The following is an 87689-nucleotide window of genomic DNA, read 5'->3' as shown; positions in this document are numbered from 1 at the left end:
CGATCGCGATGGAAGAAGGCCTGCGCTTCGCCATCCGCGAAGGCGGCCGCACCGTGGGTTCGGGCGTCGTGGCAAAGATCCTCGACATCTAAGCCAAGCGTAAAGAGTACCGGAGGGGTATAGCTCAATTGGCAGAGCGTCGGTCTCCAAAACCGAAGGTTGTAGGTTCGATTCCTACTGCCCCTGCCACCTAGGTGGCACCCCGAAAAAGCCCCACCGGTGACCCGGTGGGAGGCAAAAAAAGCCCATCGTGACCCGATGGGCTTCGGCGTCTCAAGAAGGCGCATTGAATTGAAGGCCGAAAAGGCCGCAGGAAATCAGCCAAACATGGCCACTTCTCAAATCGAAACCGTGAGCACAGGTGCCGACAAGGCCAAATTGGCCGTGTCGGTGGTGCTGGCAGTGGGCGCCATCGTGGCGTTCTACCTGCTTGCGCGCCAAGGCTCGCTGGTGCAATGGGCTGCGCTGCTGGTCGGTCTGGCCGCGGCTGTCGGCGCGTTCGGCAGTTCGGAGAATGGCCGTCAGTTGTGGGCTTTTGGCCGCGACTCGTGGCGCGAGGTCAAGAAGGTCGTTTGGCCGGCCCGCAAAGAAGCAATGCAGATGACGGCTTATGTGTTTGCCTTCGTGGCAGTCATGTCCGTCTTCCTCTGGCTCACCGACAAGACGCTCGAATGGGTGTTTTTCGACCTCATTCTGGGCTGGAGAAAATAAATGACCGCTGATTCAGTGAATGCAGTTGACACCACGCCGGGCGCGCCGGAAGAGGAAAACACCTCCGTGCTGGCTCCCGCCGCCAACCCTGATCTGCGTTGGTACGTGGTGCATGCCTATTCGGGCATGGAAAAGGCTGTCGAACGCAACATCACCGAGCGCATCAACCGCGCCGGCATGCAGGACAAGTTCGGCCGCATCCTGGTTCCGACCGAAGAAGTGGTCGAGATCAAGAACGGCCAGAAGCGCACCACCGAGCGTCGTTTCTTCCCGGGCTACGTACTGGTCGAAATGATCATGGACGACGAGAGCTGGCACCTGGTGAAGCACACCAACAAGGTGACGGGTTTCGTGGGCGGCGCCAAGAACCGTCCGGCCCCGATCTCGCAGAAAGAGGTCGAGGACATCGTCAGCCAGATGCAGCAGGGCACCGAGAAGCCGCGCCACAAGGTCGAATTCACCGTTGGCGAATTCGTGCGCGTCAAGGAAGGCCCGTTCACCGACTTCAACGGTACCGTCGAAGACGTGAACTACGAAAAGAGCAAGGTCAGCGTGTCGGTCATGATTTTCGGCCGCGCGACGCCTGTGGAGCTCGAATTCAGCCAGGTCGAGAAGACCTGAGTTTCTTCCGGTCTCCGAACCGGAACCATTTTCGGCTGCGCGTTGTCCGACTCGGCGCGCGGCCTTGATCGAAGAGTCGTTTAACCCCGGGGAGCTGCGGCGAGAGCCAAGGCGATATCACCCGCAAGGAGCAAAACATGGCGAAAAAAATCGTCGGCTTCGTCAAGCTGCAAGTGCCAGCTGGTAAGGCCAACCCATCACCACCCATCGGTCCCGCACTGGGCCAGCGTGGTTTGAACATCATGGAGTTCTGCAAGGCGTTCAATGCGCAAACGCAGAGCTACGAGCCGGGTCTGGCGCTGCCGGTGGTCATCACCGCGTTCGCCGACAAGAGCTTCACCTTCATCATCAAATCGCCCCCGGCTGGCGTGCTGATCAAGAAGGCGATCAAGCTGGACAAGGGTTCGGCCCGTCCGCACACCGACAAGGTCGGCAAGATCACGCGCGCTCAGCTCGAAGAAATCGCCAAGACCAAGATGAAGGACCTGACGGCCGCCGATATGGACGCCGCGGTTCGCACCATCGCCGGTACTGCCCGTTCGATGGGCGTGAATGTGGAGGGCGTGTAAATGGCCAAGATCACCAAGAAACAAAAAGCGCTCGCAGGCAAGGTCGACAGCAACAAGCTGTATCCCCTGGCTGACGCCATCGGCCTCGTGAAGGACGCCGCCACCGCCAAGTTCGACGAATCGATCGACGTGGCCGTGCAACTCGGCATCGACGCGAAGAAGTCTGACCAGGTCGTGCGTGGCGCCGTCGTGCTGCCCAACGGCACCGGCAAGACCAAGCGCGTGGCTGTGTTCGCCCAGGGCGCCAAGGCTGAAGAAGCCAAGGCCGCCGGCGCCGACATCGTCGGCATGGACGACCTCGCCGCAATGGTCAAGGCTGGCGACATGCCTTTCGACGTCGTGATTGCTGCCCCCGACGCGATGCGCGTTGTCGGTACGCTCGGCCAGATCCTCGGCCCGCGCGGCCTGATGCCCAACCCCAAGGTTGGCACGGTGACCCCGGACGTCGCCACGGCTGTGAAGAACGCCAAGGCTGGCCAGGTTCAGTTCCGCGTCGACAAGGCCGGCATCGTGCACGGCACGATCGGCCGTCGTTCGTTCGACACCGACAAGCTGCAAGGCAACCTCGCCGCGCTGATCGACGCTCTGGTCAAGGCCAAGCCGGCGACCAGCAAGGGCGTGTACCTGCGCAAGGTGGCTGTGTCGTCGACCATGGGTCTGGGTGTCCGCGTGGACACGCAAACCATCTCGGCGAGCTAAAGAGATTTGCCCGGCTCCGAAAGGGGCAGGGCGAATGTGGTGGGTCGCGGCAGCTTCGGTTGCCGTGAGCCATCCAAGACCGCTGGTGTGCAGGGCGCTGCACTTAATCGCCGGATCGATCCTTCCGGTATCCAGCGCAGATGGCGATCCCGCTGCAAGGAATTTGATTTTTGTTCCGAAACAGTTGTTGGTCGCTGCATGAAGCGCGATCCGAGGCCCCGGCCGAAGGTCGCATTAAAAGGAGTAGACCTTGAGTCTGAATCGCAGTGAGAAAGAAGCGGTCATCAGTGATGTGACCAGCCTCGCCGCTAAAGCTCAAACGCTCGTGATGGCGGAATACCGTGGCATCACGGTTGCCGAAATGACCAAACTGCGCAGCGAAGCTCGCAGCAAGGGTGTGACCCTCAGCGTGTTGAAGAACACGCTGGCACGCCGTGCTGTCGCTGGTAGCGCATTCGAAGTCGTCGGTGACCAGATGACCGGTCCGCTGATCTACGGCTTTTCCGAAGACGCAGTGGCCGCCGCCAAGGTGGTGGCCGACTTCGCGAAGACCAACGACAAGTTGGTGATTCGCGGTGGCGCGTTTGGCGGCAAGGTCCTGGACGTCAACGGCGTGAAGCAACTGGCCAACATCCCTTCCAAGGAAGTGCTGCTGGCGCAATTGCTGGGCTTGATGCAATCCCCGATCTCTCGTACCGCCCGCGTGCTCGCGGCGCTGGCCGAGAAGCGCGGTGGTGGCGAAGCTGCACCCGCTGCCGATGCACCGGCAGAAGCGCAGGCTGCATAAGCCTTGCGTTTGAAATATTCAACCCAATTGTTAGGAAACAAAAATGGCATTCGATAAAGACGCATTTCTGACCGCGCTCGACAGCATGACGGTCCTGGAACTCAACGACCTGGTGAAAGCCATCGAAGAGAAGTTCGGCGTGAGCGCCGCGGCAATGTCGGCTCCGGCTGCTGGTGGTGGCGCTGCTGCCGTCGTGGCTGAAGAGCAGACCGAGTTCAACGTCATGCTGATGGATGCAGGCGCGAACAAGGTGTCGGCTATTAAGGCCGTGCGCGAAATCACCGGCCTGGGCCTCAAGGAAGCCAAGGACCTGGTGGAAGCCGCTCCCAAGGCTGTCAAGGAAGGCCTGTCGAAGGCTGACGCTGAAGCCGCCAAGAAGAAGCTGGAAGATGCCGGCGCCAAGGTGGAACTGAAGTAATTCAGACCCCCTAGAGGGCTGGAGGTGCCTGAAAAGGCCCTCCAGCCTTTGCCGCTTTCAGAGCGCACCCGAAAACCGGAAAAAAGACGGTTTTCGAGTGTCTTCTGACCCCGACTGCAGAAGACCCCTTGGTTCGGGCGATGTGCAACGCATCGCTGTCCGCCAACGGCTGGTAGTGGCCAGCCGCCAAGCAGTAGTGCCTCGGCATTGCTGACAAGTCGCTGAAGATCTCAAGCTCCGGAGCTCTCATGGCCCAATCGTCCGCGTACAGTTACACCGAACGCAAGCGCATCCGAAAAAGTTTCGGTAATCGCGACAGCGTCGTCGAAATTCCCTACCTGCTGCAAATGCAGAAAGACGCGTACACCGCGTTTCTGCAAGCCGGCATTCCGCCCAAACAACGCACCGTCGAAGGCCTGCAGGCCGCGTTCGACGCTGCCTTCCCGATCGTCTCGCACAACGGTTTTGTCGAGATGAAGTTCCTCGAGTACAACCTCGCGAAGCCCGCCTTCGACGTGCGCGAATGCCAGACCCGCGGTCTGACCTTCGCCTCGGCCGTGCGCGCCAAGGTCCAGCTCATCATCTATGACCGCGAGTCGTCGACGTCGCAGTCGAAGGTGGTCAAGGAAGTGAAGGAACAAGAGGTCTACATGGGCGAAGTGCCGCTCATGACCGAAAAGGGTTCCTTCATCATCAACGGCACCGAGCGCGTGATCGTCTCGCAGCTGCACCGTTCGCCCGGCGTGTTCTTCGAGCACGACAAGGGCAAGACGCACAGCTCGGGCAAGCTCCTGTTCTCGGCCCGCGTGATTCCCTACCGCGGCTCGTGGCTCGACTTCGAGTTCGACCCGAAGGACATGCTGTACTTCCGCGTCGACCGTCGCCGCAAGATGCCGGTCACGATCCTGCTGAAGGCCATCGGCCTGAATCCGGAATCGATCCTCGCGAATTTCTTCGTGAACGACAACTTCCGCCTGATGGACAGCGGCGCGCAGATGGAATTCGTTCCCGAGCGCCTGCGCGGCGAAGTCGCGCGCTTCGACATCACCGACAAGTCGGGCAAGGTCGTGGTCGCCAAGGACAAGCGCGTCACCGCGCGCCACACGCGTGAACTCGAGCAGTCGGGCACCACGCACATCAGCGTGCCGGAAGACTTCCTGGTCGGACGCGTCATTGCCCGCAACATCGTCGAAGCCGACTCCGGCGAAATCCTGGCCAAGGCCAACGACGAACTGACCGAAGCGCTGCTGAAGAAGCTGCGCACGGCCGGCGTGCAAGACATCCAGGTGATCTACACCAACGAACTCGACCAGGGCGCGTACATCTCGCAAACCCTGCGCATCGACGAGACGGTGGACGAGTTTGCCGCCCGCGTGGCCATCTACCGCATGATGCGCCCCGGCGAGCCGCCGACGGAAGACGCAGTGCAGGCCCTGTTCCAGCGCCTGTTCTACAACCCGGACACGTACGACCTGTCGCGCGTCGGTCGCATGAAGTTCAACGCCAAGGTCGGCCGCGACGAATCGACCGGCCCGATGGTGCTGACCAACGAAGACATCCTGGCCGTGGTCAAGATCCTCGTTGACCTGCGCAACGGCAACGGCGAAGTCGACGACATCGACCACCTGGGCAACCGCCGCGTGCGTTGCGTCGGCGAACTGGCCGAAAACCAGTACCGCACCGGCCTCGCCCGTATCGAGAAGGCCGTGAAGGAACGTCTGGGTCAAGCGGAGCAAGAGCCGCTGATGCCGCACGACCTGATCAACAGCAAGCCGATCTCGGCCGCGCTGAAGGAATTCTTCGGCGCCTCGCAGCTGTCGCAGTTCATGGACCAGACGAACCCGCTGTCCGAAATCACCCACAAGCGCCGCGTGTCGGCCCTTGGCCCGGGTGGTCTGACGCGTGAACGTGCGGGCTTCGAAGTGCGCGACGTGCACGTCACGCATTACGGCCGCGTGTGCCCGATCGAAACGCCTGAAGGCCCGAACATCGGCCTGATCAACTCGCTGGCCCTGTACGCCCGCCTGAACGAATACGGCTTCATCGAGACGCCGTACCGCCGCGTGGTCGACAGCAAGGTCACGATGGACATCGACTACCTGTCGGCCATCGAAGAAGGCAAGTACGTCATCGCCCAGGCCAACGCGGTCCTGGACAAGGAAGGCAAGCTGACCGGCGACCTGGTCTCCGCGCGTGAAGCCGGCGAATCGATCCTGGTGGGCGCAGAGCGCGTTCAGTACATGGACGTGTCGCCCGCGCAGATCGTGTCGGTGGCCGCCTCGCTCGTGCCGTTCCTCGAGCACGACGATGCGAACCGCGCGCTGATGGGCGCCAACATGCAGCGCCAGGCCGTGCCTGTGCTGCGCCCTGAAAAGCCGATCGTCGGTACCGGTATCGAGCGCGTTTCCGCGGTCGACTCGGGCACCGTGGTCACGGCCACCCGCGGCGGTATCGTCGACTACGTCGACGCGACCCGCATCGTGGTGCGCGTGAACGACGCCGAAGCGGCAGCCGGTGAAGTCGGTGTGGACATCTACAACCTGATCAAGTATCAGCGTTCGAACCAGAACACCAACATCCACCAGCGTCCGATCGTCAAGCGCGGCGACAAGATCGCCAAGGGCGATGTGGTGGCCGACGGTGCATCGACCGACCTCGGCGAACTGGCCCTCGGCCAGAACATGCTGATCGCGTTCATGCCGTGGAACGGCTACAACTTCGAAGACTCGATCCTGATCTCGGAACGCGTCGTCGCGGAAGACCGCTACACCTCGATCCACATCGAGGAACTGGTGGTGATGGCTCGCGACACCAAGCTGGGTGCCGAAGAAATCACGCGCGACATTCCGAACCTGGCCGAGCAGCAGCTCAACCGCCTCGACGAATCCGGCATCATTTATGTCGGCGCCGAAGTGCAGCCGGGCGACACGCTGGTGGGCAAGGTCACGCCGAAGGGCGAGACCACGCTGACGCCTGAAGAGAAGCTGCTTCGCGCCATCTTCGGCGAGAAGGCTTCCGACGTGAAGGACACCTCGCTGCGTGTGGACCAGGGCTCGCAAGGCACCGTGATCGACGTGCAGGTGTTCACCCGCGAAGGCATCACGCGCGACAAGCGCGCCCAGCAGATCATCGACGACGAACTCAAGCGCTTCCGCCTCGACCTGAACGACCAGCTTCGCATCGTCGAAGCCGACGCGTTCGACCGTATCGAGAAGCTCCTGACCGGCAAGGTCGCCAACGGCGGCCCGAACAAGCTGGCCAAGGGCACCAAGCTCGACAAGGCCTACCTGTCGTCGGTCGAGAAGTTCCACTGGTTCGACATCCGCCCGGCGGACGACGAAGTGGCAACGCAGCTCGAGTCGATCAAGAACTCGCTGGAGCAGACGCGCCACAGCTTCGACCTCGCGTTCGAAGAAAAGCGCAAGAAGCTCACGCAGGGCGACGAGTTGCCCGCGGGCGTGCTCAAGATGGTCAAGGTCTACCTGGCCGTCAAGCGCCGCCTGCAACCCGGCGACAAGATGGCCGGCCGCCACGGCAACAAGGGTGTGGTGTCGAAGATCGTTCCGGTCGAAGACATGCCCCACATGGCCGACGGCACGCCGTGCGACATCTGCCTGAACCCGCTGGGCGTGCCTTCGCGGATGAACGTGGGCCAGGTGCTCGAAGTGCACCTGGGCTGGGCCGGCAAGGGCATCGGCCAGCGCATCGGCGACCTGCTGCAGCAAGAAGCCAAGGTGGCCGAGGTGCGCAAGTTCATGGAGCAGCTGTACAACGGTTCGGGCCGCAAGGAAGACCTCAGCAAGCTGAGCGACACCGACGTGCTCGAGATGGCCGCCAACCTCTCCAGCGGCGCCACGTTCGCAACGCCGGTGTTCGACGGCGCCTCGGAAGACGAAATCCGCGGCATGCTGAAGCTCGCCTATCCGGACGACATCGCCAAGCTCAAGGGCCTGACCGATACGCGCACGCAGGCGTACCTGTACGACGGCCGCACCGGCGACCAGTTCGAGCGTCCCGTCACCGTGGGCTACATGCACTTCTTGAAGCTGCACCACTTGGTGGACGACAAGATGCACGCCCGTTCGACCGGCCCGTACTCGCTCGTCACGCAGCAACCGCTGGGCGGCAAGGCGCAATTCGGCGGCCAGCGTTTCGGTGAAATGGAAGTGTGGGCGCTGGAAGCTTACGGCGCCGCCTACGTCCTGCAGGAAATGCTGACCGTGAAGTCCGACGACGTGCAAGGCCGTACCAAGGTGTACGAAAGCATCGTCAAGGGCGAGCACACGATCGAAGCCGGCATGCCGGAATCGTTCAACGTGCTGGTCAAGGAAATTCGTTCGCTGGGGCTCGACATCGAGCTCGAGCGTTCTTAATTGAAAAGGGAAAGAGTCTTATGAAATCGCTACTCGACCTGTTCAAGCAATTTACGCCCGATGAGCATTTCGATGCCATCAAGATCGGCATGGCTTCGCCCGAGAAGATCCGTTCGTGGTCTTTCGGCGAGGTGAAGAAGCCCGAGACGATCAACTACCGCACGTTCAAGCCCGAGCGCGACGGTCTCTTCTGCGCCAAGATCTTCGGCCCCATCAAGGACTACGAGTGCCTGTGCGGCAAGTACAAGCGCCTGAAGCACCGCGGCGTGATCTGCGAGAAGTGCGGCGTTGAAGTCACGCAGACCAAGGTGCGCCGCGAGCGCATGGGCCACATCGACCTGGCCGCGCCCTGCGCGCACATCTGGTTCCTGAAGTCGCTGCCGTCGCGTCTGGGCCTCGTGCTCGACATGACGCTGCGCGACATCGAACGCGTGCTGTACTTCGAAGCCTACGTGATCACCGACCCCGGCATGACCCCGCTGAAGAAGTTCGGCATCATGTCCGAGGATGACTATGACGCGAAGCGCAAGGAATACGGCGACGAGTTCGTCGCCAAGATGGGCGCCGAAGGCATCAAGGACCTGCTCGAGGGCATCGAACTCGACAGCGAGATCGAACGCCTGCGCGGCGACCTGACCGGCTCCGAAGTCAAGGTCAAGAAGAACTCCAAGCGCCTGAAGGTGCTCGAGGCCTTCCGCAAGTCGGGCATCAAGCCCGGCTGGATGGTGCTCGACGTGCTGCCCGTGCTGCCGCCGGACCTGCGTCCGCTGGTGCCGCTGGACGGCGGCCGGTTCGCGACCTCCGACCTGAACGACCTGTACCGCCGCGTCATCAACCGCAATTCGCGCCTGCGCCGCCTGCTGGAGCTCAAGGCTCCGGAAATCATCGCGCGCAACGAAAAGCGGATGCTGCAAGAGGCTGTCGACTCGCTGCTGGACAACGGCCGCCGCGGCAAAGCCATGACGGGCGCCAACAAGCGCGCGCTCAAGTCGCTGGCCGACATGATCAAGGGCAAGAGCGGCCGCTTCCGCCAGAATCTGCTGGGCAAGCGCGTCGACTACTCGGGCCGTTCGGTCATCGTGGTGGGCCCGACGCTCAAGCTGCACCAGTGCGGCCTGCCGAAGCTGATGGCGCTCGAGCTGTTCAAGCCTTTCATCTTCTCGCGCCTCGAAGCCATGGGCATCGCGACCACGATCAAGGCGGCCAAGAAGGAAGTCGAATCCGGCACGCCGGTGGTCTGGGACATCCTGGAAGAAGTGATCAAGGAACACCCGGTCATGCTGAACCGTGCGCCTACGCTGCACCGTTTGGGCATTCAGGCGTTCGAGCCGATCCTGATCGAAGGCAAGGCGATCCAGCTGCACCCGCTGGTTTGCGCGGCGTTCAACGCCGACTTCGACGGCGACCAGATGGCCGTTCACGTGCCGCTGTCGGTGGAAGCGCAAATGGAAGCCCGCACGCTGATGCTGGCCTCCAACAACGTGCTGTTCCCGGCTTCGGGCGAACCGTCGATCGTTCCTTCGCAGGACGTGGTGCTGGGTCTGTACTACACGACCCGCGACCGCATCAACGGCAAGGGCGAGGGCCTGATCTTCTCCGACATCGGTGAAGTGCAGCGCGCGCTCGACGCCAACGAAGTCGAACTGACCGCCAAGGTTGCCGTGCGCATCACGGAGTACACCAAGGACAAGGAAACGGGTGAATTCACGCCTTCCACGTCGCTGGTGGACACCACCGTGGGCCGCGCGCTGCTGTCCGAGATCCTGCCGAAGGGCCTGCCGTTCTCGAACATCAACAAGGCGCTGAAGAAGAAGGAAATTTCCAAGCTCATCAACGTCTCGTTCCGCAAGTGCGGCCTGAAAGAAACCGTCGTGTTCGCCGACAAGCTGCTGCAAAACGGCTTCCGCCTGGCAACCAAGGCCGGTATCTCGATTGCGATCGACGACATGCTGGTGCCCGCTGAAAAGCACGGCATCATCGAGCGTTCCGCCAAGGAAGTGAAAGAGATCGAGCAGCAGTACGTCTCGGGTCTGGTGACTTCCGGCGAGCGCTACAACAAGGTGGTGGACATCTGGGGCAAGGCCGGCGACGAAGTGTCGAAGGTCATGATGGCCAAGCTGTCGAAGCAACGGGTCATCGACCGCCACGGCAAGGAAGTGGAGCAGGAGTCGTTCAACTCCATCTACATGATGGCCGACTCCGGCGCCCGCGGTTCCGCAGCGCAGATTCGCCAGGTGGCCGGTATGCGTGGCCTGATGGCCAAGCCGGACGGCTCGATCATCGAGACGCCCATTACCGCGAACTTCCGCGAAGGCCTGAACGTGCTGGAGTACTTCATCTCCACCCACGGTGCCCGTAAGGGTCTGGCCGACACGGCACTGAAGACCGCGAACTCGGGTTACCTGACCCGTCGTCTGGTCGACGTGACGCAAGACTTGGTGGTGACCGAGCAGGACTGCGGTACGCACGGCGGCTACCTGATGCGCGCCATCGTCGAAGGCGGTGAAGTCATCGAATCGCTGCGCGACCGTATCCTCGGCCGTTCGGCTGCGGACGACGTGCTGCACCCTGAAAACCGTTCGGTGCTGCTGAAGGCCGGCGAGATGTTCGACGAAGACAACATCGAGCAGCTGGAAGCCGAGGGCGTCGACGAAGTCAAGGTTCGCACCGCGCTGACCTGCGAAACCCGCTTCGGCATCTGCGCCACCTGCTACGGCCGCGACCTGGGTCGCGGCGGCCTGATCAACATCGGCGAAGCCGTCGGTGTGATCGCGGCGCAATCGATCGGCGAACCCGGCACGCAGCTCACGATGCGTACGTTCCACATCGGTGGCGCGGCATCGCGTGCGGCAGTGGCCTCGAGCGTCGAAGCCAAGTCCAACGGCACGATCGGCTTCAACGCCACGATGCGCTACGTGACCAACAGCAAGAACGAGCTGGTGGTGATTGCACGTTCGGGCGAGATCGTCATTCATGACGAACACGGCCGCGAGCGCGAGCGCCACAAGGTGCCGTACGGCGCGATCCTGGCGGTCAAGGCCGACCAGCAGATCAAGGCCGGCCACGTGCTTGCCAACTGGGATCCGCTGACGCGCCCCATCATCACCGAGTTCGCCGGCAAGACGCAGTTCGAGAACGTCGAGGAAGGCCTCACGGTTGCGAAGCAGGTGGACGAAGTGACCGGTCTGTCGACCCTGGTCGTGATCGATCCGAAGCGCCGCGGCGCTGCCAAGGTCGTGCGCCCGCAGGTGAAGCTCATCGACGCCTCCGGCGCCGAAGTGAAGATCCCGGGTACCGACCACTCGGTGACGATCGGCTTCCCGATCGGCGCCCTGGTGCAGATCCGCGACGGCCAGGACGTGGGCCCCGGCGAAGTGCTGGCGCGTATTCCGGTCGAAGGCCAGAAGACCCGCGACATTACCGGCGGTCTGCCGCGCGTTGCCGAGCTGTTCGAAGCCCGCTCGCCGAAGGACAAGGGCATGCTGGCCGAAATGACCGGTACCGTGTCGTTCGGTAAAGAGACGAAGGGCAAGATTCGCCTGCAGATCACCGATCCGGAAGGCGGCGTCTACGAAGACCTCGTGCCGAAGGAAAAGAACATCCTGGTGCACGAAGGCCAGGTGGTGAACAAGGGCGAAAGCGTGGTCGACGGTCCGGCGGACCCGCAGGACATCCTGCGCCTGCTGGGTTCGGAAGAACTCGCGCGCTACATCGTGGACGAAGTGCAGGACGTGTACCGCTTGCAGGGTGTGAAGATCAACGACAAGCACATCGAGGTGATCGTTCGCCAGATGCTGCGCCGCGTCGTGGTCGACAACATCGGCGATACGAGCTACATCTCCGGCGAACAGGTCGAACGCAGCGAAATGCTCAACACCAACGACGCCCTGCGCGCCGACGGCAAGATCCCCGCGACGTTCACCAACCTGCTGCTGGGTATCACGAAGGCATCGCTCTCGACCGACTCGTTCATCTCGGCCGCTTCGTTCCAGGAAACGACGCGCGTGCTGACCGAAGCCGCGATCATGGGCAAGCGCGACGAGCTGCGCGGCCTGAAGGAAAACGTCATCGTCGGCCGCCTGATTCCCGCAGGCACCGGCATGGCTTACCACCAGGCCCGCAAGGTCAAGGACCAGATGGACGAGGCCGAGCGCCGCGCCATCGCCGAATCGGAAGCTGCAGAGCTGGCCGGTTCGACCAGCAGCGATGTCGACAGCACGGCCGACGCCAGCGAAGGCGCTGCGTCCGAATAACTGGTTAGCATCACCGGTCATGACCGGTATCCGACGCCCCCCGACCGCTTCCGGTTGGGGGGCGTTTTTCTTTGAGTTCTCTCTTTCTCTTTACATGAGGCGTTTTTGTCGATGAGCGTATTGCCCGATTCGCTGGCCGGCTGGATCGTTGTTGCGGTGCTGTTGTTCTGGTTCGTGGGCGCATACAACAGGCTGGTGCGCTCGCGCGCGGCCGTGCTCCAGGCCTACGCCACGCTCGATGCAGCGCTGCGAAAGCAACTCGACTTCGTTCAGGCGAGCATCACGGCCAGCTTGCCGCAACAGGACGCGTCGTCACCCGGCCCGTCTTCGTCCGTGGCGCCGCTGCAGGCCGCCACCACCCAGCTTGCCACGGTGCTCGGTGCAACCCGGCTGCATCCGCTCGATCCGGGCGCCATGGCCGCGCTGGCCACGGCGTTGCAGGTGCTGATCAACGCGTGGCAACGCCAGCATCCGGATGCGGTCACGGTCTTCGATGCGGACGGCACGCTCTCGCGGCCCGCACCGCTGCTGCCGCCCGGGGCCGGCTACGGTACCGACGCCGCATTGCCCGGCGCGTTCGAACCCATGGCATGGCCCGAACCCTCGGCCTCGGCGGAAATTGCACGCAGCCAGTTCAATGCGGCGGTAGGGCAGTACAACGCTGCCATCGTCCAGTTCCCGGCGCTGCTGGTGGCATGGTTGGTGCGTTTGCATCCCGCCGCGCCCTTGCTCTGATGCGAGCCCGAATACGTATTTTTTCTTAATTGTGTGAGGCGTTGTGCGTAATGCCCGCCCGTTACCATCGCCCCAACTTGCCAGAACTATCTTCCGATCTTCCAGGCGGCAGCGCACCGCTGCTGCAACCCCCGCTGTGGCGCCAACTGCAATTGACTGCGGTGGCGCTTGCGTCGATTCGCGCCGGCAGTTCGGGCACTGCCGCGTTCGAGGCCGTCGAGCCCGCCATGCGCCCCGGCGTGCAGGCGCTCGGCTTCCAGGTGCTGCGCTGGCTTGGCCGTGCCGAAGCGCTGCGCCGTCATCTTGCCAAGCGCACGCCGCCGCCGCTGCCCGACGCCTTGCTGTGCACCGCGCTGGCGCTGGCCTGGGACGCGCAGCATGCGCCGTACGAGCCCTTCACGCTGGTCGACCAGGCCGTCGAGGCTGCCAAGCGCAACCCGGCCACGCGTGCGCAGGCCAATTTCATCAACGCCTGCCTGCGGCGCTTTCTGCGCGAGCGGGACGAACTCGTGGCCGCGACCGACCATGAGCCGGTGGCGCAGTGGAACCATCCGCGGTGGTGGATCGAGCGGCTCAAGCGCGACCATCCACGTGACTGGCAGCGCGTGCTCGCCGCGGACAACGCACAGCCGCCGATGACGCTGCGCGTCAATCTTCAAAAGACCTCCGTGTCTTCTTATCAGCTGGCACTCGAGGCCGTGGGCCTGGAGGCCGTTCGCGTGGGCGCTTCCGGCTTGCAGCTGACGCGCGCGCGGCCGGTGCAGCAACTGCCCGGCTTCGCCGACGGCGAATGCTCTGTGCAAGACGCCGCCGCGCAACTGGCGGCGCCGCTGCTGCTCGAAGGCCTGCTCCCCGCAGACGGCGCCGCGCCGCTGCGCGTGCTCGATGCCTGCGCCGCCCCGGGCGGCAAGACCGCCCATCTGCTGGAAATGGCCAGCCCGGGAACCATCGACGTCACGGCACTGGAAGTCGACCCCGTTCGCAGCCGCCGCATCGACGAGACCCTGGGCCGGCTCGGACTGACCGCTAAAGTCGTCGTGGCCGATGCCGCGCGTCCGTCCGCGTGGTGGGACGGCACGCCTTTCGACGCCATCCTGCTCGATGCGCCCTGCACGGCCTCGGGCATTGTCCGGCGCCACCCCGACGTGCGCTGGCTGCGCCGCGAGAGCGACACCGCCCAGCTCGCAGTGCAGCAGGCGGCGCTGCTGGCGGCGCTCTGGCCGCTGGTCCGGCCCGGCGGCAGGCTGCTCTATTGCACCTGTTCCGTGTTCCGTGAAGAGGGCTCGCAACAAATCGATGCGTTTCTTGCGCACAACACCAACGCTCGATTGATGGCGTCGCCAGGTCATTTGCTTCCCCAAAGCGGGGCGAATGCCCGCGCCGTCCCGGACAATCCCTCAGGTGATCACGACGGCTTCTTCTACGCCCTGCTTGAAAAACGCCCACGCTAATCCCTGCGGGCGGCGCGGCCCGGCGCCGCTGGCGGCACTGCTGCTGGCCTGGGTGTTGCTGCTGAGCTGGCTGCCCCTTGCCGCGGTTGCGCAAGGGCGCACCGGCCCTTCGGTCACCCAGATGCGCCTGGAGCAGGCCGACGATGGTGTGTACCTCACCGCGGCCGTGCAGTTCGAACTGCCATCGCTGGTCGAAGAGGTGCTCGACAAGGGCATTGCGATCTACTTCGTGGCCGAGGCCGAGGTTTTCCAGGAGCGCTGGTACTGGACCGACCGCAAGGTGGCGCAGGTCACGCGCCACATGCGGCTGGCCTACCAGCCGCTCACGCGCCGCTGGCGGCTCAATGTGTCGCCCGTGCCGATCACCGGCACCGCGGGGTTCGGCGTTTCGCTGAACCAGAACTTCGACAGCCTTTCCGATGCCATGGACGCCGTCAAGCGCGTCGGCCGGCTGCGGCTGGGCGATGTGGCCGAAATCGGCGACGAGCCGCAGCACCAGGTCGTGTTCCGCTTCCGGCTCGATACCTCGCAGCTGCCGCGCCCATTCCAGATCGGCGTGGTCGGGCAGGCCGACTGGAACATCGTTGCCGAGCGCAGCGCCAAGCTGCCGCTGGAGAAGCAACGGTGAGCACCAAGCCGCGCAGCGGCGCAGCGGCCACACCCGCCGCTCGCCGCTCGCGCGCGGTCCGCTGGGCCGTGGGCGTCGGCGCCGCGCTGGTCACGGCCATCGGCCTGGTGCTGATGTTCCTGCTGGCGCAAGCCACCAACAACCGCGCGCTGTACGAACGCTATTACGTGCGGCTCTTCGGCATCAACGTCGTGGTGGCGGTGCTGCTGGTGCTGGTCATCGGCTGGGTCGCCTTCCGCCTGCTGCGGCGGCTGCGCCAGGGCAAGTTCGGCAGCCGCCTGCTCATCAAGCTGGCGGCCATCTTCGCGCTCGTGGGAGTGGTGCCGGGTGCGCTGGTCTACGTGGTGTCCTATCAGTTCGTCGCGCGTTCGATCGAAAGCTGGTTCGACGTCAAGGTCGAGGGCGCGCTCGATGCCGGCCTGAACCTGGGCCGCGCCACGCTCGACTCGCTCTCGGACGACCTGGCCGCCAAGACGCGCGCCGCCAGTGCCCAACTGGCCCAGGTGCCCGATGCGAGCGCCGGCCTCGCCCTCGAGCGCATTCGCGACCAGCTCCAGGCCAGCGACGTGGTGCTTTGGACGGGCACGGGGCAACTCATTGCCGGCGCGGGCGCCTCGCGCTTTCAGCTGAACCCCGAGCGGCCGACCATCCAGCAGCTGCGGCAGGTGCGCGCGGACCGCGCCATCGCCCACATCGAAGGCCTGGACGAAACGGCGGCGCCGGGCGCCACCCTGCCGCCCGCCACCGTGCGCGCCATCGCCATGGTGCAGCGCCCCGGCTTCGACTTCGACACCGCGCCGCGCTACCTTCAGGTCACCCAGCTCTTGCCGCCCGCGGTGGTGGCCAACGCGCTTGCCGTTCAGGAGGCCAACCGCGAGTACCAGGAGCGCGCCCTGGCCCGCGAGGGGCTGCGGCGGATGTACATCGGCACCCTCACGCTGAGCCTGTTCCTGGCCGTGTTCGGCGCCGTGCTGCTCGCGGTGCTGTTCGGCAACCAGCTGGCGCGGCCGCTGCTCGTGCTGGCCGAGGGCGTTCGCCAGGTGGCCGCCGGCGACCTGCGGCCGACCGCCGTGCTGCAGGGCAAGGACGAGCTCGGCGGCCTCACCCGCTCCTTCGCCGTCATGACCCAGCAGCTGTCCGATGCCCGCGGCGCGGTCGAAAAAACCATGGGCCAACTGGACGCCGCCCGTGCCAACCTGCAGACCATTCTGGACAACCTGACCTCCGGCGTGATCGTGCTCGACGCCAAGGGCACCATACTTTCCACCAACCCCGGCGCCACCCGCGTGCTGCGCGCACCCCTGGCGGCCTACGAGGGGCAGCCCCTCGCCAAGGTGCCCGGACTGGCCGACTTCGGCAACAGCGTGCAGCAGCAGTTCGACGAGTTCCAGGTCGAGCGCCTGCAGCACGGGCTCGACCACTGGCAGCATGCCTTCGAGCTGCACGCCACCGGCAACGACCTGCCGCAGCAGGACAGCGCCATCAACATCGTCGCGCGCGGTGCGGAACTGCCCGGCGCCGCGCGGCTGCTGGTGTTCGACGACATCTCCGAGATCGTGTCGGCGCAGCGCGCGCAAGCCTGGGGCGAGGTCGCGCGCCGCCTGGCCCACGAAATCAAGAATCCGCTCACGCCCATCCAGCTTTCGGCCGAACGGCTCGAAATGAAGCTCTCCGGCAAGGTCGCGCCGTCCGAGCAGGCCGTGCTCGTCAAGTCGGTCAAGACCATCGTCGACCAGGTCGACGCGATGAAGCGGCTGGTCAATGAATTCCGCGATTACGCCCGCCTGCCCGCCGCCGACCTCAAGCCCGTCGACCTCAACGCGCTGCTCGTCGACGTGCTCCAGCTCTACAGCGCCGAGAACGCGCCCATTGCGCTGCGCTCCGAGCTGGACGAGCGCTGCCCGCCCATTCGGGGCGATGCGCAGCAGATCCGCCAGGTCATTCATAACCTGCTGCAAAACGCGCAAGACGCCGCCGAGGCCGCCGCCAGCAGTACCGGCCGGGCCGGAGAGGTCGTCATTCGCACCCGCCTGGGCGATTCGGGCCAGCGCGTGCGCCTTACCGTGCAGGACAGCGGCCCCGGCTTTGCCGAGAACATCCTCAAGCGCGCCTTCGAGCCCTACGTCACCACGAAAACAAAAGGTACTGGTTTGGGGCTCGCCGTGGTCAAGAAGATCGCGGACGAACACGGTGCGCGCATCGAGCTTTCCAACCGCGTTGTCGATGGGGCTGTAGCGGGGGCGCAAGTCTCGCTATCATTCGCGCTGGCAGGCGAATCGCAAACAGCGGTCGCTCACACCGAAGATTCGAAGTCTTCCGCCGCCTGAGCGCGAAAGAAATCCATCGCGCTCAGTCGATGGATCGGCTGGCGGACCATACACACCATTGCAGATACCGGCGCATACAACAAGCAGCACTCATGGCAAACATTCTCGTGGTCGATGACGAGCTGGGTATTAGGGACCTGCTCTTCGAAATTCTCAATGACGAAGGCCACAACGTGGAGCTCGCGGAAAACGCCGCCGAAGCACGCGCAGCGCGGCAACGCGCACGGCCCGACCTCGTGCTGCTCGACATCTGGATGCCCGACACCGACGGCGTCACGCTGCTCAAGGAATGGTCCACGGCCGGCCTCCTGAGCATGCCCGTCATCATGATGAGCGGCCACGCCACCATCGACACCGCCGTCGACGCCACCCGCATCGGCGCCTTTGCGTTCCTCGAAAAACCCATCACGCTGCAGAAACTGCTCAAGGCCGTGGAGCAGGGCCTCGCCCGTGAAAGCGCCCGGCGAGCGGCCGCGGGTGTTGTGCCCCCGGCCACGGGCGTCAACCCGGCGGCAGCCATCACCACCACCGGCGACAGCCTGCTGCTGGCCTCGCTGGCTTCCGTGCCAGTGCCCGACGCCGGCCCGCAGTCGACCCAGAGCTTCGACCTCGACCGCCCGCTGCGCGACGCGCGCGACGGCTTCGAGAAGGCCTACTTCGAATTCCACCTTGCGATGGAGAACGGCTCCATGACCCGCGTCGCCGAGAAGACCGGGCTGGAACGAACCCACCTCTATCGCAAGCTCAAACAACTTGGCGTCGATCTTTCGAGGGGCCGCAGAAGCGCTGTATAATTTGAGGCTGCACACCAAGGCCCGGTAGCTCAGTTGGTAGAGCAGCGGATTGAAAATCCGCGTGTCGGTGGTTCGATTCCGCCCCAGGCCACCAAATACAAGCCCTTGATTCTTAACGGAATCAGGGGCTTTTTAACGTCTGAAGCCTTGCCATAGGCAGACGATGGTGCGCCGCCATCCACCCCGCGATGGCAGCAGCGCATTCCGGGTTTATCCCTAGATTCTGACCCTCAACTTTTCTCGCCCAGCTGCCGATATGCCTTGAAAGCGGGCCTCCGCATCGGCGGCCGTCACGGAAAAGCACATGCGCAATTGGAAGATCAGTGCCCAGCTGGGCGTGGCGTTCGGAATCGGGTTGCTGTTGATGGCGACGGGGCTTGTCATTGGCATCGTATGTCTCCAGGAGATCGCTGCCGGCAGTGGCATCGCCCCGGAACTCGCGCGCCGCATCGAGTCGACACGGAGCCTCATGATCGGCTTCGGGGTCGTCGCGCTGCTGGCGGGCGTCGGCTGCAGCGTCTGGCTCTCGCGCAGCATCATGCAACCGCTTGGCGAAGCGATCTTCATTGCAGAAACGGTGGCCTCGGGCGATCTGAGCAAGGAATTCGAGACCGAGCGCGGCGGCGATTTTGGTCGCCTGCTGCGCGGCATGGGCGAGATGGAAGACACGCTGACCGACGTGGTGACGCGCATCAAGGCATCGACCGACTCGATCGTGGTGGCATCCGGGCAAATCACAGCGGGCAACCACGACCTGTCTTCACGCACCGAGGAACAGGCCAGTTCGCTCGAGCAGACCGCCGCCTCGATGGAAGAGCTCACCAGCACCGTCAAGCAGAACGCCGACAACGCGAGGCAAGCCAACCAGCTGGCCCTCTCGGCCTCGGAGGTTGCGGTCAGGGGTGGAGGCGTGGTCAATCAGGTGGTCGACACCATGGCCTCGATCAATGCCTCGTCGAAGAAGATCGTCGAAATCATCGGTGTGATCGACGGCATTGCTTTCCAGACCAACATCCTCGCGCTCAACGCTGCTGTTGAAGCCGCGCGTGCGGGCGAGCAGGGCCGCGGCTTCGCCGTGGTGGCCGCCGAAGTGCGCAATCTTGCGCAGCGGTCGGCCGCGGCGGCCAAGGAGATCAAGGGCCTGATCGAAGACTCGGTGGGCAAGGTCGACGCAGGCAGCGCGCTCGTGGGCGAGGCCGGCAAGACAATGGAAGAGATCGTGGGCAGCGTCAAGCGCGTGACGGACATCGTCGGCGAGATCACGGCGGCGAGCCACGAGCAGGCCCAGGGCATCGAGCAGATCAACCAGGCGGTCGCGCAGATGGACCAGGTGACGCAGCAGAACGCGGCATTGATCGAAGAAGCCGCGGCCGCGGCCCAATCGCTGCAGGAGCAGGCCGGCAGCCTGTCGCAGGTCGTGGCGACCTTCAAGCTCGAGGAAGGGGAGGAGGGCGAGAAACCCGCCGTGGCGCCGCCGCGGCCGGCGGCGCCGGTTCAGGTGCGGTCTCTCGTGCAGAAGGTCCCGCTGGCCCAGCTGGCGCGGCGCGCCATTGCCGTTGCTCCGCAGGGCAAGCCCTGGGGTTGACGGCGCGTTGTGGTGCCAGGCCCGCGGCGCCTCCTGCCCCGGAGCGCGTGGCCCCCACACTGTTGATCCTGGCGCAACGCACCTCTTCGAGGAGCCCGACGCGCTCGGCGCCGTTTCCACCTTGGCACGCGGCTGGTTCAAAAGCCATTTCAACCAACCCAGGAGTGCGAAATGAGCAGGTCACGCCCCTGTGCAGCTAGCGGCGGTTGCGCAACACCACGAGCTTCGAAAGGCCGAACAGATTGACCGGCTCGACGTTCAGCACATGCCAGTCGTGAGAAAGAACCTGCTCGTCGTAGCGGAAGTCGGAGCGGAACCCCACATGCTCTGCGGCGGAGCGAACGGCGCGCTCCAGAAGCCACCACAGCCTGCTGCCGCTGAAGTGGTTGAGCACAACGATGGTCCCACCGGGTTTGCACACCCGACGGATCTCGCGCACGAGTTCGGCCGGGCGCGGCGTCACCGACAGCACGTAGGGCACGGTCACGCAGTCGAAAGCGCCGTCGGGGAAACGCATGCGTTCGGCATTCATGTGCTCGATCGTGATGTCGTGCTGCGGCAGCCTGGCCGCGCGCTCCCTGGCGCGTTCGAGCATGTCGTGCGAAAGATCGATGCCCACGATCCCGCATTCGGCCGGATACCCGGCCAGCGCGAGCCCGGTGCCGACACCGACCTCGAGCAGCGATGCCGGCTGCAGCATGCGAACCACCTCCGCCATGCGCTCGCGCCCCGGTTCCAGTATCTGGCCGAACAGCGTGTCGTACAGCGGGGCGAGCCGGTCGTAGGTGCGGGCGACCCCCGCCTCCGACACCGGTGCTTCCGATTGCGAGCGGTCAGCGACACGCGTCGCGCCATGGTCACCGGGGCGGGCTCTGCTTTCTGTCATGACCCAGAATATCAACAAGGCCGCGTCGCTTTCCCCATCTCCCCGGTCTCGCAAGGGGCACTGCGCTGCATTGCGTTCAAGTTCGACATGAGCTAACGCAGCGACCCGGAAAAGCTGGAGGCCGTCCCCGGCATCGTGAAACGGCTGATCGAATCGCGGCCGTCGCTGCGCCTTGACCGGATGCACTTTCAGCCGGCGTCGGCCGTTCCTCCCGTGCTCTGCAGGCATTGCGCCACGGACGCCAGCAAATCGTCCGGATGCAGCATCGCTGCGCGCGCCGTCCGAGCGGTTTCATACTGGTACAACGCGGCTCGCAGCCGCGGCGCTGTCGTGAGTGCATCCCATACGGGCACGAGAGAGGCAGGCGGCGGCGTCTCGCCGCGTGCAAGCAGTTGGCACGCGAAGGCAAGGCTCGCGGGCTCGGCGAGCAGCATGGCCTTGCTTGCCGCGCTCAATACCGGCGGCAGCGATTCGGGCGCCGCCGGGCAGCAATAGATCACGTGCGGCGGCAATGAGTCGCCGTCCGGCTGGAGCCTGCGCAGCGACGCTCCTTCAATGCGCGTGTCGCCGTCGGCGGATGCAAAGGCATAGATCTCCTCGATGCCCGCCTGCGCCAGCCGCCGCAAGCCGCGCAGCAGGCGTGGAAAGTCGGCCGTGGCGGCAGCGGGAGATGTCTTGATCTCCGCAAGAAGAACGATGTCGGCGGCACTGTTCGCATCGCTTTGCACAATCGCGGCGTCCCATTCTTCTTTTGCCTTGCTTGCCTCGCCCGGAAAGCCGCTGGGGTTTCGCAGACTGCGCACGACGCGATAGCGGGCGCTGCCTTCTTCGCGGTGGTTCAACGCGTCCACGATCTTGCAGAACGCCTGCACGCCGGCTTGTTCGGCACTTTCACCCTGACGCGCCGACGCGTGCCCCTTGGCGATGGCGGCGTGGCTGCCAGCCATCGGCCCCTGTCGTTCGCAAAACGACTGGTAGCGCTGCACGGCCGCGAGGCGCAGCAAGTTGCTGCCGCGCACCAGCCGCTCCAGCGCGGGGTTGGAAAGAATGGCCTGCAGCGCCGATTGCAGATCTTCCTGTTCGAAGAGTTTCCGCCCGAGCAAAATCTTGATGGCCCGCGCAAGTTCTTCCCATGAACCTGCTGCCGAGAGCCCGTGCAATCGTGTCAATGCCTCGCGCAGTTCGCCAGGTGGCATGCGCCGCAATTTGCCTGGATGCGCAATCGCACTCGTCGCAGCCTTGATCGCACGCTGGTCGCCCGCGCGCCGCCTCGAAAGGCCCGCATGTTCATGCACCGCCGCATCCTGCGCTTGCATCACCAGCGCCTGGAACGCCGGGTCTCCGCGTTCGGGCGCCAGTGCCTCGTGAATCAGCTGCGCCAGCGCCCGGGTAAAAAGCGCCTGCACAGAAGCCGGCGGTGGCAAGTGCCGTTCTTCCATGCCGATGCGAGCGGCCTCGATCGCAAAGGCCAGTGCCACACCCGCACCGTTCGCTGCGGCCGTGTCGGCATCGGCCGGCAACGGCGGCATGCGGTATCTGCGCGGTGCGGCGCGCAGGGCGGCCAGAAGAAGAGCGTCGAGGTGCTGCAATTGGGTTCGGGGTTTGCTGCTGAAATTTTGAGCAGCGGACGAAGCAAGGGTGACATTTCTGAGCCCATCCGGGCTCGCACATGACACCAATTGTCATGTGTGGGAGAGTTCCCCGGGGCACGCGAGCGTCTCGTCGGCTCGATCTGGCATGCGACGAATAGGAAAGCGTTCCTCCACGAATTTGGCATGCATGTTGCTGTAACGAGGTTTAACAAAACCTTCATCAGCATGCATTCCTCGGACAGCGAAAACAACAATCCTTTGGATCGACGCATGTTCTGCGCGAGCGCGATGAGCCTCGTTGCCCTTGGGGCGACTGCTTGCGGGGGCGGAGGAGGAGGAGGAGGCGGCAGCGGGGCGGTTGGCAACCTCGGCCTGTTGGGCGCCGCACCGCAGGACACCGCTTCGGGGTCATCGGTGGCTCCCGGGTCTGGAACGACTTCCGGCTCTGAAGAAGTGCCCGCGTCAACACCGGTACAAACGCGAAAGTTCGTTCATCCCGGCCTCTTGCACACGGATGCCGATTTCGAGCGTATGCGCCTCAAGGTCGCGGCCAATGCGCAACCATGGCTTGCGGGGTGGAACGCACTGACATCCAACGGCCGCTCGCAACTCGGCGCCACGCCGCGGCCGCTGGCCACGGTGATTCGGGGGGACGTCCCGGGCCAGAACGTCGCGCAGATGTTCATCGACATTGCGCGCACTTACCAGCTCGCATTGCGCTGGAAGGTTTCGCAGGACACGCGCTATGCCGATCTGGCCGTGGTGTTCCTGAACGCCTGGTCGTCCACGCTGACATCGATCCAGGGCAACGCCGACCGCTTCCTGGCGGCGGGTATCCATGGCCAGCAGTTCGCGAACGCGGCCGAGATCATGCGCACCTATCCGGGCTGGGCGGCGAGCGACTTCGCGCGTTTCCAGAACATGATGCTGACGGTGTTCTATCCGCTCAACCACAGCTTCCTCGTCAACCATAACGGCTCCGAGATCACCAACTACTGGGCGAACTGGGACCAGTGCACGATAGGCTCGATCCTGGCCATCGGCGTGCTGTGCGACCGGCCGGACATCTACGACGAGGCCTTGAACTACTACAAGAACGGCGCGGGCAACGGAGCGGGCCTGCAGGCGGTCTATCACGTGCATCCCGGCTATCTGGGCCAATGGCAGGAAAGTGGCCGCGACCAGGGGCACTGCACCCTCGGCATCGGCCTGGCGGGTGCATTCTGCGAAATGGCGTGGAACCAGGGCGACGACGTCTACGGCTACGAGAACAACCGCTTTCTTGCCGGTGCCGAGTACGTCGCCAAGTCCAATCTTCGCGTCGATGCAACCAACTTCTACACCGTGCCGTTCGTCACCAACGTGAACAGGCAGGGAACGCAATCCGTGTTGTCGACAGCGGGGCAGGGGCACCGGCGCGGCATCTGGGAAAGCGTCTACAACCACTACGCGAACCGCCTGGGCATTGCCACGCCCTACACCGCGCTGCAGGCTGTGCAGATGCGGCCCGAGTCGGACGGCAGCAATGGCGACCAGCTCGGCTTCGGAACCTTGACCTTCACGCGCGATCCACTCACGGCACTCGCGCGGCCGAGCGGGCTCACCGCACGGGTGCGCGTATCGGAGGTGGAGTTGTCGTGGTGGGGCAGCAGCGGCGCGCTGAGCTACTCGGTCAGGCGCGCGTCCACCGCGGGCGGGCCGTACAGCACCACCGTGGCTTCAGGCATCACGGACACGCTCACCTTCACGGACACCACCGGTGTTGCGGGAGAGGTGTACTACTACGTCGTGGTCGCCGTGAACGCGGGCGGAGAGAGCGAGCCTTCCGCCGAAGCCCGGGCCGCCCTCAAGCCCGAGCTGCTGATGCATCTCGGGTTCGACGAAGCGCAAGGGAGCTCGGCCGCCGATGCGACGGGCCGTTTCGCCGCCAGCGAACTTGCCGGTGGCGCGGCCTGGACCGCGGGCCGCAACACAGGGGCCGTCGCCCTGGGCGGCACAGGCGCTTCCGTCAGCCTGCCCACAGGGCTCGTGAAGGATGCCGCCGACTTCACCATCGCATGCTGGGTGTACCTGGACAGCCTCTCCACGTGGTCGCGCGTCTTCGACTTCGGGTCCGGCGCGCGCCGCTACATGATGCTCACGCCGCGCAGTAATGCCGGGACCGTGCGCTACGCGATCTCCAGGGTTCACGGCTACAACGAGCAGGTGATCGAAGGCGCATCGCCACTGCCGACCGGGCGCTGGGTGCATGTGGCCGTGACCTTGGCCGGCGCGCTCGGCACGCTGTATGTCGATGGTGCGGCGGTCGGCAGCAACGCGCAGATGACGCTGGCGCCCTTCGACTTGGGAGAGACGACGCAGAATTTTCTCGGCCGCTCGCAGTTTCCGAACGATCCGGCGCTGCGCGCCCGGCTGGACGACTTTCGGGTCTACCGGGGCGCGCTGGGCACCGCGGAAATCGCGGCGCTGCTCTAGCCCAGTGCTTCGAAGCCAGGCGCCTGGCTCATCTCCGAAGGCTTGTAGATCTTGTGCTGCGCGGTGGGGCCGCCGGCGTCGGCCACCACCAGCAGGCGCCAGAGCGGCTCGCGCGCGGAGCACGCGTTTTCTTCGGTCGTGAGGCGGAAGTTCGGCGTTGCCGTGGAAGTGCCCTTCACGGCAACCCTGAGAAGCGTTGCGCCTTTCGCATTCGACACTTCGATGTCGTAGCCCAGCTTCTGGCCGGTCACGTCCTCGGCGTTGTAGCCGTAGCCCTTGAAGTGGCCCATGACATACGCCATGGCGGCGGCCTGAACCTCCTCTTGCGAGGCCGGCTTTATCGCCTCGGGCTCCGCTTCTACAGCGGCAGGAACGCCGCCTCGTGCCTTGGCGGCCTGCATGTCGGCTTCATCCGGAACCCAGCCGCGCGGACCGCGCACCAGAACCGCCAGCAACTGCTCGGGCTCCCAGCTCGCAACGTGCCATTCGGCGTCGTCGCGCACGCGCGTGGACACCTTCGCGCTCTTGTTGCTCTCCAGCTCGGCAATCGCAACCCGGTTGGTCTGCACCACGGCACGGAAGCCCTGGCCCGCGTCGAAGGTGCGCTTCAGCAATGCAAGACGGTCCTTGGCGCGCTGGACCTGGTTGGCCGTTCGCGCGCCGCCGCCCGGGCGGTGCTGCGTGTCGAGCGATTCGAGATAGAACCAGCGACCGCCCGCACCGATGTTCACATACTCCGCCCAGATGGTGGCAATGACGTTGTCGCCCGTAGCCATCCACGCGTACTCGAACGGCTTGTCGCGCGCGTCGAACACACCCATCTTGGCGACGATTTCGACCGGACTGAGCCGCGGTCCTGACAGGCGCATCTCATCGATGACGGCGAGTACGCGGGGGTCGACTTCCTTGTCCATTCAGCGGGCTTCTGGCGAGTTTGGGGGGTGGAAGTATGCCGCATCGGATGCCTGGCCCTGCCTTGCCCGGCGCACCGGGCTGACAAGACTAGACCGCGCCGTGCGCTTCCACGTAGAGCGCGTAGAGCGAATGGCTGCTCGTCATGTAGAGGCGGTTGCGCTTCGGTCCGCCGAACTCGAGATTGGCGCACCGCTCGGGCAGGCGGATGAAGCCGATCGGCTTGCCTTGAGGGTTGAAGACCTTCACGCCGTCCATTTCTTCGGACTTTCCGAGCGGCAGGTGGGCCTTCATGCCGCCCCCGACGTCGGTGGGCTCCGGCGAGAAGGCGCCGCTGAAGCCCCATCCGCACCAGAGGTTGCCGTCGCGGTCGACGCGGAAACCGTCGAGCGCGCCCGGGCCGTCGGCATCCACCAACTTCGTCTTGTTCGACACGCTGGCGCCGTCGGCTGAAACGTCGTAGCTCCAGATGCTGCGGTTCGGCGTGCCCTTCCACTCGACCACGTAGAGCTTTTTCTCGTCGGGCGAAAACGCAAGGCCGTTCGGGTTCACGAGATCGGTGATCACCGCGCTGAGCTTGCCGTCCTTGGCAATGCGGTAGACATTGGTCGTCGCCTGCTCCGGCGTTGCCCTGGATCCTTCCCACTCGCCGTTGATGCCGAAGAGGGGGTCGGTGAACCACACCGTGTCGTCCGACCTGACCACCACGTCGTTGGGCGCGTTGAGCTTCTTGCCCTCGTGGCTGTCGGCCAGCACCGTCATGCGGCCATCTTTCTCCGTGCGCACCACGCGGCGCGTGACGGAGTGTTCGCAGGTAATCAGGCGCCCCTGGCGGTCGCGCGTGTTGCCGTTGGCGAAGTTGGCGTTCTGCTTGTGCACCGTGAATTTGCCGGTCTTTTCGTCGTACTTCATGAGCCGGTTGTTCGGAATGTCGCTGCACAGCAGGTACCCGCCCTCGGGAAAGTACACCGGCCCTTCCGCCCACCGCATGCCGGTGCCAAGCTGCTCGACGGTGCTGCTGTAGATGCGGTACCTGGCAAAGCTCGGGTCCAGTATCAACACCGAAGGGTCGGGGTAGCGCTGGTTGGGTTTGAAGTCGAAAGACTGCGCACCGGCCAGGCCGGCCCAACCCGCCAAACCGGCGAGTCCCGAGCCCGCGGCGGTCTTGAGGAAGCGGCGGCGCGGTTGAAGGGTTTCGTTCTGCATCTGTAAATCTCCTTTTATCGTTGTGGAAACCGGCAAAACCAATCTTACGCACCCCTCGGCGGCAACACGTTCTCTGCCATGCCGGTCAGAGCGGCGTGGTTGCGGCTGTCTGCTTGTAGCGCTAAGGTCGGCCGCATGGACGCCCTCCTGCTCGCCCGGATCCAGTTCGGATTCACGATTTCGTTCCACATCATCTTTCCGGCGCTCACCATCGGGCTGGCGAGTTATCTGGCCGTGCTCGAGGGCTTGTGGCTGCGCACCGGCCGCAAGGTGTACATCGACCTGTACCAGTTCTGGATCAAGGTCTTTGCGGTGGCGTTCGGCATGGGCGTGGTGTCGGGCCTGGTCATGGCCTACCAGTTCGGCACCAACTGGAGCAACTTTTCGCGCTTTGCCGGCGGCGTGACCGGGCCGCTGCTTGCCTACGAAGTTCTGACCGCCTTCTTCCTTGAAGCAGGGTTTCTCGGCGTCATGCTTTTCGGGCGGGAACGCGTGGGCCCCGCGCTTCACTTCGTTTCGACGATTGCCGTTGCAGTCGGCACCCTGATCTCCGCCACCTGGATCCTCGCGTCGAACAGCTGGATGCAGACGCCGCAGGGCCACGAGATCATCGATGGGCGCGTGGTGCCGGTCGACTGGCTCATGGTGATTTTCAACCCGTCGTTCCCCTACCGGCTGGCGCACACCGTGACGGCGGCCTACCTTGCCACCGCACTGATGGTCGGCGGTGCGGGAGCCTGGCACCTGCTGCGCGGCAACGACAACACGCGCGTGCGCACCATGCTGTCGATGGCGCTGTGGATGCTGCTGGCCGCGGCGCCGCTGCAGGCGGTCATCGGCGACCAGCATGGGCTGAACACGCTCGAGCACCAGCCGGCCAAGCTCGCCGCCATCGAAGGCCATTGGGAGCGCACGCCGGAGGGCGAGGGCGTTCCTTTGAAGCTTTTCGGCTGGCCCGACATGAAGGCCGAAGTCACGCGCTACGCGGTGGAAATTCCCCGCGCCGGCAGCCTGCTTCTGGCGCACAGCTGGGACGGGCAGATTCCTGCGCTCAAGGATTTCGCACCCGAAGACCGCCCCAATTCGACCATCGTGTTCTGGACCTTCCGCGCGATGGTCGGCCTGGGCGTGCTGATGATTGCGCTGGCTTTCTGGGGGCTGTGGCTGCGCCGCGGGCAGCGCCTGTATGCCGGCAAGAACTTTCTGCGCTTCGCCGTTGCAATGTCTCCGGCGGGGCTGGTTGCGATTCTCGCGGGCTGGTACACGACCGAGATCGGCCGCCAGCCCTGGGTCGTCTACGGCTTGATGCGCACGGCCGACGCCGTGTCGCCGCAGCATTCGACAGGGCAGGTCGGGTTCACGCTCGGCCTCTTCGTCGTCGTTTACCTGGTCGTGTTCGGCGCGGGCACGGCCTACGGGCTTCGCCTGATCGCCAAGGGGCCGGCGGGAGACGAAGCCGATCGCTCGGCCTGGGGTGGGCCGGGCGAAACGCGAACGCCGATGCGCCCGCTCTCCGCAGCGCCCGAAGACGACGATGCCGGTGCCGCGGATGGCCGTGCCGAAAAAGCGAAGGAGGGCGACCGCGATGGGCATTGATCTTCCACTGATCTGGGCCGTCATCATCCTGTTCGGCATCATGATGTACGTCGTGATGGACGGCTTCGACCTGGGCATCGGCATCCTGTTTCCGTTCCTGCCCGCCAAGGAAGACCGCGACGTGCTGATGAACACCGTGGCGCCCGTGTGGGACGGCAACGAGACCTGGCTCGTGCTCGGCGGCGCCGGGCTGCTGGCGGCCTTTCCGCTGGCCTATGCGGTGATCCTCAGCGCGTTCTACCTGCCGTTGACCCTCATGCTCATCGGGCTGGTGTTTCGCGGCGTCGCGTTCGAATTCCGCTTCAAGGCGCGGGCGGGCCGGCGGCGCTGGTGGGACCATGCCTTCATCGGCGGCTCGGTGACCGCGGCCTTCTTCCAGGGCGTGACGCTCGGCGCCTTTCTGAACGGCATGCCGGTGGCCGACGGCAACTACGCCGGCGGGCCGTTCGACTGGATATCGGCTTTCTCGCTCTTCACCGGCGTGGCGCTGGTGGCGGCCTATGCGCTGCTCGGCGCCACCTGGCTCGTGATGAAGACCGAAGGCCGCTTGCAGATGCGCATGCGCAGCCTGGCGCGGCCGTTGGCCTGGCTCATGCTGGCCGTGATCATCGCGATCAGCATCTGGACGCCGCTTGCGCACGAGGCCATCGCAAAGCGGTGGTTCAGTTTTCCCAATCTGCTCTGGTTTGCGCCGGTGCCCACGCTCGTGGCCCTCGTCACATGGCGCTTGCTGCGCGACCTGGGCGGCGACGGACATGCGTCGCCTTTCGTGCTCACGCTCGTGCTTCTGTTCCTGGGGTACACGGGGCTCGGCATCAGCCTGTGGCCGAATGTCATTCCGCCCGACATCAGCATCTGGCAGGCCGCGGGACCGCCGCAGAGCCTGGGCTTTGCGCTGGTCGGGGCCTTGCTGATCATCCCCGTCATCCTGATGTACACCGCGTGGAGCTACTGGGTGTTTCGCGGCAAGGTGAGGCATGGCGATGGCTACCACTGACCCCGGCTCCGGTGGCCGCAAATGGGTGCGCCGCTTCGGATGGCTGTTGGCCATCTGGGCGGCCAGCGTCGGCTGCCTGTTCGCGGTGGCGCTGGTCTTTCGCTGGCTGATGCGCGCGGTGGGCCTCACTGCGCCATGAGGCTTGGCGCCGGATAAGCGCTCCCGTTAATGCGCTAATGGCTGTGGGCAGGTGCGGTTCGCCGGCGAATTTCGCTGTGGAGCGCACGCTGGCCCGCTGCCAGCGCGGCTTCGTAGGTGTCCGTCGGGTCGAAGGCGTCGCGAAGCACTTTGGGGTTGGCTCCGTCCGCATCCGTTTCGAGCAGGCGCCAGACAAATGAACCGAGGGCTGGCTCCTCGATGATGAGTTCGATGGGTTGTGTCATCCCCTCAACTTGCCCAAGCCGGAGTCGGCTGTCTGTAGGTGTAGGCCGAATTCGAATGATGCCGGCCTGGCATTCGATTGCCGCTCTTCAGGCGGACTTGCCTCCGCTCGCCGCTCTCAGCCGCAATGCATTGGTAATGACCGATGCCGAGCTCAGGCTCATTGCCAGCGCCGCGATCATCGGCGACAGCAGCCAGCCCGTGAACGGAAACAGCACGCCGGCGGCCAGGGGAACGCCCAGCGCGTTGTAGATGAACGCGAAGCCGAGGTTCTGCTTCATGTTGGCGATGGTCTTCTCTGAGACGATGCGCGCCTGCGCAATGCCGCGCAGATCGCCCTTCACCAGCGTTACTTGCGCGCTGTTCATTGCAACGTCGGTGCCGGTGCCCATGGCCACGCCGACGTCGGCCTTGGCGAGCGCCGGGGCATCGTTGATGCCGTCGCCGGCCATCGCGACGATGCGGCCTTCGCGCTGCAGTTTTTCGACCAATGCCAGCTTGTCGGCGGGCTTGACTTCGCCGTGCACCTCGTCGATGCCCAGCCGTGCGGCGACGGCGCGTGCCGTGGTCAGGCCGTCGCCCGTTGCCATGATCACGCGCATGCCCGATTCCTTGAGCGCCGCCAGCGCCTCCATGGTCGTGGCCTTGACCGGGTCGGACACGGCGAGCAGGCCTACCGGCTGGCCATCGGCGGCAAGGAACATCACGCTGGCCCCTTTGGCGCGCAGGGCTTCGGCCTGCGGCTTGAGTGCATCGACGGGCACGCGCAGCTGGTTCATGAGCGCGGTGTTTCCGAGCGCCAGTTTCTTTCCGCCGACGAGGCCACTCACGCCGATGCCGCTGCTGGACTCGAACTCGTCCGCCGCTGTCAACGACAGGCCGCATTCGCGCGCCGCCTCGACGATGGCGTGCGCCAGCGGATGCTCGCTCCCCTGGTCGAGGCTGGCGGCAAGGCGCAGCACGTCGTCTTCCGTGAAGCCGGGCAGGGCCACCGCACGCTCGAAGCGCGGCTTGCCTTCGGTCAGCGTGCCCGTCTTGTCGACGATGAGCGTGTCGACCTTGCGGAAATTCTCGATGGCCGCCGCGTCGCGGAACAGCACGCCTTGCGTGGCGGCCTTGCCGGTGGCCACCATGATCGACATCGGCGTGGCCAGGCCGAGCGCACAGGGACAGGCAATGATGAGCACCGCCACCGCGTTGATGAGGCCGTGGGTCCAGCTCGGTGCCGGCCCGAAGAATCCCCAGGCCAGGAAGGTCGCGAGCGCGATGCCGATGACCGCCATGACGAAGTAGCCGGCCACGTGGTCGGCCATGCGCTGCATGGGCGCCCTGGAGCGCTGGGCCTGGGCCACCATCTGCACGATGCTCGCGAGCACGGTCTGCGAGCCGACTTTTTCCGACTGCATCACCAGCGCGCCGCTCGTGTTCAGCGTGGCGCCGATGAGCTTGTCGCCGACCCGCTTGGTCACCGGCAGCGGCTCGCCCGTGAGCATGGATTCGTCGACCGCGCTTGCACCCTCGACCACCACGCCATCCACCGGCACCTTTTCGCCGGGCCGCACGCGCAGCTTGTCGCCGACATGCACGTGGGCGATGGGAACGTCTTCCTCAACGCCATCGGCGCCGATGCGCCGCGCTGTCTTGGGCGCAAGGCCCAGCAGCGACTTGATGGCCGCGGAGGTTTGCGAGCGTGCCTTGAGCTCGAGAATCTGGCCCAGCAAGGTGAGCGAAATGATCACCGCCGCCGCTTCGAAATACACCGCCACGCGGCCCATCGACATGAATGAATCGGGGAACGCGCGGGGTGCCACCGTGGCCACCACGCTGTAGACGAAGGCGGCAGCGGTGCCCAGGCCGATGAGCGTCCACATGTTGGGGCTGCGGTTGGCAGCGGATTGCACGGCGCGCTTGAAGAAAGGCCATCCCGCCCACAGCACGATGGGCACGGAAAGAACCAGCTCGATCCAGCTCTGAGTGGCCATCTCGAACCACTGCAGGCGGTGTCCCGCCATTGCGAGCACGGCGACCGCGAGGGTGAGCGGCAGCGTCCAGAAAAATCGCCGCTTGAAGTCGCGCAGTTCCGGGTCTTCCTTTTCCTCGTCATCGAGGCTCGGCATTTCGGGCTCCAGCGTCATGCCGCACTTGGGGCAGTTGCCGGGGTGGTCCTGCCGTATTTCCGGATGCATCGGGCAGGTGTAGATCGTGGGCGATCCGGCTACTGCGCCGAGTTCGACGGCATTCACGGGCGACGGCTGGCCGTCGTGATGGTGGTAGTGTCCTGGGTTGGAACGCGTGTCGTTCATTCGAATTCTCCAGCGGGAACCATGAGACTGCGCACGCCGCGGGGGTGCGCAGGCAGGCGAGGTTTGAGGGTCAGCCTCCGGTCAGGTAGGCGTCCAGACAATCGCGCCGGCCTCCGGCGGTTTCGGCGGATAGCCTGCTTGCGCAATGGCCGCAGGTCATCGATTGAATTTCGAACTCTTGCATGGCAACTCCTCGGTTGTTGAAAAAGCGGAGTTCAGTTTCAGGGTTGACATCGTGGCAAGGTCAAGCCTGTTCTCCATGCCTTTCGCTTGAGGGTCTGCGGCTCCTCTCACAACTCTTTCCTGGAATCCTTGCCCATGTCCCCAGTTTCTCGCTATCTCCTGAGCGTTGCGCTGCTCGCGGCTTCAACGGTCCACGCCCAGGCGCTGGACTACGACCATCAGGAAAACTGGAAGGCGGTTCACGACAGCGCCCAGTCGCCGATCGATATCCCCACCGGTGAAGCCAAGGCTGGCGATGCGCTCGAGCCACAGGACATCCGCCTGAACAACGCTCGCGCAGAGCTCGACGTCGTCGACAACGGGCATGCGGTGGAGGTCGAGACGAAGGGCCCCGACGCCATGATTCGCGGGCGGCACTTCAAGCTGCTGCAGTTCCACTTCCATGCCGAAAGCGAACATACGGTGGACGGCAAGCACTTCCCGCTCGAAGGGCATTTCGTATTCCGCGCCGCGGATGGCCGCCTGGCCGTGGTGGGCGTCATGTACCGCGAAGGCCCGGCCAATCCGCTGGCGGCCAAGGTGCTGGGCGCGCTCGAGAAGGAGGGCCGCGGCGAGCTGTCCAAGGCCGATATCTCCGTTCTCCTGCCCAAGGACAAGGCCTACTACCACTACCTGGGCTCGCTGACCACGCCGCCGCTGACTGAAAACGTCGAGTGGTATGTGTTGCAGGCGCCGGTGTCGCTGTCTCCGGCGCAGATTGCGCAGTTCCGCGCGCGCTATGCCCACAACAACCGGAAGCTGCAGGAGCTCAACGGGCGTCCTCTGATCCGCTTTCCGTCGGTGACGCTGACGTCCAATCGCGCAGCCCCCGCCGGCCGCTGAACGCCAAGCCCAAAAAAGCCCCCGGTTCTTCGCAGAGCCGGGGGCTTTTTCAGTTTTGGCGCGGTCTTCTCAGACGGCGGAAACCGCTGGCCGGGCCGCAGCCGCAGGGGCTCCGCCATGCGGGCCCGGCGGTGCCGTGACGATGGAGGTGAGCGCAGGTTCCGCCATGCGCAAAACCGAAAGATCGGGGCGCGGGCGGCGCAGTTGCGCATCGGCTGTGAATGCCATTTCCATGGCATGCGCGGCGCCCAGCACCTGGTGGTCGGCCCGGAAGCCGCCCACGATCTGCAGCCCGAACGGCATGCCCGCATGGTCGACGCCGCAAGGCAGCGAAAGCGCGGGATGCGTCGTCAGCGTGACGACATAGGTCAGCGCCAGCCAGCGGTAGTAGTTGGCCTGCTTCTCGCGGTTGATGGTGTCCGCATACAGCTGCGTCCACGGGAACGGCGACACCGGCGTGGTGGGCGACAGGATCAGGTCGTAATCGGCGAAGGTTGCCTGGAACCGCTTGATGAGCCGGGTCTGCTCGGCCTGCGCCCAGGCGCTGTCCAGCAGGCTCATCTGCGCGCCCATTTCGTAGTTGGCGCGGGAATTGGGTCCCAGGCTGGCCGGGTCGCGCTGGTAGGCCGCATGCATGCCGGCCACGAAGGCCTCGGCGCGCAGCACGTCGAAGCAGCGGTGCGCCTCGCCCAGGTCGAGCGTCACTTCGTCGCAAGACTTGAACAGGTGCCGCATGGCGCCGATCTTCTGGCGCATGGTGGCGCGGATGTTGTCGTCTACCGCGCAGACGCCGAAGTCTTCGGTCCATGCCACGCGAAGCCTGCTCAGGTCGACGTCCATCGGCTTCTGAAAAGACAGCGGATCCAGCGGATAGCTCAGCGGGTCGCCCGCGTGCATGCCGGCGGAGGCCGCCATTTGCAGGCAGGCGTCTTCCACCGTCCGGCCCATCGGGCCGACGACGGAGATGGGTGTCCAGCCCAGCAGCTTTCGCACGCTTGGCACGATGCCGGGCGATGGCCGGAAGCCCACCACGCCGCACTTGGCGGCCGGAATCCGCAGCGAGCCGCCGGTGTCGGAGCCGGTGCACACAGGCAGCATGTCGCACGCCAGCGCCGCCGCCGAGCCTCCGGAGGAGCCGCCGGCATTCAGGTTCGGGTTGAACGGGTTGCCGGTGGCGCCCCACACCTCGTTGCGCGAATTGGCGCCGGCACCCATCTCGGGAACGTTGGTCTTGCCCGCAACGATGGCGCCGGCCTTCCGGAGGCGGGCCACCAGCTCGATGTCTTCCTCGGGCACGTGGTCGCGGAAGATCGCGGAACCCCAGGTGGTGAGCAGGCCCTCGGTGGGCTCCAGGTCCTTCACGCCCAGCGGCAGGCCATGCAGCAGGCCCAGCGCATCGCCGCGCATCACGGCGGCTTCAGCGGCCTTGGCTTCGGCCCTCGCGCGGTCGAAGCAGGTGGCGGTCACGGCATTGACGAACGGGTTCACCCGCTCGATCTGCGCAATACAGGCCTCCAGAAGCTCGACTGGCGAGACCGCCTTGCTGCCGATCAGCCGGCGCAGCTCGACCGCGGATTGTTCGATCAACCGGGTGTCCATCAGTCTGCAGTGATGTTGGCGCGGGCGGCAACGGCGCGCATCAGCGGCAGTTCCTTGTTGATCAGTTCGCTCACGGCGGCGCCGTTGCTGAAGGCCGGCTCCATGCCCTGCGCGGTCAGCTTGGCGCGGGTGTCGGCGTCGGCAATGGTCGCGGCGAGCGCCTTTTCGAGCTTGGCCTTCACGTCGGCGGGCAGGCCCTTCGGCGCCGACACGACCAGCCACGAGTCCATGTTGATGTCCGGGTAGCCGCTCTCGGCCATGGTGGGCACATCGGGCAACAGGGTGGAGCGCTTGGCCGTGGTCACCGCAATTGCCTTGATCTTGCCGTTCTTGAGTTGGGGAATGGCGGCGCTCACTGTGTCGACGCTGAACGGAACCTGGCCGCCCATCAGGTCGGTCATGGCCGGGGCGCTGCCCTTGTAGGGCACGTGCGTCATCTTCAGGCCCGCGGCGTTGAGGATGGTTTCTCCCGCGAACTGCGACGTGGTGCCGGTGCCGTACGAGGCGTACGAGTACTTCCCGGGCGACGCTTTCACGTAATCCACGAACTGCTTCACGGTCTTCACCGGCACCTCGCTGTTCGCCAGCAGGATGAGGCCGACGCGTCCGACCAGGCCGATCTGGTCGAAGCCCTTGACCGGGTCGTAGGGAAGATTCGAGCGGATGGCGGGGTTGACCGTGAACGTGGTGCCCGAGCTGACCAGCAGCGTGTAGCCGTCCGGCGCCGCCTTGGAAACATAGCTTGCCCCGATCACGGTTCCGGCGCCGGCGCGGTTCTCGATGACGACCGATTGGCCGAGCTCCTTGGCCAGGCGCGCGGCAATCACGCGGGCGTTCACGTCGGTGGCGCCGCCGGGCGGAAAAGGAACCACGAGCGTGACCGGGCGCGACGGAAACCCGGTTTCCGCGGCAGCGGCCGCCAGCGATGCAAGGCCGAGGCAGGACATCAGCAGCAGGCTGGCCAGTGCGGGGAGGCGTTTCATGAGGTACTCCTGAGGAACGGGGGGAGGCGGCGAAAGCAATTCCATCCTAGGAGCAGGAGTCCGCTGCCACAAGCGCAATGTTTAGAATTGTGGATTGCCGTTTCGGCAATCGACGAGAGCCGCCGACCCACTCTGCATCCGAGGAGAACCCATGGCACTTCATGCATTGCAGGAGACCGCTGTGCGGTACTTTCTGGAAGTGGTGCGAACCGGCTCGGTGAAAGAGGCCGCGCTCAAGCTCAACGTGGCGCCCTCCGCCGTGAGCCGGCAGGTGGCGCGCCTGGAGCGCGAACTCGACACCTTGCTGTTCGACCGCCATGCGCGGGGCATGGTGCCCAACGCCGCCGGCGAGTTGCTGGCGGCCCATGCCAAGCGGGTGCAGCAGGACATCGAGCGCGTTGCGAGCGACATCCAGGGCTTGCGCGGGCTGCGCAGCGGGCGCGTGCGCCTGGCAAGCACGGAAGGCTTTGCCTTCGATTTCCTGCCGACGCTGATTTCGCGCTTTCGCAGCAAGCACGAGGGCATCCGCTTTCACCTGGAAGTCTGCCCGCCGAGCGACATACCCGGGCGCATACGCGACGGCGAAGCGGACATCGGCATCACCCTGAGTACCGTGCCCGAGCCGGGCATCAGGATCGAGCTGCGCCACCCCAGCCCCATCCTCGCCGTGATGGCCAACGACCATCCGCTGGCGGCACAGCGGCAGTTGTCCTTGCGCCAGGTGGTGGCCTACCCGCTGGGGTTGCCGCCGCGAGACAGCTCGATCAGGCAACTGCTCGACACCAGTTGCAGCAGGCAGGGGCTGCAGTACGTGCAGGCCATGTCGAGCAACCATGCGAATGCGCTGGTGAGCTTTGCGGCCGCGGGGGGCGGCAGCATTGCCTTTTACGGAGAGTTGTCGATCCGCACGCAGCTGAAGTCGAAGGCGTTGGTCGCCATTGCGCTGAAGGACCGCGAGATGAACGAGCGCCACCTCGAAGTCGAGACATTGGCGGGCCGGTCATTGCCCGATGCAGGGAAAGCGTTCGTGCAATACCTGACCGATGCCATCAAGGCCACCGCCTGAAAGCCGCGAATACAGCGAGCGGCGAGGGCCCGCAAAGAGCGCTGCAATCTCCCGGGGTGCCCACGTGCGCTACACTCCGCGCCGCTTGCAGTGGCCTCAGCCATTGCGCCGTCATTGGCAACATGACGAGAACAATCCAAAGGAAATTTTCAAGTGAACCGTATCGAACTGGTCGAAAAGATCGCCGCCGCCCATAACGTCAGCAAGGCCGAGGCCGCCCGTATTGTGGAAACCGTCACGGGTTCCATCGTCGCCGCAGTGAAGAAGGGCGACCCCGTCCAACTCATCGGCTTCGGAACCTTCAAGCAAGTGGCTCGCGCCGCACGCACCGGCTTCAACCCCCAAGCGGGCGCGAAGATCAAGATCGCCGCACAGAAGGTGCCGAAGTTCGTGCCGGGCGCAGCATTCAAGGCCGCCATCGACCCCAAGGCTGCAAAGCGCAAGGCCGACAAGGCAGCAGCAGCCAAGCCTGCCGCCAAGAAGGCAGCGCCGGCCAAGAAGGCCGCTGCTCCCGCCAAGAAGGCCAAGAAGTAAAAGTCAGGAAATCATGGCTTGCAGCTGCAAGGCTGCTGTCACGAAAAAAACGGCCCTTCGGGGCCGTTTCTTTTTTCGGCCTCAAGCCAGTGTGCCCAGCCGCGCAAGAATGAGGTCGTACAGCGTCTGGGCGGCCACCGAGAGGCTTCCCTCGCGGCGCTGCACCAGGTAAATGGTCCGGGTCAGGCCTGGCAGCGGCAGGGGCCGGGTTACCAGCGTCTCGCGCCGGAAATGGAACAGCGTGAGTTCTGGCACCACGCTGATGCCGATGCCGGCCTCGACCAGGCCCATCACAGTGGCCAGGTGCTCGACCTCGAACACCGCGTTGAGCCGGAGCGGGTGCAGCGCCGCGTCGAGCGACTGGCGCACGCTGCTGTTGCGTGCCATCTGGATGAACGGCCACGGCGCGAGCTGCTTTGCAGTCAGCCTGGGGACGCCGGCCAGCGGATGGTCTTTGCGGCACACCAGATGAAAGCGGTCGTCGCAGAGCTTGCGGCCGCGCAGGTCGCTGGCCGCGGCGGCGTCGGCGCCTGTGGCGGCGAGTGCAAAGTCGGCCTGGTGGCTGCGCAACTGGGCAATGCAGGCGTCCGACAGCGCATCGTGCAGCTCGACCGTGATGCCGGGCCACGTTTGCATGAACTCGGCCAGGATGGCCGGCAGCCAGCCCGCGGCAAGCGAGGGCAGCGCCGCCACGCTCACGCGGCCCTTGCGCCGCTGCGCATGGTCGGCGAGATCGCCGACGGCGTCCTGCATGTCGTCGAGCAGGCGCCGCGCCGAGGGTTCGAACAGCCGGCCCTCGGGCGTGAGTTGCACGCTGCGGGTGTCGCGGTCGAACAGGCGGGCGCCGAGCGTGTCTTCCAGCGTGCGGATGAGCGCGCTGAACGCGGGTTGCGACAAATGACAGGTCTGCGCCGCGCGCGTAAAGTTGCGCTGCTCGGCCAGGGCCGTGAAGGCGCGCAACTGGCGGCTGGAAAGGTCGGGCGCGGGCATTGATCTGGAAGTTGGATGAAACGACCGGAATTTGGGGTCTGCGGATGGTATCCCTGTGCCTTGCGCGCAACGCGTCTTCGCCCGTTTCCAGCCGGCAAGCGACCGGAAACGGGTGGTTCTGTAAAAAACTTCTTACAGGAAGCACAATCGGCATCATGATCCGGGGCATGAAGACCGGCGAAGCAGCATCCGCTAGGCGACCTGCCCTCTGGGCTTGTGTGGCCGCTCTTGTTCTGGCTTTCGCGGCAACCAACAGCGAAGCGCAGCAGCCCGCACCTGCGCGGCTTCGAATCGTGGGCGGATTGGCCAGCGTGAGCCAGTACACGCTTCACGAAGAACGCTTCTGGAGCAAGGACCTGGTCCGCCTGAGCGGCGGCAAGTACAGCGCGAGCATTGTTCCGTTCAACCAGGCCGGCGTGCCCGGCCAGGAAATGCTCAATCTCATGCGGCTGGGCGTCATTCCGTTCGGTACCGCCTTGCTGAGCCAGGTCAGCAATGAGTTCCCCGAACTGGGCACCCCGGACATCGCGGGCCTGAACCCCGACATGCCCACCATGCGGCGGGTGACCGCCGCATTCCGGCCCTATCTCGAAAAGACGCTGCGCGAGCGCCATGGCGTCGAGCTTCTGGCGGTTTATGTCTATCCGGCCCAGGTGATCTTCTGCAAGCAGCCCGTGAAGCAGCTTTCCGATCTGGCGGGGCGGCGCATTCGCGTTTCCGGCACCAGCCAGGCCGACTTCGTGCGCGCTCTCAACGCCGTACCGGTTTTCACCGAATTTGCCGAGATCATGGCCAACATGAGTTCGGCCAACACGGAATGCGCCATTACCGGTGCGATGTCCGGCAACACGCTGGGCCTGCACAAGGTCACCAGCTCCCTCTATACGATGCCCATCAACTGGGGGCTCGCGGCATTCGGTGCCAACACGGACGCGTGGAACGCGCTCCCTCCCGATTTGAAGGCGCTGCTGAAAAGCGAGCTCCCGAAACTCGAGACCGCGGTCTGGGAAGAATCGGAGCGCGACACCGGCAACGGCATTTCATGCAATACGGGCGCCGCAACATGCATGAAGGGCACCAAAGGCGCCATGGTCGAGGCTCGCCCTTCTCCCAATGACGAACGCCGCATGCGCGAAATATTCGCCGCGAGCGTGCTGCCCCGCTGGGTGCAGCGTTGCGGGACCGTGTGCGCGCAGGCCTGGGATCAGACCGTCGGCCCCGTGGTGGGCATCAAGGCGCCCGTCGGGCAGTGAACAAGCTGCTGCCTCGCCGCATCACCGCCTTCGTCTATGGCGTTGCGGCGCTGTTTCTGGCGGCCGTTCTCGCCATCGCCGCGCTCACGATGTGGCAGACGTACGAAAAGGCGATTTCCGACAGCGAGAGCCAGGCCGTACGGTTCGTCGGCACGTCGGAAGCCGCGCTGAACCGAAGCCTGCTGGCCGTGGACACGCTGCTGGCGGGCATGGGGCAGTTCCTGCGGAACTCCAGCGAAGACAGCATTGCGGCCGACATTGCGCAACCCGAGACCGCGCAGCTGATCGAGACCATCGTCCGCCAGAGCCTGCTGGTCCGGTATATCGCATTCGTGAACCCGGACGGCGGGGTGATCGCGTCTTCCGACCGGCGGGGTGCGAAGCTGGAGCTGCAAATGCCCCCGGGGTTCCTGAAAGAGATCCTGAACCGGCCAGGATCCATGCTGACGATCAGCACGCCTTCGGTCAACCAGGCAACCTCTCAGCAGGTGCTGTACTTCGGACGCGTGCTCCGGCTCGCGAACGGCGGCAAGGTCGTGGCGGTGGCCGAAGTGCAGGTTTCCATGCTCACCACGATTCTTGCGCAGGGAGCCAACATCAAGGGGCTCGAGGTCACCCTGGAGCGCGAAGCGGGACCCTTGCTGGCCAGCATGCCGCCGCGCGACGACCTGGCCGGCCGCGCCATCGGACCGGCCCTGACCGACCAGGGCAGCGACGGACGCCCGCAGCGGCTGCTGGCGCGGCTCAGCGGCACGCCAGCCATCATCGTCGCCCGGCCCACGCTGCATAGAAACCTGCTGATCGTCGCCGGAATTCCGCTCGCGGTTGCGCTCGAGGACTGGCGCAACGAGCGCAATTCCATTCTGGGCGTGGCGCTGGCCTTCACGCTGCTGATTCTCGCCGTGAGCTATTTCGCCCGAGCGCAGCTGGGGCGGCAATGGCGTGCCCGGGCAGACCTGCTCCGCTCCAAGGTCACGCTGGACCAGGCGCTCGAATCCATGGCGGACGGGTTCGTGCTGCTCGACCCCGATGGCCGCGTGATCACGTGGAACCGCCGTTTCGTGGACTACTTTCCCTGGGCGGAAAAGTTGCTTGCTCCGCAGGTGCCGTTCCAGCCGATCGACGAACAAAATGTCCGTCACCTGCAGGCGCACAGCGAGCAGGAGCTCACCCTGCCGAACGGGCAAGTCATCGTTGCGGTGAAAAGCCCGACGCCGGACGGCGGCCTCGTGTGCATCTACCGCGACGTGACGGAGAAGAAGCGGCACATCTCGGACATTCTCGAAGGCAAGGCGCAGCTGCAGGCCACGCTGGACGCACTGCCCGACGTGCTGCTGGAGGCCGGCATCGACGGCCGCTGCTACCACTTCCATTCACCGCGCCGGCCCCGGTCTTCGATCAAGGTGCGGGAGCCGGTCGGCAAGATGATGTCCGATCTCCTGCCGGCGAACGCCGCCGCCGAAGTCATGGTCGCGCTGCGCGATGCGTTCGAGTTCGGGTTTTCTTCAGGAAGACAGTTCGAAAGCAGGGCCCCCAAGGGCGCCGTCTGGTTCGAGATTTCCGTTTCTCGCAAGCTGGTCGGCGAGGGCGCCGACGCGCGTTTCATCGTCATCCTGCGCGACATCACCGAAAGCAAGCTGGCCGCCCGCGAGATCGAGCATCTCGCTTTCTATGACAACCTGACGGGCCTGCCCAATCGCCAGCTTCTGCTGCATAGGCTGCAAGCCGCCGTCGACTCGAACGCCCGCCGTTCGCGGCACGGTGCGCTGCTGTTCATGGACCTGGACGATTTCAAGACGCTCAACGATGCGCTCGGACACGCCACGGGCGACGCATTGCTGAAAGAAGTCGGCCTGCGGCTTCGAGGCATCCTGAGCGAAGGCGGCACCGTGGCGCGGCTCGGCGGCGACGAGTTCGTGGTGATGCTCGAAAACCTCAGCGAAGACCCCGCCGTTGCGGCGATGCAGACCAACGCGACCGGCGAATCCATTCTCGCGGTGCTGGGCGAATCGTTCCAGCTCGAAGATCACGAATATCACAGCACGTGCAGCATTGGCGCCGTCGTTTTCAGCACCGCGCATCAGTCGCTGGAAGACCTGCTGAAACAGGCCGACATCGCCATGTACTACGCCAAGTCGGCGGGCGGCAATGCATTGCGCTTCTTCGAGACCGCGATGCAGACCGCGATCACCGCCCGCGCGACGCTGGAGAGCGAGCTGCACGCGGCGCTGGCGGGCAATCAGTTCGTGCTGCACTACCAAAGCCAGGTGACGTCCGAAGGCCATATCGCGGGCGCGGAGGTTCTCATTCGCTGGCACCATCCGGAGCGCGGAATGGTGCCGCCGGGCGGCTTCATCGAGCTGGCGGAGGAAACCGGCTTGATCGTGCCCATCGGCATGTGGGTGCTCGAGACGGCATGCGTGCAGCTCGAGCGCTGGGGCCACGATCCGAGGCGCCGGCACCTGCAGCTGGCGGTCAACGTCAGCGCGCGCCAGTTCCGCACCGTGGACTTCGCGGATAGGGTCCGCGATGTGCTCCGAAGAACCGGCGCTGACCCGACGAGGCTGAAGCTCGAGCTCACGGAAAGCCTTCTGCAAGACAAGATGACCGAAACCGTCAGCAAGATGCAGACGCTCGCGTCGATGGGCATCCGCTTTTCCATGGACGACTTCGGTACCGGCTACTCGTCGCTTTCGTACATGACGCAGTTGCCGCTGGACCAGATCAAGGTCGACAAGTTCTTCGTGCAAAGCATCGGAACCGATCCGAAGGTCGAGCTGATCATTCAAGCCATCATCGGCATGGCGCGAAACCTGGAGCTTGAAATCGTGGCGGAGGGGGTCGAAACGCAGCAGCAGTTCGAGTTTCTTCAGACGCACGGCAAGATGCTGTGCCAGGGTTATCTGTTCAGCAGGCCAGTGCCGCTCGACGAGTTCGAGGCGCAGCTGGACGAGGCGATGGCGGACTGAGCGCACGCTGCGCCCAAGGAGTCCACACGATGCGCCTCCCATTTTTCAATCTGCCCCATTTCAGCTTGCACGCCCGCTTGTCCGCGGGCGTGGTGGCCATTGTTTTCCTGGCGATGATCGGCATTACCAGCGCGGCGCTCTACTTCATCAAGCGCAACATGCAGGCGACCATTGCCGACGAGGAGTTCGAACGGATCTCGGCCCTTGCCGATGCGGTGGACCAGAAGTTCCTGAGCCGGCGCACCTTGCTCAGGACCTTCGGCGACAGTGTCGAGAGCCACAACTTCATCGGCCCCGAAAGGCTGCAGGACCTCGTCATGCAGCACAAGTCGCTGAGGGAGGCATTCGACAACCTGGCCTTCGTCGATGCGCAGGGCGAGATCGTGGCCAACATGAACGGCGCGCAGCAGATCGGCAAGATCAACGTCAAGGACCGCGACTACTTCCAGGGAACGATCGCGGCCAAGGCGGGCGTCATTTCCCAGCCCTTCAGGAATCGCATCAGCGGGCTGGCGCAGGTCGCCATGACCGAACCCGTGCTGGACCGGCAGGGCAACGTTGCCTATGTCATTACCGCCTTCATCACCCTCAGCGAGCACAACTTCCTCGGTGAGCTTGCCAACGTGAAATTCGGCAAGAGCGGGTACATGTTCATCATGAACACCCGCGGCATCATCGTCGACCATCCCGACAAGTCCCGGCTTCTTCAGCACATCGACGGCGACGGCATACGCAACGCGGCCGCCGATCGCGCCATCGCAGGGTTCGAAGGCGCGACCGAAGGGGTGAATCGCAGAGGCGTGCATGCGCTCTACGCGTTCAAGCACATCCGCCAGACCAACTGGGTGCTGGGCGCGATGTATCCGCGCAGCGAAGCCTTTGCCCAGGCGGAGAAGATCGAACGCTTCGCCTGGGCGGGCGCGCTTTTGCTGACCCTGCTGGCCGGCGGACTGACCTTCATGACCGTGCGCAGGCAACTCGCGCCCTTGTCCCGCCTGCGCGAACACATGCAGGTTTCGCGCACCCTCTCGACCTACACGCCCATGGCGGAGACGCCCGCCAGGGACGAGGTCGGCGATCTTTCGCAGACCTTCAATTCGCTCATGCAGGAGCGCCAGGCGTCCCAGGAGCGCTTGCAGTCGAGCGAAAAATTCCTGCGCGACGTGACCGACAACCTGCCGGCCGTCGTCGCCTACTTCGACAGCGACGAACGCTGCCTTTTTGCCAACAAGGCGGGGCTCGGCATGCGCGGCAGAACGCAAGCCGACATCGGCCGCATGACGATGCGGGAATCGCTTCCGGATGCGGTCTACCGGCAACTCGCGCCGCAGGTTGCCAAGGCACTCGAAGGCACGCCGACGCGCACGGAGGGCACCTACGACCGCAGAGGCAAGGAGGGCTTCTTCGAATGCCACCTGGTGCCCGACATTCGCGGCGACCGCGTGGCGGGCTACTACGTGATGACCTTCGACATCACGCGCCAGAAAGTGGCCGAGCGCGAACGCGCGGCAGGCGAGACCCGTGTTCGCACCATCACCGACAACCTTCCTGCTCTGGTGTCCCACGTGGACGCGTCCTTGCGCTTCACGTTCGTGAATGCACATCTGCGTACCCTGTTCGAGGGCATCGAACTGGTGGGAATGTCGCTGCCCGAAGTGCGCGGCGCCGAGGATTTCGAGGCGGTTGCGCCTTATGTCCACCGCGTGCTCGCCGGGGAAGCCGTCACCTTCGAGAAGAAGGGGGACCCCGCACTCGGGATCGGAAAGAACTGGTACCAGTCGCACTACATTCCCGACCTGAATCCCGATGGCACCGTGCACGGCTTCTATGGAATGACTTTCGACATCACCGAGCGCAAGCAAGCCGAGATGCGAAGCGCCGAGAGCGAACGGCGTTTGCGCGGACTGACCGACAACGTGCCGGCGCTTCTGACCGAACTGGATCTCGAAGAACGCGTGGTTTTCTGCAACGGCAGGTACGAAACCTGGCTCGGCGTTTCGCCGGCTTCGGTCATGAACCGGCCTCTCAGGGAGACCATGGGCGAGGCGCGCTACGAACTGCGCAAGCCGCTGCTGGCGCGCGCCTTCGCGGGCGAGGTCGTGTTGTTCGAAGAGACGGTCGAGCTGCTGATCGGCGAGCGAACCCTGCAGACGACCTATCTGCCGCACAGGGATGCAGTCGGCGATGTCGTCGGGCTGTACGTTCTTGCGAACGACGTCACCGAACTCAAGCAAAAGCAAAAGCTGCTGGATGCCCTTGCGCGCGAAGATGCACTCACGGGCTTGCCGAACCGCCGTTCTTTCGAAGAGCACGCGCGTGACGCCATGGCCAGGTCCCGGCGGTCGGGGATTCCGGTGTGCCTGCTGTTCCTGGACATCGACTACTTCAAGTCGATCAATGACTCGCTGGGCCATGCCGCGGGCGATGCGGTGCTCAGGGAATTCGGCCGCCGGCTCAGGGAGAGCGTGCGCGAGACGGACATGGCGGCGCGCTACGCCGGCGATGAATTCGTGATTCTTCTGGAGGGGATCGCAAGCGTCGCCGATGTGCAGGGGGTGGCGGAAAAGGTGCTTGCCGCCATGCGGCCGGCGTTCCACCTGTCCAGCCGCATCCTCCAGGCGACGGCCAGCATCGGCGTCGCCATCGCGGAGGAGGACGAGGATTTTTCGTCCTTGTTCATACGCGCCGATGCGGCCTTGTACGCGGCCAAGAAAGAAGGAAAGAACCGTTTCATGATGGCTGCGCCCAGGTCCGAAAGCCTGGGCAGCGCCTCGTGGCCGCGCCAGGAGCCTTTCAGCGCCTGAAGCTGCCTCGGGATCATGCGGGCACCGGTGCAATCTGGGCCTTGTCCTACGCGAAAAGTACCTGCGGCGGCTCTAAATTGGCGGCACCCGCTGCATGGCAGGCATGAGGTTCGCGCGCTGCAGTCCGGGAGTTCGGCATGAGCCGCTGGAGCGAGGCCCGCATGCCGCTGCACCCGATGCGCGACCACTGGAGGAAAAAGAGCAATGGCAGATCACGGCGGTGGGAGTGCACCCCTGAACCAACGCACTCTGACCGACGCCGAGTTCCGGCTGATGGTCGACGCAGTCACGGACTACGCCATCGTCGTCCTGGACCCTGGCGGCATCGTCATCAGCTGGAACGACGGGGCTCGAAAGCTCAAGGGGTACGAAGCCCCGGAGGTGATCGGGCGGCACTTCTCTCTTTTCTATCCGAGCGAGCTGCTGGAGCAGAACCTGCCGGAGCGCGCGCTCGAAATGGCGCGCGAGGCCGGCCGCATGGAGGAAGAAGGCTGGCGCCTGCGCAAGGACGGTACGCGCTTCTGGGCCAGCATCGTCATCACGCGGATCACCGGCACGGGCGGGGAAGTCCGCGGCTTCTCGATGATCGCGAGAGACCTCAGCGAGCGCCGCCGCCAGGACGAAATGCTGCGCATGAGCGAGGAGCGCTTCCGGCTGCTGGTCGAGGGCGTGAAAGACTATGCGATCTTCATGCTCGACCCCGGCGGCCATATCGTGAGCTGGAACCTCGGCGCGCAAAAGAACAAGGGCTACGAGGCCTCGGAAATCATCGGGCAGCATTTCTCCGTGTTCTATCCGCCCGAGGTGGCCGCGACCGGCTGGCCCGAGCAGGAGCTGCGCAATGCGCTGCGCGACGGGCGGTTCGAGGACGAAGGCTGGCGCATCCGCAAAGACGGCAGCCGGTTCTGGGCCAGCGTGGTCATTACCGCGCTGCACGACGCCACCGGGCGGCATCGGGGCTTCGCCAAGGTCACGCGCGACCTGACGGAGCGGCGCCGCGTGACCGCGCTGGAAGACGAAGGGCGCCGCGTGACGAACTTCCTCGCGATGCTCGGGCACGAGTTGCGCAATCCGCTGGCGCCGATTTCGAACGCGCTCGAACTCCTCAAGCGGGAAAAAGCGGAATCGACAGTCATTTCCCATACCCGCGACATCATCGGCCGGCAGCTCAGGCAGATGACGCGGCTGGTGGACGACCTGCTCGACGTGGGCCGCATCACCAGCGGAAAAATCCATATCGAGAGCAAGCCGGTTCGCCTGCGCGATGCCATCGCCGAGGGGGCCGAGGCGGTCCGGCCGCTGATCGAGAGCAAGTCGCAGACCTTGCACCTGCATCTCCAGGAGGCGGACCCCTGGATTTCGGGAGACAGGGCGCGTGTCATCCAGATCGTCAGCAACCTGATTCACAACGCGGCGAAATTCACCCACAACAGCGGCAACGTCCATGTCTCCCTCTCGCAGAACGGCACGGATGCCGACATCAGCGTGCGCGATGACGGGCCCGGCATTCCGCCGAAAGACCTGCAGCGGATCTTCGACCTGTTCGTGCAGGGCGAGCAGAACATGGCACGGACGCAGGGCGGCCTCGGCCTGGGGCTCAGCCTTGTGCAGCAGTTGACGACGCTGCACGGCGGGCGGGTCAGCGCGTTCAGTACCGGGAGGTCCGGCGAGGGCAGCGAGTTCCTGGTGCAGTTCCAGACCACGCAGGCGCCTATTGCCGCGATCGAGGCGGAGCCCCGGCCCGCGGGGGAGCAGCGCGTGCTGGTGGTGGACGACAACGTGGACGCCGCCGAAACCATGGCACTGCTGCTGGACGCACTGGGCTACAAATCCAGCGTTGCGCATGGCGGGCTGGCCGCCATCGAAGCCGTGAAGGCGCAAGACCCGGATGTGGTGCTGCTCGACATCGGCCTGCCGGACCTGAGCGGACATGAAGTTGCCAGGCGCCTGCGGGCCGAGATGATCAACCCGCCGCCGCTGATTGCCATTACCGGCTACGGGCAGGCCAGCGACAGGGACACCAGCCTGGAGGCCGGCTTTCGGGCCCACCTGACGAAGCCCGTGGACGTCGACAGGTTGACGGTGCTGCTCGAACGCCTGCTGGAGTCGCCTCGCAAGGCGGCGTAGGCAAAACAGCGCCGGCTGGCCAGCGCCCTATGCCGGGTGCGTGGGTTCCACCGGCAGCGCCCGCTTGTGGGCGCTCTTGCGGTGCGTTGCAAGAATGATCTCGCGCGCCGCGGCCGCCACCGGCTTGCCTTCGAGGAAATCGTCGATCTGCTCGTAGCTGACGCCGAACGCGTCTTCATCGGGCTTTTGCGGCACGAGCGATTCGAGGTCGGCCGTCGGCACCTTGAACACCAGCGAATCGGGCGCGCCGAGCTGCTGAGCGAGCGCCCGCACGCGGCGCTTGTTGAGGCCGGTGAGCGGTGTCACGTCGGCCGCGCCGTCGCCGAACTTGGTGAAGAAGCCCATCAGCGCCTCGGCCGCGTGGTCGGTGCCGATGACGATGCCGTCGTGCGCGCCGGCCACCGCAAACTGCGCAATCATGCGTTGGCGCGCCTTGATGTTGCCGAGCACGAAGTCTTCATGCGCCGCATCGCGGAATGCGAGGTCGCCGGCCTTCAGCGCGGCGAGCATGCCGTCCGCCGCGGGCCGGATGTCGACGGTGAGGGTGCGGTCCGGCTTCATCACCTCCAGCGAGCGCTGCGCCTCGGCCTCGTCCTTCTGCACGCCGTAGGGCAGCCGCATGGCAATGAAGGTGGCTTCCCGGCCTTCGGCGCGCAGCCGCTCCACCGCGCGCTGCGCAAGGCAGCCGGCCACCAGCGAATCGACGCCGCCGCTGATGCCCAGCACCAGCGCTTTCAGGCCCGTGCCGCGGAGGTAGCCGGCCAGGAAGCCGATGCGTCGCTCGATCTCCTGCGCGGCGTCGAACACCGGCGCCACGTGCAGCGCGGCAATGATTTCGCGCTGCAAAGCATCCATGGGGGCAAGTCCATCAGCATTCATGACACGAACCTTTCTGTGCATTCATCGGAGCGAATTAAAAGTCCACCAGGCTCAGGCCAATGCTCAGCACGGTGCGCTTGCGGTTGTAGTCCACCAGCGTGTCGCCGTAGCCATGGAACAGCTGCGTGTGGAAGCGCAGGTTGCTCGTGGCCGGATCGCCGATGGCCTTCAGCCATTCGAGCCGCACCGAGCCGCGGCCGCTGTCGCGCAGGTTGTTGCGCACCGTGAGGCCCAGGCTGTTGTCGCGGTTCAGATTCCAGCGGCCCGTGACCTCGGCGCGGCCGATGTAGCTGGAGATGTCGGGGTTGTCGTCCTTCGCCGTGCTTTCCGACAACCGCTGCCAGACGCGTCCGGTGATGCTGAAGCGGTCGTCGAGTTCGGCGCCGCCCATCAGGTAGACGCGGTTCCAGCTGCGCGACAGCGGCAGGCTCTGGCCGTTCGACTGGTGCACCAGCCCCACGCCCGCGTAGCGCCAGCGCCAGCCGCCGGGCAGCTTGAAGTCGAGCGGATAGACATACATCAGCTCGGGCTCGTGGTCGGTGGTGCGGAACGGCCGGGAGATCGAGCCGTTGAACAGCTGCCAGGTCGACTGCTGCGAATACGCGAACCAGAGCGAGTCCTTCTTGGTCGGATCGTTCTGCGTGAGCAGGCCCTGCGCGATCTTGGTCCGCACCGAGAGGCCGATGCGCATTTCATTGGCCTGGTAGGCCACGGGCGACGCGGTGTGGCCTTCGGAAGGCGAGGTGGGCGTATCGGGCTTGCTGGTGGCCGCCGAAGCCGACACGTTCAATGGGCGATAGCCGCGGAACGTGAAGGTGCCGCAGTCGGTGCCGTTCTCGAGCTCCCAGAAGCGCGACAGTATCGAGTACTGGCGGTCGCGGCATCCCTTGTCGGTATCGACCGAGATCACGCGGGTGGCCGGCATCGATCCGTCCACAGGCGGTGCCGGCTGCGTGCTCGCCAGCACCGGCGGCGCGACCGGCACCGACACCGAAGGCAGCGTCTGCTGCTGCGCCCAGCGGTCGAAGCAGGCCAGGCGGGCTTCGTTGCTGTTGCCGAGCGCGGTGCATTGCTGCCAGGTCAGCTGCGAATAGGCCAACGGACTGGCCGGCCTTTCGACGGCCTGTGCGCTGGCCAGTGACGGTGCGAAGAGGCCGGGAGCCATCAGCAGGCTCGCGGCCAGAGTGGTGCGTAGAGGGATGGGTTTCATTGGTCTGCGGTCCGTTCCGTCTTTTTCAGAATGAAGGGATGTGTGCTGTCGTCGGCGGCGTTGCGCCAGGTGCCCCTGAACTCGCGGCCGCAGGAGGCCGGCTGCAGCGTGCCCGACCACACGCCGCTGATGCTGCGTCCGTCGAGCGACTCGTCGATGGCGAGCTCGCCCTCGTCGTCGACGTCGCCCGCAAGCTGCGCGACCGATGCGCTCGCCGAGGGGGCGGCCGCCGCGCGCGTGATGGTGCCGCGCACGCCCGCGTATTCGGGGTGCTTGCCGAGCACGACCGAGGCCGCAGAGGCCGCAGCCGGCAGGCCGTCGAAGCGCGCCTGCCAGCTGCCATACAGGGCTTCAACGGGCAGATCCTTCGCGGTGGCGGGACACCCGGGCGGGGCCGTGTTCCGGGCCGTGGGCCCCGCGCATGCCGTGCAGAGCGCGGCCAGCGAAAGGAAGAGAACCCGCGCCTTCATGACGCGGAGGCGGCCGCCGCTGCTGCCGCCGCATTGTCCTGCGCCTTGCGCGCGAACTCGGCGCGCAGCGCCTTGAGCTTTTCGCGCGGGTCTTCGCGGGTGGTGGTCTTGTCCAGGCCCATTTCGGCGATGAAGCGGCTCGGCACGCAGGGCACCATCTCGCGGCCCTGCTTGCGCTTCTTGGTCCAGCTCACCGCCAGGCTGCGCTGCGCGCGCGTGATGCCCACGTACATGAGGCGGCGCTCTTCCTGCAGCCGCTGCAGCGTCTCGTCGCTCACCTTGAGCTGGCGGCCGTTGTCGTCTTCGAGCTTGAAGGGCAGCAGGCCCTCGGTCACGCCGATCAGCATGACGTGCGGCCATTCGAGGCCCTTGGAGGCATGCAGCGTCGAGAGCGTGACCACGTTCTGGTCCTGCTCGCGCTCGCTGATGGTCGAAAGCAGCGAGATGGTCTGCGCCACCTCGAGCAGGCTCTTGCGTTCACTTTCGATGTTGTTGTCGGCGCCCGAGGCGTCGTCGATCACGCCGCCGGCGCGCTGCGACATCCAGTCGACGAATTCCAGCACGTTGGTCCAGCGCGCGGCCGCGGCCTGCTCGCTGTCTTCGCCGTCGTAGAGATGCTTCTCGTAGTCGATCTCCTTCAGCCAGTCGAGCATGAAGGTGCGCGAGTCTTCCGCGCCCATGGTGCGGCGCGCACGGTATTCGAGGTCGTTGATGTAGCGGCCGAACTCGTGAATGCCCTCGAGCGTGCGCTTGGGCATCACGCTCGGCAGCGACGGACTGAAGAGCGCCTCGAAGAGGCTCAGCTTGTACTGGCTGGCAAAGGTGCCGAGGCTCGCGAGCGTGGTGTGGCCGATGCCGCGCTTGGGCGTGGTGATGGCGCGCAGGAACGCCGGGTCGTCGTCGTTGTTGACCCAGAGGCGGAACCAGCCGCACAAATCCTTGATTTCGGCGCGGTCGAAGAAGCTCTGGCCGCCCGACACCTTGTACGGAATCTGCGCCTTGCGCAGCGCCTGCTCGAACACGCGCGCCTGGTGATTGGCGCGGTAAAGAATGGCGAAGTCTCGGAACTCCTTGTACTGCTTGCCTTGGGTGATGGCATCGCCCGCGCGCAGGCTGACGATGCGCGCCACCGCGCGTTCGGCCTCGTGCGCCTCGGAGTCGGCATCGACGATGCGCACCGGCTCGCCTTCGCCCAACTCGGAGAACAGCGTCTTCGGAAACAGCTTGGGGTTGGGGCCGATCACGTTGTTGGCCGCCCGCAGGATCGCGCTGGTGGAGCGGTAGTTCTGCTCGAGCTTGATCACCTTCAGGGTCGGATAGTCGACCGGCAGCTTGCGCAGGTTGTCCAGCGTGGCGCCGCGCCAGCCGTAGATCGACTGGTCGTCGTCGCCCACAGCGGTGAAGCGCCCGCGCTCGCCGGCCAGCGCCTTCAGCACTTCATACTGGGTAGCGTTGGTGTCCTGGTATTCGTCCACCAGGATGTGGCCCAGCGTGGTCTGCCACTTGGCGCGCACCTCGTCGAAGTCGCGCAGCAGCTTGAGCGGCATGCCGATGAGATCGTCGAAGTCGACGCTCTGGTAGGCCGTGAGCCGCTCTTCGTAGCGCGCCATGATGCGCGCGGTGATGCGCTCGTTGTCGTCCACCGCGGCGGCCTCGGCCTGTGCGGCGTTCAGGCCCATGTTCTTCCACTTGCTGATGGTCCACTGCCAGATGCGCGCGGTGGCCGTGTCGGTGGTGCCGCCCGCGTCTTTCAGAATCTTCGTGACGTCGTCGCTGTCGAGAATGCTGAAGGCGGGCTTCAGCCCCAGCACGGCGCCGTCTTCGCGCATCATGCGCACGCCCAGCGCGTGAAAGGTGCAGATCACCACATGCCGCGCGTCGCGCCCGATCAGGCCTTTGGCGCGCTCGCGCATTTCGCTGGCGGCCTTGTTCGTGAAGGTGATGGCCGCGATGCGCTTGGGCTCCAGCCCGGCCTGGATGAGCCGGCCGATCTTGTGCGTGATGACGCGCGTCTTGCCCGAACCCGCGCCTGCGAGCACGAGACAGGGGCCGTGCAGGTAATTGACGGCTTCTTGTTGCGCGAGATTGAGACCGGAAGACATGGGGAGTGGGGAGGGAAGGCCGCGGAGGAACGGCTGGCGCAAAGCGCGCAATGATACGGGGCGCAGCCTGTCCGGGACCCCTCCAGAGTTCACGATGCGGGACGCAACGACAATCAGGCGGTGTTGCCTGTATTTCTCGTAACTTTTCCCTTCTTCGCGTTGATCGCGGCGGGCTATGGCGCCGCGCGTGCCCGCGTCCTGCCGCTCGGCGCAATTCCCGGCCTCAACACCTTCGTGTTGTATTTCGCGTTGCCTTGCATGTTGTTGCGATTTGGCGCCGGCACGCCGATCGGGCAACTGCTCGACGGCAGCGTGGCGCTGGTTTGGGGCTTGAGCGCGCTGGCCGTGGTGGCAGGCGTGGTCTTCTTCACCCGCAACGCGCGCATCGGCTGGAACGACGGCGCATTCGGCGCTCTGGTGGCGGCCTTCCCCAACACAGGCTTCATGGGTGTGCCGCTCCTGGTGGCGTTGCTCGGCGCGCAGGCGGCAGGGCCGATGATCATCACCATCGCGTTCGACCTGGTCGTGACCTCGTCGCTGTGCATCGCGCTGTCGCGCCTCGACGGGGCCGGCGGGGGCACGGGTGCGCCGCACCAGGGCCCGCGGCAGGCAGCACGCCAGGCGCTGCGCGGCGTGCTGGTCAACCCGATGCCGTGGTCGATTCTGCTGGGCGTGCTGCTGTCGGCCGCTCGGTGGCGCTTGCCCGGCCCGGTGGAGCGCACCATTGCCATGCTGGCCGACGCGGCTTCGCCAGTGGCGCTCTTCACCATTGGCGCGGTGCTGGCGCGTTCGGCGCTGCTTGCGCGCGAGCACGGCGCCAGCGCGGCGGTGGCGGCGGCCATGGGCACCCGGTCGGCCTTCCCGGCCAGGGCGCCGCTGGCCGACGTGCTGCCGGTGGTGCTGGTCAAGCTGCTCGTGCACCCCCTGCTGGTCTGGGCGCTGGGGCAGGGCGCCGTCGCGCTCGGTTTGCCGCTCTCCTCTCCGGCGCTGATGGTGATCGTGCTGGTGGCGGCACTGCCGAGCGCCAGCAACGTTGCGATGCTGGCCGAGCGCTTTGGCGCCGACAACGGCCGCATCGCACGCATCATCCTGTGGACGACGGTGGCGACGTTCTTCAGTTTTCCGTTGGCGGTGGGCCTGCTGCGCTGAGGCGGTGCGCTGCAAGACGCTTCTGTTGAATCAGGGCGTCAGCACGCCGAGCTTGAAGGGATCGGCGTCCGAGAGGCGCTCGCACTTGGTGAAGTCGCGGCCCTGGGTGCCGTCGCAATAGAACGCGTTGTAGATGCGGCCGAACAGCGTGGGGCTGGCCGTGAAGAGCACGCCATGATCGGGTTGCCAGTTGTCCTTGACCGCCCCGGCGCCGAGTTCCGTGGCGCTGGTGGGGCCTGCCGTGGTGACGGAGGCGGACGAGAATTCGGCCAGCGTCTTGTGGACTTCGCCGCCGCGCCATCGCATTGCCAGTTCGGAAGCGGTGGGCCTGGCAGCCACGGGCAGCAGCACGCCGTTCACTTGAAAGCCGTCACCGAAGCGATGCGTCCTGCCGGCAAGAAAAGCGTAGGCGCAGGCGGCCAGGCACTGGCCGCGGATTTCGGTTTCCACGCCGCTCGAGCGGATGGCGTCGGCAAAGGCGCCGGCTGCTTCGGCGGTGCCGCCGAATGAGTCTTCGAACACCACGGTGCGCACCGTGCCTTTGCCGAGGTGCTCGGTAAAGGTCTTGATGGCCGTGCCGTCGAGCATGCCCGAGACCACAAGCCGGCTGCCCTGCAGTTCGAGTTCGGCCGCGGAGCATGCGAGGCATGCAAAAAATAGAGCCCAACCGAGCGATGAAGGCAGTTTCACGGCAACCCCTGGCGACCAGCGTTCTTGCTTGATGCGCGACGCCGGAACGGGCCCGCGCTGTAACAGCTTGAATAGCGGGCGGGCATGCAGTCAACCGCTTTTTCAGATTATTTCCGATTCCTGCGTAGGCCATAAGCCATAGCTATCGTTATCACTCCGGATGAGTGCTTATGTTTTCAAAACACTGCTAAAGTGTTTGCAAATCAAAGTATGTATGGAGGCACTATGGCAATACTTGTTCGTATTCTGCTGTGGCTGGCCTGGGTCGCCAGCGTGGGCTGGTTGTGGCATGCCGACACCCTCGGCACCGCCACGTCGCTTGCGGTGGGCGCCTTGAGCCTGGTGGTGTTCGCATGGCCCGGAAGCATCGCTCGGCGGCGCAGCAGCGAGCTGCGCTACGTCGACATGGGCAAGGAGCCCGCGGGCCTGCACCACTGACAAAGGCCGGCCTCGTTGCGAGGCCGCCTCAAATGCTGTGCGGGTCGACGTCGATCAGCCAGCGAATCACGCCCTTGCCTTCGGGCGTGCGCCGCAACGCGTGCAGCAGCGGCTGCCAGGCTGCCAGCAGGCGCTGCAGCGCGGCGCGAGAAGGGCTTTCGATCAGCATCTGCGCCCGTTCCACGTTGGCCACGCGCTGAATGGCCAGCGGCACCGCGGGGTAGCGCACCACGCGGTCGGCGCCTTCGAGCGCATCGGCCGCGCCACTCGCTGCATTCAGAAAGGCCTGTGCGGCCTCCTGCGTGCGCGCATCGGCCCGCAGCAGCGCCTGGAATGCAAAGGGCGGCATGCCGGCGGCGGCGCGCTCCTCGAGTTGCTGCCTGGCGAAGGCGGCGTAGTCGTGCTTTCGTAGGGCTGCGAAGAGCGGATGCTGCGCATGGTGCGTCTGGATCCACATCTCGGCGGTGGCACCCTGCGCCGCGAGGTAGGCCGCGTCGCGGCCCGCGCGGCCCGCCGATTGCATCAACAGGCTGAACAGCCGCTCGGGCGCGCGAAAGTCGCTGGAGAACAGCGCGCCGTCGGGGTTCACGGCGGCCACCAGCGTGATGCGCCGGAAGTCGTGCCCCTTGGCGATCATCTGCGTGCCGACCAGCACGTCGACCTCGCCCGAATGCACGGCTGCGAGCTGCGATTCGAGCGCGCCCTGCTTCTTGGTGCTGTCGGCGTCGATGCGTGCAATCCTCACGGGTTCAGGCGCCGCACTGCCGCCGGGCCGCGTCACGCCGGCGAACAGTTCGGCCAGATGCTCTTCGAGCCGCTCGGTGCCGCGCCCCACGGGCGCGATGTCGGGGTTGCCGCAAGACGGGCAGGCGCGCGGCACGCGCTCGGTAAAGCCGCAGTGGTGGCAGCGCAGCGTGCGGTCAATCTTGTGGAACACGCGGTAGGCGCTGCAATGCGGGCATTCGCTTTTCCAGCCGCAATCGGCGCAGGCCAGCACCGGCGCATAGCCGCGGCGGTTCAGGAACACCATGCTTTGCTCGCCGCGAGCGATGCGCTGGCCGATGGCGTCGAGCAGCGCGCCCGAGAGCACCGTTTTCGGCGGCTGCAGGTTCATGTCGACCAGCCGCACGGCGGGCAGTTCGCCAGCGCCGATACGTGACGGCATTGCGAGCCGCACATAGCGGCCCCCGGGGTCTTCGCCCTCGGCGGGGCGGCTCTGGTGCCAGCTTTCGAGCGAGGGCGTGGCGGAGCCCAGAATCACTTTCGCGCCCTCGCGCTGGCCCCGCCACACGGCGAGGTCGCGCGCCGAATACCGCGCGCCTTCTTGCTGCTTGTAGCTGGGGTCGTGCTCTTCGTCGACCACGATGAGCTTCAGCCCCGGCATCGACGCGAACACCGCCATGCGCGTGCCCAGCACGATGCGCGCGGCGCCGCTGTGCGCCGCGAGCCAGCTTGCGAGCCGCTGCGGATTGGTCATGCCGCTGTGCAGCGACACCACCGCGTCGTCGCCGAACCGTGCCTTGAAGCGCGCTTCGAGCTGCGGCGTGAGGTTGATCTCCGGCACCATCACCAGCGCCTGCGCGCCGGCATCGCCTGCGAGCAGGTCGGCCACGCAGCGCAGGTAGACCTCGGTCTTGCCGCTGCCGGTGCTGCCGACCAGCAGGAAAGTGCCCGTTTCAGCTTCGATGCGGGCCAGGGTGGCCGTCTGCTCCGGGCTCAGCGCGATCAGGTTGGCGGCTTCGGCCGTCTCGGTGACGGGCCCGGTCGTCGTCTTGCGCTTGAGCCGCCGGGCCAGCTGCGTGGTGCTCAGGTCGCGCAATTGCGGCGGCAGGGCTGCCAACGCGATTTCGCCGATCGAGCGCTGGTAGTAGCGTGCGGCAAAGGCCACGAGGTCGCGCCAGGCTCCGCCCAGCGGCGCGAGCGCATCGAGCGCGGCGCCCACGGGCTTGAGCGCCATGTCGGGCTCGGCGCCGTCCAGCGCGCCGGGCTCGTTCCAGACCACGCCCAGCACCTCGCGCCGGCCCAGCGGCACCCGCACCAGCGTGCCGGGCGCGAGCGGTGCCGCGCTGGCGTAGCTCAGCAGGTCGCCGAGCGCGGCATGCGCCGGCGTTTGCACGGCGATGTCGAGCCGCCAGGCCATCGCGGCGGGCGTGCTCGCTCGCGCTGCCTCCGTTGCCGGGGTTGGGCTGCTGGCGGGGGGAATGGGCGTCTCTGTTGGCAAGGTTTGTTAATGCGACTTTGAGCAAAATCGCTTAAGTCGTTGATTTTCCTGCGCTTTGAAGCTCATCCAGAGATTCTGTGGATAACTTTGTTGACAACAAGGCTCGACACGCTGCGGAGCCTTGAAAATCAAGCGTCTGGCTGGATTGCCCTCAAAAAAAGCAAAGTTCAAATCCTATATAAATCAACAACTTACGTTCGCTACTTGTTTAGGAGCAAAGAGGGGGCTGCTTCAGATAATCTTGCGCAGTGCAACACGTGTTTTGTGCATAAGTCGGGCCTCCTACACCGTTTTTGGACTTGACAAACGGCTGCGAACTGCTTTTCAGAGGAAACCAACTGCGTCGTCGCGCATGCCCGCCCGCGCAACAATTTCAACTGCGCAAGGCGCGTGATTGTGCGTGCACGGCCTGTACCAGCGCCGCCACGTGGTCCGGCGGCGTGAACTGGCTGATGCCGTGGCCCAGATTGAAGATGTGGGTCGGACCTTGGGCCGGGCCGGCATGTGGCTTGCCGAAGGCCTGCAGCACTTTCGCGACCTCGGCTTCGATTTGCGCGGACGGCGCGAACAGCACGTTGGGGTCGATGTTGCCTTGCAGGGCCTTGGCCTTGCCGTCGGCGCCTTCGCCGACCATGCGGCGCGCGGCCGCGAGGTTCACGGTCCAGTCGACGCCGAGCACTTCGCAGTCGAGCCCGCGCATGGCTTCGAGCCACAGGCCGCCGCCCTTGGTGAACACGATGCGCGGCACGGGCTTGCCGTCGGCACCGTTGCGCTTCAGGCCGGCCAGCACGCGTGCGGTGTAGGCAAGGCTGAACTCCTGAAACGCGCCGTCGGCCAGCACGCCGCCCCAGCTGTCGAACACCATCACGGCCTGCGCGCCGGCGTCGATCTGCGCGTTGAGATAGGTGGCCACCGAGTCGGCATTGACTGCGAGCAGGCGGTGCATCAGGTCGGGGCGGCTGTAGAGCATGCTCTTCACAAGGCGGTAGTCGCTCGAGCCCGCGCCTTCCACCATGTAGCAGGCGAGGGTCCAGGGGCTGCCCGAAAAGCCGATGAGCGGCACGCGGCCGTCGAGGGCCTTGCGAATCGACGCCACGGCGTCGAACACGTAGCGCAGCTTGGCCATGTCGGGCACTTCGAGCGCCGCAACGGCCGCTTCGTCACGCACGGGGCGTGCAAAGCGGGGGCCTTCGCCGGCCTCGAACGACAGGCCCAGGCCCATGGCGTCGGGCACGGTGAGGATGTCGGAGAAAAGAATGGCGGCATCGAGCGGGTAGCGTTCGAGCGGCTGCAGCGTGACTTCGGTGGCGTAGTCTGTGTTGGTCGCCAGCCCCATGAAGCTGCCGGCCTTGGCGCGGGTGGCCACGTACTCGGGCAGGTAGCGACCGGCCTGGCGCATGAGCCAGACGGGGGTGTGGTCTGTGGCCTGGCGCCAGCAGGCCCGCAGGAAAGTGTCGTTTTGCAATGGGGCGAAAGGCATGTCCCGATTGTCGCAGGGGGAGGGGCTTGCTTTCGGTGGGCTGCTTGTTTGGGCGCTCTTGTTCAGGGCGTGTGCACAGGCCACCGGGTACTCCCCTCCGCGAATGTCCCCCGGCTTCGCCTCCTCCTTTATTTCGCTGCGGGGAGCACCCGATGCCCTGTGCACTGGGGCACGTTGCTGGTGTATCGCCGATCAACGACCGCTCCGTGCAAGGTACCCCGTCGGCGGGTGCGCGCCCCGAACCAGCAAAGTCCAGCAAGACCAGCCGAAATCAGACCACAGGCACCCGCACCGAATCCGCAGGATTCACCTGGCGCCGATACAGCATCAACGTGGCGACCAGCCCGCAGATGGCGGCCGCCGTCATCCACAACCCCGGCGCGCCCTTGTCGCCGGTCATCTCGATCAGGCCGGTGGCAATGGCTGGCGTGAAACCGCCGAACAGCGCCGTCGCCAGGCTGTAGGCCAGCGAGAAGCCGGCGGTGCGCACGTTGACCGGCATCACCTCGGTGAGCGCCACCACCATCGCGCCGTTGTAGCTCGCGTAGAGGAACGAGAGCCACAGCTCCACTTCGAGCATGCGCGCGAAGCTCGGCGCGCCCACCAGCCACTTGAGCGACGGGTACGCGGTGAGGACGGTCAGCACCGTGAACAGAATCAACAGCGGCTTGCGGCCTACGCGATCGGACAGCGCGCCCATGATCGGCAGCCAGATGAAGTTGGAGACCGCCACGCACAGCGTGACGACGAGCGCATCGGTCGTGCTCAAGTGCAGCACCGACTTGCCGAAGGTGGGCGTGTAGACCGTGATCAGGTAGAACGACACCGTCGTCATCGACACCAGCATCATCCCCGCGACCACCAGGCCCCAGTTGGCGATCATCGACTGGAAGATCTCGCGCGCATCTGGGCGGTGCTTGCGCGCCATGAACTCCTCGGTCTCCTGCAGCGAGCGGCGAATCACGAACAGCACCGGCACGATCAGGCAGCCGACGAAGAACGGAATGCGCCAGTAGAAGTCGCCGATTTCCTGCGAGGTGAAGGTCACGTTGAGCCAGTAGCCGAGCGCCGCCGCCACGACGATCGCCACCTGCTGGCTGGCCGATTGCCAGCTCACGTAAAAGCCCTTGCGCCCCGGCGTGGCCATTTCCGACAAGTAGACCGAAACGCCGCCCAGCTCCACGCCGGCCGAGAAGCCTTGCAGCAGCCGCCCGACGAGCACCAGCAGCGGCGCGGCGAAGCCGATGGTGGCGTAGGCCGGTACGCAGGCAATCAGCAGCGTGCCGAGCGCCATCAGCGCGAGCGTGACGATCAGGCCCTTGCGGCGGCCGACGCGATCGACGTACGCGCCGAGAAAAATCGCGCCCAGCGGCCGCATCAGGAAACCGGCGCCGAAGGTCATGAAGGTCAGCATCAGCGAGGCGAACTCGTTGCCCGCCGGGAAGAAGGCCTTCGAGATCTGCGTGGCGTAGAAGCCGAACAGGAAGAAGTCGAACATCTCCATGAAATTGCCGCCCGTCACGCGCAGCACGGTGGCGAATTTCGAGGAGGAGGACGTCGAAGCAGCGGCGGAAGCGGCAGTGCCTGAAGCGGCGCGGGCGGCCGGGCCCGGTTGCGCGGCAGTGTGCGCAGGATCCATCTTGTTGTCCCCTTGGGCGATGTAGTTCGTCCAAGGGTAGGCCGGGGTTCCCGACCGCTACCTGACCACCGCAGTCAGGTAGCTGTCATTCCTGGCTTCTTCTTCAGGTCTTGTATTTCACCGAACAGCCGTAGGGCCGCGTCGAGGCCGTAGAAATCGGCTTGCCGCCGAAGGCCTCGCCGAGCGCCTGGTTCACGTAGTTGGTCGCGCTCTTGATGTCGTCGGGCCGGGCCGAGGCGATGCTGTCGATGCCGCCCGCGTACACCAGCACGCCCTTGGGGTCGATGATGAAGATGTGCGGCGTGGTGCGCGCGCCGTAGGCCTGGCCGATGACGCCGTCTTCGTCCATCAGCATTGCGGTGGGGGCGGCTTTTTGCGACTTCATCCACGCATCGAGAGCCGCAGGCTGCAGGTAGTCGCTGGCCGCGCGCTCGGTGGAATTGACCGACAGCCAGACCACGCCCTTGGCCGTGGCGGATTTCTGCGTGGCGGGCATGTTGCCGCTGTTGTAGTGCTTGCGCACGAAGGGGCAGCCCGGATTGGTCCACTCGAGCACCACGAACTTGCCGGCAAAGTCGGAGAGCTTGTGCTTGGCGCCGCTGGTGTCCACGGCAACGAAGTCAGGCGCCTGCTGGCCCACGGCGGGCGCTGCGAAGGCGTTATTGCCCATGAGGAAAGTGGCGCCGAGCGCCACGGCTGCGGCCACGACGGCGCGGCGCGAGGCGCGGGTGAGGGCGGCGCGGGCGTGGCGCGCGGCGCGAAGGGAACGCGAGTCGGACGATGGCGAAAGTGACATGGCCAGCTTGAACTCCAAAAGAAAAAACAAACAACGGCGACAGCTTAGGGCGCTTTGCTCAAGTGCATGTGACAACCCATGTCACGCAACGGGTCAAAGCGCGGCAAGCGCTGCGCGCACCTCGTCCTTGCCCAGAATTTCGGTCAGGACGACCGGCGCCTTGCCGGGTGCCTGCAGCACATACAAGGGCACGCCGCTGCGTCCGAGCGAGGTCAGGGCGGCGGTAATGGCGGGGTCGCGGCGCGTCCAGTCGGCACGCAGCATCGCGACCTTCTTGCTGTCGAAATCGGCCAGCACCTCGGCATCGGCGAGCGTGGCCTTCTTGTTGTACTGGCAGGTCACGCACCAGGCGGCCGTGAAGTCGATGAACACCGGCTGCCCGGCGCTCGTGAGGTCGGCCACGCGTTCGGCCGACCAGGGCTGCCAGCGCTGGCCGGCATTGGCGGAGGACGCGAGCTTGGCCGGCTCCACCGTCTGCAGCACGTTGCGCCCGATGGCCGCGGTGAGCATTGCAGTGAAGGCAACCAGCACCGTGGCAATGACCAGCCGCGTGCGGCCGCGCAGCGTCAGCGCCCAGACGATGGCGGCCATGCACACCAGCAGCGCGAGCAGCGTGCCCGCGCCGTCGATGCCGCTTTGCTGCCCCAGCACCCAGACCAGCCAGGCCACGGTGGCGAACATCGGAAACGCCAGCAACCGGCGCAGCGTGCCCATCCACGGGCCGGGCTTGGGCAGCAGCCGCGCAATGGCCGGAACGAAGCCGGCCACCAGATAAGGCAGCGCCAGACCGAAGCCCAACGCCGCGAACAGCAGCAGGGCCTGGGCGGCGGGAAGCCCGATGGCAAAGCCGAGCGAAACGCCCATGAACGGCGCGGTGCAGGGCGAAGCGATCACCACGGCCAGCACGCCCGAGAGGAAGTCGTTGGCAATCGGGTGCTTGGCCTGGGCCGAACACACGGACGACGGCGCCGCGCGCCCGAATTCGAAAACGCCCACCAGGTTGAGCCCGATCAGCGTGAACAGCGCGGCCAGCGCCGCCACCACGGCCGGCGATTGCAGCTGGAAGCCCCACCCAAGCTGGGCGCCCGCCGCGCGCAGCGCCAGCATGGCGCCACCCAGCGCGAGAAACGAGAGCATCACGCCGCCGGTGTAGGCCAGCCCCGCCGTGCGGTGCGCGCTGCGATTGCCGGCCTGCCGCGCAAAGCCCAGCACCTTGATGGCCAGGATCGGGAACACGCAGGGCATGAGATTCAGCAGCAGGCCGCCGAGCATGGCGCCCAGCAACGCGACGATGAAGGTGCCGGCGGGCTGGGGCGGCAGGTCCGTGGGCGATGTGGAAGCGGCGGCAGTCGCCGCATTGGCGGCGAGCGCGGCCTGCAGCGCGGGCGAGACCTCGGCGCGCGGAGCGGCAGTCGGCCAGGTGCCGCTGACCGGCGCTTCGGTACGCCAGGCCATCGGCTGGCCCGGCTGCCGGTCGGCCTCGGCCAGCGCGACCACCAGCGGCAGGGTCGTGGGGCTGGCGCTGCGCTGGTCGGCCAGCGGCAAGGTGGCGGTCCAGGTGCCGCCTTGCCAGCTTTGCGTCCAGTCCTTGCCCGATTCCGCGGCGGTGCGGATCAGCTCCGGTGTTTCGGGGAAGAAGCCCAGGGTCTTGCCCTGCGCCGCCGCGGGCAGCCCTTCGAGGCGCACCTGCAGGTTGTTGGCGCTGACCTCGACAGAGCCCGCCTTGGCGAGCGGCTGCGGCTGCGCGGCCTGGGCGGCATCGAAGCCGGCCTTGTGCAGCGCGGTCGAGCCCTGCAGTGGCAGCGCAAGGGTGAACTCACCCTCTTCGGGAATGCATTCCTTGCGGCAGACCAGCCAGGTGGCCTTGAGCCGGATGTCGAGCCCCGAAGCCCCCGTGCCAAGGGCCAGCGGCGGCTTGAAATTGCTCGAAACCTCGAGCGGCACCGGGAGCAGCACCGTGCCCTCGTAGCCGTAGTTGGCCAGGTTGCCGACCGGGATCTTCTTCGGCACCGGCCACGCAATCTCGCCGGCCGACACCCCCGCCGGCAGGGTCCAGTTCAGTTCCGTGGGCAGGCCGGAATCGCCGGCGTTCTTCCAGTAGGTGTGCCACTCGGGCTGGTGGGTGATCTGCAGCCCGACCCAGACCGGGGCGCCGGGCGCAACGCCGTCGGGCGCATGCGCGACCAGTTCGGCGCGCACGTGGGGGGTGGTGACGACAGCACCCGGCTTGGATGCCAATTGCGCCGCAGCCGGCATGCAGGCTGCGGCGGTTGCTACCAGAAAGGTAGCTAGATGAAAGCGGGAAAGGATCATGCCGATCAGTCGGAGCGGGCGGGCGGTGCGAAGTTCCAGGCGGTTTCGGGCGCTTTCGGGCCTCAAGCGGCCCAGCCCAGCACCACGCGGCGGCTGTTGGCGCTCTTTTTCTCGATTTTGGTGACCATCACCGCGCCAATCTCGGCGGTGTTTGCAACATGCGTGCCGCCGCAGGGCTGGAAGTCGATCTGCGCCTCGCCCTCGCCGCCGATCCGAATGGTGCGCACCGTACCCGTGCCGCGCGGCGGCTGCACGCTCATGCTCTTCACGAGCGCCGGATTGGCGTCGAGCTCCTCGTCGGTGATGGCGCCCACGGTCAGCGGATGGGCCGCTTCAACCAGCCGCGCGAGGCCGGCAGTCAGCGCTTCCTTGTCGAGCGGGTCGGTCATGTGGAAGTCGATGCGCGCGTAGTCGGGCGTGATCGAACAGCCGTTCACCGGCACCGGCACCAGGTGGCACAGCAGATGGCTGGCGGTGTGAAAGCGCATCAGCCGGTGGCGGCGCTCCCAGTCGAGGCGCGCAGTGACCGTGTCGCCCGGCTGCAGCGCGGCCAGCAGTTCGACTTGCCCGGGCGCCGGCACGTGAACGAATTCGCTGGTGGGCTGGCCTTCTTCATTCTTGGCCTTGCGGGTGTCGGCAATGACGAACTCGCGGCCGTCGGCCAGCGCCAGCACGCCGGTATCGCCGGCCTGTCCGCCGCCCAGGGGATAGAACACCGTGCGGTCCAGCACGATGCCGGTGTCGTCGATGCGCAGGATGCGGGCTTCACAGGCGCGCAGATACGCGTCGGCACGGAACAGGTCGTCAGTCATGCGGCGATGGTAGCGGCGATGCGTGAATGAGGTGCGCCCACGCCAAAAAGCGCCCACGACCGACAGCCCCGGCCGGCGCCGCCCGCATGATGTGCCGGAATGCGGCCCCATGCCGCGACACCGAAGGATTCGCGAATGAAGGCACCGAATATCGCCATTTCCCTGACCTCCTCCACCGCACTGGCCGCGGTGCTGGGGCTGGCCGGTTGCGGCGAGGCCGCCAAGCTGCCCCCCGAAGTCACGACCGGCCCGCGGCCGCAACTGGCCGAACCCAACAAGACGCTGATTCCCACCATCAATGTGGCCACCGCGGTCGGCTGGACCGACACCGCCGGTCCCACGGCCGCCGAAGGCCTGCGCGTGAACGCGCTCGCCCGCGGGCTGGACCATCCGCGCTGGGTCTACACGCTGCCCAATGGCGACGTGCTGGTGGCCGAGAGCAACAAGCCGCCCAAGCCCGAAGGCGCCGGCGACGGCGGCGGGCCGATGGCCAGGATCCGCGACTGGGCCATGGGCAAGTTCATGAACCGCGCCGGTGCGGGCGTGCCGAGCCCCAACCGCATCACGCTGCTGCGCGACGCCGACGGGGATGGCGCGGCCGAAGTGAAGCAGGTGTTCCTGTCGAACCTGAGTTCGCCATTCGGCATGGCGCTGGTCGGCAATGAGCTTTTCATTGCCAACGCCGACGCGCTCGTCAAGGTGCCGTACACCGAGGGCCAGACCTCGGTCAGCGCCGCGCCCACGGTGGTCACGCCGCTGCCCGCGGGCATCAACCACCACTGGACCAAGAACGTGATCGCCAATGCCGACGGCACCAAGCTCTATGTCACGGTCGGCTCCAACAGCAACATCGGCGAAAACGGGCTCGCCGCCGAAGAAGGCCGTGCCGCCATCTGGGAGGTGGACGTGAAGAGCGGCGAGAAGCGCCTGTTCGCAAGCGGCCTGCGCAACCCCAACGGCCTGGCCTGGGAGCCTGAAACCAAGGCGCTGTGGACCGTGGTCAACGAGCGCGACGAAATCGGCAGCGACCTCGTGCCCGACTACCTCACCTCGGTGAAGGACGGGGCCTTCTACGGCTGGCCCTGGAGCTACTACGGCGGCAATGTGGACGCGCGCGTCACACCGCAGAAGCCCGACCTGGTGGCCAAGGCCGTCGCGCCCGACTACGCGCTCGGCTCGCACGTCGCCCCCTTGGGGCTGGTCTTTTCGGACGCGCGCGGCATGCCTGCCGAGTTCGCGACCGGCGCCTTCATCGGCGAGCACGGCTCGTGGAACCGCAAGCCGAAGTCGGGCTACAAGGTGGTGTTCGTGCCCTTCATCGGCGGCAAGCCGAGCGGGCCGCCGGTCGACGTGCTGACCGGCTTTCTCACGGCGGATGAGAAGGCACAGGGCCGGCCGGTGGGCGTGGCGCTCGACAAAAATGGCGCGCTGCTGGTGGCCGACGACGTGGGCAACGTGGTCTGGCGTGTCTCGCGGGCAAAGCCGCAGTAAGCGGCCGTCTCTAGCGCCGCGGGCGGCCGATCCGGAACAACCGGTGCCGGCGCAGCGCGTGCCCCTCGGGCACCGACGGATGATCGAAAGCGCCGGCCACGTCTTCACGCATGCCGAGGCGCTCCATCACGGCCGCCGAACGAAGATTGCCGACGGCAGTGAACGCCACGATCTCCTCGAGCCCGAGCCGCTCGAAGCCAACCTGCAGCGCACCCCGTGCAGCCTCGGTGGCAAGACCCTGGCCCCACCACTTCCTTGCGAAGCGCCAGCCGATCTCCACGCACGGTGAAAACGGCAGTGCGGCCAGCGGCACATTCAGGCCCGTGAAGCCCGCGAATTCGCCCGAGTCCTTGTGCTCGACGGCCCAGAAACCCCAGCCGTTCGCGGCGATGCGCGCCTGGAAGCGTTCCACCAGTGCATCGCTGTCGGCCCGCGTGGGAACCGGCAGCAGGAACGCCATGACTTCGGGATCGGCCGCGAGCGCGGCAAAGGGCGCGAGATCGCTCTCGCGCCACTGGCGCAACCGAAGGCGCGGAGTTTCGAATTCGATCGGAGGCTGGAGGATGCTGTCGGCCATGCGGCCGATTGTGCTCAGAACCCCGCGAGCACCACCTTGCCCTGCGCAGTGCCGCTTTCGATCAGCGCATGCGCCTTCCGGAGGTTGGCCGCGTTGATGGTGCCGAAGCTCGCATTCGCCGTGGTGCGGATGCGGCCCGCATCGACCAGCGCCGCCACCTCGGCCAGCAGCGCGCCCTGCTCGGCGATGTCCGGCGTTTCGAAGCGCGAGCGCGCAAACATCATTTCCCAGTGCAGCGAGATGCACTTGGTCTTGAGCGGCATCGCGTCGAGCGACGGCAGGTCGTCGATCACCGCGAGCTGGCCCTGGGGCTTGAGGCTTTCGATGATCTGCGCATAGTGCTGGCCGGTCTGCGTGAGGCTCGCGACCATGTCGACCTCGCCGATGCCTGCCGCCTTGAGTTCGGCCGCGAGCGGCTTCGAATGGTCGATGACCGCGTGCGCGCCGAGCGCCAGGCACCAGGCCCGCGTCTCGGCCCGCGAAGCCGTGGCCACCACCCGCAACTGGGTGAGCTGGCGCGCGAGCTGGATCAGGATCGAACCCACGCCGCCGGCGCCGCCGGTGACGAGCAGCGTCTGTCCCGCGCCGCCGTTCTTCGGCACCTTGAGGCGGTCGAACAGCAGCTCGTAGGCGGTGATGGTGGTCAGCGGCAGCGCGGCGGCCTGCGCATCGTCGAGGCTTCTAGGAGCGAGGGCCACGATGCGCTCGTCGACCGCATGCAGCTCCGAGTTGGTGCCGGGCCGGACGATCGATCCGGCGTAGTAAACGCGGTCGCCGGCCTTGAAGTTCCTGACCCCGGCGCCGATGGCCTCGACCGTGCCTGCGGCATCCCAGCCCAGCACCTTGGCTTGGCCGGCTTCGGGCGCCATGTTCTTGCGCACCTTGGTGTCGACCGGGTTGACCGAGATGGCTTTCACACGCACCAGCAGGTCGCGCGGGCCGACAGCGGGCGTGGGCAATTCGATGTCCTGCAGCGACTCCGGGTTGTCGATGGGAAGGGCTTGGTAGTAACCGATGGCTTTCATGTCAGGGGACCTTTCTTGAACGATGGCTCGACTGTAGGATGGCAACTGAAAATTGATAAGGCCGCCCAGAACACCAACACTTTCAAATGAAAATTGAAAATCTGTCAGATCTTCAGGTGCTGGTGCAGACTGCGCGCGGCGGCACCCTGACCGCAGCCGCGCATGCGCTGGGCATGACGCCCGCGGCGGCCAGCGCCACGCTCAAGCGGCTGGAAACACAACTCGGCGCCCGCCTGTTCGAGCGCTCGACCCGCGCCATGCGCCTGACATCGCAGGGTCAGACGCTGCTCGACTACGCCGTGCGCGCCTTCGAGCTGCTCGACGAAGGCGAGTCGCTGGTCACGGCTGATCGCGGCGAGCTGGTCGGCACCTTGCGCGTGGCCGCCCCGTCGGATCTCACGCGCAGCACGCTGCTGCCCTGGTTCGATGAATTCCTTGCGCTGCATCCGGGCGTGCAGTTGTCGCTTTCGGTCGGCGACCGGCTGCTCGACGTGACCCGCGACGAGGTCGACGTGGCACTGCGCTACGGCGCGCTGGCCGACTCCCGCCTGGTGGCGCGGCCCTTTGCGCTGACCAACCCGCTGCTCACCGCCTCGCCCGGCTACCTGCGCCGCCACCCCGCACCGAAGACGCCGCAAGACCTGGTGCACCACAACTGCCTCACCTTCGACCGCGGCGGGCGCCGCCACCGCACATGGCGCTTCGCGCAGAACGGTCAATGGACCGAAGTGCGCGTGAAGGGCGACCGCAGCGTGGACGACGCCTCGCTCGCGCGCGAGTGGGCGGTGGCGGGTTACGGCATCACGTTGAAATCGGCGCTCGACGTGCACAACGACATCCGCAGCGGCCGGCTGGTGCACCTGCTGCCCGAGTGGGACACCGAGCCCTATCCGCTGCACGCACTGCTGCCGAGCGGCCGCTTCGTGCCGGCGCGGGTGCGGGCGCTGGTCGACTTCCTGGCGCTCAAGTTCGAGATGCTGACCGCCGCCGCTTAGATCATGGGCGTGACGGCGCCGTCCATCGCGACGATGGCGCCCGTCACGTAGCTCGCCTTCGGCGAGGCCAGGAAGACGACCGTGTTAGCGATCTCTTCCGGCGTGGCGATGCGCCCGAGCGGCAGTCGCGCGGTGGCGCGCTTCAACGCCTCGTCGCTGTCGATGCCCTGCAGCTTCGCATCCGCCTTCATGCCTTCCTGCAGCCGTTCGGTCAGCGTGAGGCCGGGGTTCACCGCGTTCACCCGCACGCCCTTGGCCGCATAGGCCGATGCCATGCCGGCGCTCACCAGCATCAACGCCGCGTTGGCTGCGCCGCCGGCCATGTGGACCGGGCTCGCCACCTTGCCGCCCTGGCCGATCACGTTGACGATGGCGCCGTGACCGCGCTGGCCCATGCGCTTCACCACCGGATCGATCATGTGGATGTAGGTGAAGTATTTGGCTTCCATCGCGTCGTGCCAGGCGGCGGGGTTCAGCTCGTCGGGCGGTGTGCGGCGCGCGGCACCGGCCGAGTTGACCAGCACGTCGACCGGACCGAACGCTTGCTCGGCCGCATCGAGCGCGGCCACGGCGCTTGCGGGGTTCTTGAGATCGGCCGCATGCACCGAGATCCGGCCCTCGGCCTGTGCGAACGCTTCGACGAGCGTCTTGCGGCCTTGCTCCAGGTTCTGCAGATCGCGCGACACGAGGCTCACGCGCGCGCCCTCGCGCAGGAAACCCAGCGCGCAGGCCAGGCCAATGCCCTTGCTGCCGCCGGTGATGAGAACGTGCCGGTCCTGGAGCTGGAGATCCATGTGAGTGTCCTTGTGTCGTCGAAGAGAGGGAGCGCATGGCGCGGGGTCGCGTGGATTGAATCACCGCTCTAAGATCGGCGGATGAAAGCATCCTCGGTATCCCTGCCCCGCTACTGGTCTCAACTGACGACGCGCGACTTCGCGGCGCTCGATGTGGCAGCCACCGTCGCGGTGCTTCCGCTCGGCGCCACCGAACAGCACGGGCCCCATCTGCCTCTGGGCGTGGACACGGTGCTGGCCGACGGCATCGTGGCCGCATCGCTGCCGTTGCTGCCGGCGGGGCTTCCGGTGCTGTTCCTGCCGACCCAGCAGATCGGCCTGAGCCCCGAGCACGCACGCTTCGCGGGCACGCTCACCCTTTCGGCCGAGACCGTGATCCGCATGTGGAAGGAAATCGGCGCCGGCGTGGCGCGCGCCGGTGTGAAGAAGCTGGTGCTGTTCAACGCGCACGGCGGCCATGTGGGCGCGATGGACATCGTGGCGCGCGAGCTGCGCGCGGAGCATGGGCTCATCGTCTACAGCGTGAGCTGGTTCAATCTGCCGCTGGGCGCTGCGGGCGCGCAGTTCGGCGCGGACGAGCATCGCTTCGGCGTGCACGCGGGAGATATCGAAACCTCGATGATGCTGGCGCTCGCGCCGCAGCAGGTGCACATGGGCGAGGCGAAGAATTTCCGCTCCACCTCCGAGCAGCGCGCGGCGGACTACGCGATTCTCGGCAACGGCAAGAGCGCCAAGCTCGGCTGGGCCATGGAAGACTACAACGCGCAGGGCGCGGCGGGCAATGCTGCCGCCGCGACGGCGCCGCGCGGCCAGGCGGTGGTCGATGCGGCCGCGCAGCAGCTTGCGTTGTTGCTGGCCGAGGTGTCTCGACTGCCGTTGGATACGGCGCATACCGGGCCGCTACCGTAGCTGTTGCTGGGACATTGATTCGCGCCGTGTTCGGGGCGCGCTCCCGCCGACGGGGTACCTTGCTCCGCGAATGTCCCCCGGCCTGCGGCCTCCTCCTTTATTTCGCTGCGCAAGGCACCCCATCGACGGGATCATTGTGTGCAGCGGTCGTTGATCGGGCAGCACAAGAGCCGCGCCCATAGTGCACAGGGCATCGGGTGCTCCCCGCAGCGAAATAAAGGAGGAGCCGAAGGCGGGGGACATTCGCGGAGGGGAGTACCCGGTGGCCTTTGCACCCGCCCTGAACAGCAGCGGCTCGAACAACAGCGCCCCGAACTCTCACTTCACGCCGCAGTGACAACGCTCCCAAGCACCCCCGCAAACATGTTCGAATCGACATTGCCGCCGCTCACGCAAATGCCCACCGTCTTGCCGCGCCAGCGCTCCTGCTGCTGAAGCGCGCCCGCCAAAGCCGCCGCACCGGCGCCTTCGGCCACGTTGTGCGTGTCGCTGAAGAGAATGCGCATCGCCTCGGCAATCTCGTCGTCGGTGACGGTGATCACGTCGTCGGCCTCGCGCAGGATCACCTCGACCGACTCGGGCACTGGCGTGCGGCAAGCCATGCCGTCGGCCAGCCGTGTGCTGACCGGGGATTCGAGGGGCCGCCCCGCGCGAAAGGAATCGCGGTAGGCCGTGGCATGCGCCGACACCACGCCGATGAGCCTCGTCGACACGCCGCAGTGCGCCCGCGCGGCGGCCGCGGCGGCAAAGCCGGAACCCAGCCCGATCGGCACGAACAAGACGTCGGGCGGCGCATCTTTCAGTGCGCTGAAGAATTCGACATACGCAGTCGACACGCCGCGCACCAGCTCGCGATGAAACGACGGCACGCGGTGCATGCCGTCGCGCTCTGCGAGCATGGCCGCATGCTCCGCAGCGGCCTGGAAGTCGTCGCCATGCTCGACCAGCTGCACGCCCAGGGCTCGCATCGCCGCATTCTTCTCGAGCGAGTTGCCGTGCGGCACCACGATGGTGGCGGCGATTCCGTGCCGCCGGGCCGCGAAGCCCACCGACTGGCCGTGGTTGCCGCGCGTGGCGCTGATGGCGTGGCGCACGCCAGGCTGCTCGCGCGCCAACGTTTCGAAGTAGGTCAGCCCGCCGCGGATCTTGAAAGCGCCCGCCGGCGTGTGGTTCTCGTGCTTGGCCCACACCGTGCAGCCGAGGCGCTGCGCGAGCAGCGGCCATGCGTATTGCGGCGTGGGCGGCATGGCGGTGCCGACCGTGCGCTGCGCGGATGCGATTTCTTCGCGGGTGAACCTCACGAGCGGCCTTTTTTTACTTGCGTTCTGTCAGTGCAACGCGCACTGCCAGCGCGGCCAGCACGCTGCCCATCACATAGCGCTGCGCGCGCAGCCATCCGGCGCTTTGCGAGAGCACGGCAGTGATGCTTGCGGCGCCGAGGATCACGGCCGTGTTGACCGCGGCGCTGCTGGCCATTTGCGCGACGCCCAGCTGCATGCTCTGCAGCAGCACCGAGCCGCGCTCCGGATGAATGAACTGCGGAAAGAACGAGAGGTAGAACATCGCGACCTTAGGGTTCAGCAGGTTGGTGAGAAAGCCCATGCGAAACAGCTTGCCCGGCGGGTCGGCCGGCAGCGCGCGCGCCTCGAAGGGCGCATTGCCGCCAGGCTTGACCGCCTGCCATGCCAGCCACAGCAGGTAGGCCGCGCCGGCAAGCCGGATGGCGTCGAACGCGACCGGCACGGCCAGCAGCAGCGCGGTGAGCCCGAGTGCGGCCGCGAACAGGTGGGCCAGGAAAGCCATCATCACGCCGCCGAGCGAGACCAGCCCGGCGCGGCGTCCCTGGATGAGCGTGCGCGACACGCAATAGATCATGTTCGGCCCCGGCGTGAGTGCCAGCAGCAGCGAGGCGAGCGCGAACCAGGCGATTTCGGTCAAGGTCAGCATGTCGGTCAGAGCCCTTCGGATTGAAGCGTGACGGGGCCTCGTGGCGTGTCGAGCACGGCCACGAGATTGGGGGCGCCGGATTGCACGGGCATGTCGGCCATGCCGATGGCCGAGAGCGCCGCAGCCAGGTCTGGCGCGCGCGGATGGGTGGCTTGCAGCGATCGCATTCCCAGGCCCGAGGCGGGCATGGCGTCGGTGGGATGCACCGGCCCCCACTGAATCAGCGTGGGCAGCGCGCCGTAGAAGAGCCGCTGGCCGTCGTCGCGCACGGTGATCTGCCATTCGAGCCGGCCCGCGGGCGTGTCGCGCGAGGCTTCGAGCAACTGGCCGCGATCGATGTGCGCGTGCTCGTCGTGGGCCAGTGCCTGCAGTGCGGCCTGCGCGTCGGGCACGCGCGCAACGAAGTGCACCAGCCGCGGCCCGCGCCGCACCAGGCCTGCTTGCAGCACCGCATCGTCGAGATCGAACCAGCGGTGCGTGCCGGGCCGCGAAGGCTGCTTGCCCGGTTCGATGGCGATGATTTCCAGGTAAGCCTGCGGAAAGGCATCGGTCGCGATGTTCAGCAACCGGTTGTGCGTGCCCATCAGCGGGTGCGTGCCGCCGGGCCCCGGCGTCACGCCCAGGGTGGCCTCGCACCACGCCACGCCTTCGGCCAGCGAGGCGGCGGCAATCACGAGATGGTCGAGCTGCGCGCGCATGGTGCTCTGCCTTACAGCGTGACCTGGCCGTCGACGCAGGTCACGGCATCGCCGCCGACCCACACCATGCCGTCGCTGTCGCGCTCGATGTACACGCGCCCGGCACGTCCGAGGCACTGGCCCTGCGCGGCCACGTAGCGCGCTGGCATGTGGCCGTCGGCAATCAGCCATTCGGCGAGGCTGGCGTTGAGGCTGCCGGTGACCGGGTCTTCCTCGACGCCGATGGGTGCGGCGAAAGCGCGCACCTCGAGGTCGATCTTCGGGCTGTCGTCGGTTTCGGCCGCGGCCTTGCCGCCGAAGGCGCGCGCCTCACGGTTCGACCGGCCGATCAGCATCGACGAACCTTCTGCCACCGGAACGCCCGCCACGCCGGCCTTGACGCCCAGCTCCTTGAGCATGCGGTGATCCGGCACGAGCCGCAGCACGGCGTCCGCATCGCTCAGCAGCAGGCCGAACCAGACCGGGCCGTTGTCCAGCACCTGGGCCGCGACGATCTGCTGCGCCTTCAGGCCCAGCGCGCCTGCCACCTTGGCCAGCAAGCTGGGGCTGGGCGCGCTGCGCTTGAGCGGCGGGGCCGAGAAGGCCAGGCGTTCGCCTTCGCGCTGCAACGGCACCAGGCCTGCTGCGCACTGTTGCACGATGCGGCCCGCCGCCTTGGGCTTGCCGCCGGCCTGCAACCACGCATGGCAGCTGCCGATGGTGGGATGGCCCGCGAAGGGCAACTCGCCGCCCGGCGTGAAGATGCGCACGCGGTAGTCGGCCGTCGGCTCGGTCGGCGGCAGCAGGAAGGTGGTTTCGGAAAGGTTGGTCCACTGCGCAAAGCGCTGCATGGCGGCGTCGTCGATGCCGGTGCCATCGAGCACCACGGCCAGCGGATTGCCGCGGTAGGGCGTTGCGGTAAAGACGTCGACTTGTTTGAACGGGCGGGATTTCATGCGTGTCATTCCAGCGGAAGATCGAGCACGCCGCGCGTGCCCGGACGGGAGATCAGTTCGCCGTACCAGCGTTCGAGGTTCGGCCAGCTGGGGCGCTGGTATTCGGCGGGCGGCAAGCCGAACCAGCGGTGCGCCTCGCAGCCTATGGGAATGTCGGCCATGGTGAAGCGGTCGCCGGCCATGAAGGGCTGCTTCGCGAGATGCGCGTCGAGCATCGCGAACAGGGCTTCGCTCGCATGAACGGAGGCCGCGATCAGCGCCGGCTCGCGTTCGGCCGGCAGCGTGCGCACCCATTGCACGAAGGCATCGCGGCTCGCGCGGTTGAGCGTGGTCTGCTGCCAGTCCATCCAGCGTTCGGCATCGAAGCGCGCAGGCAGTTCGCTGGGGTAGAACTTGCCGTGCGAGTGCTTGGCGCACAGGTAGCGCACGATCACGTTCGATTCCCAGAGCGTGATGCGCTCGCTGCCTTCGCCGTCGTCGATGGTGGGCACCATCGCGTTCGGGTTGAGCGCAAGGTACTCGGGCGTTTGCACCACGCCGAACTTGCCGCCGGCCTCGGTGCGTTGAAAGTCGAGCCCGAGTTCCTGCGCGCACCAGACGACTTTGCGCACGTTGATCGAACTGATGCGGCCCCAGATATTGAGCATGGTGTTCAGCTTCCTTGGACAGGTGTGGCGGACAACGCAGACGGCACGGAAGGACGGTCGAGCAGCAGCAGGCGAATCGCCAAGCCGACCATCACCAGTGCCAGCACGCCTCGCTGAAGCTTTTCAGCCCCCGGTCGGCGCTGCAGCCAACGGCCGACCTGCCCGCTGCATGCGCCGAGCAGCGTATTGAAAGCGAGCGCGGCTGCCGAGAGCATGACGCCGAGCTGCACCAGTTGCAAGGGCACGCTGCCGCGCGCGGGGTCGACGAACTGCGGCAGGAACACCATGAAGAACAACAGCGCCTTCGGATTGACGAGGTTGTTGAGGAACGCCATGCGCACGATGCGCGCGAAGGCGGAGGGCTGCGCCTTCGTGTTCCTGGGAAGTTCATCGCTGCTGCGAAAGGCCTGCGCTGCGAGCCACAGCAGGTACAGCGCGCCCGCATAGCGCAGCAGGTCGAAGGAGGGCGGCCATGCCGCCACCAGCGCCGTGACCCCCGTGGCGGCGAAGAGCGTGTGCACCAGGTCGGCCGCCGAGATGCCGAGCGCCGCCGCGAAGCCGCCGCGCGGACCGTGAGCCACGCCATGCGAAAGCACGAAGGCCATGTTCGGTCCGGGGGACAGGAACAGGGCCAGCACGGCCAGCAGGAAGAGTGCGAGCATGGCGAGGCTGATCATGGGGTCGACCGGTTTCGCTTTCTTTTCAGGCCGTGGTGGCCGCCGCCGCTGGAACGGGAGGGAGATACGGCTCGATGTTGCGCAGGGCGCGCGCCACGTAGTCTTCTTTCTCGCCCACCGGCGCGACGTAGTGCAGCGCGCTCTTCGCGGCCTCGATGCCTTCGCTGCGCGCGATGAGCCAGGCCGCAAGGTAGGGCGCCGAGAGGCAGCCGCCCGCAGTGGCCACGTTGCCCTTTGCGAAGAAGGGCTGGTTGAGCACTTCGATGCCGGCTTCTTGCACCCATGGCTTGGTCGTGAGATCGGTGCAGGCCGGCACCGAACCCAGCAGGCCCAGTTTGGCAAGCAGCAGGGTGCCCGAGCATTGCGCGCCGATCAGCTGCCGCTTGGCATCGAGCTGGCGCAGCGCGCCCATGATGGCGGGATCGGCGGCAACCTCTCGCGTGCGAATGCCGCTGCCGACGAGCACCGCCTCGGCTTCGGCGGCCGCCTCGAGCGTGGAGCTCGCATGCACGGTGACGCCGTTCATCGAAGTGACCGTGGCGCTGGGCGAAGCCAGCGTCACGCGCCAGCCCGGCCTCTTGATGCGGTTGAGCACCCCGAGCGCAATCAGCGAGTCGAGCTCGTTGAACCCCTCGAAAGTCAGTATGGCGATATGCATCGTGGCGTACCTCTGCGTGGCTCAGACCGGTTCAGACCGGCTCGGGCGCAAGCTTGCGCTCGCTGAGCAGCGCGAGTTCTTCGCGCAGCGTCTGGGCCAGCGCGGCAATCGCAATATCGATTTCTTCGACGCTGGCCGTCACGAACGACAGGCGCAGCGTGCGCGGATCGCCCTCGCCTGCGTAGAACGGTGCGCCCGGAACGAAGGCCACGTTGCGTTCCACCGCCTTGGGCAGCAGCGCCACCGTGTCGATGCCCTCGGGCAGCCGCGCCCACAGGAACATGCCGCCCTTGGGCGCGTTGAACTTCACGTCGAGGCCTGCCATCTCGCGCGTGAGCGCGGCGATCATCGCGTCGCGCTGGCGCTTGTAGAGCGCGCGAATGGTCGGCACGTGGTGCTCGAGGAAGTTGTCCTTCATCACCGCCGAGACCATGCGTTGCGTGAAGATGGGCGTGTGCAGGTCGACCGCCTGCTTGGCCTGCAGCAGCTTCGGGTAGATGGACTTCGGCGCGACCAGGAAGCCCAGGCGCAGGCCAGGGGCGAGCACCTTCGAGAACGAACCCAGGTAGATGCAGCCTTCGGGGTTGCGCGCGGTCAGCGGCAGCGGCGGGGCTTCGTCGAACCACAGCTCGCCGTAGGGGTTGTCCTCGACGATCGGGAGGCCCGCGGCGGCGGCCGCAGCGGACACGGCCGCACGGCGCGCCTCGGTCATGGTGCGGCCGGTGGGGTTCTGGAAGTTGGGCAGCAGGTAGACGAAGCGTCCATCCTTCGCCTTGGCCACCAGGTCTTCGACGATCACGCCTTCGTCGTCGCTTGCCACGCTGACCGGGTTCGGCTCCATCGGGCCAAAGGCCTGCAGCGCGCCCAGGTACGTGGGCGTTTCGACCAGCACCTTGCTGCCCGGATCGATGAGCACCTTGGCCACGAGGTCGAGGCCCTGCTGCGAGCCGGTGGTGATGAGCACCTGCGCGGGATCGACGTTCCACGGCAGCATGTCGGCCACCGCCTGGCGCAGCGGCGCGTAGCCTTCGCTCGCGGCATATTGCAGGGCCGCCTGGCCGTCGTTGTGCAGCACTTCGGCGCAGGCATCGGCAAAGGCCTGGATGGGGAAGGTCTTCGGCGAAGGCAGGCCACCGGCCAGGCTGATGATGCCGGGGCGCTCGGTGACCTTGAGGATTTCACGCAGCACCGACGGGTTCATCTTGGCGGCGCGGGCGGCGAGTTTCCAGTTCATGGGTTCTTCTTTCAGGCGGGGGAGGTGAGAGGCGAATTTCTTCAGGATTGTTCGGCACGCGCTGCACGCGGCGAAACGGCAAGAGCGGGCTGCGGCTGCGAAAGGCGCTTGCCGAGCACCACCGTGCAGACCACGGCAATGGCAAAGCCCAGCGTAACAACGTCGAGCGGTTCGCCCAAGAGCGGAATGGATGCAAGGATAGAGAGAAAGGGCTGCAGCAGCTGGGTCTGGCTCACGCGCAGCGCGCCGCCGAGGGCCAGGCCGCGGTACCAGGCGAAGAAGCCGATCCACATCGAGAACACGCCGACGTAGACGAAGCCCGCCCAAGCCGAGGTAGCGATGGGCTCCTGCGGCCACATCGCCAGCGTGGCCGGCAACGTGACGGGCAGCGCCATCACGCACACCCAGCAGATCACGCGCTCGGCGCCGAGCGAGGGCGTGACTTGCGCGCCATAGATGTAGCCGAACGAAGCCGCGATGACCGCGCCGACCAGCAGCAGGTCGGCCCATTCGAAACCGAAGCCGTGGCCGTTCTGGCTTGCGCGCAGCAGCGAGAAGAGCACGACCAGCACGCTGCCGGCGACGGCGCAAAGCCAGAAGCCGAGCCGTGCGCGCTGGTGCAGAACCAGGGCCGCGACCGCCGCGGTAACGAGCGGCAGCAGCGCGGTGACCACCGCCGCATGGCTGGCCGTGACCACGCGCAAGGCGTAGCCCAGCAGCAGCGGATAGCCGATCACGTTGCCGAGCACCGCCATGCCGAGGGGCTTCCATTGGTGCGGCGCCGGCCGCGGCGAGCGGGTGGCGAGCAGGAAAATCACCGAGAGAATGCCGGCCAGTGCGGCGCGTCCGAGCGTGACGAACCAGGGCGAAAGCTGCGGCGCATCCTGCGTGCCGGTCGCGAGCCGCGTCATCGGCAGGGTGACCGCAAAAAGTGCCACGCCGATCACGCCGAGCCACATGCCCAGCGTTTCATCCTTGATGTTGAGCCTGTTGCTCATTGGATGACCTCCGTGCTTCGCACTGCGGTGCGAGCTTGCTTGGGGCGGCCCGGCGCGGCGCTCATACGCTCAGCATCCACCAGGCCGTGAGCACCAGCACCAGCGCCATCGCACGGTTGAACCACAGCAGGCGTTTGCCTTTGGAGAGCCATTCGCGCAGCAGCGCGCCGACCAGCGCATAGGTGAAGTTGCTGACGAAGGCGTAGACCAGCATGACCGGCGCAACGATGGCGAATCGGCCGAGCTGGTCGGGCTGGCCCGCGATCCAGCCGGCCACCAGTGTGAGCGCGAGCAGCCAGGCCTTGATGTTGACGAACTGCAGCATCACGCCCTGGCCGAACCCGATGTTCAGGCTGGCACCCTCCGCGCGGCCGAGCGTGCCGCTGCCGCTGAGCTTGTAGGCGAGCCACAGCAAGTAGCCCACACCCAGCGCCTTGATGGCCAGGCGCAGCGAAGGCACCGCCACCACCAGCGCGCCGATGCCGGCCGCACAGAGCACCAGCAGCAGTGTCCAGCCGACGGGCACCGCCACCACGAAGCGCATGGCGCGCGGCAGGCCGCCGTTGGCCGCGAGAGCGGTGGAAAGCGTGGTGTTGGGGCCGGGCGAGAAACTCATCGCCGTGGCCAGCACCAGCAGCGCGGTGAATTCTTGCCAGTTCATTGCATACACTCTAAACTTTCAGACCATTACAGTTCCAATACAGTTGATCGAACATATTCGAAAACTGTATTGGCGTGCCTTTCGACACAGAAGCCCAAAGCCGATGCTGACACGAACCTCTACCCAGTCGCTCACGGGGCAGTTGGCCGACCGGCTGGCAGAACGCATCCGCACCCGGCTGCTGCCGCCCGGTGCGCGCCTGCCCTCGGTGCGCGAATGTGCGCGCCAGCAGGGCGTGAGTCCCTACACGGTGGTTGCCGCCTACGACCAGTTGCTGGCGCAGGGCCTGGTCGAGGCGCGGCGGCAGCGCGGCTTCTACGTGCGCGACTCGGCGCCCGCGCAGGATGGGCGCCCGCCCAATGCGACCCCCATGGTCGCCCAGATGATGGCTTCGCGTGTTCCGGCCGACGCGAGTTCGCTCATTCGCAGCATGTTTCACCGGCCGAGCGACAAGCCGCAGCCGGGCATGGGCGTGTTTCCGCCGGAATGGATGTCGTCGACCTTCATGCCGACGGCGGTGCGCCGCGTGACCAGTACAGCCGCGCTGCAGGAGCTTTCGCTCCAGTACGGCGAACCCTCCGGCGATGCCGCGTTGCGCCGCAGCCTGTCGAACAAGCTCATGGGCATCAATGTGCCCGCCGCACCCGACCAGATCGTGACGACCGTGGGCGCCACGCACGCGCTGGACATCGTGAGCCGCACGCTGCTGCGCGCGGGCGATCCGGTGATGGTCGAGGAGCCCGGGTGGGCGCTCGAATTCGCGCGGCTCGAGGCGCTGGGCATGCGCATCCTGCCGGTGCCGCGCCGTGCCGACGGGCCCGACCTCGAGGTGATGGCGCAGTACTGCGCGCTGCACAGCCCCAAGCTCTTCGTGAGCGTGAGCGTGCTGCATAACCCCACTGGCTACAGCCTGACGCCGGGCAGCGCGCACCGCGTGCTCAAGCTGGCCAACGAATACGACTTTCACATCGTCGAGGACGACACCTACAGCCATCTCGCGCCCGAGCACGCCACGCGGCTCAGTGCGCTCGACGGGCTGCAGCGCACCATCTACGTCAGCGGTTTCGCGAAGATCCTGGCGCCCAACTGGCGCATCGGCTTCCTGGCGGCCTCGCCAGAGCTGAAGGAGCGGCTGCTCGAAACCAAGCTGCTGGCCACGCTGACCACGCCCACGCTGTTCGAGCGGGCGCTTTCGTGGTGCATCGACCAGGGCCAGCTGCGGCGGCATGCCGAACGCATACGCATCCGGCTCGACGGCGCGCGCGGCCGGGCCGTGAAGCTTGCCATGGCACACGGCTGCACCTTTGCCTCGGAACCGGCGGGGCTGTTCGGCTGGGTCGATACCGGTGTGGACACCGATGCGCTCACGCAGCGCATGCTCGACCAGGGCTACCTGCTCGCGCCGGGCTCGCTGTTTCATGCGCGGCGGCCGCCGAGCACGATGATGCGCATCAATTTCGCGACCTCGCAGGATGCGGCATTCTGGAAGGTGTTCAGCAAGGTACGCGCGGAGCTCTGACAGTTTCCGACAGGTAAACGGGAGGGCCCGCGGGCCCAAAACGGCGGTGCCTTGGAGTAAGCTGGCATCACAAGAAAACCCAACCGGAGACTCGTGCATGAGCAACCCCAGCCAGCCTTTTGACTTCAGTCAATTCGTCCCCGGATTCGACTTTTTGAAGAACCTCGCCGGCGGTGCCGCCGCCGGTTCGGGCGCCGGCGCGAGCGCGGTACCAGGGTTGCCGAGCCTTGCGAGCTGGGTGGCGCCAACGCTGAGCGTCGAAGAGGTCGACAAGCGCATCCAGGAACTCAAGACGGTGCAGTATTGGCTCGAACAGAACGGCCATGCGCTCAAGGCCACCATCCAGGCGCTCGAAGTGCAAAAGATGACACTTTCGACCTTGCGCGGCATGAACGTGCGGATGGAAGATATCGCCAGCGCGTTCACCAAGCAGGCGGCGGCCATGGCGCCTGCTTCTGCGCCTGCGCCCTCACCGGTGGAGGCTGCGTCGGTCGAGCCAGAGGCCGAGTCCGAGGAACTCCCGGCGCCCGCGAAAAAATCGCGCAGCAAGCCGGCCTCGCCCTCGTCCGCTGCCGCGCCGGGTGGCGACAGCGGCGTGGTCGATCCGATGCAATGGTGGGGCTCGCTGACCGAACAGTTTCAGCAGATCGCCAGTTCGGCGCTGCAGGATGCGGCCCAGCTCAAGGTGCCAGCCATGGCCCAGCCGCTGGCCGACGCCGTGGAAAAGGCCATGGGCAAGCCGGCTGCGGCTTCGAAGCCTGCTGCCAGGAAAGCAGCGGCAGCGCCCGCCGCCAAGAAGAAGGCGCCAACCGCCGCGCGCAAGCGAACGACCGGCCGGCGCTGACGTCAGACACACACATATATTCTTTGAAGAGAACGGGTTGGCACGCATCATGAAGCTGTTTCCTTCCGGCCATGCCACCCACCCGCAATGGCGCATGGCGGCCGGCCTCGTGCTGGCCCAGTTGCGCGCCCAGATGGCGCTGCCCGACTACGCGTCGTCGCCCACGCTCGGGTTGCTCTACATCACCGACCACTACGCGTCGGATGCGCAAGACATCCTTGACCACCTGAGCGCGGAGCTTCCCGAGGTCACCGACTGGTCTGGCACGGTCGGCATCGGCGTATCGGCCAACAACGCCGAATATTTCGACGAGCCCGGCCTGAGCCTGATGCTCTGCGCGCTGCCGAGCGACCAATACCGTGTGTTCTCCGGCGTGGCGCCCCTGGGCAATTCGGAAATGAGCGGCTTCGAGGCTCATACGGCACTGGTGCATGCCGACCCCGCCACCCCCGACCTGACCGAATTGATCGGCGAAATGGCGGGGCGCACCGATACCGGCTACCTGTTCGGCGGGCTGTCGTCGGGCCGCGCGGGCGCGTTGCAGTTCGCGGTGGGCGGCAACGGCAACATCCGCGGGCACGGCGCCGCGGGCGGCGTGTTCTCGGGCGGCTTGTCGGGCGTGGTGTTCGGCGAAGGTGTGCGGCTGGTGTCGCGTGTCACGCAAGGCTGCCAGCCCCTGCGCTCGGGCGCGGGCCGCGAACGCGAGATCACCGAAGCCGACGGCAATCTGCTGCTCAAGCTCGATGGCGAACCCGCGCTCGACGTGCTGCTGGCCGACCTGCAGGTGTCGCTCGAACGCCCGCAGGAGGCCATCGATGCCGTGCGCGCCACCCTGGTGGGCCTGGCCGCTGCGGGCAGCGACGGCATCCGCCGTACCGGCGACCTGGGCGCCGACGTGCTGGTGCGCCACATCATCGGCCTGGACCCCACGCGCCGCGGCATCGCCATTGCGGATGTGGCCGAGGCCGGCATGCGCCTGACCTTCTGCAGGCGCAATGCGCAAGCCGCGCGCGCCGACCTGATGCGCATCTGCGCGGAAATCCGCGAAGAGCTCGAGCCCGAGGAACAGACGCTGGCCACCGCGCGCGCCGTGGCGGCCGGGGAGGCCGAGGCCGCGCCGCACCCGGCGCGCCGCATTGCAGGCGCCGTGTACGTGAGTTGCTCAGGGCGCGGCGGGCCGCACTTCGGCGCACCGGGCGCCGAGCTGCAGATCGTGCGGCATGCGCTGGGCGACGTGCCGCTGGTCGGCTTCTTTGCGGCGGGTGAGATTGCTCGGCACCATCTGTATGGGTATACGGGTGTGCTGACGGTGTTTACTGCGGCGGACTAACCGAAGGAGTCGAGGCGCCCATCTGGGCGTTTTCATCCCAGGCGCACCGCCCGGTTGGCTTGTGCTGGGCGCCAGAAGGTTCAGGGAGCGTCGCGACTGACCAAGACTCAATGTGATAACAGTGATTTCCTGTTGTAATCACATTGTCACAATGCAAGCAGAAGTAAATCTATCGGGGTGCTGAACTAAGCGCCAGATAGTGGATTGAACTTTTGTTTTAAGAAGTGCGCGCACCTTGCCGCACGCGCCGCCTCCATTGCCTTTCGTTTCGATGAGCCATCTTGCGTTTAATGAAGTCGTTTTCTTGGACGACTTCTTTCGGTCTGAAGAGAATGGGCTGCAATCTCATCCGATCAACCGACGTTTTCTTCGGGGGCTTTTTTACTCTGCATGCCAGGCGTCCGGGATTGTGGTGCGAGAAGAGCACCCCGTCTCGAGTGGTGGCCGGCTTCCTGTTCGATCCTTGATGGATCGCCTGGGCCTACCGCATACCACGGCCGGCTGGGCGAGTGCTGCCATTGCCAACTTGGGGCCTGCGCTCGACGAGCTGAACACCTTGGAACTCGGCAAAAAGAGTCTCGTTATCGGGTGGGGACTGCCTCCTTCGCTACTGAATTACATCAGCAGCTGCAACGCGACTTTCATTGACGTAGAGGTGCACCCGCTGCGATTTGCTCGCCATCTGCATTTGGGCGTGCGAACCAACAGCAAGAGAATTGCCACCATCTTCTCCCAAATCGCCGTGCCGGACGAGACATTCCGGAATGCGGCCATCGGAATGAAGGCGCTGTTTTCGAGGCGGGGAGGTAACGCGCTGTTTTCTCCCGATGCCCGGGTCGGGGTTTTCCTGGGCCAGACAGATGTGGATCTGGCCCTCGTGAGCAGCGGCCGGCTCGTCCGGCCGCGTGATGTCGTTGAAAGAGTTGCCGCCTTGGCCGCCTCGGTGGATGTCTTGGCCATCAAGCCTCACCCGTGCCAGCCCGGTACGGAATTGCTCGATGGCCTAGTGAAAAAAATACCGAACTCGACGATGGTGGGTAACAACATCTACGCGATGCTATGTGCCGAAAACGTTGCATTTTTCAGCGGAATTTCTTCCGGCGCCCTGACCGAGGCAGAGTACTTTGGCCAGCTCGCTGAGAGAGTCGCTGAGCAGGACAGGAACAATCCTGCGCTTCTTCCCGCTGACTGCTCTGGCTGGTTTCCGGTGGGAAGCGGGGTCGCTTCGTTGCGGGTGATGAAGGATGTGCTTGGGCGATCCTATCTGCCAGCGTTCTTGATCCCCAAGCGGCGATATGCCGAGGCTGTGTCGACTGCTGACCCGAATGCCATTGACCAGGCATTTGGAATGCGATGGGGCCTTCAGCTGGACGCGGAAGGATTGAGGTCATGCCCGAAAGTGGCCTTGGACAAGGTGGTTCATTTTGGAAACGCTGGTCCGTACGCGGCGGCACTGAGCAATGGTTGGCATGAACCTGAGCCTTGGGGCGCCTGGAGCTCAGAGGATCTCGCCTCCGTTTTGCTCATGCTTGATACAGCCAATCTTCCTGAGCACGGAAAGGTGCGAATCACTGTGACTGGTACGCGCTGTCCGCCAAGCGGGGCTGATCCGTTTGCAGTAGAGCTTCGAATCAATGGCAACAAGTGCAAACTCGCCCGGGACAGCGAGACGCGGATGGTCTTTGCCTGCGATCTGGACAGTGATGAACTACGCTCCCGGCCTTTATTGACAGCCGAGTTCTTGGTCAAGGGCGCGTTGCGTCCGTGTGACGTATCCGACAGCAGGGATTGCCGGCGGCTGGGCTTCGGGCTTCATTCGTTGAAAGTCGATGTTCTGGATGCCTCCCGCGGCGACATCGTGAACGCCAAGCGTGACGGTATTGCATGTAAGGAAGCGGCAAACGCATTGCCGTGACGTGCCGATGTCGATGCAGCGCGCTGCTGGTCGCTGAAATGCGAATGCACGCAGTTTCTCCGCTTGCATTCGCTTGCCTGAGCGAAGGAGGGCCTAGGATGACTTCGCGTACGATCTGTCATTTGCGTGTCAAAGGCTCGTGCGGAGGATTTTGTGACAAATTACAAACTGGAAGGCAAGCGCGTCTGGGTCGCCGGTCATCGTGGAATGGTCGGTTCAGCACTGGTTCGACGGCTGCAGAGTGAAAAGTGCACGACGCTGGTTGCAGGCAGCGGCGAACTCGATTTGCGTGACGCGACGGCGGTCAATCGTTGGGTACAGGCCAATCGTCCGGATGCGGTCATCATTGCAGCAGCCAAAGTAGGAGGAATCATGGCAAATGTCTCATTGCCAGCTGATTTCATCTACGACAACTTGATGATTGCCTCGAACGTCATCAAGAGTGCGCACGAAAACAAGATGGAGAAGGTGCTGTTTCTGGGTTCTTCGTGCATCTATCCCAAATTTGCGCCGCAGCCCATGCCCGAAAGCGCGCTGTTGACCGGGCCTCTCGAACCTACCAACGAGTGGTACGCCGTGGCAAAAATTGCCGGAATCAAGCTCTGCCAGGCTTTTCGCCGTCAGCACGGCGACGACATGATTTCTGCCATGCCTACAAACCTGTACGGCCCCGGTGACAACTTCGATCTGCAGACGAGCCACGTCCTGCCCGCACTGCTGCGAAAGATGCACATCGCGCGCGAAGCCGGCGATCCCACGGTGACGATCTGGGGGTCCGGAACGCCACTGCGTGAATTCATGTACGTGGACGATCTGGCCGACGCATGCGTGTTTCTGATGAAAAAGTATTCAGGCGACGAGCACGTGAATGTCGGCTCTTCTCAGGAAGTTTCGATCCGAGGGCTCGCCGAACTCATCGCGGGCATCGTGGGGTTCAAGGGTGACTTGGTGTTTGACCATGCCAAGCCGGACGGAACGCCGCGAAAGCTGCTGGATGGCTCGAAGCTCGCGGGGCTCGGTTGGACGGCCAAGCACAGTTTGGAAGATGGCATCCGCAAAGCCTACGACGCCTTTTTGACTACGCAGCGTTGAATTGAGGCCTGCTTTTCTGCCTGCATCGCCGGCGGGATGCAGTCGCCCGTCTGATGGATGAAGTGCAATAGCTACGCTTCATGCCGATTTCGCAGACACGGCAAAGCTTCGTGCTGCGCCAACATGCTTGCACATCCCTTCCCTGGTACTTGTCCACGGGAATGCATGGGCTCAGTTGTGTCTCGGCGCGGGGCGTTTGTCCGTGCTTCTTCATGAGTTAAGAGTTTGAATGAGCGAGGAGTTCGATTGCAGTTGACTACCCACTTGCCTGATTGGTTGCGCCGGGTTTTGAGGCTTTGCCGTTGGATCTTGATGGAGCCCTCGGGGGCGCCCGGATCCGCGAGAGCTTCCGGTGCGCACTCGGAATCGGCCGAGAGCATTGAAGCCCTGGTGATTCGAATCTACGAATTGGCGCTTCACCGGACGCCGAGTCTGGATGAGCGGGTGCACTGGACAAACGCGGTTGTCAGAGGGCAAATGAGCGTTGCAGGGCTCGTCAATGCCGTCTCCACTTCTCCCGAGGCAAAGCAATTGGGCGCGCCCGGCCGTTTGCTGCCGGACGTGCCCAACGGCAAGCTGATCCAGTTCGCATACGACTCAATTCTTGGGCGCGGCGCTATGGCGGCGGAAATTGCCAACTGGGACCACAGGATCAGCCAGCAGCATTTGGGGCGAGATGTCATTCTTACCTCTCTTTTTATCCAGAGAGCGAACGAAGTGCTCGGCAAGCAGGGGCCGGTGTTCAATCCGGACGTCTGCGATGTGATGGGTACGGGCAAGCTGATTAATGTCAAAGACTGGCAGAAGCGAGCGGATGCAATCGCAGAGCCGGTCGAGGAAATCAAGATCAAGGCCTATCGAAGCCTGGCCTTTCCCCGGAACAGCAATGAAATCCTTGTTTCAGCCGTCGCAAGCCTGTACCGCGGCGGGGATTACATCGAGCAGTTCATGGAGAACATCACCTCCCAGACGATTTTCTCAGCGTGCTGCGAACTCATCATCATCGACGCAGATTCTCCCGAGAACGAATACGAGGTGATTTCCTCGTACATGAAACGCTTTCCAAATATCGTTTATCACAGAGCATCCACCCGCATCGGAATCTACGAGGCGTGGAACCTCGGGGTAAAGATGGCCCGCGGGAAGTACATCACCAATACCAATCTGGACGATCTGCGGCGACACGACTCATTCGAACGCCAAGTCGAAATACTCGAGAAATTTCCTTTCGTCGACGTGGCGTATCAGGATTTCTACTATTCGTTCGACGGGAAGGCCAGCATCGCGAAGACTGCTGCGGTCGGCGTCAAGAGCGACGTTCCGGTTGTCACGCCATACAACCTCATGCGGTCCAACTCTCCGCACAACGCGCCCATGTGGCGCAGATCGATTCACGACGACGTCGGGTTCTTCGATGCAAGCTATCGGTCGGCCGGCGACTACGACTTCTGGCTTCGCTGTGTGGGAGCTGGCAAGGTGTTCTACAAGATCAACGATCCGCACGTTGTCTACTTCGTCAATCCTGAAGGTCTGTCGACCCAGCCCAATACGCGCGGCCACGAAGAGGGCAAGCAGGTCACTCAGTTGCATGGGCGCACTCTCATCTCGCCCAGGCTGCTTTGTTCCGATGAAGACTTCCTGGCGGAAGCGTCACGCGCCGTGGGAGCTTCGATCGAAGTGAGCGAAAGCGAACGCGGCACTGAAGACTGGCGTTATGCAGCTTCGCAGCGTGCAATGCGCTTGTGCTCCATTGCTTCCCGTAAAAACACTCCAGCAAAGAAGTAAGTCATGGCATTGGTGATTGATGGAGTCTTCTTCCAGCTGGCGCAGTCTGGTATCGCTCGTGTCTGGCGGGCGGTATTGCCGCGCCTTGCTGCGGAACTTGACATGCCCATCGTGCTGCTTGACCGCGGCGGCATCGACATAGATATCGCGGGTGTCGAGGTCGTCCCGTTTCCTTCGTACAAGTCGAAGTTCAACGCGCATGACTCCGTTCTGCTCGAGAAGGTGTGCCGTCACTACGACGCGTCGGTGTTCGCTTCGACCTACTACACGACGCCGCTGCAGACGCCGTCGATCTTGCTCGTCTACGACATGATTCCCGAGCGGCTTGGTTTCGACTTGACCCAGCGAGACTGGCGCGAAAAGGAGATCGCAATTGCCCACGCGCGCCGGCACGTCTGCATTTCGCACAACACGCGCAAGGATCTGCTGAACTACTACCCCGAACTCGACCCGGAGTCGACGACGGTTGCTCATTGCGGGATCGAGCCTGCTGTGTTCAAGCGCGCTGATGAATCGGCCATTGCCGCCTTCAGGCGAAAGACTGGATTGAATCGGCCCTACTATATTTTTGTCGGTTCCCGTGCCCAGCATAAAAACTACAAGAATGCGAGTCTGTTCTTCGATGCAGTGAAGACCATGCGCAAGGTCGACTTCGACGTACTTTGTGTGGGGGGCGAGAAAAACGTGGAAGCATCGGAGTCGGGCGAGCACAAGATCATCCAACTCGATCTGGACGATGAGACTTTGGCAATTGCCTATAGCGGGGCCACCGCACTTGTTTATCCATCGCTATACGAAGGATTCGGCCTGCCCGTGGCCGAAGCAATGAGCTGCGGCTGTCCAGTGATTTCGACCTCCCATGGTTCACTTCCTGAAGTCACGGGAACCGCCGCACTGACGGTTGGAGGGTTCTCTGTTCCAGAGATGGTCGAGGCTCTCAACGCCGTCCGGCAGGATACCGTTCGTACTCAGTTGATCGAAGCCGGCCTGGCGCAGGCAAGCCAGTTCCGCTGGGAGTCCTTCTCGCATGAGATTTCTCGTGTGGTCCAGGGAATTGCGGCCGATGGGCG

70 protein-coding genes, 2 tRNA genes and 1 pseudogene (1 of these 73 running past the window's edge) are annotated in these 87689 nt (G+C 65.5%); 40 read left to right on the top strand and 33 right to left on the bottom strand.

Features of this window, described 5'->3' with window-relative positions:
- From ABIC94_RS14665 to ABIC94_RS14585, 17 genes and pseudogenes are all read left to right on the top strand, one after another.
- A pseudogene (locus tag ABIC94_RS14665) lies at positions 1 to 92 on the top strand (elongation factor Tu); the annotation flags it as partial.
- A gap of 21 nt (positions 93 to 113) precedes the next feature.
- A tRNA-Trp gene (locus ABIC94_RS14660) sits at positions 114 to 189 on the top strand.
- A 138-nt stretch (positions 190 to 327) separates the two neighbouring features.
- On the top strand, positions 328 to 711 hold the full coding sequence (gene secE, locus ABIC94_RS14655; protein WP_354373736.1) for a preprotein translocase subunit SecE: 384 nt from the start codon (positions 328 to 330) through the stop codon (positions 709 to 711).
- The gene (nusG, locus tag ABIC94_RS14650; protein ID WP_354373721.1) at positions 712 to 1332 is read left to right on the top strand and encodes a transcription termination/antitermination protein NusG; all 621 of its coding nucleotides are present in this window, start codon (positions 712 to 714) and stop codon (positions 1330 to 1332) included. It abuts the gene before it with no gap.
- A 137-nt stretch (positions 1333 to 1469) separates the two neighbouring features.
- Positions 1470 to 1901 carry a 50S ribosomal protein L11 gene (gene rplK, locus ABIC94_RS14645; protein WP_028258525.1) on the top strand — a complete coding sequence of 144 codons (432 nt, stop codon included), beginning with the start codon at positions 1470 to 1472 and terminating at the stop codon, positions 1899 to 1901.
- Positions 1902 to 2600 carry a 50S ribosomal protein L1 gene (rplA, locus tag ABIC94_RS14640; RefSeq protein ID WP_354373720.1) on the top strand — a complete coding sequence of 233 codons (699 nt, stop codon included), beginning with the start codon at positions 1902 to 1904 and terminating at the stop codon, positions 2598 to 2600.
- Between the two features lie 250 nt (positions 2601 to 2850).
- A complete protein-coding gene (rplJ, locus tag ABIC94_RS14635; protein ID WP_354373719.1) occupies positions 2851 to 3387 on the top strand; it encodes a 50S ribosomal protein L10 in 537 nt (178 codons plus the stop codon).
- A 43-nt stretch (positions 3388 to 3430) separates the two neighbouring features.
- Positions 3431 to 3805, top strand: a complete 375-nt coding sequence (rplL, locus tag ABIC94_RS14630; RefSeq protein WP_319429248.1) for a 50S ribosomal protein L7/L12 — start codon at positions 3431 to 3433, stop codon at positions 3803 to 3805.
- 248 nt (positions 3806 to 4053) lie between these two features.
- Positions 4054 to 8178: a DNA-directed RNA polymerase subunit beta gene (gene rpoB / locus ABIC94_RS14625; RefSeq protein WP_354373718.1), complete on the top strand. Its 4125-nt coding sequence runs from the start codon at positions 4054 to 4056 to the stop codon at positions 8176 to 8178.
- A gap of 20 nt (positions 8179 to 8198) precedes the next feature.
- Complete coding sequence (gene rpoC / locus ABIC94_RS14620) at positions 8199 to 12431, top strand: DNA-directed RNA polymerase subunit beta' (protein ID WP_354373717.1); 4233 nt, start codon at positions 8199 to 8201, stop codon at positions 12429 to 12431.
- Positions 12432 to 12542: 111 nt separating this feature from the next.
- Positions 12543 to 13166, top strand: a complete 624-nt coding sequence (locus tag ABIC94_RS14615; protein ID WP_354373716.1) for a lema family protein — start codon at positions 12543 to 12545, stop codon at positions 13164 to 13166.
- 122 nt (positions 13167 to 13288) lie between these two features.
- Positions 13289 to 14617: a 16S rRNA (cytosine(967)-C(5))-methyltransferase RsmB gene (gene rsmB, locus ABIC94_RS14610; RefSeq protein WP_354373735.1), complete on the top strand. Its 1329-nt coding sequence runs from the start codon at positions 13289 to 13291 to the stop codon at positions 14615 to 14617.
- Positions 14598 to 15245, top strand: a complete 648-nt coding sequence (locus ABIC94_RS14605) for a DUF4390 domain-containing protein (RefSeq protein ID WP_354373715.1) — start codon at positions 14598 to 14600, stop codon at positions 15243 to 15245. The genes rsmB and ABIC94_RS14605 overlap by 20 nt, the downstream gene beginning before the upstream one ends.
- Positions 15242 to 17572: a sensor histidine kinase gene (locus ABIC94_RS14600; protein WP_354373714.1), complete on the top strand. Its 2331-nt coding sequence runs from the start codon at positions 15242 to 15244 to the stop codon at positions 17570 to 17572. Before ABIC94_RS14605 ends, ABIC94_RS14600 begins: the two co-directional genes overlap by 4 nt.
- Positions 17573 to 17664: 92 nt before the next feature.
- Positions 17665 to 18366 carry a response regulator gene (locus ABIC94_RS14595; protein ID WP_157611832.1) on the top strand — a complete coding sequence of 234 codons (702 nt, stop codon included), beginning with the start codon at positions 17665 to 17667 and terminating at the stop codon, positions 18364 to 18366.
- Positions 18367 to 18384: 18 nt separating this feature from the next.
- Positions 18385 to 18460, top strand: a tRNA-Phe gene (locus tag ABIC94_RS14590).
- 210 nt (positions 18461 to 18670) lie between these two features.
- Positions 18671 to 19951, top strand: a complete 1281-nt coding sequence (locus ABIC94_RS14585; RefSeq protein ID WP_354373713.1) for a methyl-accepting chemotaxis protein — start codon at positions 18671 to 18673, stop codon at positions 19949 to 19951.
- A 196-nt stretch (positions 19952 to 20147) separates the two neighbouring features.
- Here ABIC94_RS14585 and ABIC94_RS14580 read toward each other — a convergent pair whose 3' ends face one another.
- Together ABIC94_RS14580 and ABIC94_RS14575 are read right to left on the bottom strand one after the other, a co-directional pair.
- Positions 20148 to 20837, bottom strand: coding sequence for a class I SAM-dependent methyltransferase (locus tag ABIC94_RS14580; RefSeq protein ID WP_354373712.1), 690 nt, complete (start codon positions 20835 to 20837; stop codon positions 20148 to 20150).
- A 188-nt stretch (positions 20838 to 21025) separates the two neighbouring features.
- Positions 21026 to 22426 (bottom strand): hypothetical protein, encoded by a 1401-nt coding sequence (locus ABIC94_RS14575; protein ID WP_354373711.1) that lies wholly within the window; start codon positions 22424 to 22426, stop codon positions 21026 to 21028.
- 228 nt (positions 22427 to 22654) lie between these two features.
- On the opposite strand from ABIC94_RS14575, the gene ABIC94_RS14570 reads away from it, so the two are divergent.
- The gene (locus ABIC94_RS14570; protein ID WP_354373710.1) at positions 22655 to 24904 is read left to right on the top strand and encodes a LamG-like jellyroll fold domain-containing protein; all 2250 of its coding nucleotides are present in this window, start codon (positions 22655 to 22657) and stop codon (positions 24902 to 24904) included.
- On the opposite strand, the gene ABIC94_RS14565 is transcribed toward ABIC94_RS14570, so the two are convergent.
- Both ABIC94_RS14565 and ABIC94_RS14560 read right to left on the bottom strand, forming a co-directional pair.
- Positions 24901 to 25818 (bottom strand): protein NO VEIN domain-containing protein, encoded by a 918-nt coding sequence (locus ABIC94_RS14565; protein WP_354373709.1) that lies wholly within the window; start codon positions 25816 to 25818, stop codon positions 24901 to 24903. The genes ABIC94_RS14570 and ABIC94_RS14565 overlap by 4 nt on opposite strands.
- 88 nt (positions 25819 to 25906) lie before the next feature.
- Positions 25907 to 27022 (bottom strand): SMP-30/gluconolactonase/LRE family protein, encoded by a 1116-nt coding sequence (locus ABIC94_RS14560; protein WP_354373708.1) that lies wholly within the window; start codon positions 27020 to 27022, stop codon positions 25907 to 25909.
- A gap of 135 nt (positions 27023 to 27157) precedes the next feature.
- Between ABIC94_RS14560 and ABIC94_RS14555 the strand changes: the two genes are divergently transcribed.
- From ABIC94_RS14555 to ABIC94_RS14545, 3 genes are read left to right on the top strand one after another with little or no spacing between them, the layout of a single operon-like run.
- Positions 27158 to 28618, top strand: coding sequence for a cytochrome ubiquinol oxidase subunit I (locus ABIC94_RS14555; protein ID WP_354373707.1), 1461 nt, complete (start codon positions 27158 to 27160; stop codon positions 28616 to 28618).
- Positions 28608 to 29615, top strand: a complete 1008-nt coding sequence (cydB, locus tag ABIC94_RS14550; protein ID WP_354373706.1) for a cytochrome d ubiquinol oxidase subunit II — start codon at positions 28608 to 28610, stop codon at positions 29613 to 29615. Before ABIC94_RS14555 ends, cydB begins: the two co-directional genes overlap by 11 nt.
- Positions 29602 to 29754, top strand: a complete 153-nt coding sequence (locus ABIC94_RS14545) for a DUF2474 domain-containing protein (RefSeq protein WP_354373705.1) — start codon at positions 29602 to 29604, stop codon at positions 29752 to 29754. Before cydB ends, ABIC94_RS14545 begins: the two co-directional genes overlap by 14 nt.
- A 34-nt stretch (positions 29755 to 29788) precedes the next feature.
- On the opposite strand, the gene ABIC94_RS14540 is transcribed toward ABIC94_RS14545, so the two are convergent.
- Together ABIC94_RS14540 and ABIC94_RS14535 are read right to left on the bottom strand one after the other, a co-directional pair.
- A complete protein-coding gene (locus ABIC94_RS14540) occupies positions 29789 to 29998 on the bottom strand; it encodes a hypothetical protein (protein WP_354373704.1) in 210 nt (69 codons plus the stop codon).
- Positions 29999 to 30085: 87 nt separating this feature from the next.
- Complete coding sequence (locus ABIC94_RS14535) at positions 30086 to 32299, bottom strand: copper-transporting P-type ATPase (protein ID WP_354373703.1); 2214 nt, start codon at positions 32297 to 32299, stop codon at positions 30086 to 30088.
- Between the two features lie 318 nt (positions 32300 to 32617).
- Here ABIC94_RS14535 and ABIC94_RS14530 point away from each other — a divergent pair, with 318 nt between their 5' ends.
- Positions 32618 to 33364 (top strand): carbonic anhydrase, encoded by a 747-nt coding sequence (locus ABIC94_RS14530; RefSeq protein WP_354373702.1) that lies wholly within the window; start codon positions 32618 to 32620, stop codon positions 33362 to 33364.
- 69 nt (positions 33365 to 33433) lie between these two features.
- Here the strand turns inward: ABIC94_RS14530 and ABIC94_RS14525 are convergent, their stop codons facing one another.
- Complete coding sequence (locus tag ABIC94_RS14525; protein WP_354373701.1) at positions 33434 to 34963, bottom strand: amidase; 1530 nt, start codon at positions 34961 to 34963, stop codon at positions 33434 to 33436.
- A complete protein-coding gene (locus ABIC94_RS14520; protein WP_354373700.1) occupies positions 34963 to 35946 on the bottom strand; it encodes a Bug family tripartite tricarboxylate transporter substrate binding protein in 984 nt (327 codons plus the stop codon). Before ABIC94_RS14520 ends, ABIC94_RS14525 begins: the two co-directional genes overlap by 1 nt.
- A 151-nt stretch (positions 35947 to 36097) precedes the next feature.
- Here ABIC94_RS14520 and ABIC94_RS14515 point away from each other — a divergent pair, with 151 nt between their 5' ends.
- Positions 36098 to 37012, top strand: coding sequence for a LysR family transcriptional regulator (locus ABIC94_RS14515; RefSeq protein WP_354373699.1), 915 nt, complete (start codon positions 36098 to 36100; stop codon positions 37010 to 37012).
- 153 nt (positions 37013 to 37165) lie between these two features.
- Positions 37166 to 37546 (top strand): HU family DNA-binding protein, encoded by a 381-nt coding sequence (locus ABIC94_RS14510; protein ID WP_354373698.1) that lies wholly within the window; start codon positions 37166 to 37168, stop codon positions 37544 to 37546.
- 81 nt (positions 37547 to 37627) lie between these two features.
- Here ABIC94_RS14510 and ABIC94_RS14505 read toward each other — a convergent pair whose 3' ends face one another.
- Positions 37628 to 38536: a LysR family transcriptional regulator gene (locus ABIC94_RS14505; protein WP_354373697.1), complete on the bottom strand. Its 909-nt coding sequence runs from the start codon at positions 38534 to 38536 to the stop codon at positions 37628 to 37630.
- A gap of 155 nt (positions 38537 to 38691) precedes the next feature.
- Between ABIC94_RS14505 and ABIC94_RS14500 the strand changes: the two genes are divergently transcribed.
- The 4 genes from ABIC94_RS14500 (at position 38692) to ABIC94_RS14485 (ending at position 47689) form a co-directional block, all read left to right on the top strand.
- On the top strand, positions 38692 to 39789 hold the full coding sequence (locus ABIC94_RS14500; protein ID WP_354373734.1) for a TRAP transporter substrate-binding protein: 1098 nt from the start codon (positions 38692 to 38694) through the stop codon (positions 39787 to 39789).
- Positions 39786 to 42758 (top strand): bifunctional diguanylate cyclase/phosphodiesterase, encoded by a 2973-nt coding sequence (locus ABIC94_RS14495; RefSeq protein ID WP_354373696.1) that lies wholly within the window; start codon positions 39786 to 39788, stop codon positions 42756 to 42758. Before ABIC94_RS14500 ends, ABIC94_RS14495 begins: the two co-directional genes overlap by 4 nt.
- Before the next feature lie 29 nt (positions 42759 to 42787).
- Entirely contained in the window at positions 42788 to 45562 is a 2775-nt protein-coding gene (locus ABIC94_RS14490) for a sensor domain-containing diguanylate cyclase (protein ID WP_354373695.1), read from the top strand.
- Positions 45563 to 45766: 204 nt separating this feature from the next.
- Positions 45767 to 47689 (top strand): PAS domain-containing hybrid sensor histidine kinase/response regulator, encoded by a 1923-nt coding sequence (locus ABIC94_RS14485; protein ID WP_354373694.1) that lies wholly within the window; start codon positions 45767 to 45769, stop codon positions 47687 to 47689.
- 27 nt (positions 47690 to 47716) lie between these two features.
- Here the strand turns inward: ABIC94_RS14485 and nadE are convergent, their stop codons facing one another.
- From nadE to ABIC94_RS14465, 4 genes are read right to left on the bottom strand one after another with little or no spacing between them, the layout of a single operon-like run.
- Positions 47717 to 48568: an ammonia-dependent NAD(+) synthetase gene (gene nadE, locus ABIC94_RS14480; RefSeq protein ID WP_354373693.1), complete on the bottom strand. Its 852-nt coding sequence runs from the start codon at positions 48566 to 48568 to the stop codon at positions 47717 to 47719.
- Positions 48569 to 48602: 34 nt separating this feature from the next.
- Positions 48603 to 49733 carry a phospholipase A gene (locus tag ABIC94_RS14475; protein WP_354373733.1) on the bottom strand — a complete coding sequence of 377 codons (1131 nt, stop codon included), beginning with the start codon at positions 49731 to 49733 and terminating at the stop codon, positions 48603 to 48605.
- 41 nt (positions 49734 to 49774) lie between these two features.
- Positions 49775 to 50248, bottom strand: coding sequence for a hypothetical protein (locus ABIC94_RS14470; protein ID WP_354373692.1), 474 nt, complete (start codon positions 50246 to 50248; stop codon positions 49775 to 49777).
- Positions 50245 to 52350: an ATP-dependent helicase gene (locus ABIC94_RS14465; protein ID WP_126747710.1), complete on the bottom strand. Its 2106-nt coding sequence runs from the start codon at positions 52348 to 52350 to the stop codon at positions 50245 to 50247. The genes ABIC94_RS14470 and ABIC94_RS14465 overlap by 4 nt, the downstream gene beginning before the upstream one ends.
- 120 nt (positions 52351 to 52470) lie before the next feature.
- Here ABIC94_RS14465 and ABIC94_RS14460 point away from each other — a divergent pair, with 120 nt between their 5' ends.
- Positions 52471 to 53499 carry an AEC family transporter gene (locus ABIC94_RS14460; RefSeq protein ID WP_354373691.1) on the top strand — a complete coding sequence of 343 codons (1029 nt, stop codon included), beginning with the start codon at positions 52471 to 52473 and terminating at the stop codon, positions 53497 to 53499.
- 30 nt (positions 53500 to 53529) lie between these two features.
- Here ABIC94_RS14460 and ABIC94_RS14455 read toward each other — a convergent pair whose 3' ends face one another.
- Positions 53530 to 54189 carry a hypothetical protein gene (locus ABIC94_RS14455; RefSeq protein WP_354373690.1) on the bottom strand — a complete coding sequence of 220 codons (660 nt, stop codon included), beginning with the start codon at positions 54187 to 54189 and terminating at the stop codon, positions 53530 to 53532.
- A gap of 225 nt (positions 54190 to 54414) precedes the next feature.
- Here ABIC94_RS14455 and ABIC94_RS14450 point away from each other — a divergent pair, with 225 nt between their 5' ends.
- Positions 54415 to 54627 (top strand): hypothetical protein, encoded by a 213-nt coding sequence (locus ABIC94_RS14450; RefSeq protein WP_354373689.1) that lies wholly within the window; start codon positions 54415 to 54417, stop codon positions 54625 to 54627.
- Positions 54628 to 54655: 28 nt separating this feature from the next.
- Here the strand turns inward: ABIC94_RS14450 and priA are convergent, their stop codons facing one another.
- The 6 genes from priA to ABIC94_RS14420 all read right to left on the bottom strand — a co-directional run bounded on the left by priA (position 54656) and on the right by ABIC94_RS14420 (position 63888).
- Entirely contained in the window at positions 54656 to 56767 is a 2112-nt protein-coding gene (gene priA / locus ABIC94_RS14445) for a replication restart helicase PriA (protein ID WP_354373688.1), read from the bottom strand.
- A 454-nt stretch (positions 56768 to 57221) separates the two neighbouring features.
- Positions 57222 to 58328 carry a uroporphyrinogen decarboxylase gene (gene hemE, locus ABIC94_RS14440; protein ID WP_354373687.1) on the bottom strand — a complete coding sequence of 369 codons (1107 nt, stop codon included), beginning with the start codon at positions 58326 to 58328 and terminating at the stop codon, positions 57222 to 57224.
- Positions 58329 to 58599: 271 nt separating this feature from the next.
- Positions 58600 to 59967 (bottom strand): MFS transporter, encoded by a 1368-nt coding sequence (locus ABIC94_RS14435; RefSeq protein WP_354373686.1) that lies wholly within the window; start codon positions 59965 to 59967, stop codon positions 58600 to 58602.
- Positions 59968 to 60070: 103 nt separating this feature from the next.
- Entirely contained in the window at positions 60071 to 60763 is a 693-nt protein-coding gene (locus ABIC94_RS14430; RefSeq protein WP_354373685.1) for a thioredoxin family protein, read from the bottom strand.
- A gap of 93 nt (positions 60764 to 60856) precedes the next feature.
- The gene (locus tag ABIC94_RS14425) at positions 60857 to 63076 is read right to left on the bottom strand and encodes a protein-disulfide reductase DsbD family protein (protein ID WP_436318011.1); all 2220 of its coding nucleotides are present in this window, start codon (positions 63074 to 63076) and stop codon (positions 60857 to 60859) included.
- Between the two features lie 62 nt (positions 63077 to 63138).
- Positions 63139 to 63888, bottom strand: a complete 750-nt coding sequence (locus tag ABIC94_RS14420; RefSeq protein ID WP_354373684.1) for an alanyl-tRNA editing protein — start codon at positions 63886 to 63888, stop codon at positions 63139 to 63141.
- A gap of 135 nt (positions 63889 to 64023) precedes the next feature.
- On the opposite strand from ABIC94_RS14420, the gene ABIC94_RS14415 reads away from it, so the two are divergent.
- Positions 64024 to 65379 (top strand): PQQ-dependent sugar dehydrogenase, encoded by a 1356-nt coding sequence (locus ABIC94_RS14415; RefSeq protein ID WP_354373683.1) that lies wholly within the window; start codon positions 64024 to 64026, stop codon positions 65377 to 65379.
- A 10-nt stretch (positions 65380 to 65389) separates the two neighbouring features.
- Here ABIC94_RS14415 and ABIC94_RS14410 read toward each other — a convergent pair whose 3' ends face one another.
- Both ABIC94_RS14410 and ABIC94_RS14405 read right to left on the bottom strand, forming a co-directional pair.
- Positions 65390 to 65956: a GNAT family N-acetyltransferase gene (locus ABIC94_RS14410; RefSeq protein WP_354373681.1), complete on the bottom strand. Its 567-nt coding sequence runs from the start codon at positions 65954 to 65956 to the stop codon at positions 65390 to 65392.
- A gap of 14 nt (positions 65957 to 65970) precedes the next feature.
- Entirely contained in the window at positions 65971 to 66981 is a 1011-nt protein-coding gene (locus ABIC94_RS14405; RefSeq protein WP_354373680.1) for a zinc-binding alcohol dehydrogenase family protein, read from the bottom strand.
- 86 nt (positions 66982 to 67067) lie between these two features.
- Here ABIC94_RS14405 and ABIC94_RS14400 point away from each other — a divergent pair, with 86 nt between their 5' ends.
- Positions 67068 to 67976 (top strand): LysR family transcriptional regulator, encoded by a 909-nt coding sequence (locus tag ABIC94_RS14400; protein ID WP_354373679.1) that lies wholly within the window; start codon positions 67068 to 67070, stop codon positions 67974 to 67976.
- On the opposite strand, the gene ABIC94_RS14395 is transcribed toward ABIC94_RS14400, so the two are convergent.
- Positions 67973 to 68770, bottom strand: coding sequence for an SDR family oxidoreductase (locus ABIC94_RS14395; RefSeq protein WP_354373678.1), 798 nt, complete (start codon positions 68768 to 68770; stop codon positions 67973 to 67975). The genes ABIC94_RS14400 and ABIC94_RS14395 overlap by 4 nt on opposite strands.
- An 81-nt stretch (positions 68771 to 68851) precedes the next feature.
- Between ABIC94_RS14395 and ABIC94_RS14390 the strand changes: the two genes are divergently transcribed.
- Entirely contained in the window at positions 68852 to 69679 is an 828-nt protein-coding gene (locus tag ABIC94_RS14390) for a creatininase family protein (protein WP_354373677.1), read from the top strand.
- Between the two features lie 323 nt (positions 69680 to 70002).
- Here the strand turns inward: ABIC94_RS14390 and ABIC94_RS14385 are convergent, their stop codons facing one another.
- From ABIC94_RS14385 to ABIC94_RS14340, 10 genes are all read right to left on the bottom strand, one after another.
- Positions 70003 to 70980, bottom strand: a complete 978-nt coding sequence (locus ABIC94_RS14385; RefSeq protein ID WP_354373676.1) for a threonine dehydratase — start codon at positions 70978 to 70980, stop codon at positions 70003 to 70005.
- Between the two features lie 13 nt (positions 70981 to 70993).
- A complete protein-coding gene (locus tag ABIC94_RS14380) occupies positions 70994 to 71626 on the bottom strand; it encodes a LysE family translocator (protein ID WP_354373675.1) in 633 nt (210 codons plus the stop codon).
- A 5-nt stretch (positions 71627 to 71631) separates the two neighbouring features.
- Entirely contained in the window at positions 71632 to 72324 is a 693-nt protein-coding gene (locus ABIC94_RS14375) for a VOC family protein (RefSeq protein ID WP_354373673.1), read from the bottom strand.
- A gap of 11 nt (positions 72325 to 72335) precedes the next feature.
- Positions 72336 to 73259 carry a PhzF family phenazine biosynthesis protein gene (locus ABIC94_RS14370; RefSeq protein ID WP_354373671.1) on the bottom strand — a complete coding sequence of 308 codons (924 nt, stop codon included), beginning with the start codon at positions 73257 to 73259 and terminating at the stop codon, positions 72336 to 72338.
- Between the two features lie 5 nt (positions 73260 to 73264).
- A complete protein-coding gene (locus ABIC94_RS14365) occupies positions 73265 to 73906 on the bottom strand; it encodes a glutathione S-transferase family protein (RefSeq protein ID WP_354373670.1) in 642 nt (213 codons plus the stop codon).
- A gap of 5 nt (positions 73907 to 73911) precedes the next feature.
- On the bottom strand, positions 73912 to 74583 hold the full coding sequence (locus tag ABIC94_RS14360; RefSeq protein WP_354373669.1) for a LysE family translocator: 672 nt from the start codon (positions 74581 to 74583) through the stop codon (positions 73912 to 73914).
- Positions 74584 to 74608: 25 nt separating this feature from the next.
- Positions 74609 to 75241, bottom strand: coding sequence for a DJ-1/PfpI family protein (locus ABIC94_RS14355; protein ID WP_354373668.1), 633 nt, complete (start codon positions 75239 to 75241; stop codon positions 74609 to 74611).
- 31 nt (positions 75242 to 75272) lie between these two features.
- A complete protein-coding gene (locus ABIC94_RS14350; RefSeq protein ID WP_354373667.1) occupies positions 75273 to 76475 on the bottom strand; it encodes a PLP-dependent aminotransferase family protein in 1203 nt (400 codons plus the stop codon).
- Between the two features lie 41 nt (positions 76476 to 76516).
- Positions 76517 to 77473: a DMT family transporter gene (locus ABIC94_RS14345; protein ID WP_354373666.1), complete on the bottom strand. Its 957-nt coding sequence runs from the start codon at positions 77471 to 77473 to the stop codon at positions 76517 to 76519.
- 61 nt (positions 77474 to 77534) lie between these two features.
- Complete coding sequence (locus tag ABIC94_RS14340; protein WP_354373665.1) at positions 77535 to 78134, bottom strand: LysE family translocator; 600 nt, start codon at positions 78132 to 78134, stop codon at positions 77535 to 77537.
- 103 nt (positions 78135 to 78237) lie between these two features.
- Here ABIC94_RS14340 and ABIC94_RS14335 point away from each other — a divergent pair, with 103 nt between their 5' ends.
- The 7 genes from ABIC94_RS14335 to ABIC94_RS14305 all read left to right on the top strand — a co-directional run.
- Positions 78238 to 79653 carry a PLP-dependent aminotransferase family protein gene (locus ABIC94_RS14335; RefSeq protein WP_354373664.1) on the top strand — a complete coding sequence of 472 codons (1416 nt, stop codon included), beginning with the start codon at positions 78238 to 78240 and terminating at the stop codon, positions 79651 to 79653.
- A gap of 97 nt (positions 79654 to 79750) precedes the next feature.
- Positions 79751 to 80497 carry a PhaM family polyhydroxyalkanoate granule multifunctional regulatory protein gene (locus ABIC94_RS14330; RefSeq protein ID WP_354373662.1) on the top strand — a complete coding sequence of 249 codons (747 nt, stop codon included), beginning with the start codon at positions 79751 to 79753 and terminating at the stop codon, positions 80495 to 80497.
- Positions 80498 to 80546: 49 nt separating this feature from the next.
- Entirely contained in the window at positions 80547 to 81827 is a 1281-nt protein-coding gene (locus ABIC94_RS14325; RefSeq protein ID WP_354373661.1) for an FIST signal transduction protein, read from the top strand.
- Positions 81828 to 82131: 304 nt separating this feature from the next.
- On the top strand, positions 82132 to 83742 hold the full coding sequence (locus ABIC94_RS14320; RefSeq protein ID WP_354373660.1) for a hypothetical protein: 1611 nt from the start codon (positions 82132 to 82134) through the stop codon (positions 83740 to 83742).
- 153 nt (positions 83743 to 83895) lie between these two features.
- Positions 83896 to 84834 carry a GDP-L-fucose synthase gene (gene fcl, locus ABIC94_RS14315; protein ID WP_354373658.1) on the top strand — a complete coding sequence of 313 codons (939 nt, stop codon included), beginning with the start codon at positions 83896 to 83898 and terminating at the stop codon, positions 84832 to 84834.
- Positions 84835 to 85080: 246 nt separating this feature from the next.
- A complete protein-coding gene (locus tag ABIC94_RS14310; RefSeq protein WP_354373657.1) occupies positions 85081 to 86619 on the top strand; it encodes a glycosyltransferase in 1539 nt (512 codons plus the stop codon).
- 3 nt (positions 86620 to 86622) lie between these two features.
- Positions 86623 to 87689, top strand: the 5' portion of a protein-coding gene (locus ABIC94_RS14305) for a glycosyltransferase family 4 protein (RefSeq protein ID WP_354373656.1). It continues 79 nt past the right edge of the window; 1067 of the gene's 1146 nt are visible here — the first part of the coding sequence; it begins with the start codon at positions 86623 to 86625; the stop codon falls past the right edge of the window.

The organism is Variovorax paradoxus, from assembly GCF_040544635.1.
GTDB classification, from domain to species: domain Bacteria; phylum Pseudomonadota; class Gammaproteobacteria; order Burkholderiales; family Burkholderiaceae_C; genus Variovorax; species Variovorax paradoxus_R.
This window is presented reverse-complemented; position numbering and strand designations above follow the sequence as displayed.

Excerpts from the sequence above, each read along its gene's own strand:
- ABIC94_RS14500 (WP_354373734.1), top strand. The coding sequence starts at position 38,692 with ATGATCCGGGGCATGAAGACCGGCGAAGCAGCATCCGCTAGGCGACCT.
- nusG (WP_354373721.1), top strand. The coding sequence starts at position 712 with ATGACCGCTGATTCAGTGAATGCAGTTGACACCACGCCGGGCGCGCCG.
- ABIC94_RS14615 (WP_354373716.1), top strand. The coding sequence starts at position 12,543 with ATGAGCGTATTGCCCGATTCGCTGGCCGGCTGGATCGTTGTTGCGGTG.
- ABIC94_RS14580 (WP_354373712.1), bottom strand. The coding sequence starts at position 20,837 with ATGACAGAAAGCAGAGCCCGCCCCGGTGACCATGGCGCGACGCGTGTC.
- ABIC94_RS14450 (WP_354373689.1), top strand. The coding sequence starts at position 54,415 with ATGGCAATACTTGTTCGTATTCTGCTGTGGCTGGCCTGGGTCGCCAGC.
- ABIC94_RS14470 (WP_354373692.1), bottom strand. The coding sequence starts at position 50,248 with ATGAAGGCGCGGGTTCTCTTCCTTTCGCTGGCCGCGCTCTGCACGGCA.
- ABIC94_RS14325 (WP_354373661.1), top strand. The coding sequence starts at position 80,547 with ATGAAGCTGTTTCCTTCCGGCCATGCCACCCACCCGCAATGGCGCATG.
- rpoB (WP_354373718.1), top strand. The coding sequence starts at position 4,054 with ATGGCCCAATCGTCCGCGTACAGTTACACCGAACGCAAGCGCATCCGA.
- ABIC94_RS14520 (WP_354373700.1), bottom strand. The coding sequence starts at position 35,946 with ATGAAACGCCTCCCCGCACTGGCCAGCCTGCTGCTGATGTCCTGCCTC.
- ABIC94_RS14435 (WP_354373686.1), bottom strand. The coding sequence starts at position 59,967 with ATGGATCCTGCGCACACTGCCGCGCAACCGGGCCCGGCCGCCCGCGCC.
- ABIC94_RS14415 (WP_354373683.1), top strand. The coding sequence starts at position 64,024 with ATGAAGGCACCGAATATCGCCATTTCCCTGACCTCCTCCACCGCACTG.
- ABIC94_RS14535 (WP_354373703.1), bottom strand. The coding sequence starts at position 32,299 with ATGAACGACACGCGTTCCAACCCAGGACACTACCACCATCACGACGGC.
- ABIC94_RS14565 (WP_354373709.1), bottom strand. The coding sequence starts at position 25,818 with ATGGACAAGGAAGTCGACCCCCGCGTACTCGCCGTCATCGATGAGATG.
- nadE (WP_354373693.1), bottom strand. The coding sequence starts at position 48,568 with ATGAATGCTGATGGACTTGCCCCCATGGATGCTTTGCAGCGCGAAATC.
- ABIC94_RS14430 (WP_354373685.1), bottom strand. The coding sequence starts at position 60,763 with ATGTCACTTTCGCCATCGTCCGACTCGCGTTCCCTTCGCGCCGCGCGC.
- cydB (WP_354373706.1), top strand. The coding sequence starts at position 28,608 with ATGGGCATTGATCTTCCACTGATCTGGGCCGTCATCATCCTGTTCGGC.
- ABIC94_RS14395 (WP_354373678.1), bottom strand. The coding sequence starts at position 68,770 with ATGGATCTCCAGCTCCAGGACCGGCACGTTCTCATCACCGGCGGCAGC.
- priA (WP_354373688.1), bottom strand. The coding sequence starts at position 56,767 with ATGGCCTGGCGGCTCGACATCGCCGTGCAAACGCCGGCGCATGCCGCG.
- ABIC94_RS14370 (WP_354373671.1), bottom strand. The coding sequence starts at position 73,259 with ATGAAATCCCGCCCGTTCAAACAAGTCGACGTCTTTACCGCAACGCCC.
- ABIC94_RS14350 (WP_354373667.1), bottom strand. The coding sequence starts at position 76,475 with ATGAACTGGAAACTCGCCGCCCGCGCCGCCAAGATGAACCCGTCGGTG.
- ABIC94_RS14515 (WP_354373699.1), top strand. The coding sequence starts at position 36,098 with ATGGCACTTCATGCATTGCAGGAGACCGCTGTGCGGTACTTTCTGGAA.
- rplL (WP_319429248.1), top strand. The coding sequence starts at position 3,431 with ATGGCATTCGATAAAGACGCATTTCTGACCGCGCTCGACAGCATGACG.
- ABIC94_RS14365 (WP_354373670.1), bottom strand. The coding sequence starts at position 73,906 with ATGCTCAATATCTGGGGCCGCATCAGTTCGATCAACGTGCGCAAAGTC.
- ABIC94_RS14420 (WP_354373684.1), bottom strand. The coding sequence starts at position 63,888 with ATGACTGACGACCTGTTCCGTGCCGACGCGTATCTGCGCGCCTGTGAA.
- ABIC94_RS14490 (WP_354373695.1), top strand. The coding sequence starts at position 42,788 with ATGCGCCTCCCATTTTTCAATCTGCCCCATTTCAGCTTGCACGCCCGC.
- ABIC94_RS14390 (WP_354373677.1), top strand. The coding sequence starts at position 68,852 with ATGAAAGCATCCTCGGTATCCCTGCCCCGCTACTGGTCTCAACTGACG.
- ABIC94_RS14355 (WP_354373668.1), bottom strand. The coding sequence starts at position 75,241 with ATGCATATCGCCATACTGACTTTCGAGGGGTTCAACGAGCTCGACTCG.
- ABIC94_RS14525 (WP_354373701.1), bottom strand. The coding sequence starts at position 34,963 with ATGGACACCCGGTTGATCGAACAATCCGCGGTCGAGCTGCGCCGGCTG.
- ABIC94_RS14475 (WP_354373733.1), bottom strand. The coding sequence starts at position 49,733 with ATGGCTCCCGGCCTCTTCGCACCGTCACTGGCCAGCGCACAGGCCGTC.
- rplK (WP_028258525.1), top strand. The coding sequence starts at position 1,470 with ATGGCGAAAAAAATCGTCGGCTTCGTCAAGCTGCAAGTGCCAGCTGGT.
- ABIC94_RS14340 (WP_354373665.1), bottom strand. The coding sequence starts at position 78,134 with ATGAACTGGCAAGAATTCACCGCGCTGCTGGTGCTGGCCACGGCGATG.
- ABIC94_RS14530 (WP_354373702.1), top strand. The coding sequence starts at position 32,618 with ATGTCCCCAGTTTCTCGCTATCTCCTGAGCGTTGCGCTGCTCGCGGCT.
- rpoC (WP_354373717.1), top strand. The coding sequence starts at position 8,199 with ATGAAATCGCTACTCGACCTGTTCAAGCAATTTACGCCCGATGAGCAT.
- secE (WP_354373736.1), top strand. The coding sequence starts at position 328 with ATGGCCACTTCTCAAATCGAAACCGTGAGCACAGGTGCCGACAAGGCC.
- ABIC94_RS14555 (WP_354373707.1), top strand. The coding sequence starts at position 27,158 with ATGGACGCCCTCCTGCTCGCCCGGATCCAGTTCGGATTCACGATTTCG.
- ABIC94_RS14410 (WP_354373681.1), bottom strand. The coding sequence starts at position 65,956 with ATGGCCGACAGCATCCTCCAGCCTCCGATCGAATTCGAAACTCCGCGC.
- ABIC94_RS14465 (WP_126747710.1), bottom strand. The coding sequence starts at position 52,350 with ATGTCTTCCGGTCTCAATCTCGCGCAACAAGAAGCCGTCAATTACCTG.
- ABIC94_RS14375 (WP_354373673.1), bottom strand. The coding sequence starts at position 72,324 with ATGCGCGCGCAGCTCGACCATCTCGTGATTGCCGCCGCCTCGCTGGCC.
- ABIC94_RS14540 (WP_354373704.1), bottom strand. The coding sequence starts at position 29,998 with ATGACACAACCCATCGAACTCATCATCGAGGAGCCAGCCCTCGGTTCA.
- ABIC94_RS14545 (WP_354373705.1), top strand. The coding sequence starts at position 29,602 with ATGGCTACCACTGACCCCGGCTCCGGTGGCCGCAAATGGGTGCGCCGC.
- ABIC94_RS14405 (WP_354373680.1), bottom strand. The coding sequence starts at position 66,981 with ATGAAAGCCATCGGTTACTACCAAGCCCTTCCCATCGACAACCCGGAG.
- ABIC94_RS14505 (WP_354373697.1), bottom strand. The coding sequence starts at position 38,536 with ATGCCCGCGCCCGACCTTTCCAGCCGCCAGTTGCGCGCCTTCACGGCC.
- ABIC94_RS14485 (WP_354373694.1), top strand. The coding sequence starts at position 45,767 with ATGGCAGATCACGGCGGTGGGAGTGCACCCCTGAACCAACGCACTCTG.
- ABIC94_RS14330 (WP_354373662.1), top strand. The coding sequence starts at position 79,751 with ATGAGCAACCCCAGCCAGCCTTTTGACTTCAGTCAATTCGTCCCCGGA.
- ABIC94_RS14380 (WP_354373675.1), bottom strand. The coding sequence starts at position 71,626 with ATGCTGACCTTGACCGAAATCGCCTGGTTCGCGCTCGCCTCGCTGCTG.
- ABIC94_RS14595 (WP_157611832.1), top strand. The coding sequence starts at position 17,665 with ATGGCAAACATTCTCGTGGTCGATGACGAGCTGGGTATTAGGGACCTG.
- ABIC94_RS14560 (WP_354373708.1), bottom strand. The coding sequence starts at position 27,022 with ATGCAGAACGAAACCCTTCAACCGCGCCGCCGCTTCCTCAAGACCGCC.
- ABIC94_RS14335 (WP_354373664.1), top strand. The coding sequence starts at position 78,238 with ATGCTGACACGAACCTCTACCCAGTCGCTCACGGGGCAGTTGGCCGAC.
- ABIC94_RS14400 (WP_354373679.1), top strand. The coding sequence starts at position 67,068 with ATGAAAATTGAAAATCTGTCAGATCTTCAGGTGCTGGTGCAGACTGCG.
- ABIC94_RS14585 (WP_354373713.1), top strand. The coding sequence starts at position 18,671 with ATGCGCAATTGGAAGATCAGTGCCCAGCTGGGCGTGGCGTTCGGAATC.
- ABIC94_RS14360 (WP_354373669.1), bottom strand. The coding sequence starts at position 74,583 with ATGATCAGCCTCGCCATGCTCGCACTCTTCCTGCTGGCCGTGCTGGCC.
- ABIC94_RS14425 (WP_436318011.1), bottom strand. The coding sequence starts at position 63,076 with ATGATCCTTTCCCGCTTTCATCTAGCTACCTTTCTGGTAGCAACCGCC.
- ABIC94_RS14345 (WP_354373666.1), bottom strand. The coding sequence starts at position 77,473 with ATGAGCAACAGGCTCAACATCAAGGATGAAACGCTGGGCATGTGGCTC.
- hemE (WP_354373687.1), bottom strand. The coding sequence starts at position 58,328 with ATGCCTTTCGCCCCATTGCAAAACGACACTTTCCTGCGGGCCTGCTGG.
- ABIC94_RS14570 (WP_354373710.1), top strand. The coding sequence starts at position 22,655 with ATGCATTCCTCGGACAGCGAAAACAACAATCCTTTGGATCGACGCATG.
- rplA (WP_354373720.1), top strand. The coding sequence starts at position 1,902 with ATGGCCAAGATCACCAAGAAACAAAAAGCGCTCGCAGGCAAGGTCGAC.